Here is a 115343-nt window from a genome sequence, read left to right as displayed (position 1 = left end):
ATAAGATATAAAAACGGCCAATCAAAGATTGGCCGTTTTTATTGATAAAGCTTGCGGGTTAATGCAACAGGCTTATTGAGGTTGCATTTGCGCTTTCGCTGCTTCCACTTTAGAGAAGTCTAAACCGAGTTCCAAAACAGCTTCTTTAATCAACCCAGGGTTTTGCATAACCATTGCCATTAGCTGTTGTAGCTTTTCCGCTGGAATACCTAATTGACCAATAATGCTCATAGCCATCATTGGGTTTTGAGTTAATGCTTGGAACACTTCACTGATTTTTTCATCACTGACGCTATGTTCTTTTAATAGGGCAATAATTGGATTCATTGCAAGACCTTGTGTTAATGGATACGAATTATCTTACTATTTTACCATTGATATCGTTATTTTGCAGAGTGGAAAACTTGCTAAATGATTTCATTAACTTATGAATGAATATCCCCCCATTATGGCTACAGGTGTAGAACGTAGTAGTAAAAAGCCAGCATCAATTGCGCTGGCTTTTTGTTGACCAAGTTGGGATCAGCCTTAATATTGCATTATTTATAAATGTAATCGGTTGCGATCTCACCATTTGGAGTATGGGCATCTCCCATATAAAGAATGTCAGGGCGCGACTTTTCTCGGTCAGTCAGTGCAAGTCCATCTTGAATGATATTTGCGTCGCAATAATCGACGCCATAAAAGCCTTCAAAAGCTGACTGATCGCCAATTTCAGTTGCTGATAGCTGAGAGAGCGCTAGGATCGGTGCTGCTGGAAAGGTTAAATACCAACGTGATCCCGAAACATTACGCTCAATATCAGCACGAGAAATCTCGGTGGTGCTTTTACCTGTCTGCTGGGCTAAATATTCACGGTTTGATTCACTTAAAAAGTATGTCGCAACATTACCAACTTCAGCCACAGGCTCATCATAGATGGTTTGACGTAAAATAATGTCACCACTGACTGTTAAGTTGTTGATTCGGCCACGTGTTAAGTCACGACAACTACTTTTACAGGCAAATGAGCCTTTGCCGACAAGTAATGCTGAACCACTGTCGATAGCTTCGATGTTCTCTACACTAATGTCTTTCATTATCTTACTGTGTGGCTTTAACCACACTCCGGTAAACCCGTTAGTGACTTTAATATTTGAAATTTTGATTTTATTGGCTGAACTAAAGTAAGGGCCTGAGCGGTTAAAGTTGTCTTTGTTAGTGCCATTACCTGCCTCAACTCGAACACCAATACCATTAAAGGCTTCAATATTATCAATTTCAATCCAGTCTCCACCGTAAACTTGCACCACACCGTATCCTGTATGTGCATTAATTGACTTAATGTTTTTAATTGAGCCTTTAATAGGGGTGCGAGCGTAGGTCGGGTTACGTTGAATGGCAAACATGTCAGGTACGATATTGCCGCTATCATCGATGAAATTGCCATTCTCATCGGTTGGGATGGGAATATTAATAGGGTTCATTGGTCTATTTAAGTTAGGTGAACCTTCAGGATTTTTTACATAGCGATTTTGAAGATAAAGTGGCGCTGAGCCAAATCGATACGTGAATGAGCCATCTTTGTAGTCGGCATCGGCAAACATTTGCACAGATACTGATTCAGTATGATTATCTTCAATGGTGACATTCGACACTGAAAAGTTTTCGACATAAAATAATCCAAATGGAATAGCACGAGTTAAGTTGACTAGCCCACCTCCATTTCCGCCCTGCATTTCGCCATAGTTAAATGGCATATTGGTTTTAGCATCGACAGTAAAGTTTCGAGTCGGATCCGTTGATGTGACTTGAACGTTCACCGTGCGCTCAGCTGATAACTTACTTGGACCAATACTGCGACCAAATGAGAATAAAAATTGGCGATTTGGTCGGTTATTTGGGTTACCAGTAGGGTAGGTATCTTCTTTAATGCCACGCATTTCAAGTATGACTTCAGGCTCGACTTCAATACGGACATTCGATGGTACGACGATGTGCGCCAAGCTGTAGCGGTTATTCGTCCCTTTTTGAGACGCCCGTAGAATAACAACACCGCCATCGTCTTCTTTAGCCGCAAACCTAAGGGCTTTTTTTAGTCTACTGGTGTCATTGACTGTGTCATCAAAACTGTCTGATGCATAGAGGACTTCGGGTTCATCATCAAAGACTTTATTTTCGAAGAAGCCAATATCTTCTCCCGTATACCCCGTTAAGTCAGTATCTGTTGGAAGGTCGGCTTCAGCAACCTCAGGTATACCTTGGCAAAAGGCACGTTCGTATTTGCAATGTCGGTGACCATTATGTTCTTGGTGTTTATGGCCATGTGACTTATCTTTTCGCCATTTATGGGCGTACCGTTCACTGTGGTGCCCAGTTCGCTGAGGGCGATGTCGCTCTGCGTAATTTGCGCTATTTTGCGTAAGTTTTGATGATGATTTCATCTCTGAATGGTTGTGCTCAGTGCCAGCAAAAGCCCCCAATGGCATGAGTGCGAGTAAACTTATTATGGTGAGCTTTTTATAGGTCTCGTTGACACTATTTTGGTTATTTTTCATTTTCATATCCCTATTATTTCGAATATATCAGCGGAGCTTCTCCCCATCATTCCGCTTGAAGGCACCTAATGTGCGTTAAAAAGTGTATATAAAAACAACAATAAATCAACAAACATAGTATGAATATATTTTTAATATGTTCAAGTGGAGGTGAAAAAAACCGGCAATGGGTTATGAATGCCGGCTTTTTAAGTTTCTAATAGATTGAAAAAAATGATTATTATTGATTAAAGAATCGTTGGGTTAATTTGTACTAGATGAGTCATCGCGTCTAGAAGCCACTTGGATTAAGAGGAAGATAAGCCCCATAGACACATGTGCGCCCCAGAATATGGCATCATTTAATTCGAGCTTAATGTACTCAGAGTGTTCTGCATTGGCTTCAGCCCATGTACTACTGAGACCACCAATAACCAAAACCAACACCAATAAGCTTAAAATGTTGCTGTGAGATCCCCAAAGCCACCATGAAACAAGTTCTAGCAATATGACTAGCGCGGTAGCGATTAAGGTAAATGGCTTTTTTTGTAAATATCTTTCTGGTAAAAACACGTTCGAAAATAATAAAAATAGCACCATGAATACGGCATATTTTATAAAATCTATTATGATTTCAGTGCTTAGTGATTGTAAGAAGTAACAGAGAAAAGCGCCTGAACCTAATAAAATGAGATTAAAACCTGTAAAAATGTAAATAGGTTGCCCTTTATCTAGCATGAGTACGCCACATATACTGGATACAAAAAAAAGGCCCAATATCGGCCAAAATCCAAGGGTGTCTATCCATAGCGAAGGGATATAACTGATTGCCATATATTGGGTTAATCCACCCCAAAATATCAGTAAACAGATAATTATATTGAATTGTAATTTGCTAATTTCAGGATCGAAGAGTAAGAAGCTTTTAACTGGACCAAATTTTTGCATGTTGCACCATTGTTATTTTTATTCTTAATTATCAATAATTAACTAAATTATGGTAGCTGTTTTTATTGATGGATATCAATGAAAGTAGGTTGAAAAGTCAGCGGTTAATGACGGTCGAGACGTTTTATTTTTATCTTCCTCAGGTTTAAGCTTTATTTAATTGTTAACCATGACAATGGATTTATGTTGATGTAACAAGGGTGATGGTTGTCCCGTTCTCTCGGTGTTAATTCGATTAACATTCATCGCTAGCTTTACTTACTGCCGCAATTTACTAATGATGGCAGCGGAAGAAAATAACAATAACTAGATCAAGGAGACCTCTCGTGAAGAAAGTCGGGATAGTGCTTATGTGCTTGTTGATGCCAGCAGCGTCAATAGCTGCAGAGCAAGTCAAATCAACACAATCAATTCAAACTGCAGCACAAGACACGACATTATCAGTGGATGTGTTGTGGAAGTTAAGCCGAATAGGCAATCCAATTATTTCACCAAACGGTGAGTTCATAATTGCACCTGTGACCAAGTACAATGTGCCTGAAGATAAAGGTGCCACTCAGCTATGGTTATTCGATAAAGATGGGAAAGGGCAACGCGCGCTGACTGCTGAAGGGCAACGTGCAAGTGAGGCGACGTTTTCTCCTGACGGTAAAACACTCGCGTTTATCAGTAAGCGTAATAAAGATGATGCTGGCCAAGTGTATTTACTCCCATTGGACAAAGCGGGCGAAGCACAGCGCTTAACCAATGTGCCAGATGGCGTTAAAGGCCTTAAATGGGTTGGCGAAAATGTTTACTTCATTAGTCGTATCTTCCCAGGTAAAAATTGGGATGAAATGGCAACTCAGTTAAAAGCGAATAAAGACAATAAAGTTTCTGCGCATCAGTGGAATGCATTACCTTTTTCAAGCTTTGATCACTGGATTGAAGAAGACAGACAAGCGCATGTATTTCGTATTCCGGCAAAGGGTGGCGAAGTAGAAGCGATCACTCAACCATTGAATAAGCAACTGCCACGTTCATCACAAAGCAGTGGCAACTACGATATTTCGCCTGACGAACAGTTCATTGCGTTTAACAGTAATGGTTGGGACAATCAGGTTGATCCAAAAGTTGATATTTTCATGGCGAAAATTGGCAGCGGTAAAGTGGTTAACTTAACGCCTAAGAACGAAGCGCCAGATTCAAACCCTACCTTTAGTCCAGATGGTAAAACGTTAGCGTTTACCCGCCAGCTTATCCATGGTTTTTACGCTGATACAGCAAACCTTGTGTTATTGGATGTGAAAAAGCGTACTGAACGTGTGATCACAACTGACTGGGATCGCTCTGTTGCCCGCTTTAGCTGGACGGCTGATAACAAAGGTTTTTATGCTGCTATTGATGATGCTGCCACTCGCCGCATTTTCCACATCAATGCCAGTAATGGCAAGGTAAAACCGATTACCAAGCAAACCAACTTCGGTGCACCTGCTATTGCGAATGACGGCACGATAGTGGCTGCAAATGACAGCTTTTTGTACCCAGCTCGCTTAGTTAAAATTAATCCAAGCAATGGCAAAACCACGCGTTTAGATAGTTTTAATGATGACATTCTAGCGAATGTAGATATGGGTACATATGAGTCAGTGACCTATAAAGGCTATAACGACGAAGATGTGCAAATGTGGGTACATTACCCGCCAGGGTTTGATAAAAGTAAAAAATACCCACTAATGATGTTGATTCATGGTGGTCCTCACAGCGCGATTTCTGATGGTTTTCATTATCGCTGGAATGCACAAACATTTGCCTCTTGGGGCTATGTCACAGCATGGCCTAACTTCCATGGCTCAAATAGTTTTGGCCAAGACTACACTGATAGCATTAACCCAGACTGGAAAAACAAGTCGTTGGAAGATGTATTTAAAGCAACGGATTGGTTTAAAGCAAAAGATTGGATTGATAACGAACGTTTAGTTGCTGGTGGCGCAAGCTACGGTGGCTACTTATCATCGATTATTTTAGGTCAAAAAGATCAGCCATTTAATGCATTATTTATTCATGCTGCGGTTTACAATATGTACTCGCAAATGGCAGCCGATTTCTCGGTGCATAGCACACGTTTTGGTGACTACTGGGATAACCCTGAGATTTATAAATCAATCTCTCCGCATTACGGCGCTGAAAACTTTAATACTCCAACCTTAGTGGTTCATGGTCAATTAGATTACCGCGTACCAGTAGGCCAAGGGTTTGAGTTATTCCGTACTCTTCAAACCAAAGGTATTGAGTCGCGAATGATTTATTTCCCAGATGAAAACCACTGGATCATGAAGCCAAATAACTCAATTTACTGGTACAACGAAGTTGAAAAGTGGATGAACCAGCACGCAGAGCCAGGTGCTAAGTAATGCTTAATTTATCGAATTCATTCACTATTCAATAGTGTGGTGAGTGATATCTCAGTCAATCAAAAATGCCGCAATCAATAGATTGCGGCATTTTTATAACTTGGAAATAGAATAACGACAACGCCTTATTTAAGGCGATAAAAGTGTCAGCAAAGATTATGCTCCGTCGAGATACTTATCGACAGTAAGCTGCACAGTATTAGGAAGAATAGGTTTAGTGAGGTATTCGTCTGCGCCAATTTTAAGCGCTAACTTTTGATCTGATTCTTCAGTAAGTGAGCTGATAACCACGACAGGGACATGCTGCGTCAGTTCATGCTCTTTCATGTATTTAATCACTTGATAGCCATTCACATCAGGCATGGTGATATCCACAAACACAAGATCTGGTTTCATTGAAGAGAGTACTTCAATCGCACCATCACCAGAGTTGGCAGTTAATACCAGATAATCATCACCAAGAAGCGCCAGTATCATACTGGTACAGATTGGATCGTCGTCTATCACAAGTATTTTCGCTTTATCCATTGGTGCCTCTTTCTAGTGTTGTGATATCGCTGTCGATATATTCATCATTGTATGTAAAACAATATTAATTGCTAGGGCTAATTAAGCATAGAACATAAGCTAACTTGATGAAAGCGCTACTATTCAGGCTGTTTATATTGACGATATTTTTCAATGACGCCATTTCTATCTAGACCACGTTTTACATTTTTACACAGTTTAGCAAAGCGACTAATATCGCCAAGCTGTGGTGTGTTGCCATGTTCAATTGCCGCTTCCCAATAGCTGATTTCGCTATCAACCAATTCGAGTAACTTTTTCGGACAACCTTGGCAATTCCCTTCAGGGCCACATACAAAGGTGTCGGGCTCAGTTAATGGAAACGTGGCTTTCACCTGAGTCATTATTTGTTGCATTGCAGTGATGCGATCAGGTTTCTTGTTCATTAGCCTTAATACTCAGTAGGAATAAAGCCTTACATGTCATGCTTAATACTATTATTAGTCCAATGGGAGCAGGATTTAGTTCAATTAAATCTATGCTGAATAAGGCGAATATAAGTGATACTCTTTGGCGATATCAGCGCGTTGCAATATTCAGTATAACAATCATAATCTTTCTGGAAGCCAGTCTACTATGCCTCAATTTACAATAGTCTCAGCCATTTTAATCATCGTTTTATTGTGGCTGAGTCCCTCGCAATCATTTGCTGCTGACCGCTTTTACGCGAATCAAGCATTACAGCAACAAGCGCCGCAAGCTTTTGCACTTCAGCCTCAAAGTGATGCCTTCCTTGCGCCAGCTTATGCGTTAACAATATCCCATGCGGATCGCTTAGTTGGGTTAATTAACCAAGATAAAAATGTGACAGAAGCAATAGCAAATTGGTCTGATTTAACCATAGATGAGCAAATACCTTGGCTTAAAAAGGTATTTGCTTTAGCGGTGCAAAGCTTTGGCACCCAAACTCCGCTATTAATTATTGATAACCATAGCTATCCGAACAAAATGGTGTATTTTGATTTCGATGTGGAAAAAGGCGGTAGTGGCATTGTTTACCTCAACCCTGAGAAACTTGCAGAGGAAGACCCTTATGCCTCACTGGCATTTTTAGTTCATGAAACTCGTCATTCATATCAATTTCAGCAAGCTTTATCCGGTAATAACGATCCCATTTCTCAGGGGTATCTAGCGGCATTCAACGCTCAAAAGCAATTAAAGGGCTTTGGGTTTAGTGATTTTTTAACCCTACTGAACGAATATGAAGCCTTTCAATTTGGTAATTATGTGATTGGTCAATTAACAGATTGGCAAGTTGATATGTTGAATATGGGGACATTTGCGAGTCAGTTTAATCGCCAAGGCCAGCTAAAAATTGATTTACAAGCATTGTCACTCAATACGAGTGAGCAAACCTTGTTGGAGCAATATAACGAGTTGGCACAAAAGCAATTTAACCTGCGTCAACAGCAATAAAGCAAGCTTCTTTATAACCTGACGATATGCGGCTGAACTATGAATCTTAAACAGCTTGAAATCTTTTGTGCAATCGCCGACACCGGTTCTGTTACTGCGGCGGCAAAACAGCTAAACAGTAATCGTACTCAGCTGAGTATGGCGATGAAGGCATTAGAAACGAGCCTTTCAGCTAAGTTATTTGTGCGTTCTGGTAACAGTTTAGTCTTGTCTGAGGTGGGCAAGTCAATTTACAAAGACTGCGAAAGTGTCGTCGCAACATGTGAGCGTATTCAGCAAACTTGCGAGCAAACGATCGATAAGTTTCGTTCGGAAATTTGGCTAGCAAGGGATGATTCTTTTCCTGATGAAGTATGGCAAACCTTTATTATAGAACTGAATAACCACTTCACAGCAACCACAGTGAATACTGTATTAGCATCAAGTGGTGATTTAGCTAACCTCGTCAATACTGGGCAAGTGGACTTTGCCTTTGGTGTTGATTTTGAACGAGTGGATGATGCCAATACTGACTATCTGCCCTTGGGGCGAATTCGAATGATGTCAGTGTGCGAGCATACACATCCACTTGCGAGCCTTAAGCGGGTGTCGGATAGCCAATTACGTGAATCACTGCAAGCAGTAATGGTTTACTTAAATGACAAAGATAACCCTGAATTACAGCCTTTTTCATTGCGACATATTGGTTTTTCAAGTTTCGAATATATGTTGAATACAATTATGTCCGAAAAAGCATGGGGCGTGTTACCTGAGCCATTGATTAGACCTCATTTGAGAAATCAAAAACTGGCGGTGATAAAACATACCTATGGGTTAACCCACGAAGATTACTGCATGTTTTCAATGCCAGGCAGCGCACAACCTGAAAGTGTCGCTTGGCTGTGCGATCAGATCAGCGATTATCTGTTTAAGTTTTAATGCCTTTCAGCCTTCGAATGTATCACTAACTCACTGAGCGTCATGTTTTTTGACGCTTAATGTGCGCATTAACTTTATGATTTATATCAATTTATATACTTAGTCCTATCTTGGGGTTGTTATTACCAAGAATCACTGTTGAGAAAATAGTCACCAATGACAATAATTACCACAGGTTTTAATTGGTGATAATTCATGTGTGTAAGAGATAAAAATAAAGATAAACAATTACTTAAGTTTTCAGCTGTAGCAGCGTTAGCGTTTGCTGTGTTAGGTGTTGTAGTGGGTGGGTTAAGCGGCTCAATTGTCATTTTATTTGACGGTGCTTATTCGCTGATGAGTTTATTTCTTACCATGCTTTCATTAGCCGCCTCGAGTTACATGCGTGCTCCCTCAAGATCTCAATTTGCGTTTGGCAAAGCGATCATCGAACCCCTCGTGGTGGCAATTAAAGGTACGGTGATTTTAATGTTGCTGTGCTTTAGCTTATCGTCAGCGATGACAACAATACTAAGTGGTGGTAAAGCCATTGATATGTCTATTGCGGCTGTATTTGGTTTCATTGGTTTATTAGGGTGTGCTGGTGTTTGGTGGTTTTTAGCTCGCCAAAACGGGCCGCAGCGCTCGGGCTTATTTGCTGCTGAAATAAAACAGTGGAAGATGGATACCATTATCAGTGCAGCAGTTTGTGCAGGCTTTATTATTGCTGTGTTAATGGCATATACACCTTGGCATGCATATGCCGTCTACGCAGACTCTGTCATGATGCTGCTTATCGGTAGTTACTTTATATCGGTGCCATTAACCATGCTCACTGGTGCGTTAAGAGAGCTACTGATGATGAAGCCGAGCCAAGAGATTTGCTCTCTAGTGCATGAAAGTGTCTCAGAGGCCAACGGTTCTAGCCTACAAGAGCTTGAGATTACAGGTATTGCTAAAGTAGGTCCCGAGTTGATGGTGAACATTAATGTAAACCCGAAGAAGTCGAATCAACTATTACCTGACTTGCAAAAGATCCGTGCATTGATGGATAAAAAATTAGCGACGTTATCATTAGATATTAAGCTCAACTTAGATATTGTGACAGAAGCGAAGTAGCGCGCCGCCATAGTGTTGGTGCGACTAACCAATACCCAATTTACTGCAACATCGATTACTCATTTAACACATCTCTTCGAATAAACCACTTGGTTAGCCTATGACTTGATTCACAGGCAATGTAAACTGAAACGCTAATTAAGTGGTCGCTTATATTGTTAGTTTGATAAGAATCAATTACTAATGAGTGAGTTAAGTGAACAAAAGCCGAGTTTGGCGCTACTTTTGTCATCTTCAGAACGCTATTTTTTCCAAGTAAGGCTAAAATCAGCTTAACAATGTTCCACAATTGTTTTAGTTTAAGATGTTGATAAAATTAATTTTGATGGCACTTTTTTAAAGTGTGTACGTTTTGGGGGATAATTATTTGCATAAAATGTACTACTTATTCTTGCTGAGTGCAGTTTTGCTGTTTCATGCAAAACTGCATGCCACCACTCTTAAATATAATGTCAATGGCTCAAGTAGTTGGGTGCCCTATTATATTACCGAAGACGCGAATAACTCAGGTATATTAGGTGAGTTAGTTCCGCAAATCCTTGCAACGGCTTCAATCGACATCGAGCGCCATGATTTTCCTCCCCAACGTACAAATCAAGCACTTGAAAAAGGGTTATTAGATTTTGATTTTGTGAGTCCAAGTTGGTTTGCTGAAGGAGATATGGGAGCGCAATTTGTTCAGTCAGAGCCAGTGCTTCATATTCAAGAAAACATCATAACGCTTAAAGAGAATCAGGAGGCTTGGTCTAACATTGCTAAGATCAAAGGGCAGCCAATAGGCACTGTATTTGGTTATTTGTACCACGATGATGATATTTTTACTCGAGTGGACTTCAGTTCTGAAAAACAATTAATAAAAGCTCTGCATAAAAACAGAGTTAATGCTGCCATTTCGGGAGATTTACCTGCTTTGTATTGGGCGAAAAAGCTCAACCTCCCAATCGCATTAGCTGCTATTCATTCAAAAGGGGTGTTAGTCATGCGCTTAAGGAAAGAGCATCAAGCGTTAATGCCACAAATTAATGCCGCCATTTTAGAGTTAAAAAATGACGGCACCATTCAAGACTTAATTGACAAGTACACCAAAACAGAACTCTATTTGTAGCAGGTACTAATTTGCCAGTTTTACCTGTGAAAACTGCTTTTTCTTTCGCTCAAAATAATGATGTGTCTCAGTCATAATGACATGTCTTAAGCCAATAATTGCAATTAAATTTGGTATGGCCATTAAGCCGTTAACAGTATCGGCAAGCATCCAAATTAAATCTAATTGAATAAATGCACCGACAGCAATCAAGCCTAAGAAGGTTAATTGATACACCTTAATCCCTTGGTCTCCAAGACGTTTGTGGGTTAGGTAGTACCAACAACGTTCACCGTAGTAATGCCAGCCAAGAATTGTCGTGAAGGCAAAGCACACTAGCGCTATTGTCACAATATATTGACCGACAATGGCTGAGCCTCCCGTTGAAAATGCGGCACTGGTCATTGCAGCACCCGCAGTATCACCATTCCAAACACCCGTAATAATCAGGACTAAACCTGTCATGGTACAAATCAAAATTGTATCAAAAAAGGTCCCCGTCATACTGACAAGACCTTGCTCTACAGGTTCTTTAGTTTTGGCAGCAGCAGCGGCAATTGGGGCACTACCTAAGCCAGATTCATTTGAAAAAACACCTCGGGCAATACCAATTTGAATCGCTTGGGCAACAGTCGCACCTAAAAATCCACCTGCAGCTGAAATGGGGGTAAAGGCTGAGTGAACTACTAATTCGAGCGCCGGTACGATTTGCTCTGAAAAGCTAAACAGAATCCAAATACACGCTAAGATATAGCCCAGCGCCATTGTAGGTACCAGCTTTTGGGCAACGTTAGCAATACGTTTGACGCCGCCCAATGTGACTGCTGCCACCATTGTTGTCAGTACAATTGCTGTCACCCATGTAGGAACATTGAACGCAATCGTCATGGCATCGCTAATGGCATTCACTTGGGCAAAAGTACCAATGCCAAAAAACGCCACACCAACACCAAATACCGCAAAGATTTTGGCTAGCCATTTTAGGCCAAGCCCTTGTTCAATGTAATACATAGGGCCGCCAGCAATATTACCTTTGGCATCCGTGGTGCGATACTTAACCGCTAGCATACATTCGGCGTACTTGGTTGCCATGCCAAAAAAGGCGGCTAACCACATCCAAAATAATGCACCTGGGCCACCAATTTTTATCGCAGTAGCCACCCCGACGATATTACCTGTACCTATGGTCGCCGATAGGGCAGTACACAAGGCTGCAAATGATGATAAGTCACCTTTGCCTGTTGCAGGTTTGAATAACAAACTTAAGGCAAAAGGGAGCTGAAATATTTGTAATAGTTTAAGCCGAATAGTGAGATAAAGACCGGTACCAACCAGTAAGCATAGGGTGATTGGGCCCCAAACAATGGCATTGATATCAGTTAATAACGCGTGAAAGTTCATGGTGTTCCTCGAATATTAAACAACAAAATTAATATGGAGGAGGAAAAGATATGGCTGTTATGTGGTACTGAAGAGGGCAACTGACAGAGCATCCACCCACATAGGTAGATTTTAGGCAGCAACAAACGACAGTGACCATAAATGAATACAGTCATCCTCTCCTCTGTCCTTTTGCCTGAGCGTTTCGCGTGACTGATAAGTCAGCCTCACTTTCGCCTTCGGCGCTGTAATGACAATCGCTGACAAACAGCGTTTGTTTACAGTCTCTCCAGAGGCTCGTCCAGTAACAGTCCTCACCACAATGTGGCACCTGAAAGAGTGCTTTACTAGCGGATAATCCACTAACTAAAGTTGCCTCGTCGGTGTGGGGTTAGTCCCCACTCTCCTGCTACCTTCATCCGAACGGATCTTTTTGAAAATGCGTGTTAAATAACAAGCCATTAATCAAAAAGGGCATTAGCATGCGGGATATAAATCAGAGGCTCAAGAGGTGTAGATCACAGTTTGAAATCGATGTGGTTTGCCTGCGGTAAATTTGAACAAACAGTAATATTAAAGGGCAGTACAGCGCTGGTTAGCACTATACTGCCCTTTGTTGGCTATTACTGAGCCCTTATTTAATTCCAAGGCTAGATTTCGACTTCGTTACCCTTAGGGTTAGGGCCAAAGCGGTTAGTTTCAGATTGACTGTCAGACACAAAAAAGTACAACAATACAAAAGCACCGATGAATGGAATAAGTGCGATAAGGAGCCACCATCCTGATCTATCCGTGTCATGAAGACGACGCACAGATACGCCAAGGGCAGGTAGGAATACCGCTAAAGAATAAATACCACTTAGTAATCCATAGCCAGTTTCAGGGTTTAAGGTGCCGGTGATGTTATCAAGGATACCTAGTAGGATCCCTGCGATGACATTGAAAAGTACAAAGAACCAATACTCCTTACGACGCGCTCGGTCTTTAAAGTTAATGTAATTCTTCAATACCTTGATATACCAATCCATGATGATTCCTTGTCAGTATGCTTGCTTTTTAATCATATAGTTATAACAGCAAAGAAAGTGGAAAGGCAATGAAGGACAACATTCTTTAACTGGCGTTATGACCTCTTAAATGTCATTGGTACTTAGTAGAAGTGGCTTGCTGGTTGCTTTTTGAACTAGATGTGAATTGTTGACGTATAACATGGTTACTAAGTGAACCAAACTCAATTGAGGATACGTCATGGATAATGTGAACCAATCAGGCAATATCGCGACAATCATTGGTATAGCTGATGCAACCCACTATTTAGTGGGGCTGACCGATGCTGGTAATAATTTTGTAGGCTTAAATGGCGCCGGTTCAGGCGAGTGCGTGAACTCGATTGTAGAAGCTAAAGCCCTACTAAAAAGCCATGACTATTCGGTTGCCAACCTTGAATATCAAACCGCCTATGATGAAATGTGTGGGCTAGACAATGCGGGCAATTATCAACAAGTAATAAATTTATAAACTGCCTAATGGTGCGAGCCATGTAATGATGTTCTGCTCGCACACTTCCCTCTCTAGCAGCAAGCATTAATCCGATTGCGGCCCTCAGCTTTAGCACGATATAGCGCGGTGTCAGCAGCGCACAATAATGCATTTGCAGTTCTGAATTGGCCGTTAATTTCACTAGCATGGCCTTGGCTTACACTGACTGTAACTGATATATCCAAACCGATATCCATATAGGTCAAAGCATTAATGTTTTGCTGTATTAACTGTGCAGTTTGCTGCACTTCTTCGGTATTGCAGTTAGGCATCACTAAAGCAAATTCTTCACCACCATAGCGCGCTGCAGTGCAATCTTCATTAGGTAAGGCGCTTTTAATTGCGTTGGCTATCTTTTGTAAACAACGATCGCCCATGACATGGCCATAGTTATCATTAAATGATTTAAAGTGGTCAATATCGATGATTAATACACTGATCGGATCGCCTTGTTCAAGGCAGTTTTTCCAATGATGTTTTAAGTCTGCATCAAATACTCTTCGGTTCGCTAATTCAGTTAAACAGTCAGTCGATGCCCATTTATAAAGCTGTTGATATTCAGCGCGATACTTACTTAAATCTCTGATGATGATGCCAAATAAAGGCTCAGACATAGGAAAATGAGTGATAGACATTTCCACATCAATGGTTTGGCCATTTGACATGTTAAGTGTCGTTTCATTAGGTAAGTGATTTAGCGGTCTTGGCTCTAATCTAGATTCAAGGATCATTTGTTGATAGTGCGACTTTTGCGGCTCACACAAATAAGACTGCCAGCGCTGACCAATTAACGAGTTTGCTGAGCTTTTATCGCAATCAAGCAATAAAGATACTGCATGTCGATTTGCCATTTGAATATTACCAAACTCATCGACAACAATCATCGCTTCCATCATGTGTTCAACTAAAGTTGATAATGAGCTGAGGGCGTTACCACCGAGTTTAGTTTCTATAGCGTTAATATCTGTATTGACTTGATTGCTATCAGCCTTATTCGCACCAGTATTAGCACTGGTACTAGCATTAGTATGGGCGCCAGTGTGATTACTAATAGTCTGGTTGCTAATCGTGCGATTACTAATAGTGTGATTACTAATAGTGTGATTACTAATAGTGTGATTACTAATAGTGTGATTGGCTAAATTGTTTGATAAAAACTGTGGTTCAAGTTTTAAAGGGTTAGTACTCGGTGGACGTTCATTGACGCCAAATTGACAATTGATATTGCCCGTCTTGGTGTCGCCAATAAACATGTCCATATTCACTTGAGAAATTTGGGTTAATTGATTCTCAGCAGTGGAAGTGAGTTCTAACATAACGAGTATCCTTACTAGAAAGTTAATATCGCCGCAGTGATTGCGTTTTCTAGTGATTACTCTATCGAACTCTGTTAACTACAACCTTTCGCTAACCTTCCGAGTTAATCCTTTGTATTAATTAAACTTTTATATTTATCGCCTGAGGGTCAGGGCTCACTAATAACAGATCACTGTCATCACTACTAAAAATAAACTGGAATTTACCGATGCCTAGATTTTCAATATTGTTATTTAAATAGATGGCTTGGCCATCATCGCTGACAGTTACTTGTTCAATATGTGCATCGAAAGGGTTAGTAAAACCAGCGCCTTCAAAGCGCAACCCCTCTGGAGTGCGTTTGCGGTGAACTAGGCTATAAGTGATAGTGGTATTTTCAGTTAACTCGACATTACCATCGCAAACAACGCTAGACTGTTGGTACTTAAACTGAGCTTCTTTGGCTTTATTCAAAGTCACACGCAGTTTAATCGGTTTTGCAGCATCACATAATGGTAAGACAGCATTTTCAAGTAATAACTCATCTGTTTCTGTATAACTTAGCGCATCAGGGTACTGGCCAATGGTGGTTTGTAAGCCAAATAGTGACAGAATTTGATACACCTCTGTCGCAGTCAAATTTGTTTGTAGCGCCGAATTATCAAAAGTTATGCCTGAATTGCCATTTGAACCAAATTGAATGCTGTCGATAAAAGCCGGTAAGTCGCTACCCAAAACATCGAGCGCGGAAGGCGCATTTAAAATGACTTGTAAGTCGGCGGTTGATTTTAAAGGCGCAAATGCGGCATCAATTTCTAGTTGCGTGGCAGCTTGCGCATAAGAAGTCGAAGCTAATAGTAAGCTTGTGATGAGCGCTTTTTTCGATGTTGCAAGGGGTGCATTTAATAACCTTTTAGTTTAGAAAGTGGTTTTCCATAAAGCTCTGTTTTACATTGTAATTCCTTTTAGGTGAGTATAAAAAATAGTCAGCCATAACCTAAAGTTAGTTACTAAGGACTCTCAATTATCATTAAGGATGTAATTGTGGGGTGAGGAATTGAAAAAGGACTCAAATTGAGTCCTTTGCAGTTAGCTATTTTTACTTAATATCGTTAGTTATAACGATATTAAGTATTAAAGAACAAAAGATTAATTTAATCGTCAATTTGATAAAAATTGAAGCTTAAGTACTTCATATTGAATTTGAAAATATAAACTAGTTTTCTTCTCTATTAATCACTTGTGGATCTTTAGATATTAACATTAATGAGTTTTGCGCATTACTTAGTACAAATTGGAAGTTAGTTTTACCCGTTATTTGGTCTAAATCTAATAGATGAATAAGCTGACCATCATTACTGACTGTTACAGCATCAATAATTCCATCAAAAGGTGTATCAAATGTAGCTCCTATGAATTTTAAGCCTTTTTCTGTTTCATCTGATAGCTCATAGGTAATAACACTTTTTTTGGTTATTATAATTGGTTCGTCATTATTACTGTATGAAAATATTGGAATATTATTCTTACCTAAAGTAACTGTTAATGTGATGAATATTGCGTGGCCAGTAGTATTTTCCATAGTAGCTCCATTGTTTTTAGTTAATTAAATTGATATTGATGCCGGCTTCATTCATGTTACGAATAATCGTTGAATCACTGGGGATACTAAAACCTAAGCATTGCATAGACTTTAAATATGGTATCGTTATTTGGGGGTTAAAGTTTTTCGTAACAATAAGTGCGAGTCGAGTTTTTGACTGTTCACAAGGTCGAGTGTCAAACGGAGGCTGCTTTATTTTTCTTAGGGCTTGATATGCAAGGAGTTGACTTGAAGAAAGCAAGGCTTTGTATTTGACTTCTTGATTGAAATTAGCTGAAATCTCAGTAAATTGCTCGGTTGCAATATTAGCTAGATCATTACTTTTTTTGAATTGTTTTAATTGATAAAAGTATCTTGCTGAGGATAGGTTGTATCTTGCATTAACATACATACTTTTAGGTGAATTATTTAAACGTTTGTTTGATTGCAGCATTTTACTAACAATGTCCACATTATATTTAATACTTTCTGAATTAGTGGGGTCTACAAGCTCTAGTAAGCGAAATAATGAATAAAATTGATTAATTTGCCACTGTTCGTTATCGGGATCTTGAGTAAGCGCCTTGTTTATAGTCATTAACCCTTTTTGTGCCACGTAAAAAGCTTCTTCTTTTTTATTTTGAAAACGTAGCAAGCTTGATAGGAATTGATAGCTTGAAAATAGTCGATCTAATGCATAAGGAGTTAGTTCGGCTGAGGAACTTAATAGCTCCAACTGCAGTTTTTCGTGTAATTTAATAGCTTTATTTACGTCTCCTTGCGCTATTACGGCATTTGCTAACCAAGAACGGGTATCAGCAATATCAGCAATTAGCTGGCTACTTTTTGGTTCTCTAATTAACGCATTTTCTTTTAATGCTAAAGATTGTTGAAAGTAATCCACTGCAATATCAAAATTTTGTTGGTTTATCGAGATAGAACCCAATGAATTATTTGCATAGGAAAGCTCCATAATTGCATCATTATCATCAGGTGCTAAGTCATACATGGTTTGGCTGTAAGCTAAGTATTGTTCAAACCATGTTTTAGCTGCTTGCCAATCACTTTGGTCGTAGTCCAGTTGCCCTAACCAGAACGCATTAGCCCCTAAGGTTTTTAGTAGTTCGAAATGTTCAGGTTGCTCAATTAATAATGCGGTGAGCTTTTCTCTAGAAGCTAACAAGGCTTCTTTGGCTTCGATAGTTTTACCCCGTGAGTAGGCGACTTCACCCATGGCCTCTAAGGTTTGACCGTGTTGAAAGCGGGCCTCAAAACTTAAGTTGGTATCGTTTGGGTTCGAAGCGTCACTGAAATATTCCAGTGCTTTTTTGTTGATACCATCCAGTAAATCCATACGCCCAATACCGCGCATTTTATCGGCGAAATCACCCACCATAAAGCCGAGAAGGTCTTCTGCTGCTTGCCTTTTCTGTTGGGCCATTCTTTCTGCTTCGAAGCTTTTAACGCTGGCCAAAATCGAGGTGATCGTGAGTAAAAAGAGTAGCGAGATGGTGAAGGTTTTTTGCCAACGTTTGATTTTTTCGTGCTTACTCGATGCAGTAATTAATTCAATTTCTTCAGGCTCAAGCTCGAACAAGGGATTATTTTTGAGTGACTTGGCTTCTCTGAGTGGTTTACCGTCAGCCAGCAGGTAGGCATGGTTTTTGTTTTCTTGTAACCATCGGGTGGATAAATGATGGAGTCTGCTTTTAATTCGCAAACTTTGGTTATGCTCAGCTATCCATGAGGTTGCCCTTGGCCAGCGGCGCAGTAGCGCTTCGTGGGCGATGCTGAAGCAGGGTTCGCCATTTTGCAAATTGGACACGAACAAACGACTGTTAATCATTGCCTGAGTCAGGGTGCGTTCTTCTTTGGTGTGCAGCTGTGCCCAGCGCGCGGTGCGACTAGTGATCGATGACTCGTCTTCCCTTAGCGTCACTAACAGTGAAAATACATGGGGCAAGCTGGCTTTTTGCTGGGGGGTGAGCTCTGCTATAGCATCTTCGGCATTTTTGCCTATTGCCCCTTCAATGCCGCCTAACTCTTGATACACGCTAAACAGCAATTGGTTGTCTTTACTGCGCTTTAAGTAAAGTGCTTGCAGCATGTATTGCAGCATCGGCAGTGCGTCGGGGTTACTGGCAGCTTCTGCGCAGAGGATTTCATCTAAAGGTGTTGCAGTATCAGGGTCGCTGGTCCAAGTTAAATTAGCCGCAATAGCGGGCAAACGGATCATTTGCAGCAATTCGCTACGAGTCGGTGGCGATAAATCAAAATGCGCCCCACGGCCCTTTCCTGTCATTAAACTAGGGTAGCCAACCAGTAATGGGTAAAACTCATTTCGACAAGCACTTAATACAATAATGCAGCCAGAGTTGGCGAGTTGTTCGAGTATGCCAACAAAAGCAGAACGCTGCTCATGGGTGAAAAGCGGTGAAGACAATAACACTTCTAGACGATCGATAAACAAAGCAAAATGAGTGTGAAGTTGACGGTTAGCTTTAATGGCTTGTTTGCATTGATTAACAATCGCCTGTGGTTCTGTAATGAGTCGGTGGGAAAGCGAATCCGCACTGTCGCCGTCAAACACAGGTTGGTCGTTAACTTCCCAATCAAGCATCGCTCCTGCAAGTTCGATAAAGAGTTGTGATTTAGCGACATCGGCAAAGTCAAGGCTGCTGTATGCGACTACATGCACCCCGTTATACCCTGATCCTACGGTAAGATTAGGAATAATGCCTGCATTGATTAACGATGATTTACCACTGCCGCTTGGGCCGAGTAATAAACAAAAACCGCGACCGAATTTAACTTGCTGGCTAATACGCTCAAGTAGCACGCTAATTTGTTTACTGCGGCCAAAAAAGACTTCATAGAACTCTTCTGAGTAGGCCTGAAGACCAGGGAAAGGTGAACCAGCACTCCACTGCTGATGGTTAGCAACTGTTTCATGACCTATGGGAAAATTAACATCGGCGAGGGTGCGGTAGCCTCGTTTACGAATGGTTTCAATATAACGTGGTGTTGTTGCTTTATCTTCTAGTGCTCGGCGTAATTGATTGATAATTTTGTGCAGTGGATTATCGCCAATATCGGTATTAGGCCAACAGTGATTGACGATATCATCGCTACTGAGTACTTCACCGCTGCGTTGGCATAATAAAACCAATACGTCCATAGCTTTGGGTTCAAGCTGTTTTGTTTTTTTACCAAGGTTTACGCTATTGCTATTGGGATCAACCTGCCATTCACCAAAGAAAAAAATCTCGTTTTTCATTATCACATTCCATTGAAAACCCAGTGTTATGCTTCATGCATTCGGTAACAGCTTATCGCGATTGCGTTTCATTAGTATTTACTTATACCAACTTATGGTTAGATTGTAACCACTTAAAGTGTAAAAGGGAGTAAAAAACAAACTAATTAAGGAATTAGAAAAGAGAGCGAGGGTGACCTTTAACTGGAGGCTTGTTGTCAGCGATATAGTTGCTAAAGCAAAGAGTATTCCCTTGCTGTTGCAGAAATACTTAAGCGTATCTTTTTATTATTTTCTTACAGCCACTGTTATCACTTAAGCCGAGCCAGTGCCTTAGCGGTTAACGCTTCGGTGTATGGGTTAATCTTAAAGTGGTTGGGGCTCCAGCCTTTTACAAACCGCTGAAAGTCGGCCCAAGCGATTGAATATAATGGCCGCCATGTTTGCTCTAATTTATCTGTACAAATGTGGGGTTGGTGATGCTTGGTGCTAATGACTAACTCGCTAAAGTAATAATTAAGCCATTGTGTAATTTGCGATTCATCTTCTGAAAAAGTCATCACGCTGCTCAGCAATAATGCCACATCTTTCATACCGCAGCCTTGGCCAACATATTGAAAATCTACCGCAGCTGCTTGTTGGTGGTTTTCGGTAAAGCAAAAGTTAGCTAGCTTGGCATCACCATGGACTAAAGTTTGAAATGGAGTATTGCTGAGCGCTGTATCTATTTGTTGTGCAGCGGATTTTAGGCTTGAATCTTTGAGAGCTGCTAGTTCGTCTGGGCGGGTATCAAGGTGCCAATAAGTACCTTGTTGCCAAAGTTTTGCGTGTAATTGCTTACTTACTTTATCTGTGAGCACTTTATCTGTGACTAATTTGTGTTTGTTGTCTGAGTAGTGCGGTGATTCGCTCGTATCACGGTTTTGGTATAAGAATTGGCCATGAAACTGTCCTAGCCATTTAAGGCAAGCTTTAATAGCAATATCATCAGCACGGGTGAGCACTTTACCAAAACCAACAGTGGCTAAGTCCTCAAGTATCAATAAGCAGTCATCACCATCTTGTTCTAGATATAAACATTTAGGCACCCGATTATCTTGGCTACATTGATTGGCGTAATCTTGATACCAATTAAACTCTACTTGATATGATTTTATTTTGCGCTGATGAGAAAGGGCTGTATTCCAACCTTTCGGGTGCGACTGTGCTGCGGTGCTATCTTGTGGGTCCATCAAAGGTAGCTTGATGTGTTTAACAATGACGCTGTCATAGGTTGAACCTGATAAGTGAGCTCTGAATAATTCTCCGTAACCACTCCAAAGTGATTGGATTAGTTCTACTTGAGTAATGTCAGTGGCACGAGTTTGCCGTTTAATTTGATCAAGCAGTTGTGGATTAACTTCAAAGGCATCAGTATTCATTGGTATCAGTTATCTCAATTTCATTTTTTAACATGTCGATAAGGTGCAGCACTGGGCAAATTGTATGGCCAACTCACTAATAAGTGAAATAGTTCTCAAGTCTGATGGAAAAGCCATTGAGTTTTAAATCAATTAGCGTAATTTGAAAACATTGAACCCTGTTGGAGCTCAGAATGAAACCAGGAAAAAATGATACAAAGTTGCTAAAACTTGCCATGGAAATTGGTGAAGGATATGCCAAAAAAAGAGGTTTTAAAGATTTTGGAGTGGGGATTTCACCAAAGGATAAAGTGGAGTGCATCTATCGCTTATTGGTGCAAGATGGCCTGATACAAGCGTTAGCTGAAGATAAGGATGATGGGCCAAACAGAAAACACAAACTGGTGTTATGGATAAGTAAGCAACTACCGCCAGAGCACCCGTTACTGAATTAATATTGAGGCGACACTGCATTGCATCAATATTTGAAAAAATCAAAAAGCCAAGCGACTGCTTGGCTTTTGTGGTTTAGCAAGGCCGTAACATTAAGATTTAGCTTCGATTTCGTTTTCTACTTCTAATTCTTCTGGAGATTTGAGCACATCTTTTGGTTTTGTCACACTGCCAATAGGGGGATATGCCACACTGTCTTTAAATTTATCACGGGTGTCTTCGCTGTAATTAGGGAATGGTAGTGCTTCTTCATCAATAAGTTGGCGAATCGTTTGTTCTGCCCGTTGCTGCACTTCTAAATCAGCAGGTACGGCATTATTTAACACCACGTTTTGACCTATTGGCGCAATGTGAATATCGAGCTCTTTCATAATATTCAGCAAATGAAAATTTAAGTCTTCGGCAATACCAAAGTATTCATTGATATCCCCAGTATCAATGTAGGCATTGACATTCACGACAAAGGCATCACGTTCGATAGCAAGAAAGCGTGCTCGCTGGGCAACCTCTAACACTCTTGGATGTGATAACAGTAGTTTACGTAGCTCCATCAATAGCATTTGCAGCTGTTCTTTAGTGGTATCAAGGCTAATACGTAAATCATGCTTATAGCGGCGGCGATCGATTACCGAGAAGTTCTCTAATTCTTGAGAAGAAAAAACCGAGTTAGGAATATGCACTACGGTGCGATCGAGCTTTCGAATTCGAGTCGAACGCAAACCAATCTCTTCAACCACTCCTAAGGTCGCACCAAAGCGACAAAAGTCCCCAGGTTTAATTGGTCTTGCAGCGTATAACGTCAGCGCGCCAAACACATTTTCTAATGGTTTTTGCGCGGCTAAGGCGATGGCTAAACTACCGACACCTAAACCTGTCAAAATCGTCGCCATGTTGTAGCCTGAACTTTCAAACCACATTAATGCGATAACGACCACAATGACGATTTTTAAAATGGCTACCATAGGGCGGAGTAGGGCTACACTGTAGCTTTTATCTTGGTCATGTAGTTGTTTTGATTTATAGGCAGAGTAAAGCTCAACCAAGCCAAGAATTAATATGGTGTTGGCCAGATACAGCAAGGTACTGTTATCAAACCATACTCTTGCTCTGACGGATAATCCGAGTGCGAGCGCGGCATATTGCAATAAAGATAAATACAGGAACCAACGCAAACTACGCCCACAAAAGCGGCTTAATCCTGCGATTTTAGGTTCAAAGTGCTTTGCGATACTGATAGCCGCAAGACTGATTAACCCCGTACCAATCCAACCAAAAAGAATGCTTAAACTGAGAATAAGTAATTGCCAGTTTTCCATATGAAAAGCAGAGAATTCAGGTAGGAAGTTAGCAAGTGCTTCTATTTGGGGGCTATATCCGTATTCATCCCATAGTTCAGGTATTTTGGCGACAGTAGCATTAGATATTTTCCAAATCTTACCGCCTTTACCGTCGGGCACATGCTGCATATAAACGGGAACGGGGCCGGTATTCGTTTCTAATACGCCAAGCAAATCTCGGTAACTTGGGAGTTTGTCATTTAAGTGGCCAGTTGGTTGGTCGCTAATTTGTGACAAGTCGATGATGTTTTGTTTGTTCCATAAAATGACCAGTTTACGGAGTAATTCGGGGCCATCTTCTGGGTTAATACCTTTTGGCAAGTATCGTAAATCAACAAACTCGGCAGCGGCTTGCCAGTCATTTTCTTCTATGGCTTGACCTATGGCGATTAAGGCGGTCAATGGTGTTTCGCCATCTCGAGCCATGATTAAGCCACCTTGGGCTTCGGTGATGGCTTCGCTGCGTTTTTCAGCTTCAGCGACTTTTTTTAGGTTGATATCATCTGCAGCAGTAACAGAAAAGACACTACATTGAATACTGAGCACAAATAAGATTGAGAAAATTTTACGCCAATGGTGTCGTCCCATGAATATGTCCCTAAAAGCCCAGTTACTGTATCAAATATATGCGTTTTAGCGGCAGACTGCTAGGGTGATTTATCATAAGTTTCACAAAGTTAGTTTAAATGGTTTACATTTGCGGTGATAATTTTGTCTGTTACTAAAATTGTTTCGACTTTTTACGTGACGTGAGGCAAAAACCGTATGTTTCTTGGTGAGTTTGTTTGGTTTATAGCAAGGTTTAATTGCTTATTTTTGAAGTATATTAAGATGACATTGATTATAAATCATTAATATGGCTGGTTAAGTTTGATGAGTGTCCTACACTGTTTTTAGTGAAAAATTTAATAAAGATGTGTTCGGCTTATTAAAAGCTTACTTATGTGGCTCGATGACACCTATGGCTCAACAAGGAGGTTGTATGATTAAACAGGGAAGAGATTGCTTAAAGCATGCTAAATCAGCTTATAGGCGTGTAGTAGGGGGAGGGATAATCATTGCCTCGCTTGTTATGCCTAATCTTGTTATAGCAAAAGGTGAAACGGGCCAGTGGAACAATAGTATTGAGCTGTATGGAATGGCGTTGAATATCCGCGGCGATACGACTCTTCTTGATCAAAACCTAGAGGTAAATGTCGACCCTAAGTTTATATTGGATACCTTGGAAATGACCGCCATGGTTCGCTTTGAGAGTATCTATGATAACCAATGGGGATATTACATTGATTATAGTTTCATGAAGCTCAATGGCGAAACGAATAACGTCTTGGATAATACTAATAACTTGGTATTAAAGGGGGATATTGATATTCGCCAAGGGGTACTAGAGGCTAAAGGGTTTAAGCGTTATGACTATGGTGATAGCACGTTAGATTATATGGTTGGCTTACGCTGGTGGGATAACGACATCGATATGCAACTGTATCGTAAAGACAATAATACCATATTCAGTGACATTAACTTTGAAGATGATTGGATTGACTTTGTGGTTGGTGTGCGCTGGATAAAACCGATAAATCAAGATTGGTTATTTTACATCAGTGCTGATGCAGGGATGGGCAGTGATACTGATTTTACTACCGCTATTCAATCTGGCGCACGGTATCAAATTAACTCATGGTCTGATTTGAATTTGGCTTATAAATCCACTTGGGTTGATTACGATAATGAAGATAACTTTGCTTATGATACGGCATCGCAAGGCTTTCTAATCGGTTGGGCAGCTTACTTTTAGCCTTAGCTGACGATTAAGAGTTGAATGTATAAAGGGCGCCCTAATAGAAGTCGTTGGCGCCTTTTTTGTGCCTTCATCCCATTAATTTGCTGGTAGTGGATTACCTTTTAACGAGATTGCGTATCTCAGTAAAGTAAAGCCTTCTTCTTCATATTGTCTGATAAACGTCATACCTAACTTTTTAATGATGTTGACTGACCCAAGATTCACATCCACCACTTCGCCGTAGACGATATCTAAATCCATGTGCTGCTTTGCAAACTCAATACAGGCTTGATTTGCCTCAGTGGCATAGCCCTTTCCCCAAAAATCTTGATGTAAACGGTAGCCGATATCGATAGCATTTATTCGCGAGTCATTTTTAAAACCACAAAAACCAATGACTTGATTTGTGGCTTTATGGACTACAGCCCAACGGGCAAAGCCGAACTTTTTATATTCCGCTAACCATATCTCTTGGATAATATTTTCAGCATCTTTTAGCGTGTTACATAAGCCTGCATCGCCAGTGTAGCGGGTGACTTCTTCTGAATTAAACTCAAGCACAGCCTTTGCATCGCCAAGATTAAATTCACGAATGATTAGGCGGTCTGTTTCAGTAATTATTGTCATTATGATCCTTATAAATTTTGCTATGCCATTTAATTACAGAATTGACGTTCACATGGCACACCGTCAAAGTCACCATCCATTTGAGTATCAGGACAATGATTAATATAGAAAATCGCTTCTTCACATGATCGCATGTGGCTGCAGTGAGTTTTACCCGCCTCGCAGCTAAACTGCGGTGAAGATTTTGTCGATTGAGTCGGACTGTGATCTATCGTGACAGGCTGAACTAGACTCGATTGACCGGGAGCATTCGTTACATCGTAGTAGGCTTGAATAGCAAATCTGCCAATGGCGATGACAATTAAGATAATGACAATGCGACTCATCGTACCCGAAGCCGTGGTGGCTTTTTTCATTTTTATTGGTGGACGCTGCTTTGCTTGATGATTTTTGCCAGAGTTATGGCGAGATTTATGAGTAGGATTGATAGCCACACCTACGATGAGTGCTTTGCCTGCTTTAACTTTTCCGTCAGCTTGCTGCTCTACAACATATTCAATCTGATCGCCAACTATGGGCTTTCTAGCCATATGTTTAAGGGTTGAGATATGGATAAACACGTCTTTGCCACCCTTATCAGGCTCGATAAACCCGAAGCCTTTACTGCCATTCCAGCGAACTAATCGACCTGTTTCCATCATCACTCGTATTATTTCCCTTTGAAAGGTTTATTGTTTTATACACATTATAAAATTCATTAAGCCTATGCTAGGTTATTAACAGAGCATAATAAATTGTTTTTATCTGCGGCTTAGACATCTAGCTGTTCACAAGGAAGATAACATGAAATTACCAGCACGCTTTGCTGCTATACCCGTATCATTGTCAGTCACACTGGCTTTAGCCACAGCATTAAGCAGCACCTCACTTTATGCTGAAAACTTTGATGCTTCAGTGATGAAGTCTATGCCCAAACTTGAAGCGCTCTATACACTTTTGCATCAATTTCCAGAGTTGTCTTATCAAGAAAAAAACACCAGTGCCAGAATGGCTAAAGAGCTATCAGAACTTGGTTTTGACGTGACTGATAACTTTGGTGGCTACGGTGTGGTAGGCATTTATAAAAATGGTTCGGGGCCAACGGTTATGATCCGTGCAGATATTGATGGGCTACCAATTGTTGAGCAAACAGGTAAATCTTATGCTTCAAAAGTCACTACGGTTGATGAACATAATAATACCGTTGGGATCATGCATGGTTGCGGTCATGACATCCATATGACCAGCTTTATTGGTGCAGCAGAACAACTGATGAAACATAAATCAGAATGGAAAGGCACGTTAATGATGGTAGCTCAGCCCGCAGAAGAAGTCGGTGGTGGAGCCAAAGCTATGCTAAAACAAGGCCTGTTTAGCAAATTTCCCACTCCAGATAGTGTGATTGGTTTACATGTGAGTGCAGGCATTCCCGCAGGTAAAGTAGGCGTAGTAAGCGGTTATGCGCTTGCCAATGTTGATTCTGTGGATATTACTATTAAAGGTAAAGGCGGCCATGGGGCGTATCCTCATCTTACGATCGATCCCGTGGTGATCGCAGCAAGAACAGTATTAGCACTGCAAACTATCCCAAGTCGTGAAGTATCCCCCCTTGAGCCCAATGTGGTTACTGTTGGCTCAATTCATGGTGGTTCTAAGCACAATATTATCTCTAATGAAGTTAAACTGCAGTTAACACTGCGCTCGTACAATCCTGAAGTAAGGGAGCAGCAAATAGCGGCAATTAAACGCATTACCAAAGGGATTGCGTTAAGTGCAGGCTTACCTGAAGAGCTGGCGCCTGAAGTGTATGTGCATGACGATGAAACGATTCCATCAACCTATAATGAGCCGCAATTAGCTGCAAAAGTACAAGCCAGTATTGAAACTGAAATTGGTAAGGACAATGTGGTTATCGCCCCGCCAGTCATGGCTGGCGAAGATTTTGGGTTGTACGGCCGCACTGAGCAAAATGTGCCGATTACCCTATTTTGGTTGGGGGGTGTAGAGCCCCAAAAGTATCAGGCCAGTCTAGATTCTGGTGAGCCATTACCTTCATTGCATTCGAGCCAATTTGCGCCAGATTATCCACTTACGATTAAAACTGGCGTGCGAGCGATGACCCGCACCGCAATGGATTTATTCAATGGTAAATAGCATTTAAAACAGCGAGTAGATAACTCACGCTGATGATGTCACGCTATAATAGCCGTTATCATAGGGGTGACGTCATCCCTTATTTAACTTAGGTATGAGCAATAATGATTACGTTTACGACTAACTTGGGTGATATTTGCATTGAGCTTGATATGGAAAAAGCGCCAGTCAGTTCAAAGAACTTCTTACAGTATTGTAAAGATGGCTTTTATGAGCACACGATTTTTCATCGCGTGATTAAAGGCTTTATGATCCAAGGTGGCGGATTTACTGCCAAAATGAAAGAAAAACCGACTCGCGATCCGATTGTAAACGAAGCTAATCGTGGTTTAAGCAATGTATTAGGCACCATTGCAATGGCGAGAACCGATGCGCCGCATTCAGCTACTGGGCAGTTTTTTATTAATGTTGCTGACAATACCTTTTTAGATCATACCGCTACGACCAATAATGGTTGGGGTTATGCAGTGTTTGGCAAAGTGATTGCTGGTATTGAAGTGGTAAAAGAAATTGAAAAGGCTAAGACAGCCACTATTGCAGGGCACGATGATGTTCCTAAAACGCCTATTATCATTGAAAAAGTCACGATTGAAGAGTAAGGCTTGTTTGACTGAGTGAGCATTGCCTTAGCTTTTCTGAAAGCATGTATCGAAAGCATACGCCTTCGATACATTTTTTATTTCAATGTCATTGTGCTAGCGCCGAACGAACAAATATAAAAGGAAGCTCATTTGAGCCTTACACCACAAGATAAGCTGCAGCTTGCTCAAGCAAAACAGTTACTCGATAACCCGGGACTTGCGGCTAAGATGACCGATTTTATTGGCACGCCAATCGAGAAAGGTTTTGCTATGCTGCCGAAAACCGTGAGTGAAGGGATTGGCAAGGTGACGCAAGCGGCGTTGATGAAAGCATCAAGTGCAGCGTTATTTACCATGAAAGATGTACCGGGCGAGCAATCATCTGATCGCTGGCACAAATTAGGTGTGGCAGTGAGTGGCGGTGTTGGCGGCTTTTTTGGCTTATCAGCATTGGCACTGGAGTTGCCTATTTCAACGACTATTATGCTGCGATCCATTGCGGATGTTGCTCGCAGTGAAGGCGAACAGCTCACCGATGTGCAAACTCAATTAGCTTGTCTTGAGGTTTTTGCACTGGGTGGTGAGTCTAACGACGATGATCAAGCTGAAAAAGGCTACTTTGCGGTGCGAACCGTTATTGCAAATTCACTGGCTGAAGCTGCTGAGTACGTTGCCACAAAAGGAATTAGTAAAGAGGCTGGCCCTGCCATGGTGAAATTAGTGGCAGTGATTGCAGAACGATTTGGGGTACAAGTCACTCAAAAAATGGCAGCGCAGGCAGTACCTGCAATTGGCGCAGCTGGTGGAGCAATCATTAATACTTTGTTTATTGATCATTTCCAAGACATGGCAAGAGGCCATTTTATTGTGCGCCGCCTTGAGCGATCGTATGGTGAGGAGCAAGTGAAATTAGCTTATGACAGTTTACTGATCGAAGATTAAAACACGTTAAATAGCACTTCAGCATTAACTTCTGTAATGACCAACAGCTTGGAACTCACTCCTTTCTTAAGTCCATAATTAATCGTAACAATTAATCTGTGTGAACTTTCATCAAGACTCGTTATCTTAATAACATAAGCAATCATTAATGTTGACGTTATTACAAAATCAAAGGATACGATTTCAGGATGAATTTATTTAATCGAACCAGTTTGAATACGCTACTGGTAAGTTGCACAGGTCTATTGTTAGCTGCTCACTGTCAATCTATCGCTGCTGAAACCTCGTTTACTCCTCAATTTACCGCTCATCATATTGATGCTGATTTTGAGCTAACTCAAGGCATAGTGAGTGCCAACATTCTTGAGCATCAAGGCAATGAATTAATTGCTGTAGGCGTTGATGATAATCACGAACGCTGGTTAGCTATTTATGGTTTTGAGAATGAGGCATTAGTGCAGCTTGATAAATTAAAGCTCTCAAAAGATATATATAGCTTTGATATTAATGAGCTAGAACCAGCTAAAGTCTCAGGTTCTAATCAAGCTGAAGTACTTACTCAACAGCTCTTTTTCGTTACCGATAATGCCTTACTGCAATATTCACCAGCGCAAAACACGTTGTTAGTATCAACGACTGAACCTAATGAGTCATTAGACTCCGTTGATGCTATGCCCACCCAAGGTTCGCTTAAAAAAGTGGCAGATATTCAGTCTATTTCTGTGACGACGCAAGCTGATTATATTTCTCGCGGCAATTTCGTGATTGATATTAACAATGATGATATTGCCGATATTCTTATCAGTGACTTTAGAGAAACGGCTGTGCTATTAGGCCAAGCTGACGGTGGATTTATCCAACAATCTTTACCCCTTCTTCCTGTGGTTGAGCTTAAAAATAATGGGGCAGAATATAGTCATGCCAAGCTGTATCACAGTGATATGAACTTTGATCAGCGCGATGACATCATTAAAGTTGGTGAAGGCTCACTTGAAGTCTATTACCAACAAGAAGATGGGCAGTTTTCTGAAATCGCAGAGTTTATCTCAGTCAGCCAGCCGATCAGTGGTGTTGATTGGTGGAATAAACGTGATGCCTATGGTGAGAATTTAGATCAAAGTGATTTGCTCTACCGCAAAGTTGAGCGCATCGGTGATGTGAATGGCGATGGCATCAGCGATCTGGTGGTGAGATACACTAAAAGCTCAGGCGTACTCGATAGAGTTAATGATTATGAAATTTACTTAGGCATTAACAATAATGGCAAGTTAACCTTCCCTCGAGAAGCAAACACCACCATTAAAGCGGATGGTACGCTAACAGGCTTACGTTTTGAAGATCTTGATAATGATGAAGTCGATGAAGTGATTGTCGCAGGTTTTGATATTGGTTTGTCGCAGATTGTCAGTGCGTTATTGTCTGGCAGTATCGATCAAGATGTACACGTTTTTAAAATGAATGATGCCAGTATGTTTGCAGACAAAGCCAATGTCAGTAAAGAAGTTGAGCTGAGTTTTAGTTTAACCTCGGGCCAAAGTGGTGAGCCAGTGGTTGCTTTAGCGGATATTAATGGTGACGGTTTTAAAGAATTATTATTGTCAGATGATAATGAAGAACTCGATATTTACTATGGTCAAGCGGGTAGAGAGCCTTTTAAAAAGCGCGCCGAAGAATGGTCTGTAACGATCCCTGTTGAAGGGGCCATGTTATCAGCGGTAGATATTAATGCAGACGGTAAAGATGATTTATTGCTTAAATTTGGCAGACAAGATCCTGAAAACCTACAGCGCCGCTTTAGTGTGTTAATTGCCAATTAATGCCGATTTTTCATTCTAGTTTATAAACTAAATAGCCAGCACTACTGCTGGCTATTTTTATTGGTCGTTGTTCAAATATTTATCGATTTAGTGGTGCCTGTTTAAGCTAATGATAAGCCTACTCTTTGCCTGAAGCTGGCGTTATATTAGGTTTTGCTGAAAGTGATCAACCTCAAATAAACAGATAAAGATCGTAAAAATCGGTTTTGCTTTTCGATGATGAGCGTAAACTAATCTTAAACATGTAAATTAAATGCATGATTAGGTAATCATCAGGAGAAAGGCAATGTTCTGTATTCAATGTGAGCAAACAGTGAGAACCCCAGCAGGGAATGGTTGTAGTTATTCGCAAGGCATGTGCGGCAAGCTAGCATCGACGTCAGATCTACAAGATCTGCTTATCTATATGTTGCAGGGCGTATCGGCATATGCTGTAAAAGCGCGTGAATTTAATATTATCAATACTGAAATTGATACCTTTGTACCTAAAGCATTCTTTGCCACGTTAACTAACGTGAACTTTGATGATGAACGTTTAATGGATTACGCCTATCAGGCGCAAGATTACCGTAACGAATTAAAATCAGCTTACGAGCAAGCGTGCGCCGACAAAGGCGTAGAGCCTGAAGCTGTTATTGCACAAGGTTCACTAAACCTTGCTGCTTCAAAACCTGAAATGTTAGATCAAGCGCCATTAGCACTGCCAAACCGTGGTGACGTCCACGAAGATATTCTTGGCCTTCGCTTATTGTGTTTATACGGCCTTAAAGGCGCAGCTGCTTATATGGAGCATGCGCGCGTATTAGAACAAACAGATGCTGATGTTGCTGGTGAGTTCCATCAAATCATGTCTTTCCTTGGTGAGGATTCTGTTGATGGCGACAAATTATTTGGCACAGCAATGCAAATTGGCCAACTAAACTACCGCGTGATGGCGATGCTTGATACAGGTGAAACCAGTGCATTTGGTCACCCTGAGCCGACTGAAGTGAATACCAAGTCAGTTAAAGGTAAAGCGATTTTAGTGTCTGGTCATGACATGAAAGATCTTGAGCTTATCTTGCAACAAACTGAAGGCAAGGGCATTAACGTGTTTACTCACGGCGAAATGCTACCGGCTTTAGCTTATCCAGAATTTAAAAAGTATCCGCACCTTGTAGGCAACTACGGTAGTGCATGGCAAAACCAGCAACGTGAATTCGGCACTTTCCCTGGCGCTGTTGTGATGACATCTAACTGTATTATCGACCCGAACGTGGGTGAGTATTCAGATCGTATTTTCACTCGTAGTATCGTTGGTTGGCCTGGTGTGACTCACGTTGAAGGTGAAGATTTTAGCGAAGTGATTGATAAAGCATTAGAGCTTGAAGGATTCACTTATGATGAAATCCCTCACAAGATCACCATTGGTTTTGCTCGTAATGCCCTAATGGAAGCTGCACCTACAGTGGTTGAGAATGTGAAAAACGGCTCAATTAAGCATTTCTTCTTAATCGGTGGTTGTGACGGTGATAAATCTGAACGTAGCTACTTTACTGACTTAGCTAAATCAGTGCCTGACGACACCATTATCCTGACACTTGGTTGCGGTAAGTACAAATTCAATAAACTTGAGTTTGGCGACATTAATGGGATTCCTCGCTTATTAGATGTGGGTCAGTGTAACGATGCTTACTCTGCTATTCAGTTAGCATTAGCGCTTAAAGATATCTTTGAATGTGACATCAACGAGCTACCATTAAGCCTTGTTCTATCTTGGTTTGAGCAAAAAGCGATTGTGGTGTTATTAACCCTATTATCGCTTGGTGTTAAAAACATCCGTACCGGTCCGACGCCGCCAGCTTTCTTAACTGAAAACTTAGCTAAAGTGTTAGAAGATCAGTTTGGTTTACGTAATACCACTGATGTTGAATCAGATCTTAAAGCAATGATTAAGGCCGCTTAATCAGCTGTATACGGTGATATAGGCTATCAGCTTGTATCACCGATTTACATCTCTAGTTATTTATCATTGACCTAGTGAAAGGTGCCCTATGAGCTCATCAGGATTTTCATTTTCTGCAGCACTATCTGCGGTGCAATCAACAAAAGACGAGATCAAAGACTCAGCTGAAAAAACCAAAACGGTATCGGGTTTTTCAATGTCGAATGCACTAGCAAGCACTGCTAATAAATCGGCTGCATCGCTTAATTCTGATGCTGAATTTTTAGCTGCAGATAATTGGCAACGTGGCGATATAAAGCTTCGCTGTGTAGAAAAGTGGAATGAAACTCATGATGTCGTTAGTTTTCGCTTTCAAGGCTTAACGCCGGTTAAATTTAATTACAAACCGGGTCAATTTATTACCTTAAAACTCGAAATTGATGGCGAGATGGTTTATCGCAGTTACACCATGTCATCGTCACCTTCACGTCCCTATTCTATAGTGGTCACCATTAAGCGTATTCCAGATGGCAAAGTATCAAACTTTGCCGCTGATAATATTAATGAAGGTGATGTTATCTCTGCATTGGGGCCTGATGGAGTCTTTAACCTTGTCGATGTGAAGGCAGATAAATATCTATTTTTAAGTGCTGGCAGCGGCATAACACCTATGTACTCAATGTCTCGTTGGTTACTCGATACCAAAGTCGGTAGTGATATTGGCTTTGTGCATAGTGCAAGAAGCGAACAAGACATTATTTTCGCTGATACGTTAAATACGATGGCGCATAGAAGCTCGAAGTTTAATCTGAATTACCTTTTAGAGTCGGCACCTGAGCTTGTGGATGGGGTTAATCACACTGCTAATGACTGCAGAATGTCAGGCCGCTTCGATATGGCAAAGCTTGCTCAGCTGGTACCAGACTTTATGGAGCGGACTATTTTTGTCTGTGGGCCTGAGCCTTATATGGTGGCGGTAAAGTCACTGGTTGAAGCCAGCGGCTTTAATATGCTCAACTTTCATCAAGAAAGTTTCGGTGGTCCAGCAAAACCTGCAGTTAAGGTAAGTCATGCCAATAGTGACAGTGGGTTTATGTTGAGCATTGCTGATAAATCGATTTCCTTATCGGCTGATGACACCTTACTTGATGGTATTGAATCTGAAGGGTTACCGATTATTGCAGCGTGCAGAAGTGGTGTTTGCGGGGCATGTAAATGCCAAGTGACCTCGGGAACAACCGAATCAACTAGCACTGCCACCTTAAGCGAGGAAGAAATCGCAGCAGGTTATGTGTTAGCTTGCTCAACTAAAATTACTTCAGATGTGACATTAAAAATGTAGCTAATGATTCACTCGCAATTAAAACAAAAAAGTCAGCAAATGCTGACTTTTTATTTTTTGAGAGTGAGTTTAAATGTTTAAGTTGCCATTTAATAAGGCATAGATTAAAAATCCCACCCAGCTCGCTGCCAGTAATATCCAAGGGAACTTAGGCGATGAGGTCGGTGCTTCAGCGATAAACTCAATTTCACTCGTTTCTTGGCGTGACTTGGCTTTTAAGTCTTGCTTACGTTGTTTATCTCGGCCGCGGGCTTTTGCCTTTTGCTGCTTTTTATATTCCGCAATGCCTTTTTCGATACCTTGAGCAATTAACTTAGTTTGCTCTTTGGTTTGCGATGGTTTTTGCGTGGCTTTGGCCACTTTCATTGCTTCGTTTTGGGTTTCTTGAGAAATCTGCTTCGCCATGATGCCTACAAATACAGTGTTGAATTCTTAAAGACACTATACCGAATCTTGAGTGGGAACTTAAATTGTAGATTAATTATTGTTAAACCATGAGCTATCGCACGAGTGGGCACGCCGCTTTATCGTAAAATGAATTTTTCAATATAAGGAATCGTTAAATGTCTGACTCTATTCACGGTCGTAATGTTATTAAGTTGATGAAGGCACAGAATACGCCACAACCACATCAGCAATGGCTTGCTCTTATGGCGCAGGAGTTTGGCGAGAATGCAGAGTTTCATACCTGTAGAGCCAGTGATATGAATGCGGCTCAATTAGTTGATTTGTTTATCAGCAATGGGCGTTTAACCGAAACAGATGCTGGTTTTGAAATTAATCAATGTGGACATTGTGCAGGTAAAGAGCACGCTGAAGAAGGCCATTCTCACGATTAATTGATGACTGATTAGGCAATGGTGAGTAATTTAGCTTGATGTTTTAGCTTATTCCCTTGACAAATTTACCATAAAAAAACGCCACTATTGAGTGGCGTTTTTTACAGGTGAAGGCTTAGCCAATCACGCTTAGATAGCCTTGCAAAATAATCGCATTAACAATATCTATAAAGAACGCGCCTACAATTGGCACGACCATAAAGGCTTGTGGTGAAGGGCCTGTTCTTGATACTAATGCACCCATATTCATAACCGCAGTTGGGGTTGCGCCCATACCAAAGCCGCAGTGACCGCCAGCCATAACAGCTGCATCGTAATTACTGCCCATTAATCTAAAGGTGACGAAGTAGGCAAATAAAGCCAGGATTATGCCTTGGGTCAGCAAGATAATTAACAGTGGAATCGCTAAATCAAAAATCTCCCATAGCTTTAAATTCATTAATGCCATTGATAAAAATAGCGCTAATGACACGGTGCCGAGGATATCAACACACTCACTGTTTATTTTAAACCCACGGGTTAACTCAGTGGCATTGGTGATAACAACACCGAAGAATAGTGCATAAACAAATTCAGGCATTTTCAGCCAAGTAATGTCGTATGCAGTAACAAATTTACCGAACCATTTCGCCCCGGCAACACATAACAGCAGGACAAATAAAACTTCTAAAATCCGTTTAGCGGTCACCCTGTCTTCTTCAAGCTGGTCGTAGGTCACTAAATCTGGGTGATCTTCATGATGATTACCTCCTACACCGTAGGATGAAACCAGCTTGTTTTTATTAATCAATCGCTGGGCGACAGGGCCGCCGATAATACCGCCCATTACCAAGCCAAACGTCGCTGCAGCCATGGCAAACTCAAGGGTGTTCATCCCGTAGTTCTCTTGGAAGGTTTGTGCCCAAGCAGCACCAGTACCATGACCTCCTGAGAGGGTGATAGAGCCAGCAATTAAGCCCATTATAGGTTCCAAACCTAATGCTGTAGCCATGGTTACGCCAACACCATTTTGGATAATGATATATAAAGAGGCGATGCCTAAAAACAAAAAGACTTTACTACCGCCCTTCATAAGCAATTTGTAACTTGCCGCTAAACCAACGGTGCTGAAAAACATTAGCATCAAGGTGTTTTGCATCGATAGCGTAAATTGAAGACTGATGTTATTGAAGTGCAGCAAAGTAATAAAGCTGGCAACGATCAATCCGCCCACGATGGGTTCTGGGATATTATATTTTCTAAAAGCGGGTAAATGACGGTTGACCGAATGGCCAATGAATAGGACTAAAATCGCTACAAGAAACGATTCAAGCTCTCCAATAGAATAGACTGTATTCATGAAACTCCTTTGGATAGCAATGAAAAAAGTAACACACTGCTTTAACGCATCACCACATGGTATGCCTTTATATATGACTTAAATTAATTAGTTATGCTGATTATAGATTATGACGGAGCTAAAGATAATGCTATCAAGCTAAATTGATGGGTTATTACGCTAAAACAGACACAAATTAACATGTAATTAATCTCACGAATGCAGTTGTTAAGTTCAAAGATACAGATGTAGGTGACTTGCTTGCCACTTGTTAACTTTTAAGGACTGGATTTTGCGTTAATTTAAACCCTTGTCATTGATAAAAGGTGATTTGATGAGAGTGACTATTGAGTTTGCTGATGAGCATTAATCTGAGCTGCGGTAACTATCATTGATTTTATTTTGGTGTCAAAGGAGGGGATTAGGATGAAATTCAATGCTAAAAAAATGGAGTAATGACTTTCATCATTACTCCATTTTTATCACTATTATAATGCTTTAGAACGCAATTAAAGCAGCACTCCAAAAATTAAAATAGAAAATTAATCTACTGCAACCATAACATTGCTAGCTTTGATAATGGCATAAGCATTGCCACCAACCACTAAACCTAGTTGCTCACAAGATTTTTTAGTGACAACAGAAGTGATTTCAACACCTGCAGCTAATTCGATAACGATTTCGTTATTAACTGAACCTTCTTCAATAGAAAGAATTTTTCCAACAAGTGAATTACGTGCGCTGATTTTCATATTTTTGAAATCTCTATGTAGTAAGTGAATATATATCAATGATATATATGATTAATTTATCTTATAAAAAATTGTTTGCAATAAGATAATGCGGCTAATGTTATAAGTTTAGTTAGTATTTTGTGGTTTTGGGGGCTATATCGCAGTTTAGTTTATGAAATTGCACTTTATCTTGCTTATTGTATGTCATTCATTAGTTGTAATTTTCAATGTTTGTTATGCCATTATCTTGTGAGCCTATATAACATTCATTAATTATCAGTGAGTTATAATAATGTAAATAGTCAATAATTTGACTTGTTAACTGCTTGGTGCTGGTGTTAAAATTCGCATGTTTTTTTTAAACTGTAGATACTCTAATGGCAAACTCGTTGCAAAATGAGGACGCAAAGTGACAGCACAGGCGGGTCTGTGGGCTGCATTACTGAGTGTTAAAAGATGACAGATAATTTTGTGCAACTTATAACACTAGGATTTTAAATGAAATTGACAACTAAATTAGGGATGCTGTTAGCACTGTCTTGTTCAACGGCTTCTGTAGCTCAAGCTGATGAACTTGAACTGGTATCAGGACAATACTTCTACGGCTATGAAGAGCAGTTTAATCATGGTTCTTGGGGGATCATTGATGATTTAGATTTTTCTGAGTTACAAGAGGAAAACCCTAATTCGTTAAAGAGAGAACTGAAGGCATTGTACTCTGAAGATGAGAAAATGTACTTTGATGTTCAATGGACCCGTAAAACGTTAAAGAAAATGTTCCCTGAGCAATGGGCACAAGTTAAAAACCTAGAAGGTGATGAGCGCCGCGACGCCATTAAGAATATACGTAACCAAGCATGCGATGCCAAAATGGAAGTGGGTTATGCCACAACATATGGTATTGACGGTGAAGGTTATGCTGCTGAATTAGATACGCATGCCTGTGGCGGTGAAACTCAACTTGGAACCGTTAGAATGCGCACTTATGTGCCAACAGTTCCAGGTGCAAAGTATGCCATTTCTGTTAAATATCAAAAGCGTGACTATGATTATGAAGCTCATGGCGCACGAAATGAAGCAAATGCATATCGTGATTTAATTGTACGAGTAGGCTCGGAAAAACATAACTTATCACTTGACGCTGTCGAAGGTGAGTCACTGGATCAAGGCTTTAAAAAAGCATGGATAACGTTTACTGCTGATCGTTTTTATACGCCTGTGATTTTACGTGACAGTGGTTTTCCAGATAGTTACGGTGTCTTGATCCGTGGTGTGCAAGCATTTAAGACTGAAGACAATGATCGTGAATTAGAATGTGCGGCTTATTATCCTGAATTTAGCCGTGATCTAAAGCGTTGTTTAGTGGGAGACGTTGATCCTAATTTAATGGGCTGTGACTTAACACAAGCAACACTAAATTGGACGAAAGGCGATAAGCTTATTGATGACGAAAGTCGTTCTATTGAAGAAAATATCTTTAGTACTGCTAAAAATACCTTCTTATCTTTGGGTCAAGCAGGAAAGCTTAACCTGATTTTAAAAGAAAATGGTATTAATGCTAGCTGCCCTATTTCAGGTAAAACCTTACACCTTAACGAGTACACAGGTAATAATGGTACTTATGAAGAGTATGCTGAAAAAGGAGTGATTGCGGTTAAATTATTAGGTTGTATGGACGATAGTTTAAACGGTGTGTCTTTATTGGCAAATCAACATTTCTCTGCTGATCCAGAGAAGCCTTTTGAATTACAAACTAACGATAAATTCGAATATAACTTCGCTCCAGAGGTTTATGCTGAATGTCGATTATCAAGAATTACCATTAAAGATAAAACGCATAAAATCCCAGAAACACAACAGGGATATGTAGAGAATAGTGATGGCATCGATTTAAATAAGATGACGCTTTCTAACGAAGATTAATTCGCACGTTGCTTCATTTAATGAACTAAAAGGCTGCCAATTGGCAGCCTTTTTATTAGTTAATTTTTCCCATAAGACTCTATTTTAAAGAAGGATTTTTGTTTGTTTGAAATTATTTTTCATCACTTACTATTGGAGGTGTGTATAAAAAGTGTGCTAGGTTAGAATTTGTAAGCATGAGCTTGATGTCAATATCAATGGCTCATTACGCTTATGAAGCAGTGAATACTGCAGAATGAATAATATTAAGGATGATAAGAGGTGTTTATGCTCAGGATGTTGCGATTAACGATAAATGGAACCGCAGTTGAACCGTTTCGCAAAAATATAGTTGGTTACTTAACGCCATTGTTCTTTGGCGGCATGTTATCTTTTTTATTAGCAGGTTGTAGCACCACCTCGCACTCTTCAGCCAAGTTAAATGTAATGCCTCTTCCTGAAAATGGCGCTTATTTTGTTAACGCAATAGATTTGGATATAGCAAAAAATAACTTAGTTCCATCGGTAGAGAGTTTGTCAGCATTACTACCAGATCAAGTCGAAGAGCTTGAAGCCTTTATTGCAAGACCTGAGATTGCTGAGCTTTCGAAGCGATATCAAGTGGTTCGTTTTATTAACAATAAAATGGTTAATTTTAATTACGAAGGCTTAAATTATAATACGGCTCAAGCTTGGCAAAATAAGTCTGGTAATTGCATGGCTTTAGCTATGCTTACTTATGGTGTGGCAAAGCATTTAAACGTGAGAGCTGTTTTTCAAGTGGTCCACTCGGCGCCTTTATTAACACATATTTCAAATGACTTAGTCGTGACCTCAGATCATGTCCGTACCTTTTTATATGAAACGGATGCTGGCGGTGTATATATTAATGGTAGTGAATTCACCGTCATAGATTATTTCCCTGATAGAAACGATCGCACGGGAGCGGTGGTCAGTGAAGATGAGTTTCTTGCTATGTTTTATCGTAACCTCGCTGCAGATGCCCTTCTCGCCAATGACTTAACCTTGACCTACTCTCTATTAGAAAAAGGCTTACAACTTGCCCCTAAGTATATTCCATTGATTAATATGATGGCTGTGGTGCATCGACGAGTGGGAGATTATCAAGTTGCTGATGCTTACTATCAATATGGCCTACAGTTTGAATCTAACTCACTGACATTATTAAGTAACTATAACTATTCATTATATTCACAAGGTAAAGTACTAGAAGCTGATGCCATTTATCAGCAACTCATTCAGCTAGAGAATGAGACACCTTACGGTTGGTACTCAATGGCGCAAGAAGCGACGAGACAGCAAGACTATTTTGCTGCAGAAGCATTCTTAAAAAAGTTTATCAATAACAGCCCTTATTATCATCAAGCCTATTATGAACTCGCCAAAGTACAGAATGCACAAGGCAAAGTGTTAAGTGCGAAAAAAACGCTCGAAAAAGCATTGGAGTTAACATCTATGGGTAAGAGTCAGCAAAAGTACTTAGCAAAATTATCTTGGCTTAAGCAAAGTAACAGCCCTAGTCACCGGTAGTAGAACAGCTAATCAGTAATAATAAAGCCGCATATTGCGGCTTTTTAATTTATGAGTTTAAGCGAGGCTGCTGCGTTCTAATCAATACTCAGTTCTTAGCTTTGGATGCGCTTTGGTATTAGTCAATGCTTAGCGCGACCATTTTCAACGGATGATTGCCATCAAATGAAGGGAAGTCTTCATGGCAGTGGATCCATTGTTGATGAGTCACACGCCGACCTTGTTTTTCAACACAGCGAATTAAGCTCTTCAGCCAAGTATCACGCTCAACTTTAGCGACATTATTACAACACACAATCGTGCCGCCAGATTTTGTAGCTAACATGGCAGGTTTAAATAAGCCTTGGTAATCATTGATTAAATCGACAGTACCAAATGGACTTTTAGCAAAGCGAGGGGGATCGAGAAAGACTAAATCAAATTGTGTTGCTGGCAGCTTTGGGTATTTAGGTAATTTTTGCCCACGGCGTCCGCCGACCTTAAGGCCTGCAAGCTGACGTAAAGCTGGAAAAGCATCACTTTGTATAAACTCACACACTTCTGTCACGCCATTAAGTTCGGCATTTTTCTTTCCCGCCGCTAATGCAAAAGAAGAAAAGTCTACGTTCGTGACCTTAGTTGCCCCGCCCATTGCTGCCGCAGTGCCGATGCCACAGGTGTATGAAAATAAATTCAGCACCGTTTTATGTTCACTATGCTCTCTAACAAATTCACGGCCAACTCTCATGTCTAAAAACAGCAGAGGGTCTTGTCCTTCATGGCGTAATTTAGACGTAAATTGAATGCCATTCTCTTTAATAACTTGTTCAGAGCAAGCAAATTCGTGATGGTCACTTTGTAGTGCATTTTCGACACGGGAATTGCGTTTTGAGCGATCATTATAAATGACAGGTAATGCCGTTAATTCTGTGAGGACTTGAGTCAATTCTTCCAGCTGCGTTTCAGTTAAGGTCTGGTGAAATGTTTGAATTAACCATGCATTGCCATAGCGATCAATATTCAGTCCATTTTCACCTTCAACAGTGCCATGGTAAATACGAAAGCAATCTGTTTGACTGGCTTCTGCTTGAGCGAGAAATGTTGCTCTACGATCGATGGCATGGGTTAATGATGTTTGCAAAGACATAAATAAGTGCTCAGTGGCGAATAGAGATATAAACGGTGATTATATCAAGCTTTACTAGATTAAGGGGAAATCCCTAGCCTGAAAGGCTGGTAATTATGGCAATAGCGCCTAGGCTAAAAGAAGATTATCCATAAATTTAGTGATGGAGGCTCAGTTTTCAGATGTTAATAGTATTTCAGCTATTGAATAGGGCATATATTACTGAGCCCGTAGGTTGATTGGTTAGGATTTAGAGGTTTATTTGAAGCAGCTATTTTGTATTTCCGCTAAAAAAATGTTGTTTTGTATCCTGGGCCTATGTGGTTTTAGTTTGACTTTATCTGCCAATGAACTGGTTTTTGACCCTTTGCTCACGATTAATGATAGTCAGCAAGGGCGACAGTTGGTTGAGCTTTATTTTCAAGCAGAAAATTCACCAGATAACACATTTAATACCATAACAAGCATGAACACTTCAGGCGTGTTTGATAATAATGTGTTTTACACCGCTGTTTATTATCGCATTCTCCATAATATTGCTGTTGCAAAATCGGATCTCGATGCTGCGTCCCAGTCCGCTGAGAAATTATTTGAGTATGGTCAATCGCAACAGCTGGATTGGATCCTTGCAGAAGGCTTGACCTTAAAAGGGATCCTCGCTGCCCGCCAAGGTGAAAGCAAACAGGCTTTTGACTATATTGAGCAAGCGATTGTAATCTGTGAATCAATTCATTATGAGCGACTATTAGCAAGAGCACTCAATACTCGAGGTATATTACACTCACGCAATTTAGACTACGAAGCATCTTTAAGTGATTATCAAAAAGCCATTTCATTGTTAGATGAGAGTAACCAACATCATTTTTTAGGGCGAATATATTCAAATATTTCAGTAGTTTATTCGAGATTGAAAGATTGGCAAAATGCCATTGAATACAATCAGAAAGCCGCCGAATTGTTGTTGAAGGACGACAATATCAGTTATGAACTACTGGTTGTTTTATATAGTAATGCCAGTAATTTGATGTTGCAGGTTAACGATATCGCCGCCGCGACAGATTTTAGCCATAAGAGTACAGTTGCAGCACGTCAGTCAGACAATGTGCAGTTAATTGTAAATGCATTATGGACTGAAGCAGAATTATTGTTGCAGCAACAACAAATGAGCCAAGCAGAGCCGATTATATTGGAATGTCTATCCCTTGCTCACGAAGCCTTAGATCCCCTAGCATCAAAGCAATGTTTATATGGTTTAAGTGAGGTAAGATTTAGTCAAAAAAACTATGAGCAAGCAACAGAGTATGCAAACCAATTATTGCTAGATTTTGAAGATATTAATAATCAAGATTGGCTCTTAAAAACACATCAATTACTTGCCCAAATTTACCAAGAAACGGCTCAATACCCAGAAGCTCTCGCACATTTGACCACTTATTATGAAGGCACTCAACGGCAACTGTTCGATAAACGTGAAAAACAAATCTATGAGTTACAAGTGAAATTCGATGCGCAATTACAAGATGAAAAAATTGCGTTATTGACTGCGGAGAATAACTTAAAAGCTGCCACGTTAGAGAAAAAAGAGCTCCAAGAAAAGTTGTGGGTTTTAGTGTTTAGTGGATTAACTATCGGAATCGCGCTTCTCATTCATCGCTATACGTCTAATAAAAAACGTATCTCAACATTACGTTCAACTAACAAAAATCTCTATATACAATCGAATAAAGACCCACTGACGGGTTTATACAATCGCCGGTTTGTAAATAACTTTGTTGAGCATAACATCACTAAAACAGGCGTAGAGTATTACAGTGTGCTCATTTTGGATTGTGATTTGTTCAAGAAAATCAATGATACCCATGGTCATGACGCTGGCGATGAAGTGTTAATGGCATGTGCTACTCGTTTGCAAAACAGAATCAGAGCAAACGATGTGCTAGCTCGCTGGGGCGGTGAAGAGTTCCTGATATTATTAGCGCTTGAGTCTGATGAATTGCAACAGCATATCTTGGAACGATTTAATCAGGTGATAGCAGATACCCCGGTAGAATATTCTGGACATTCACTCAAGGTGACGATTTCTATTGGGGCAACTAAGCCTATTTTATCGTCTGAACTTGTGCAACATTGGCAGCATTATCTCACTTTAGCCGATAGTGCGTTGTATCAGGCAAAATCACATGGACGAAACTGTGCTTTTATCGATGGGGCAATTATTGAAGCTTCATAGTTTACAAAGCTCGTACATTGCCAAGGTTTGCTTAGGAATTTGAAGGTACAGAATGAACCTTAAAGGTTTTATCGGCAATCAGTTTACCATTGAGTTCTAGTGTCATGCGCCAGTTTCCCACTTTGTTACTCACAGGTGCCCAAATACAATCGCCTAAATAAAACTTCCAATCATTTTCTTTTATATACACTTCGCCATCGTAAGGCGCTTCAATATTACCTTCTGCATCAGGGATATTTGGATGATAGATACAATATTTAAGCACTTGGTTTTTCGCTTTTTTAATGCGAGTGACAAAGCCGAACTCCATGTCTATTACGGCTGGCACATGGACTGTCGCTTCTAAAAAGCGGGGGAGCTCATCACTTTCAGAGTCCCACTTACTGAAGATGCCTGATTGGATAACCTTGATATCTGCTTTTAATTTACTCATAAACGTCTAAATTTAATTGACTTGGGTAGCGATTATTTCGCCTTAATGTGCTTAATCGCTGCTTGCATTGCAAACTCATAACCCTGAATGCCTAACCCGCAAATAACCCCTTGTGCTTTATCTGAAAAATAAGAATGACTTCTAAAGGGCTCTCTGGCGTGCACATTTGAAATGTGAACCTCAATAAAGGGAATGTTAACGCCTAAGATCGCATCTCTTAGTGCAACACTTGTATGAGTGAACGCTGCAGGGTTAATAATAATGAATTGAGCGTCAGTTGCATGAATCGCATCGATAAGCTGATACTCGGCATTAGATTGAATATGATCAAACCCTAAGCCAGACTGCTGAGCTAATTGGCGAGCATTTTCAACCACGGTGTCTAAGTTATCACTACCGTATAATCCAGGCTCTCGGCGGCCCAATAAGTTAAGGTTCGGGCCGTTAACCAATAAAACTTTTGCTTGCGTTGGCATGTTCATTCCTTGCTAAAAGTGTTGCAGCTCGCTGCGTTAAGTCAATTGCGATGTTACTGCTCAAATGATTGGACTTAAGTGAGTGTAATTTATCATGATAATGATAGCCAAATCGGGAATTATTTTCATGATAACCCGCGGTAATGGCTAATAATCAGATTTGCTTCTTCGTAGCGCTTTAGTCGCTCCGCGCTGTTTTTTTGCGTCAACACGGCGACGCTGACTAGCCTTAGTTGCTTTAGTAGCAATTCGGGCTTTTTGAACAATCCCGACGCTTTTCACTAATTCAATAAACTGCTCTAGTGCCAGTTGTCGATTAAAATCTTGGCTACGACTTTGCTGACACTTAATAATAATTTTGCCACTTTTAGTAATGCGGTGATCGGCTTTGGCTAGTAACTTTTGCTGATAAAACTCAGGGAGTGAAGACTGCCTAATATCAAAAATGATCTGCGCCGCAGTTGACACTTTATTGATATGCTGGCCACCTGCACCACTTGAACGGATAAATTGCCATTCAATTTCATTATCTTCAATGCTGACACGGTTGGTAATATTGATCATTGTGCTAAAACGCTTCACTTTTTTAAATCATAACTGTGGTTAGCTTAACAAACTTTTGTTTAGTACAGCGGATAAGATTTGCTACTATCAACAATAATATAGGCTGAAACAGATGTTGATACATCGTTATGCAGCCGCATAGACAGTTTGGAGTTGCGTTATGTTGTGCCAAATCCCTGATATTTCCCCAGGTGTCATTAGCTTGTTTGTTAGTGGACGTTTATCGACCCATGATTACCAAACGCACTTGCAACCATTGATTACTCAGTATCGTGACAATAGTGGCCAAGTAAAATTATACATCGAAGCTGATGTGTTGCTAGAAGGGTGGGATGTCAGCTCATTAATGGGCGGAGATAAAGTTCAATTACCGCCATTTGATGCTTTGGTGTTTGTAGGAGGCCCTGACTGGGTAGGTAACTCGGTTAATTTACTTGCGCCATTCATGCAAGGTGAAGTAGCGTGGTTTCCGTTAGAGCAAAAACAACAAGCCATAGCATGGCTTAAGCAGTGATGTCAGTGTCGTGTTGCGCCATAAAACCAGTTTAGATATATTTTTGTTATAAATTCAAGGAAGTAAAATTAAATGTTCAATAATAAAACCAACCGTTTAGCGGCTAAATTAACGATTATTTTTGCTGCAGCAGCATTGGTCCTAGGGTTGAGTGCTTGCTCGCCTGAAGTAGGAAGTGAAGCTTGGTGTAAACAAATGAAAGATAAGCCTAGTGGTGATTGGACTGCTAATGAAGCGGCAGATTATGCCAAGCATTGTGTATTCTAAATGATCATAAACCGTGATCGCGTTATTTTTTATGACATTCAAGGCTAGCGGGTTTAGCACTTTTAGGTAAACTCATTGTCTTATGACTAGCCGGTACTTTCATTAAGCTATTTAACTTGCTTGTTAAGTGCTTGGCTAGGAGTTATTTATCAGAGGTCATTTGTGTCATTGTCAGCCATTAAAACATGTGCAAAATTAATGGTCGCCGTTATGTTGCTGCAATTTATCAGCACTAACTTAGGCGAGCATCAGTTGCACCTTGGTGATGGCGAAAACGAACAAGTGAACCATTCCCACATCGTATTTTCAGCACCAGCTGATGTTTGCGATAAAGCTGATGATTTTACTCACTTATTTAATGCAACCTCGACAGCATCTGAAATCCATAACCATACGTTAATGGCTGACAACCAAGATTATGAACTGTGTTTAGATTGTCAGTGTCACGGTGGTCATAGCGCAACAATTGATTTTGTCGCTCAGCTTATGCCTGTGGCAATAATTTCTGAAGCGCCAAAAACTGTTATTCAAACTTACATCCCCCCAGAAGCACGCTTAAGTTACCGCCCTCCTATTTTATTAATCAGTTAATGACTTAACTGATTAATCTTGCACAGTTATCGTTTTAACCGACTGGTTCTGTCTAATCCTATTGGGTTTGAGGCAGCCTGTATTGAGGCTTGTTATAAGTCGCCAAAAGGTTAACTCGCTTAGAATTTAACTATTTTTACATCCAGATAATTTCAGGGTGATAACGGCTTTGCACGATTAATCATCAATTAATTTTAGATTTTGACTTAGGTCGAAACGAGAATAAATGATGAATAAATCTATTATTTCTTCAGCGCTTATTGTGCATTTAAGCATGATGGGGGCGAGTATTGCGTCTATACAAACTGCGCATGCCGAAGGGGTGTTAGCGAGCGCCTTTAATCGGCCAATACATAACACTGCTCACTCAGCACTTGAGCGCACTAATGTTACTACAAGTACTCAATCGTGGTTTGACACCTTGATGCTCAGCTTTGAACAGTTGCCACAAATACAGGCCCAAATGTCGTTAAAACGCCAAGCTTTATTGAAGTTATCAGCCGCAGATAATGCGATTTATAACCCAGAGCTTGGTGTGGATTATCAACATGCACCGGAGGACGACATCTTCACTATCGCCTTAAGTCAAACCATTGATTGGAGTGATAAGCGCGGCGCAGCAATTCGGCTAGCGCAATTGGAGTCAGAAATCACCTTGTCGGAAGTGGCAGTTGAGCGCAGTCAGATACTGTCAAAACAATTGCTGGCAATAGTGGCGCTGCAACAAAATCAAACCTTGTTCGCTTTTAATCAACAGCAGTTTGATTTAGCAAGGGCGCAATTTGCATTGGCTGAGCAGCGTGTCGAAGTAGGCGATATTGCTATGGTTGAACTGCAACTCATGCGTCTTGATGTCGCCAACAATGCAGCAGCTTTGGCTTTAGCAGAGCAAGCATTACTTGTTGCAGAAACAGAAGTTTACACCTTATTAGGCCATGAGAGTGTACCTAATATAACGCTAAACAGTTTAATAGAGCTGACATTAAGCCAACGAGTCACTCCAGAGTTACCCGCATTAAAAACGGCCTATCAACAAGTCATGCTAGCCAAATTGCAGGTGAATCAGTTGAAGGCTGACTTATCTGCAGATCCCAGTATTAGCCTCAGCGCAGAGCGTGAAGGTAGTGATAATAAATGGGGGCTAGGTGTGTCGATTCCATTAACCGTCCGAAACAACTACCACGACTCCTTTGCTGCAGCGAACGAAAGCATTGCCATTGCTGAACAATCTTATCTAGCGACAGAAAAGGCACTGCATCAACAGTGGCAGCTATTTACTCGTGCAATCCCAAGATTATTAACACGCTATCAAGACTGGCAGCAATTAGTTGAGCAATCAGGTCAAGAGGCGACAGCTTTGATTTCAGGCCAATGGCAAACAGGTGATATTAGCACCAGTGATTATCTGCAAAGTCAGCGGCAAATGAGCACTAGCTTTGTTGCTGGCGTCAACTTAGAGGCCAATTTGTATCAACACTGGCTAACGTGGATGGGTGACAGCGGGCAGCTTGAACAAGTGCTACAGCAGCATTTTATGACCAATAAGTCAGCAACTACCGACGCTTTAGCTGATTAACTAACAACAATATTGAGTGGTTATTTGTTGAGTTTATAAAGCGAATAACGGCTTAAAAGGAACATTATGAATATTCAATATCTTGATAAAAAACTGAGCCAACGCTCGCTAACTGTTATCGCGATACTGGTGTCAATTTGCTATATCCCCCAAGTATTAGCGGGGCCTGGGCATAACAATGCCGAGAAACCACAACAAAACGATCGCATTACTCTGCAGAATGAAATCACTGATGAGCATAGCAATGCGTTAGTGCTTACTGACCGTCAGCAGCAAATGGCTGGTATCAAAGTGATGAGCTTATCAAGTAGCACATTTAACTTAGATGATGTGGCTACAGCAACCCTCATTGTCGATCGAGATCATACCGTCACCCTAGCGCCACAGTTGGATGTCAGAGTGCTAAAACGTCATGTGGTGCCAGGCCAGTTAGTCAATAAAAATCAAGTTTTACTGACCTTGGGCGGCGCAGCAGTGGCTCAAGCGCAAGCGGATTATATTACCGCAGCAGCTGAGTGGAATAGAGTGAAACAGATGAGTAAAAACACCGTCAGTGAAAGTCGACGATTAGTGGCAAAAGTACAAGCTGAGCTGACTCGTGCCAACCTCGAAGCGCTCAGTATGACGGCATTGCAAATCAATCAATTGATTACCAAGCCTGAGTCCATTGGTCGTTATCAATTATTGGCACCGATCAATGGCCGGGTGCAGCAAGATGTGGCCTTGATAGGTCAGGTTTCTGCTGGTGGAAGCCCGTTAATGCAGTTAACGGACGAGTCACACTTATGGGTCGAAGCTCAGCTTTCTGCTCATCAGGCTGCGGGGATAAATAATGGCGATAAAGCATTAGTCAGAGTCAATGAGATATCCATTGAGGGGACGATTATTGGCCGTTCCCATGAATTGGACTTGGTGACGCGCACAGAGCAAGTATTAGTGAGCATCGATAATAGTGAATACGGTTTACATGCTGGACAATTTGCGGAGTTGTATCTACCAAATAGTCTCGATGGGGGTGTCGTGTTGCCTGATTCAGCGTTAACCCGCAGTAGCGATGGTCATTGGCAAGTGTTTATTCAAGAAGATGATGGGTTTGAAGCTGTTGAAGTTGAAGTGATTGAAAGTCAGCGTGGAATGAATATGGTCAAGGGTATTGAGCCTCGCGTTCATGTGGTGATCAGTGGTGCGTTTTTGTTGGCGTCTGAACTTGCAAAAGCAGGTTTTGATATTCACAACCACTAGGAGCTGAGCATGTTATATAAATTAATCGAAACAGCGGTTAAACACCGATTTGTAGTGGGTTTGGCGTTGCTCGCTATTGTTATTACTAGTGTATTCATGTTGCCAAAGCTGAATTTAGATGCTTTTCCTGACGTGACGAATGTGCAAGTTACTGTGAATACTGAGGCGGAAGGCTTAGCAGCAGAAGAGGTAGAAAAGCTCATTAGTTACCCTGTTGAATCTGCCATGTATGCTTTGCCTGACGTCACAGAAGTTCGCTCGTTGTCACGTACTGGCTTGTCGATTGTGACAGTGGTTTTTGCTGAAGGTACAGATATTTACTTTGCTCGCCAGCAAGTGTTTGAGCAGCTGCAAGCCGCTAAAGAGATGATCCCAGATGGTGTCGGTGTGCCTGAGATTGGGCCGAATACCTCAGGGCTAGGGCAGATTTATCAATATATCTTGCGGGCAACACCTGAATCAGGCGTTGATGCCGCAGAGCTTCGTAGCTTCAATGATTACTTAGTGAAGTTGATTTTAATGCCTGTTGGCGGCGTTACCGAGGTGTTGTCATTTGGCGGTGATGTACGTCAATACCAAGTGAACATCGACCCTAACAAGCTACTCAGTTACCGCCTAACAATGGCACAAGTGACAGAGGCTCTGGAGAGTAATAATCGTAATGCTGGTGGCTGGTTTATGCCCCAAGGACAGGAGCAGCTTGTTGTTCGTGGTTATGGGTTACTGCCTTCAGGTGATGCGGGATTAAGGGCAATAGCACAAATTCCATTAACAGAGGTAGCAGGCACCCCAGTTAGAGTTGCTGATATTGCGCAAGTTGAATATGGCCGTGAAATTCGTGTGGGCGCAGTAACCTTTACCCGTAAAGAGCTAAACCCTGTGAATGGCAAAACAGAAGTTAATGCCATGGGCGAAGTGGTTGCAGGGGTCATTTTAAAACGAATGGGAGCAAATACTAAGGCCACGATTGATGACATTAACGAGCGGGTGAGTTTGATTGAACAGTCACTGCCCACAGGCGTCTCATTTGAGGTGTTTTACGATCAATCAGACTTGGTTAAGCAAGCTGTCACAACGGTTGTCGATGCCTTACTAATGGCATTCGTGTTCATCGTCATTATTCTCGTTTTATTCTTGGTGAATTTGCGGGCGACATTACTGGTGTTGTTATCAATCCCTATTTCAATTGGGTTGGCATTGATGGTGATGTCCTATTACGGTATGTCAGCAAACCTAATGTCACTGGGAGGCTTGGCGGTGGCTATAGGGATGTTAGTTGATGGCTCAGTGGTGATGGTTGAAAACATTTTCAAGCGTTTAACTGAGCATTTTCCTAATAAGCAGACTCAAGATCAACACGCAAAGCATCATGAAAATGGAAACCAAGCTGTTGTTACCCAACAAACAGCGCTGACGGTTACCCAAGTCATTATCGCGGCTAAAGAAGTATGTAGCCCCATCTTCTTTGCGACCGCAATCATCATTGTGGTATTTGCGCCTTTATTTGCTTTAGAAGGCGTTGAGGGAAAAATGTTTCAGCCGATGGCGGTGAGTATTATTCTGGCGATGATGTCAGCTTTATTCGTCGCGCTGATTGCTGTGCCTGCTATGGCTGTGTTTTTATTTAATCGAGGCGTTAGCCTCAAGCACAGCCCAATACTTGCGCTTATTGAGCGGGTCTATCGTCAGCTGCTTGCAAGCACCATAAAGCAACCCGCAATCGTGATGGTGAGTGCTGTGACGTTATTCATAGTCAGTATGATGCTAGTGCCCAAGCTAGGCACAGAGTTTGTGCCAGAACTTGAAGAAGGCACGATTAACTTACGAGTGACTTTAGCGCCAACCGCAAGCTTACAAACCTCATTAGATATCGCCCCAAAAATCGAAGCAATACTGATGGATTTTCCAGAGGTGGAATATGCATTAAGCCGCATTGGCGCACCAGAACTTGGTGGCGATCCTGAGCCTGTGAGTAACATTGAAATCTACATTGGTTTAAAACCAGTTGATGAATGGCAAAGCGCTGATAATCGGTATGAATTACAACATTTAATGGAAGATGAGTTGAACATACTTCCTGGCTTGTTATTCACTTTTTCACAGCCTATCGCCACCCGTGTAGATGAATTGCTTTCAGGGGTTAAAGCACAATTAGCCATTAAAATCTTTGGCCCAGACTTAGCGGTATTATCTGAAAAAGGTCAGCGATTAACGGAGTTGGTTAGCGAGGTTGAAGGCGCTGTTGATGTGTCGCTTGAACAAGTCAGCGGCGAAGCACAATTGGTTATCAGGCCGCTACGTGACCAACTGGCTCGATATGGCTTGAGTGTCGATCAAGTGATGAGCTTGGTAAGCAAAGGTATTGGCGGTGTCAGTGCAGGGCAAGTGATTGATGGTAATGCCCGCTACGATATTAACGTGCGATTAGCTGAGCAGTTCCGCAGTTCGCCAGATGTGCTGCGAGATTTGATTTTGCGCGGCGCTAATGGTGCTCAAGTTCGTTTAGGTGATGTGGCCAAAGTCGGTATAGAAATGGCGCCGCCGAATATTCGTCGCGATGATGTGCAGCGCCGCGTTGTGGTGCAAGCTAATGTATCTGGCCGTGATATGGGCTCGGTTGTAAATGATATTTATGCCATTGTGCCAAAGGCGCAGCTGCCAGCAGGCTATACCGTGGTTGTGGGAGGGCAATATGAAAACCAGCAACGAGCGCAGCACAAGCTGATGCTAGTGGTGCCGGTTTCAATTGGATTAATCGCCTTGTTATTGTTTTTCTCATTCGGCTCACTTAAACAAGTGGGACTTATTATGGCGAATGTGCCGTTAGCGTTAATCGGCGGAGTAGTCGCGCTTTACGTTACTGGGACATACTTGTCAGTGCCAAGCGCTATTGGCTTTATCACCTTATTTGGCGTGGCGGTGCTTAACGGTGTGGTGCTGGTGGATGCCATTAATCAGCGGCGAGAAGAACACAATCAATCTGAATCACTGCAAACCAGCGTGTTTGAAGGCACTATTGGCCGATTGCGCCCTGTGTTGATGACGGCATTAACTTCAGCATTAGGAGTTATCCCAATACTACTGTCATCGGGTGTCGGCAGTGAAATCCAGCAACCATTAGCGATAGTGATTATTGGCGGTTTATTTAGCTCGACAGCATTAACGCTGTTGGTATTGCCGACTATGTATTTGTGGTTGTATCGAGAAAAATAATTTAATGAGATAAAACCCAATAAAATTAGGTTTTATCTCAGTTTAATTAAACCATTTAATAAATATGGGTACTAAAAAAACTAAAACATTTAATTTACATTTGTATTTTTTTGTGTATTTTATATAAAAAATTTTACATGGATGTGTTTAAATAATATGCAACTACGATGGATCGTTGGGTTTTTCCTATTCTTTATTTCTAGTTTTTCATTCGCAAACTCTAATTCAGACTATCAAGGCTTTGAAGTCTATAATGATAGTGATGGAAATATCATTCTTAGAGTCCCTTCTAAATTTGTTTTGATTGCATCTGAAATAAATATTCCTTTAAATATTACACCAAAGAACGGTGTATTTAAGCTAGTTCAGTCTGGTAATAATTGGGTATTAGAACCAATTACTCAACAACAGTTTCAAGTATTAACATTAACGGATGCCTCTCATTTAAATATTGAATATCATGATATCGATGGTGATGGGGTTAACGATCTGATCATAAGAGATGTTAGTGGTAATCGTGATAGTTTTATTGTTTCAAACTTAACTGGTACTGCTAATGTAGATGCATATAGCTTGAGTCGAAATAAAATTGACTTATCTCAAGGGGAACCCTTAACTTTTACAGATATCAATAACGATGGTATTAAAGATATCGTTTTAGATTACAATTCAGCGAGTCAAGTTACTTATTTAGGTTCTAGGTCTGGGAAGCTCGTTAATACCTCTGGCAGCGAATCATTTACCAACCCTGGAAATGTTATTGGGCTCAGTGCAGGTCAGTTTAAAGTGACTGAATCTGGCGCTGCGACTTACAATATTCCTTTATCCTTACCTTCAGCTACGGCAGGTGTCGTACCTCAAGTCGCTTTATCATATAGCAGTCAAGGTGGTGAGGGTATATTGGGAATGGGCTGGAATATTTCTGGGCTATCAGCAATATCACGTTGTCCTAAGAATATTGCCATTGATACAAAAATTGACGGTTTAAAATATAATTCAAGTGATGCACTTTGTTTTAATGGGCAGCGATTAATATTAAATAATAATAGCTCTGATGAATATCATACAGAGATCGATAATTTCTCTGTTATTAAGGCGTTCAGCAATAGCAAAGGGCCACAATATTTTACCGTCACAACAAAAGCGAATGAAATACATTACTACGGTAAAGCACCGCTAATAACGTCTTCTACCGATGCTTATGTAGAAAGAGGCGGTTTTGCTGCTAACTCTGAAGCAAAGTTATGGGCACTTAAAGCTATAGTTGATAATAAAGGTAATTACATACGCTATGACTATGAAAAAGATATCAATAAAGGCAGTCATTTATTAAAAAATATTGCTTATGGTGGCAATGTTACCTTAGGAAAATCGAACTATAACAAAGTTGAATTTATATACACAGATGTAGCGCGTTCAGTAGAAGGGTATGCAAATGGTGGCATACTGACTAATAATAAAAGACTAACTCAAATCAAAGTGAAACAAGATTCAGACATTTTTCGATCTTATGATTTTACTTGGTTATTAACTGATATCCCAGAAGAACGCAATTATGTTACTGGAATTCAAGAGTGTTTCGACGAGTCAAATACCGATTGTTTGCCAGCAACTAAATTTGAGTACGAGCAACCTACAAGAAAAAATTCGGCGCCATCCTATGCACTTTGTGAAAGTGAGCTAGGGGACACAGTTTGCCGAACTGTTTCTTATTGTGATTCTACGGATAATCAGTATCAAACTTGGTGTAAAATCACCAATAACACGGCTAATTTTACTCCTTTTGAAAGCGTTACACATAATGCCGCTGTGACCAATGGCGACAGATTCTATGCTCAAGTTTTAGATTTCAACGGTGACGGCTATGCCGATATGTTGTTTCAAAAAGACAGTAGATGGCATTTTTATACTACAGATTGGAAAGTCACGCCCACTGAATCAACTGCTTCAATTCCGACAAAATATCGTAATAACTATCTAAGTGACGAGAACATTGCACGAACGATTAAAACCAGTGCTATTACCAATAGAACACAAAAGATATCCAATGCCAGTATAGGCGAAAAAGGTTATGCAAAAGTTATTGATTATAATGGCGATGGTAAACAAGACTTACTCATTCCGCACAAATCTGGCAATTGGCACGTCATTAGTTCTGAGCCTAGTACAGAGGAGGAAGAACATTGTGAACCAGAGCCTAATAACAGACTGTTATGTGAAACATTTAACGTAAGCTACGATTTCACCTATAAATCTTTAGGTCGATCTTCTACTGAATATGAAAATACTGTCGTTGCTGACGTAGATGGCGATGGTCTACAAGATATTGTATTTAAAGTAAATGGTGCCCTGAAGTATTACCATAACCAAGGTGGCTCATTCTCTGCTGCGAAAAATATTACGCTAGTGTTACCTTCAAGCTTTAGTGGTGCGACTGCATCGCAAACTTACGGTCATAACATAGTGTCTACTTCCGCCAATCTCAAAAACTCAGCCATGATCGATATTAATGGTGATGGATTGACTGATATTGTGATGCGTGTGCTTAAAGTTACGGAGCCTGAATTTGATCCTGGTTGTGGGATGAACCCGCTATCAATAGCTTCAAGTTCACAACCAAGTGCTGAGACTCAAGCTATAGATTGTGACAGAACAGTTACAAGAACCTATAGAACATATGCATTTATAGCGTCAGTTGATAATGGTCAAGTTAAATATAATGCGACCAATAGCCCTGTTCTAGGTAGTACATTAAAAGCATTAAGGGCTGCAGATTTTAATGGTGATGGCTTAACTGATATTGCGTATATCAGCAGCGATACTTGGCATTATAGATTATCTAAAGGTAACGGTACCTTCACGTCCGCCAAAGTACTGACAGGGATAGAAGCTAAAACAGAAAGTGTCTACAACCGTCATCAGTTTGCTGATATTGATGCCGATGGCCGTACCGACATTCTCGCTGCCACCAAAACAAAGTCATATAGCATCTTTTTATCTGCGCCAAGTGCAACCTCTGAAAGCGCCAACTTTATTTGGCGTGGTGCTATCAATGTGGGCACCAGTAATACACCAACCAATACTGCCATACGCCTTGCTGATGTTGATGGTGATGCAAAAATGGATTTATTGACCTCGTCATCTAGTTCGGGATATTGGAAAGTTCAAAAAGCGTTCCGCCCTTATATTAAAGAACATGTATTAAAGAAAATTACTAATGGATTTGGCGTTGAAACTAATATTGCTTATGCGCCATTAAACAGCGGTATACCGTTAATTAATATTAACTCATCTCAAAACACTAATGCCCAAGATTATATAACGCCAGTAGCAGGCATGTATGTGGTAACAGAAGCGGCAACTCAGTCAACCAATACTGATTCTGTATTAGTGCAGTATGCCTATGGTGGACCGTTAGCCCATAAAAAAGGTCGTGGCTTTTTAGGGTTTGAAACAGTGCAAACAACAGATCCTCAATCAGGTGTTATCACTACGACTCAGTTCCATCAGAAGTTCCCATTAACGGGAATGCCAATATCAACCACTCGTAAATATAAAGATAATCTGTTAAGCACTGCTGAAAACACATACACACAGGCGACGAGTAGTAATGGTGGTATACAGGTCTACCTTAAAACGTCAAAAGAAGAAAGCTATAGTCTAGATTTATCTACAGACGGTAAAACAGTAAGAAATCCCAAAAAGGTCAGTGAAACGTTAACGACCAATACGCATGATTCATGGAATAACTTAACAAAAAGTGTTGTTGACATAAAAACGGCTTCTGGTGCTCTGGTCCATAAAACGACGACAACCAATTCTTACACATCAAGTGCCTATAATCAGATTAGTGCAGCCGCATTAGTATTATCGAGGAGTCATAATCAGAAGGCTGAGCAATCAGGTAGCCAACCAGATGCAAAACGCTTTGGTCGACTGTATACAACAGCGGTGACGAAAACACGTTATCAAAATACTGATGGTGCTAATGGTAAAACGCAAACTCGCAACACTAAGTTTAGCTACTATCCAAACGGTATGTTAAGAGAGTCAAATGTAAATGGGCTTACCACAGCATTTTTCTACGATAAATACGGTAATAAAGTCGCCGAGCAAACCTACGGTAAACATAATGCCACGAGCTACCAAAAACGTGGCCAATACTGGTTTTATGATAGTCGGGGTCAATACCTTGCCAGTCAGATGAACCAAAACGGTCAGTCAGAAACGTACCTATATAATGGCAAGTCAGGCAGTACAGCAACCCTTGGCCGTATTTACAGTAAAACAACCACAGGGCCGAACAAATTAGCCTCGACCAGTTATTTTGACATTCAAGGACAAGTAGCACGACAAGTCTTAGCTGACGGTAACTTTACCGAGAGTCGTCGAAGCTTGTGCTCAAGTTGTGTTAACAACTTCATCACAGAAATCACCAGTGCTAGCAATAAGCCGCAATCAGTTAAGTACTTTGATAAATTTGGTCGCCAGCGTGAACAGCGGGCGATGGGCTTTGATGGTAGCTGGATTGTTACAGCATCAACTTACGATAAATTGGGCAGAGTGACTCATCAAACAGTGCCTAAATATGACAGTGCCTCAAGCGTTAAATCACAGCAGTTTTATGATGCTTTGGGACGAGTATACAAACAAACTAAGTTAACAGAGTCAGGTACTGCGACAGTATCAAATATCATTAATGGCTTAGTCACGACATCTTATGATGAAAACGGTCAGCCATATAAAGAAACACGCAGCGCCGATGGATTATTGATTGAGCGAACTGACCCAAATAACCAAGTCATTTATTACTATTATGATGCTTTTGGTAATACCCGTAAGGTTACGACTAAAGCAAAAGATAAAAATAATGCTTGGAAAACCCAATCAATCACTACTGACTTCGATGCCTATGGTAGAAAAGCGGCAACAATTGATCCCGATAAAGGCAATTGGACATATACCTATAATGCGTTTGGCGAGTTACTAACGCAAACAGATGCAAAGCAACAGGTTACGATCACTGAATACGATGCCATGGGACGCATGTTGTGGCGTAAAGATGATACCAATTTATCCTGTTGGGGTTATGGTAACAGTACAAGCCAACACAATGTGGGTAAGCCTACTTGGGTTAAAACCTGGGCGAATCAAACTAATTGCGCGACTTCTGCTGCGGTTCTCAGTAGTGAACACTATTTTTACGACCACTATGGACGCCCAAATCAAACAGACTTTAATGTTGATGGCAGCAGTTATAGCACTAAGACAGAATATAATGCCAAAGGCCAAGTAAGCCGCCAGCATTATCCTTCAAATAACGGAACCTTTTACGTTAATTTTTATTATAACGCTAACAACTACCTTTATTTACAAAAAGACAGTAGTAATCGAAATTTACGTCGCATTACGGAAATGGATGTATTTGGCAATATCACCAAACAAACATTTGCAAACGGAACATCTGAAGAAAAAGGCTTTAATAGTCGCACTGGCCGCATCAGTCATATTGATGTAGCCAAAGGCACTCGCGATATCCACACCTTAAGTTATGGTGAGTTTGACGCAAAAGGTAATGTTGAGTTTAGAGCTCATAGCTATTTTAATAGTACGGGTGGGCAAACATTATCTTTTAATGAAACCTTTACCTACGACAAACTAAATCGTATTGAAACCCGCGACTTAAGTGTTGGAGGTGGTAGCCTAACCGGTTATAGCTATGATGAGCAGTATGCTTATGACGGCTTTGGTAATATTAAAAGTCGTAAAGGTTATTCTGGTGGCAGTTATTCTAAAAACTTAGCCAGTTACGATTATTTACAATCAGTAAGCGTAAATAGATTAAATAGCGCGACTGTTGATGGTAAAACCTACAGTAAATTTGTATATGATGATAACGGCAATATCACCTCAGATGGCCGCCGTAACTTTACTTACAATGCTTTCGATAAAGCCAGCCGTATAAAATCGGGTAGCCAATATACGGATTATCAATATAACCATAATCGCGCAGTATTAAGTAGAACGGATTACCGTCAAGAAGGCAGTGATTGGAAAACGTTCCATACTGATTACGTGGGTTCCATTTACCAACAGGAAAAACGTTATAAGGGTAGCCAACTAGAAAACACCCGTCATAAATATTTAATCGGCAATATTATGGTGGTAAGAAATCACAATACCACCTTAGGCAAGAGTGAAGAGGTGCAGTATCAGCATACTGACCATCAAGGCTCTATTCTTTCAATAACCAATCAGTCAGGCGCTGTACTGGAACAGTATTTTTATACTGCTTTTGGTAAGCCGATGAAGCTCGCAGGCTCGAGCCTTATTCAAGCGATTACCCCAATGGCGCGGGGTTATACTGGCCATGAAATGCTGCCGAATATGGATATTATTCAAATGGGAGGGCGTATTTACGACCCAACCTTAGCGCGCTTCATGCAAGCCGACCCTTTTATACAAGCGCCGACTAACCTGCAAAACTATAACCGCTACAGTTATGTGCTTAATAACCCGCTGACTTATACCGATCCAAGTGGCTACTTCTTTAAAAAATTATTAAAAGGGATAATGAAAATAACCGGAGTATGGTATATCCATCAAGCGATTAACAGTATTCCAATTTTAAATAGTATTATAAGTGCAGCATTAAACTTTATACCCGGCTGCCAAGTTTGGTGTTCTGCTTTGTATAACGGCATGTCCACCTTCGTCTCTACAGGCAGCTTAACAGCTGGTTTGAAGTCTGGAGTGATAAGCGCTGCTTCTGGCTATGCTTTGCAAGGTATAGGCGGGGATGCATTTTGGGGAGAAGCTGGCTCTGTTCAAAATATCGTAGCTAACGGCATGGTTGGTGGTATTAGCGCAGAGCTACAAGGCGGTAATTTTGGTAATGGATTTATTGCCGCTGGTGTAACATCGGCATTTAAGCCATTGGTGAATAAAATTGGTAATGGTGAAGTTAATTACCGTGCAGCTCGAGTCGCTACCGCAGCTATCATCGGTGGCACAGCTTCTAAAATCAGTGGTGGTAAATTTGCAAATGGAGCAATTACTGGTGCTTTTGTCCAGATGTTTAATGGTGAGCACAGATTATCAAAGGACAAGAGAATGGAAAAGTTGACAAATAAATTCAGGTCAGAAGGAATTAGAGACACTGATATTTTAGAGGCGAATGACATACTACGTGGAATGGACGTGGCTGATTTTAAAAAACTATTCCCTGAGTATGGTAATGAACATCGAGCCTATTCAGTGGGTAGGCTCACTTCGCTTCAAGATAGTTTTTTAAATGATAAAGCTTTGCAAAGTGCTCTATCTATTGGTAAAGGATATGGTGAAGCGACGGTGAAAATAGGACTTTCCAGTGCTTTAGGTGCTAGCTCAATTGTTAGGGACGCATTTACTGAGTATTTACAGTTTGGATTGTCAAATTTGCCAACAAATATAAAAAGTGAATATATTATAAGGCAATATGGTGAGGCTTATTATGGTTTTTAAAAAAATCCTGCTTTTAATGTTATTAATCCCTCCTGTTTATGCAGGTAATACAATTTTTATTTTTAATAAGTCATTACCATTATATGACGGGGTTGAAATAAGGCCAATTTTAGACAGTGAAGGAATTTCAAGTGTAAGAGGTTATGTCGGAAATTCAAGCGCAGAGTTTAATGTGACGAATGATCACGATGGTTGTGATGATAGTATAAATCCCGTTTATACTAAAAATCATATTTTAGATGATGATTATGTTATTTTTGAAAAAAAAATAACAATAAAAATAAATGAAGAGTTAGTGGTTGATAACTTTATACTAACTGACTGTAAAGTTAGTGTTCAATTTTTTGATAACGACACTATGTTGCAGAGGTGGTTGGGAGTTTTGAAAAGAAAATAAGGAATAAGTGGGGTCAGAGTAAGCTTAACAATAAGTGAGGTCACAATAAGTGGGGTCAGAGTACACTTAATGTTAGTGCCTCTCTCCACTTGCAGCTTTAATAAAAAGTGAGTTTATCGCTTTGTAATAAATATGGAGTAAGCCTAAGTAATCGTTTGGGCTGTGGAATCCATACAATCTCTTTCAAGGAATGAACTGTTAATAATGAACAAGATAATACTGATGTTTTCGATATTTTTTCACCATTAATTATGGCGAATGGTCATGTGGATAAATCGACTGTTGAATATGTTCGTGTGGATGTTTCTGGCAAAGGGATTGTTAAGTTCACTAAAAAGTTAACCAACTCCCCTGCAGGGTGTGGTAATGGCCATCCGCAGCACTTGTCGTTTAATACGAATACTGCTGCAGGTAGAGCAATAATGAGTATAGCGTTAACAGCACATGCATCGGGGAAAACTATTTCAGCAAGGGGAACTGGCGGTTGTGGTCATTATGGAACCGTCGAAACTTGGAGTTGGGGTTTAGTGAATAAATAAATTGACCAATTTACCATTGTTGAATGTTAGTTATCGCGATTAAACACAATAATAAAATGGATTTTTACATGTATAAAATAATGAGTGTATGCGTATTGCTTGCAAGTTTTTTGGCAAGTGATGCATATGCAATACGCTATGATATAACCGCAGATATTGGCCAAATTAGATATCATGATGTTGATAATACGATGGCAAGTAGTTGGCGTGGTGATATGTGGTTTTCGTTATCAAACCCCAATCAGCAACCAAATTGTAAAAAGTATTCGGGTAAGTACGCGATTTCTGTGTCAAAAGGTAATGAAACTGCTATTTCAATGATATTGGCTGCCAAAATGTCAAGTAGCAAAGTGATAGTTACAATTGATGATGAAGTAAAACGCGCAGGATCAGTATATTGCCAGTTGCAATATATTACGATTAAGTAAGTTTGATTAAGTCAGTGGCTCCTTTTTTATAAAACATGGATGTATTTAAAAATATGTTACGTATAACGATAACTATCATTTTCTTGCTCTGCTTTTTATCCGTTTCGGCTGAGGCAAATACCACAGCAAAAATCACTAAAATTCTGATGTACGAACAAGGTGACATTATTTATGTATACCCTGAAGGTGGGGTGCAGAATCCACCTAGTTGCCATGGCTCAAATGGTGATTATCTCAGTTATAAAATGAGTAGGCCTATGGCGAAAGAGTACTTCAGCATGTTGATGCTTGCCTTTGCAGCCCAAAAAACGGTTGCATTTAGAACAGAAGGGCAATGTTTAGATCAGTCGGTGTCAGAAACAATTCGTTATTTTACTGTTTATAGATAATTGAGCTATTAAATACGCCTCCAAGGATGATTGACATGCGTTTAAAACAGCTAGCCGTAATGGTCGCTCTAGTTGTAATTTCTTTTACTGCCAATGCAACTAAATACACTTGCTCAGGTTTAGTGAAAGGCTTATCTGTGTCACCGCAAAATGGTTTGGTGCTCGCAGAGAGAATAGGGGAGCTACAATGGCCACGATTATGTTCTATTTCAGAAGATGTGGCTGGTATACCTGCCGATAATTGTAAATTGATTTATTCCACATTACTTGCCGCGCAATTATCTAATAAAACAGTGACCATTTGGTTTAACGACAGTAAAGACTGCAGCGCAACCAGTCATCCTGCTTGGGAAGAATTAACTGGCTGGTATTTTGGCCCGCGGGTTAATGATTAGTTTTTAATAAAAATAATAAAGGAATAGCTATGAAACCATGGATGATGAAGTTAATTTTTTTTGTTTTTGTCGGTTTGCCATTTTCAACCTCTGCAGCATTTAATTGCTCGGTCGATGTATCACGTGTACTTATTTACGGAAACGGCTCAGTTAATATACTCCATACAGGTAGAGGTGATTATACCAACATTTGTAATTTAAATAATGATTGGAAAGGTGTGAATGTAACCACGTGTGCGATGTGGACTGGCATGCTGCAAAGTATCAAGCAAAATAATGGTAAAGCAATATTTTATTATGGCGGTGAAGGCAGCTGTTCTACTTTACCTACCTATGGTGTCGCTCCTGCACCAGTTTATATTGGCCAAATCTGATAAGGAACTATTAGTCAATATAAAAAGTTCAAATCCTATATTTTTATAAGGTTACTACTAATGAAAATACTTGTTAATTTTTCACTAACGATATTGTTTTTTTTAGCTTTTGAAGCGCAAGCAAGAGTTGATTGTCCTATTGCAAAAGTTATCAATATTCAAATAGAGGGCTCAAAAATAATGTACCTTCAAGAAGGCGCAAGTTGGAGGACGCTTGGGTATATTACAGAAGCGGGCACTAATGAACGTTATTCAGCTTTACTAGCAGCACAAATGGCGAGCAAAAGAGTCATTGTTGGTTATAAAGATAATAATTATGACTGCTCCAAAACTAATTATGGGACATCAGCTTATATTATTAGAACTTATAATGATTAGTTATATGAAGAAGATTATGAGTATGTGGAACACTATATGAAAATGGTAATTGCTTTTATTATTTCGGCTTGTTTTTTATATGCAGGTTGCTGTCAGTCTAAAGGGTGGAGTAAAACAGAGAAAATTGAAAAAGTAGCTTTTCAAACAGGTGGTTTTTTCTTGTATGCAGATGACTGGGAAAATCCGAATCAATGCTCTAAAGATAATGCCGTTGTGTTACTTGATACTGATAGAAATTATGATAAAGCATACAGTTTATTATTAACGGCTTATGCATCAGGCAAAAAAGTAACGGGGTATTCGGATGGTTGTGTCAACTTTGATGGTCAAACATATAATACGATAAGAGGTTTTAAATACTTGATTGTTGAATAATCCAGTATTAAATAAATGATGAAGATACTTATTACGATTTTTATTATCTTGCTATGTTTTTTTCATTCAAATGTTTCATTTGCCATCAGTGATGCCGTAGATGCAAAGGTTGTGTCTGTGCGTGTTGATCGAGATGGAAAAGGAATAGTGATTTTCGATAGGGATTTAAAAGGCACACGTCCTAATTGTGTTTCAGGTGGATATTCGAGGCACTTATCCTTTAATTCTTCCCAGGATGGTGGTAAGTCAATAATGAGCTTAGCGCTAACCGCACAAGTTTCAGGGAAAAAGATTAGGGCAAGAGGGACGGGGAGTTGTCATGATTATGGCTCAGTTGAATCTTGGTTATGGGGTTGGACAGTTAATTAGTACTTTAACTATATTTATTTAGGATTACACCGTGAAATATTTGCTTTTGTTTTTAATTATTTTTACGCCTTTAGTTCAAGCTAATTGTGTGCCGCATGGTTGCTTTGGGGTTGAAGTTGAAAAATTATATATCAAAGCATCGGGGATGGTGTATATAGCAACTTCGGGTGATGAAACGCTAATGGATTGTTCCGCAGTATCTGGTGTATACAGCACTTTAAGTCCAACAGACCCAGGTATTAATCGGATCTATTCTACTTTATTAGCAGCTCAGATGGCTGGCAAAAAAGTTTCAGTGAGAACTGTAAATAGCTCTAATGTATGCCAAATATCTTATGTGACAATTGACAAACAATAACAATGCTCTTTCAGCTAAAAACAAGGAACGTTAATGCGATATATAATTCTTTTGTGTCTCACCCTTTTGGTGTTACCTAATGCGGCAATATCAAAAAGATATTGGCCTAGCACTACATTAACGGATTGGTCTTTAAGTTTAAATAATGGTGTTGCCTATATCTCATCTCCTCAATTCCCTGAACATTGCAGTTATAGCCGCGGGCAAATCAATATGAGTGGCACTGAATTTGATCGTGCGCAATATGCTTATGCGCTTGCCGCAAAAGCTAAAGGTAAGAGTTTGAGATATGTTATTGATGATACTCATTCTACTTGCGTTATTTCAGGTTTATCCGAAGTAAATTAGTCATGGACGATTGTAGATTTGAAAAAGTTATTTTTTATTGGGTTAATGTTGATGAGTTCAAACGGTTTTGCTGCATCAGGATGGTCAGGTGCAGCAACGATTGAATCGATGTATTTAGTTAATGAAGACCAGATTGTCATTAAGCTATCAAGTTTTAATAATGTTACTGGTTGTTCTTTTAGCCCTGATGGACAAGTTATGGTTAGGCCATCTAGTCAAAAAGTTTCCTATTCTATGATTTTATCGGCGTTTATGGCTGGCAAGAAAGTTAATTTTTATTTGTTCGGTGAATGCCAGACAACTCATTGGGCTGATGTCAGTTTTGCCTCTTTTGGACATTTAAAAGTGGTCCATTAAATCAAACGGAAATTGTATGTGGAAAAGAAATGTTGTTATCACGTTTAGTTTGTTTATTTTATTTTGTTCAAACTCTTTTGCCGAATCTTTTTCGGGGAAGGTTACAAGAATTAATTTGTACGGCGGTGATTGGGGAAATAGTTGGAAAGGGGGCATGCTATATAAATTAGATAAAATGCCTGCAGGAGTAACCTACTTTACTGTCAGACAATCTGATGTGGCATTTGATAATTTTTACTCTGCATTACTCGCTGCTCAACACGCTAAAAGTAAAATTGTTATTACCTATGATCCCAAAGCGATTGATGCCTATGGTTATGTTACTACTCTATCCATTACTAGTATTTCCGATTGATTTACTTATCAGGCCGTTACGTATTTGGTAAACAAATACAGAGCTTATCAAATATTAAATTCACACATAATACAGCGTGGTTTTATTCAATGTTAAAATTTTCAACTTTTATGATTTTATTGAGCTCTATTAATCTTGCTTATGCTGGTGGTTGGGCTACTCCCGCTGTGCCTACTCATATTGAAATCGAAAGGGGAGGTGGCTTCTTCGTTTTAGGTGCTTTTGGTAATGCTGGGAATTGCACTAAATCGAATAGTTTTTATGTGAAGGTCGATCACCCACAGTATGACAAAATATATTCAACTGTATTAGCCGCTTATATGGCAGGTAAAAAAGTGAAGCCTTATATTCATAGTTGTCTACCTGTTACTTGGCATTCAGTCTCTAGTGTTACTTATAACACTATGACAAAGTCAGGTGCTTTATATATTCACGATTAACACTTAATAATTTGTGTACCAATTTATTATTACGTTACGAGTAGGGAAGCATGACATCTATTGCGTTTAGAGCTTTATTTTTCACCATTTTATTAACTGTATGCAAATTTGCGACTGCAGGAAGTACTTGGGCATCAGGAAAAATCACTTCATTACTTGCATCTGGTGCGGAACCAGCAATTAGATTAGCGGGTAATATATCACCCGAAGATTGTAGTGGAGGCAAGTATGGCTGGCTATATTTTGAAGGCTCAGCAGAGGAAAAGAATAGGGTTTATGCCACAGCGTTAGCTATGTCACTGTCGAATAAGACTGTTACTGTTTATACCAATGGAGGCGGTCAAAGGTGCAGAATTAGTAATATTCAAATTACTTCAGGGCTAGGATGATGAAATACTTACTTTTTGCATTGGCTTTATTTCTCCCATATTGGACCGTTAATGCTGCTGATATTGCATTCGGTAAAGTGATAGGTGTTAAGCATTATGATTTTAATAACGTTAAAGTTATTAAAGTCTATTTTTCTAAAGAGTCTACTCATCAAACGACTGAAATGTGCAATGGTGTTGGTACCATAACTCAAACAAAACATTCAGAGCAGGTTGTCAGCCAAATGCAGAGTATTGCTATGGCGGGGTACCTTTCTGGGTCAAAAGTTAGAGCATACTCTGAAAGTAATGATAGTTGCGAAATCGATCTAATTAGTCTACAAGAACGCTACTTTTAGCCATTAATGGATAAGTATTCGCGCGGTAAGAAGCAAAGGAATGTCAAATGAGAAAATTTTTATTATTAATAGCATTAATGCTACTGAGTCATCATGTTCTAGCAAAAAGTCCCAGTTGTTATAGTAGCCATAATGGTTATTGCCAGTATGAGGGGCAAGTACGAACTATTTATGTAAATTCTAGTGGGTTAATTTTATTGTATTTTGATGTAGCAATAGACCCCAGCGATGCAAGTGTTGCCAATGTCTCTATTTCCCATGGAAATGCTGGTGCGATTCGCATAAGTGATAACCCAGACTTTGCTAACTTTTTTTATTCAACAGCGTTAGCTGCTCAAGCGAGTAAGCGTCCTGTGACTTTGCAAATGCGAGGCTCGATTAGTGGTTATTTAAAAATGGACAGAATTTGGCTGAAGGAGTAGTAAAGTGCTAAATTTTTCAAAATATCTGGGTGTAATAATTATTCTTGTATTTGGTGTTTTTTATCAAGGTCAGGGAGTTGCTGGATACAACGATAATATGAATGGGATAGTTTCAGAAATCTTGACTTACCCTTCTGGTCGAATTCTTTTTAAGTTACATAATCAGCCTAGTTCTCATCCTAGCTGTAAATCAGGTTTTTTTGCCATTGCTACCGATGTATCAGATAAAGGTCGAGAGATAATGTATTCGAGATTATTAATCGCTTACACAACTAAACAACCTGTAAATATCGGTTTTGATAATTTAGGGGATTGTGGGAGCGGCTACATACGAGTACATCGTGTAGGTTGATGTAGCAAGTTGTTGTAGTAAAAGGATTTATTCTCGTTTTGTATCAGAGGTTATGTTGAAAGTTTTTACTGTAATTATTCTATTGCTAGCCAGCTCTTCTAGTCATGCCATATGGTTAAATACAACTGGTAAAGTTGCCAGTATTGTTACATATGCGGGTAGGGATACTGTACTTGTCAATTTAGATAATCATGGAACTGCAGTCGCAGAGTGTGCTAATAACTCTACTTTTGCTATAAGTCTTCACAACTCTATAGAGCAAAGGGCTAGAATGTTTGCAATTTTATTAGCTGCAAAAGCATCAGATAAAAGTGTGATTATTTCTTATAGCGATACTGGTGGTTGTGAGGCTTGGGATAGCAACCCAAGTGCATATAGAAAAATAACGAGGTTATATGCAATTGATTAAGGGGATGATATGAAGAAATTTATTGCGCCATTCATAATTGTTTTTACTCAGTTGTGTTTGGGGTGTTCCTCAACAAACAACCAATCTGCAGCCTCATTAGTGTTCAGCTTTTCAGATCCTAATAGAATCCAATTTCAAGGTAAAGGTGCAGGTGCTGGAATCGCTTTAATGTCTGCAATGGGCCCAATGGGTATTGCTGTCGGCGTTGCGATTGATGAAGGCATTGCAAAGGATATTCGAGCAGCCACTTCTGAACAGGGATTTGATATGCGTAACTTACTTTCGCATACAGCGAAAAACGTTACAGTAAATCAGTTTACGATTCGTTTCGAAGAGGCGAGTCTAAGTGGAATAAGTTCCTCAGATAATGATTATATGATTAATGTTGAAAAATATGGTTATAAAATTGTCGATGGTAATAACGATCTCACTGCTGCTGTGTTAGTTATTTCTTGGACTGATAAGAAAGGGGTTGCCCAAAAAATTCGCTATCCTCAAGAGTTTGAAAATGTCCCCGCATTTCCACTAGAGGAGGTAAGAGACAAAGGTGTTAAAGCTAACTCATTATTAGCGGATGCTGTTGAAGCCGTTTTAAAAAAATATTGGATATTACAACAAATATAATTCAAGGATTGAAAATGATAAAAGTAGTGATGAAGATAAGTTTTGTTCTGATTATTTTAGGTTTCTCGCTAAGTGCGAAAGCGAGTTTTTGGTCTGAAAATACAAAAATCCTTCACTTATATCCATCAGCAAGTGGAATGGTATTTATGACTGATTATCGTAATAGTGATGTCAGTACATGCGATAACGGTGGGCGATATTTAATCCCTCTTTCTCATGTTAATTATGATGTTCTCGTCAGTACTCTATTAGCTTCATATTTTTCTGGAATAAAAATTAGAATGAATGTAGATAGCGTGACACCCGCATGCAGCCCAACAATAAACCGTTTTATTGTAATAGGTTGATGTATTTAACTATTATGTTCATTTTTTTATGAGTATTATTTCTATCTAAATGTATTCAGTTCAAATCAGACTTGCTCAATAGGTGATAGGTTTAAACTTGTTATTTTTTGAGCTGGTATTCTATTCATATCTTCTAGTGCCGTCACACTCTGATTTCTACGATCTTCCGATACCTTGACATTATCTACCCCTTTAGAGACTATCGAGTCGAAAAAAATGTATAAATATTTAAAGGCTTTGTTAAGTAAAGTCTAATAAAATTAATAAAAATGAAGGAGAAGGCTATGTTTTATCGTGCGTTGATACTGTCTTTGTTACTAGTATTGCCAACTGCGGTTAAAGCCGAGAACTATTCAATTGGTACTGGTGGTCAAAGCGGTATTTATTATCCATTTGGCGGTGCGTTAGCCAAAGTGTGGTCAGATGAAGTCCCACAAGTAAACGTTAAGGCTGAAGTGACAGCTGCATCAGTTGAGAACACAATTAAAGTGGTACGTGGCGATATGATTGCCGGTATCGCGATGGGCAATGTTGTCCTTGATGCTTATAAAGGCGAAGGTAAGTTCAGAACTGCAATGCCAGTGAATACACTGTTTGCCTTATATCCAAACCTTGTGCATGCCATTAGTCTTGAAAAGTCAGGCATCACTTCGCTTGCCGATCTTAAAGGAAAACGTATTTCATTAGGCGCTCCTGCCAGTGGCACAGCGGTAACGTCTGCTGCATTACTTGAGTCTATTGGTATTGATGTGAAAAAAGACATAACTGCTGTGTACCTAAATTATTCAGAAACAACCAATGCATTAGCTAATGGTCAAATTGATGCTGGCTTTATTGTGGGTGGTCAAGGTGTTGGTGCGGTGACTCAAGTGGCATTAACCCATAAGGTTAATATTATTCCTGTTTCTGCTGAAGAAAGTGCAGCGTTTATTAAGCAAAACAATGCTTATAGCAATTACACCATTCCTGCCGATGTATACAACAATGTGGGCGCTGTGCCGACATTAAGTGTATGGAATGTGATTGTGGTTAGCGCCAAAATGAGTGATGAGATGGCGTTTAACTTAACTAAAGCTGCTTTTGAGAATATGTCAGAAGTGCAAAAGGTCGTGAAGGTTGCTGAAGCCACAACACCTGAAAATGCTGACCGCCTGCAAGGTGTGCCATTGCACCCTGGTGCGCAAAAGTATTTAGATAGTATTAAGTAGAACGCTGGATTTTCTACACGATAAAACACCTGTAGGTGAATGCAAGAACACAAAGGCAACGTAAGGTTGCCTTTGTATATTTAGGTCACTGATTGTGCTTAGGTGCAATCTTTGGCATAGAGGAAAAAATATGACCCAAGAACAAGGCAAAAAAGCCGAGCAATATGTGAGTGGGGATAATGCGCATCAAACAGGCCATAACCCTGATGTTGCCAACACACTTCCTTATGAAAAAACCATTAAAGTTATAGGCTACACAACACTTATTGTCGCAGTGTTATTGTCTTCATTTCAAATTTGGCAAGGTATTACCTCCACCATATCGGCCACTTATTTTCGACCAGTGCATTTGTGCTGGGTATTAATTCTGATTTTTTTACATTATCCGCTGATTAAAAATCGCCGCAAAAAAGGCTATTTAGCGGGGCGTGTGTTCGATCTTGCATTGTGTGGTATCACCCTCTTTGCTGGCTATAGAATGTCCATTTTTGACTACAATGATATCGACCATATGCTTTATGGTTTAGGTACTGTGGATTTAGTGGCGGGCAGTGCATTGCTGGTTTTATTGTTGGAAGGCTGTCGGCGTACCGTGGGGTGGGTGATGGTGCTGATTGCAGGAATGTTTTTAGCCTATAGCGCATTTGGCGACCTACTCCCAGGTGCAATGGCCACCAAAGCTTATTCACTGCAAGAGTTGATTCAGTTCCAAATATATTCAGCCAATGGTGTATTTGGCTCTGCCTTGGGTATTGCGGCCACAACAGTGTTTATTTTTGTATTGTTTGGTGCTTTTTTAGAAGTCACTGGCGCAGGTAAATTCTTTATCGACTTAGCCTTTTCAATTGCGGGTAAGTATCGTGGCGGCCCAGCCAAAGCTGCAGTATTGGCATCTGCTGGGCTTGGCTCTATTTCAGGATCGGCAATTGCAAACACAGTAACCACTGGTGCTGTGACGATTCCGATGATGAAAAAACTGGGCTATACCCCTGAGCAATCTGCGGGGATTGAAGCATCGGCTTCAACGGGTGGGCAAATTATGCCACCGATTATGGGCGCAGGTGCCTTTGTCATGGCGCAGTTTACGGGGGTGCCTTATAGCGACATCATGTTGGCCTCTATTGCGCCTGCAATTTTGTACTTCTTTTGCACCTTACTTTATGTGCACTTAATGGCATGTAAGTTAAACCTTCAAGCGGCGAGTCGTACAGAAGCGGTGATTGAAGTGATGAAACATGGTGCTCATCATCTTATTCCATTGGTGATTATCACCGTGTTATTGATGATGGCCTACTCACCATTACTGGTTGGCGTAGCGGGTTGTGCGGCGATTTTAGTGACTGCTGCACTGCGAAAACATAGCCGTATTGGGATTAAGAAGTTTATCGAAGGCATGAAAAACGGTGCGCTATTAGCGTTACCTATTTCTGTTGCTTGTGGCGCTGCAGGCATCATTGTTGGTGTGGTAGGGCAGACGGGGATTGGCTTGCAGTTTACCCAATTTGTGATGGATTTCTCTGGCGGTTATATGTTGGTCGCGCTGGGACTTATCAGTATTGTGGCACTGGTTTTAGGGATGGGCTTACCGGTTACCGCAGCTTATATTGTCCTCGCTGTCATGGCTGTGCCTATGTTAGGTGATTTTGGCTTACCACTGTTAACGGCTCACTTAATCGTGTTCTGGTTATCGCAAACCTCCAATGTGACTCCGCCGATTGCGCTGGCTGCATTTGCAGGCGCTGGGGTTGCCAATGCTAATCCGATGAAGTCATCCGTTGAGGCATTTAAGTTGGCAGGCGGTTTGTTCATTATCCCAATTATGATGGCCTATACCGATTTACTGAATCCTGATGCGGGCTTGATGGCATTCACTTTTGCGATCATTCAAACTGCCAGCATTATTGTCGCGATTGCGATATCAATTGAAGGTTACCTTTTACGTCCGCTTTCAACGGTTGAGCGCTTGGTTGCAATCACCACTGTCCCTTGGGTATTGTTTAATCCATTTGGCACAGGCGTTATTGGAGTGGCGGTTGTACTGGGGTTATTGGCTGTGCAGTGGAAAACGCAAGATAAAGCTACGGTTTAATAGGGTGAGTTAACAAAAAATAGGTTTAGCTTGAACGGCTAAACCTATTTTTTATATCTAATAAGCACATTGATGGTTAACAGCCAGTGATATCGACCGTTAATGTGTAGGTCGTTGCTGAGCCACCAGTGCCAGTCGGTTCAATATAACGTACATGGCAGTTAATTGTCTCATCATCTAAATCATAGCCGTAGCGCACATTTGATGAGCCTACTTCTACGTTTGGTGTACAACTTCCACTACCAAAACAAAAGTCTATCTCAGAGCCGATTTCTAGCATTTGCGGTAACCCGCCGCCATCATTTTCACCAAAGGCTTCTGGGTAGCCCAGTTTCATCTCTATTACTTCGCCGTTGTAATCAATCAAACTGCGATCATCTTTTTCGACGCCATCAATAGCTGCGCGTGAATAGGCTAAATCAAGTGAAGACTGAATCGCGGCTTTTACCCCTTGTACGGTCGCGATTTTTGCATCACTTTGAAGGTTAATAAATTTAGGTGCAGCAATAACAGCGAGGATCCCTAAAATAATGATAACAATCACTAATTCAATTAACGTAAAGCCTTTAGTGCTTGTGAGTTTAATTGAGCCTGAGGTTGAGTTAATCGCCATCTTTTGTCCTTTAAAGTGAATTAACAGCTTGTTTATTAGGGTTTACTTATGTCTTGTATGGTAAAACACATTGACTAAGATGCATAAGAAAAACTTAAATTAACCTATTTAGGATAGTAAATCCTCCCCTATTTTGATTGCTAATCTGTGACTTTTTATTGTCATATTGCTTCAATATTTCGTGTAAATAGAGTTAAAAAAGCGTGCTGTTTTTTGGTTTTTTGGTCCAATTATAGTTTGCTCACCCCCTCCTAAATAATTACTTTTGGCGACCTTGGTGAAATATTTGTTAAATATGTGACTAATTAATATCAAATGTTTATCTGTGTAAGCTATTGTTTTTTAATAATTTTAATATTCCCTTCATTATTCTGAAATCTTGTTGTCACTTAGGCGAAGTCTTTTTGTCATTTTTGCAGGTTAATTTGTCGACCAGCCAAATTACTTAACACGCTTAATTCCGTCCTCGGAGATGACAATGGAACTGAAAAACATTTTTAAACTTAACGCTGTATCTGCTGCACTTTCTGCAACCTTATTACTTGCAGGTTGTGGTGGTGATATCAATATCGATACAGGTTCAGACACTGAAACGCCAACAACTCCAGATACGCCAACGACTCCTGACGTATCAGATCAAGAAGCGGCTTACGGTGGATTTGCTGAGAAGAGTGCAACAATTGCTGCAATCGACGGTAAAGAAGTTTGGGTATTATCTGGCACACTTGCTCCTTCAACAGGGGCGTCAACGGTTAACGTTGGTGGGCAAGACGGTGACAAGATTATCCTAGGCAATGATGTTGTTTGGATGCTTGATGGCGCAGTTATCGCTGGTGGTGATAAAGCAGATTCAGTTGAGCTATCTGTCATGGCGGGCACTAAAATTGTAGGTGGAAGCGAGTCTTACCTAGTGATTAGCCGTGACTCTAAAATTATGGCAGAAGGTACTGCTGAAGCGCCTATCGTGTTTACATCATTGGAATCTGCACTGGGTCAAGAAGGCCAAGCGGGTCAGTGGGGCGGTTTAGTATTACTTGGTAACGCACCGGTGAACTCTTGTCCTGATTTAACAAGTTGTGATGCCGCTTTTGAAGTTGGCAGCCACAGTTACGGTGGCGATGACACTGAAGATAACTCGGGTGTTATCCAGTATGTTCGTGTTGAGTTTGGTGGCTTTAAAATCAACGACACACAAGAAATGAATGGTATCAGTTTTGCTGCAGTTGGTGCGAGCACCACAGTTGACCATATTCAAATTCATAAAAATAACGATGATGGTGTTGAATTTTGGGGCGGTAACGTTTCGCTTTCACACGTAGTGTTAACTGAAAACTTTGATGATTCGTTAGATTGGACTAACGGTTGGCAAGGTAGTGCACAACACGTTTATATTCGCCAAGAAGATAATGGCTCTAACCGTGGTATTGAAGCTGACAGTAACAGCAGTGCAGAAGCTGAACCACAATCTCGTCCTGCGTTAGCTAACTTTACTATTCAAGTGGCTAACGGTACTAACAGTGGCGGTGACGATGCTGAAGGTATTTTATTCCGTAAAGGTACAGCAGTAGATGCTTACAACATGCTTGTAAAAGGCGATGTTGATTCTGGTGAATGTTTAGAAGTTAACGATGACAACACTGTAACCACAGCTGAAGCCGGTAACTTAAACATGCAACACAGCTTAATTGATTGTGTTGAGCCGTTTAAAGATGCCAAACCTGATGCGGATGAAGGTCGTGAGTTAGCACTTGATGTTGAGCAATGGTTCCTAGAGCAAGATGGTAACTTAGCTGGTGCATCTGATTTATCAGGTTATATGCCTAATTCATCATCAGTCGCACTGACTGGTGGCGCTGCAGATTTAGCTAATATGGATGACCGTTTAGTTGATGCGCAGTACATTGGTGCTTTCGATGGCACAACTGACTGGACTACAGGTTGGACGACAGCAATTCACGAAGATGCTGCGCCTGCACCGACTGAACTGCCAGTATTAACATCTTGTCCTGTTGGCACAACGTCAGAAGAAGTGGTAGCTGGGCTTTATAAAGATGCTAGCGTCACTTTAGTGTGTTCAATTCAAGGCAATATCACTTCAAATACCACGCTACTTGCTGGTCAAAACGTGATGTACAAAGTGGATGGTGGCGCGGTCGTTGTAGGTGGTGATAACACTGATTCTGCAACGTTAGCCATTCAAGCTGGTACGCAAATTTTTGCTACAGATAACAGCTACATTGCGATTAGCCGTGGCTCAAAAATCATGGCGCAAGGCAGTGCAGAACACCCAATCGTGATGACTTCACAGCAAGATGTAATTGCAGGTGCAGAAGGTGAGCGTGGTCAATGGGGTGGTTTAGTGTTACTGGGTAACGGCGAAACCAATACTTGTCCTGATAAAAATGCATGTGACGCTTCATTCGAAGTTGGCGATTTCCCATACGGCGGTAACGACAACACAGATAACAGTGGTCAAATTAGCTATGTGGTTGTTAAGTATGCTGGCTTTAAAGTAAATGATACCCAAGAAATGAACGGCATCTCGTTCGCAGCAGTGGGCAGTGGCACGCAAGTAGACCACATTCAAGTTCATGCGAATGGCGATGATGGTGTCGAGTTCTGGGGTGGTGCGGTCAATCTTAAATATGTTTACCTAACCGACAACTTCGATGACAGCTTAGATTGGACTAATGGCTGGCAGGGTAAAGCACAATATGTGTATATCACTCATGAAGATGGTCAAGCTAACCGTGGCTTTGAAGGCGATAGCCACAAAGGCGCTGACGATACGCCGGTTTCAAATCCTACTATTTCTAACGTGACGATTCTGCCTGGTACCGATATTGAAAATGCCAGTGGCGACAAAGGTGAAGGCATTATCCTTCGTGTTGCAACGGCAGCTTCAATTCACAACTTATTGATTCAAGGTCGTAAAGGGTCAACCTCTGATACTGAGTCGGGAGAGTGTCTAGAGCTAGATGGGACTTATGCAGGTCTTGTGGACAATGTTAACGATGGGTCATTAATGATTTCTCACTCAGTTATCGATTGTAACGAGCCATTCAAGTACAGCTCTGATAATGCAGCCACAACGGATGCTGTTGATACAGAAGCATGGTTCCTTGCTCAAACGGGTAACTCAGCACAAGCAGTAACATTAACAGATGGCATGCCAGCAGGTACTGACACAGTATTGCTAGGTACAGGTCTGGATATGAGTACTGAAGACAGCTTCTTCGAATCAACTGACTACATCGGTGCATTCGACGGTCAAACTGACTGGCGTGAAGGTTGGGCATTTATCAAGTAACTAAAGAGGTTACTTGCTAAGCCCTAAACATCAGGGAGCGCCTCCCTGATGTTGCATAAGCGCTCAGTAAGACTCAATTACTGAGCGCTTTTTAAAGTTTGACCAATGAATTAATAAGTTTCTTATCTGCCATTGATATCGTAGATATCGTAGACATAAGAGTCAAAGCGATATCGAGATGGCGCTACCTGAACTGTGGACAGGATTGAAAAACGCTATGAAAACCAAGCCGAGTTTTATCGCTAACAAGCTAAGCCTAGCTGTTGTAACTGCTATTTCAGCAGCTTCACTTTTTACAACATTGCCTGCTTACTCGGAAGAAACACCTGAAGTTGATGCAGGTGAAGATTTCCCAATTGAAGTTATTGCTGTTACTGGTCGTTTACGTACCTCTGCGTCAGCTGCTGTTGAAGAACGCCGTGAACAGCCAACGGTTGTGGACATCATGGGATCTGAACAAATTTCCCGAACTGGTGACAGTGACGCCGCAGCGGCGCTTCGTCGTGTAACAGGATTAACCCTAAAAGATGGCAAGTTTATTTATGTACGTGGTTTAGGTGAACGCTATTCAAGTACTTCTTTAAATGGTGCGGTTGTACCATCACCAGACCCTACTCGTAACGTGGTTCCGCTGGATATGTTTCCAGCGTCGATTATTGAATCACTGTCGGTTCAAAAAGCGAGTACCGCAAGTACGCCAGCTGCTTTTGGTGGTGGACATGTTGATATTCGAACTAAATCTATTCCAGCTGATTTTTTCTTCAAAGCATCAATCGGTGGTCGTTACAACACTAATGATTCTGATGACACATATACCTATAACGGTGGCGGCGATGATTGGTTGGGTCAAGACGACGGCACACGCGCCATGCCAAGTAGCATTAATGATGTCACTAATATGTATGGCGGCATTAGCCCAATTGATATCGTGACCGGCTCAAATGGCACCGTTACCTTTCCTGAAGCGCAAGCGATTAACCGTGGTTTAGCCAGTGATATGTACCGTGATATGACGGTATACACCGAAGGCACAGATCCTGGGTTACGCGGAAACATCGCCATTGGTGATCGCTGGGATATCACTGACGATATTATTTTTGGTGCCATGACAGCTGTGTCTTATAAAGAACAAGCAGAAAATTACACCAAAACCGAAGTTGAACTAGCGGGTGATGCTGATAACGTTCAAATCGAAAACGCTAAAGATGTGATGGGAACTGACTCAATTGTGCAGATGTCAGGCATGTTGAATTTAGGTTTAGAAATTGGCTACGACCATAAAATTGAAACCTTCTCAACTTACTTACGTGATACCTCAGATGACGTGTCTGTGGCCATCGAAGAAACCATCGATACCATTTCAGAGCCTAACGCACTGCAGGTTTATGATGTGTCTTATGAAGAGCGTAACCTTATCAGTAATCAAATTAAAGGGACGCACTTCTTTGAGTACCTGTGGGATTTAGAAGCCAATTGGATGTATTCCAATGCCAGCTCAAAGCGTTATGCACCTAACGAGCTGTCTTACACTTACAACGTTGTTTTTGACGATGCTAACAACATGACAAGTCGTAACTTGAATACACAAGATGCGCCAAAGTATGTCTATAGTCGTCTTGATGATAATACTGAAAATTACAAAATCGACTTAGCATTGCCGATTGAATTTGGTGATGCAAATATCCTTAAAATTAGCGGTGGTTACGAATACTTTGAACGTACTCGTGAAAGCTATGCGACCCGTTTAGGTTTCGATGTGGGCTTAAGCCCAACAGATCCTAATGGCGACATTTTATCGAGTGATTTTGACAAGATTTTCTCAGATGAAAACATCGCTAACGATGCATTAGATTTAGAATTAAAAGACGCATCGACCGATACCGAAGACTACGTAGCAGCAGAAATGATTGATGCTGGTTTCGTTAACTTTGATTTTGATTTTGATGATGTATGGCGCTTTGTTGCGGGTGTGCGTTATGAAGACTTCCGTCGTGTCACTCTACCATTAACTCCAGATGGCGAAATCTCTGATGAAAGCGGTCGTTATGACATTGAAGATTATGCGATAGCAGAAGATGGATGGTTCCCGTCGATGTCGTTAACGTGGAAGTCATCAGATCAAAGCCAGTGGCGTCTCGGGGCGAGTAAAACATTAGTTCGTCCTGATTTACGTGAAGTGGCGCCAGTTCGATTCCAAGATCCAGTGACTGGATTCGATTTCTTTGGTAACCCAGAGCTAGAAAGTTCAGATATCTACAACTTAGATTTACGTTGGGAATACTACTCAGATGACGGTGCTAACTTAAGTGTTGGTGGTTTCTATAAAGACGTTGATGCGCCGATTGAAGCGATTCAACGCATTTCAGAAGCGGGTCGTCAGCTTAAGTTTTATAACGCAGAATCGGGTGTCATATACGGTATTGAAACAGAGTTCTTACATGACCTTGGCTTTATTGGTCGTGAAGGTGGATTCTGGGAAGACTTCTTTGTGGCTGGTAACGTGACCTTAAGTGATTCAGAAATTGAAATTCTAGGTAATGGTGAAATTGACCCAACCAACAATAAGCGCCGTATGACAGGCCATTCAGAGTGGGTTGCTAACATGCAATTAAGCTTTGATTCTCCTGATGAATCTCACAGTGCCACACTGGTTTATAACGTATTTGGAGAGCGTATTGCCTACGGTGGTCGTGGTGGATTAGATGATGTCTACGAGCAACCTTTCCACAGCTTAGATTTTACTTACAGCTTCTTACCTACAGAAAGTTTTGGAGTGAAATTTAAAGTGAAGAATATCCTTGGTGAAACAACAGAGTACGACCAGCAAGATGTGGTGGTATATGCAAAAGAGCCAGGAACAGAATTTACCTTACAGTTTAATTACGAGTATTAATGGGTAATTAGCAAGGTAAACCAAGTACGGGCTATTGGCATTTTTACTCATCCTTTAAATGCCAATAGCTGTGTACATAGTGTGAGGTGCAATATGACTTCTGGAACAAGTTAAATTGGTTATGCCGAACACGTTTATTTAAGACAAATGTAAGACCAGTGCAATTGTTAACGGTATTACTTCATCCTTTTACTTTTATCAATGCGCGAGGCCACTTTCTTCTGGAACAAGAAAGTGGCCATTTTTATTGTTAGCTTTGGTAAATTAACTGCGCTTTAGCAGCAGTTAAGCTTGGTTGCTGTCAATAAAGTTACTGATAGCCTTTGATATTAAATCTTTTTTCATTTGAGTTTTTGCCACAGGTTGATCAAACCAAAAACTCATTGGCTGATCAAAACCAATACCATGCATGTAGTTGTAAATAGCCTTTCGTAAGCCTTCACCTAGCATTTCATGATCGGTATTGGTTGGGTCTGTAAACTCGACATCATTTTCGGCAAACAAAATTTCAGGCCGTTCGGCCAATGTAATTCCAAATTGGTCTGGGTTCATACCTATAGGGCTGTGGACTGTTGCGACAAAACGATGCCAGTACGCCGATTGAAAACAACCTTGAGCCATCATTTGACGAACCATTTCGAGCGAATCAACGGTTTCTTGTTCGGTTTGTGTAGGAAAGCCATACATGAGATAGGCGTGCACCATAATGCCTGCATCGCTAAATGCTTTCGTGACTTGTGCAACTCGTTCAACACTGACACCTTTCTTCATGAGTTTTAGTAGTCTGTCTGATGCTACCTCTAAGCCGCCGCTCACAGCAATACAACCAGAGTCGGCAAGTAATTGGCAGCGAGCTTGGCTAAAGGTTCTTTCAAAACGAATATTACCCCACCAACTGATCACTACATTTCGCTCAATAAGGCGTTTGGCAAATGCAAATAAGGTTTTTGGTGGCAGGGCTTCATCAACAAAGTGAAATCCTGTTTGGCCTGTTTCTTCAATTAACTGTTCGATGCGATCCACTAAAATATCAGCGCCTGCAGTATCGTAGCGATCGATGTAGTCGAGACTAACATCGCAAAAACTACATTTACGCCAGTAGCAACCGTGGGCAATGGTTAACTTGTTCCAACGTCCATCACTCCAAATTCGGTGCATCGGATTAAGCATTTCGCACAATGACAAGTATTCATCTAAGGGGAGGCCATCATAAATTGGCGCGCCCACATCGACTTGTGGAATATCGTGCAAGGCAGTATTTTCGTTAAAATGCACATACGGATGACCATGCTCATCTTCTGCGAGAAAATACGTTCGGACTAAATCGTCGACTTCTCGCTGACCTTGAAAATATTCAAGTAAGGTCAGAAAAGGGCGCTCGCCATCATCAAGACAAATAAAATCTACAAATTCAAATACACGAGGATCTTTCAGAGCACGTAGCTCTGTATTAATAAAGCCGCCACCAAGTACGACTGGTAACTCAGGGTTAATGGCTTTACAGGTTTGCGCAATACGCAGTGCGCCAAGCATATTGCCTGGAAAAGGCACCGTTAATGCAACCACACTTGGCTGAGTATCTTCAAGATAATGCTCAACCAGTTGTTCTAGAATCTCTGAGCTGAAAGTGGGCTCATCCATTAAGGTGTCGTAGAGGTTATCAAAGCTTGGATTCGCTGCAGCAAGTTGCTCGCCATAGCGGCTGACTTCAAAGTAAGGATCAACCCCTTGAGTAATGACATTGGAAAGATCATTTATAAATAACGTGGCTAAATACTTGGCTTTATCTTGTACGCCTAAGTTACCGAAGGCTGCTTGGAGAACATCGCCAGAAACGGCTTCCATCTGCGCAATGGCATCAAAAGCTGGGCCTTCAGGTAAAAATCGTCGTGAGTTGATCCGTAGCGCTAAACTAGGATCTTTGCCTTGTAAAAAACGGATCGCAGCTTCAACACACTGATGATAACGTTCAAATTCTGCTAAAAATGCATGTACTGCAGGTGGGAGTTCATCGTCTTCAAAATGCTCGAAATTTGCTTCTACATGTTGACGAATAATTTCCAGCGCAGGGGCGGTCATCATTTCTAAAAACAGCTCAATGGCAGGATCTCGTTGCACCGCTTCATAGCCCTGAGAGCGAAGGAACCCGGTTAAATAGGCCGTCGCTGGATAAGGCGTATTTAGCTGAGTCATGGGTGGGGTCATTAGAAGTACGGTCATAGCCTGCCTTTGAATAATAAAACTTTGCTGCTTTTCTAGCATAGTCATAACACTAGCCCTTAGTAAGCTTTTGAGTTATACATAGCCGCAAAGTCAGGCAGCCGATACAGTTGCCATCAATAATCGAGGGATTCTAGCAAATGCGCTAAAGGGGTTCTACTTCAAGATGAAAGTGGTGGCGAGTCAATGGGAGTTTACTGATTAAAAAAATGGATTAGCTGATATAACCAATTGCTAGTGAGTATATTATTAATAGTGATTACAGCGACTTGAATTTTAGAGCTGAATGCTTTTATTTAATAACAAGGGGTAAAGTTAATCCTTGTTGAATTTATATTTAAGGCGCTTGGTTTTAAGACTGTGAGATATTATTTTGGGGACAAGTTGTTGAACGAGTTTTATATAAGAGAATGTAACGGCCAAATATAAATAATAGACCAACTTAGGATATATAAGCTGGCCTATTTTATATTGACGATTTAATTATTTTTTAAAGAATGCTTCGTTAGTGCCATATGGGCCTAAGTTAAGATCGCGCTTACGAATTTCATCAACACGATCAAATGCTTCCTCTGCAGCGTGAAGGTTTTTCACATCACGACGCCAGTAATATTTGAAACCATTAAAGTTAGCATTGTTTGGGTACCAGTAGAATACACCAAGCCCTTCATCATCAAGGATTGGAGTGTTATGGATGGCATTATCCGGAATATAAAAGTACTGTCCTTTCTTTAATGGTTGGAACGTATTTTGAGCTAATGTTTTACTGCCGCCGTTGACCACGTAGTAACATTCAGGTTGTCCGTGGAAGTGAGGCTCATGATCAGATTTACCACCATTAGTAATACCAATAACCATTGGCGAGTCTGCTAGATCTTTCCAGATGTAACCCACTGGAGAGTTCGCTACGTCGCAGTTTTTTGCTTCAAGTACGTTACCTTCATCATCCAATGTTTTACAAAAACGTTGATCTTTAGCGATGCTGTCATTTGCTTGAATAGTATTAAAGTCAATTTTACCCGCTTCCCAATCGGCAATGTATGCTTCAATTTCTGGGTTACTACATTGCACTGGCATCGTGTCTTGTGGTGCATGCACACTGCTGTCAAATGGGACTGGTGTCATTTGTTGGTAAGGGAGCTGTGCATGGTTACATTGAGGACCTTGTGCAACAGCAGCTGTTGATGCTAGCGCAGCAATACCAAAAATCATCTTTAATTTCATTGTTAATCCTATTTAGAACTGTGATATTTGAATGTTAAATTCGTTTTTTATTAATATGTTTTTACTATAAATACAAAAAGGTAAATTAAAGGTGAAATAGATCACGTACCTTTTTCAGTGACAATTTTATTCGTGACAGCTATCGCGATTTTTTATTAATTGAGAATATCTTCAAATAATCTATTTAATTGGGTTTTATGTTTACAAATAATAAAAACACACGTTAATGCTTTTATTATTTTGTTAATTGCAGCAAGACTTAATCATTATTGAAAAGAAAATTGCATACTGAGCTGCAAGTATTGCGATTGACCGTTTTCAACAAGCTCAGTGCTTTCTAACCTAGCTTTGTCATTGATGGCATATTGGCCCACCTCGACACCGACACTGAGTTCGGGTGTTAGGTTAGTGAATAAATTCACGCCCACATGGGTCCGTCTGCTGCGTTGTACTTCGGTAGCGGTATGACCAATAAACAGGCTAGTGCGCCAGTTGTGATCCCAAAAGTGACGATAAGCTGCCATGGCTGACAAGGTGGTTTCTAATTCGCCTTCGATTATGTCTTTTGCAGCATCGGTACCCACATAGCGGCCTAAGTTGCCATAGTGCAATTGAATACGTAAATCGTCTTTGCCGAATGTACGCAGTTTGCCTGCAACTGACATTCCAGTGCTGACTTGCTGGGTCTGATCTGGGTCTAAGTAGCGAATAACACCAGAGGCTGAAACATTACCCCAATCGCCTTTCGTGTTATAACGCACAATAAAATCAGGTACATAATCATTGCGAGTGTCAATCCAGTCTGGCTCATCATTAAGCGATGAACCTGGATTAGTGCCATAGGTATAAGGGTTTTCAAGTGCAAACTGCCAATTATTAAAGGTATAACGTACTAAAGCCTGGCGCACCATGGCTTGACCAACGAGTGGGCCACCAAGATCTGCGGTTTCTGCAAAAGCTGACGTATTGACTAATGTCGACCAAGTTTGTCCTGCAACGACATCTTGGTATTCAATAAAAGCATGCCTTAATCTCGGGCTGTATGAGTTAGAGATAATGGCATTACCTTGAGATGAGCCTACAAAGTCAATCTCAATAAAGCCACGAACATCATTAGACGACACGCCAAGGTTTAAGCGACTTTCTTGGGCGCTAAATTGTGTGCGTTGAGTTGGTTCAGATACCGAGCCGCCTCCGGTCCAGCTGTCTTGGAACGCAATATCACCGTTAACATGGCGTGCATTCATTTTAAGAAAACCACCCAGTTCAACTTCTATTGCCTCTGAAAATGGTGCGCAAAAAGCTAAACAGGCACACAAAGGTGTGACAATAATCCGTTTATTCATAGTTAGCGTGTTGGAACGAAATGAGCCCAGTAAAAAGTGATGACAACAAGTGGTCACTTAAAACGGTTGGTTAATAGAAAGAGCACCAGCAAAACGTGGGAGTATGAAAGTGTTTTGCTGATACTCAGTATATTGTCGTTACACTGGCGTTAATGGCCAGAAGTCATGACTTAGAAGTAATAACCAAAGTTAATGTTGATACGTTTGTCCCAGTCATCTCCGATTTCTGGTAAACCAACATGGTCATTATTTGCCGTTGAGAAGGTCATGTTTTTACCTAAGATGAAGTCAACCATAGTGTAGGTGGCTCCAGCTGCGATAGCACAACCTGTCACGTTTTGCATGCTGTTGTCATAGCTGTCGTCAGCAACGTCAGGGGTCATTAAACCGAAGTCGTTGTAACACTTCACGCTACCAAAGTCAGTGGCGAAAGTTTTAGCTATGTTAGCGCTGTATGCTTGGCCTTTTGAGGCAATTTCGTATTGCCAGCTAACCACTGCGATACCGATTTTATTGTCATCAGCCGAATCGGCAGCATCATACTCGTATTGCATGGCTTGTAACTGTAGGTTCCATCCTTTATAGGTGCTGTCTAAATGCAGTGCTACAGCATAACGGTCGCCCATGTTGCCTGTTTCACTGTTATAGATCTGACCATATTGAGCTGAACCGCCAAATGTTGTCGAACCACCTTCGTACTCCGCGGTATAGGTTTGTCTGAAGTTAAAGCCGTTAGTTTCTTCGTTATGGTATTCAGTGCCATTAATTTCGCCACTGAATAACGAAGCTGAATAACGTTTGTTTTCAGTTGCGCTATAAACCGGGTTTTTGTAGAACGCGATATCAGTATTCCAGCCATTATTGTCGTAAGACGCTTTAATACCCACATCATGGTTGTCTTCAAAACCTAGGTAGTATGGTAGGCCAAACCACCAGCTGTTAGAGATAAACTCTGGGTTACCAAAAGGCACTTTGTTGATACCAAATTGCAGTTGCCAATTTGGGTCAATATCATAAAAGCCGTAACCGTATTTGATGTAGTTGCTACCTGATGTAAAACGGTATTCAGCGGCTAAGCCCCAATCCCCTTTTTTACCATCAAACTTAATTGCAGCCATATCAAAATCAAGTTCACCTAACTTGTCTTTATTTGATTCATCGTAGTCTCTGTAAGCGTAATTAACGCGCACAGCACCTCCGATGTTAATACCGTCTTCTTGCTCTTCAGCCATGACATTTACAGAAGACATTGCTACTGCTGTGGCCACCATCGACAACATAAACTTGGCGGTTTTTTTCATTCTCATTTCCCTTTATATACGTAAATTTTTATATTTTTTATTTACATTTCTTCAAACCAAGTGCGATGACAATCAGCACAAATCGGTGCTTTTTTAGTGTGCTCGCTATGGCAGGCTAAACAGCTTGCCCCTTCGTTGTAATGTAAAGATTTATGCGGATGCGCTTCAGGTACTGCCAAAATTGACTCATCAATTTCAATTGTTTCAACAGTGCCGTGGCAATCCACACAGGCCGCATCTGTGGTATTCGCTTTTGGTGAACCTTGATGACAGGTATTACAGCCATCTTGGTACAACATTTCATGGTTCACTCTGCCTTGAGTTTTCCCTTTGACGGTATAAAGCTCTCCCGCGTGGGCGGTGGCTAAAAACGCTGACGATACAAAAGCGAGTAATAATAATTTTTTCATGGTGATTCAGCCTACAGATCAGATTTAATGGTTTCAGAAACGATGATGCCCATCGCTAAGCACTCAAGACATGACGTTGAGCTCAAGCGGGCTTCACCATGAATACCGCCAGTGGCTTCACCGATGGCATACATTTTTCTGATAGGTTCCATAGTGCGGCCATCTATCACGCGGCCACCTAAATCTGTTTTTAATCCGCCCATGCAGTAATGCACTTTTGGCCAAATTCGTGAGACAACAAATGGACCTGTCAGTACTTCAGCGGTATCCATTTTGCGGTTAAACAAAGGATCTTTTCTGTCAGTAACATGCTGGTTGTATTCTTTTATTGTCTTTTTCAATTCCGCTGCAGGAATATTAAATTGCTTAGCAACGTCATCAAGTGTGTCGAGTTTCCATGCCATTTTGTCGCGTAGTGAACGCACTACACGGTCATCTTCGGCGTAGTTTTCGTAGTTAAACAATACAATCGGGTAGGCTGGACTGTTGTCTGCATAACGATTTTTCATAATGGCTTCTGAACACGTTTTACGGTCAGCACGCTCGTCCATAAAGCGTTTACCATTTAGCACACTGATTGCTGCGCCTTGATGCCAACCAATCGACAACAGGGCATTTGACCAGCCGAAACCACCCTCATCAGGAGAACCCCAATGACCTGTTTGAATAAGATTCATATGCACGGGTAGCGCACCATTGGCCATAGCGGTTAACGTGACTTCGCCTGTCGCGCCATGGGCATTAGTACAATCGAGTGTTGGATCAAGTGAAGGATCGACTGCTTCACGCAGTTTCATGTTTTGGGCAAATCCACCGTGCGCGAGAATAACGGCTTTGTTGGCTTTGATATAGATTGTTGTTCCAGTATTGAGATCTGGGAAGCGATAATTTTTTCTTACCTTAACGCCTACAATTTCTTGACCGTCCATAATGAAATCTTCGATGTAGTGTTGTAAGCGGTATTCAACGCCTTCTTTTTTACCTGCCTCAAACAACTTAGTGGTGATATCACCGCCTGTACCATGCTGGGTTCTAATCGCACGGGCTTTGTTATGTCCGCCCACTTGGATATTAAATCCTTCACGGAATTTAACGCCCGTTTCGATACATAAATCGTAAGAATCAAGAGCACGATCGGCGATCACTTTTAGCATTTCAACGTTTTGCATGCCGCGACCTGAGATGATTTGGTCGTTGACTAACTCTTCTGGTGAGTCATCGTTAATGCCTTGTGCTAATTGGATTGGGTTTTTAGGAATTGCTAACCAGCCACCATTAATGGCTGAGTTACCACCAATAACTTGCATTTTTTCGAGTACAAGTACGCTGCCGACTTGTTGTCTTTTTGCATTAATCGCTGCTGATAGACCAGCAAAACCAGAGCCGACGACGAGTACATCTACTGACTCATCCCAGTTAATTTCATTGCATTGGCGTTGCTGTGCACTTGCTGGCATCGCTGCTGTCAGGCCGCCGATTGCTGCGCCTGCACTTAATTTCAAAAAGTTACGTCTGTTGTGCATTTATCTTTCCTCGCATTTAGATGCGATTAAGATAAACAAATTGAACTAGGCCAAATTTGAATGGCATCACGCTTTTTTTGGGGGGGCAATATTATTCGTGAACTGGTTCAAGAACATTGTTCATGAGCTGCTGGCTTATCAGCCCTATTTAGCGGGCGAACTTTAGAGGGAGATATCAAAAGTCAGTTAAGTTATGAACTGAATCACAAAGCCTAATAAAACCGGCCCATCAGCGTGAAGTGAATCCCGATTATCTACTGAGTTTATACCTATAAAGTGTAGTAAAGATGATAATTGCGATATTCAAATATTAGGTATTTATTATGAAATGTCCTTCAGAAACCTTGACTCAATTACGATGTGATCAAATTTTAGATGTCGCAGAATTATTGATCGAATCTCAAGGTATAGTGTCATTTAAGTTTTCACAAATTGCTAAGGACGTGGGCTGCTCAACAGGGACACTGTATAAGTTATTTGAGCGCAAAGAAGATGTATTGGTGTGCTTGTTTTTACGCAGTGCAACATCCAATTATATGCCATTATTTGTACAGAAGAACCCAGAACTGACGGCGCAAGAAAGATTGCTCATGCCGATATTATTTACCTTCGAGACCATTAAAAGAAGCCGCAGCTTTTTTACCTTACGCTCTGTGTCGGTCAATGCGATGATTTGGAAGCTGGCCAGTGATGAAAAGGTTAAATTGTTTAAACAACGGATTAATTCATTTTGGCAGTGGATGGCTGATGCGGTTCAACTGGCGATTGATAATGGCGAGTTAGTTGCTACTCCTTTGCAAGCCAAAGAGTTGGTTCAAGGCATTGCATTTTATTTGACGGGGTCATTGACACAATTTGAAAGTAAACTGATTTCACCTGAGTTTCTGTCCGATCAATCCACAACCTGTTATCGGCATTTATCGAGATTAATGGCGCAATATCAATGGAAAACGCCACTGAATCATGAGCTATTTACTTGTCTTGAAACTCGCACTGCAGATTTTTTTGAAGCAAATTTTAAAAAGCATCTTAGTTGCAGTTCATGTAAAGCATTATCGATGTCATTGAATGCAAAACAAAGTGGCTGTAACGGCTGTTAATACAACACCTAGCCACTTTGTATTCGAGTACGGGTTATTGTGGGCTGTACTTGTGTTTTACATCTTCAATAAGTTGTTGCCACTGAGGGTATTTGACAAAGCTTTGTTGTAAGTCTCCCCATGGAGACAGGGTGTCGTCTAACATTTGCCCTGATACATCGATACCTTGTGTGGCAAGATACAAGTAATAGAATGCTGATGCGCGGTAATTTGCCGCACAGTGCACTAAAATAGATTTATCGTTATGGCTGTCCATCACCATAAAGAATTGCTCAACATCCTCGATGGTGGGCTGTTGCCAGTCTACTTCAATATTTTCGTACTTCATTCCTAGATCTGTGACCAATTGAGATTCTTGCGCTAAATAATTGGGATTATTCTTAGGGATTAAATTGATGACAACTTCCACTCCCGCTTGTTGCAAGGTTTTAAATTCCTCAGCCTTAGGTAATCCGGCAGTGATAACTTGCGTATTATTAATTTTAATCGCTTTAATATCATCTAGCTGGCTTGGATCTATCTCAGCCGCAACGGGGTTAATTAATGCCAGCGAAACCGTAGCTATTAGCGTTGTCATTTTTAAGGCATTAACTCCAAATTTGCTGAGTGTCGCTTGCGATATAAACTGATACATAGTGATTCCTATTCCTTTAGGATGTGGTTGATGGTGGTGATTTCTTGTGGGGTAAAATGGAGGTTGTTGAGTGCATTTACCGAGTCAACAATTTGCGCTGAACGACTCGCGCCAATAAGACAGCTTGTTACCGCATCATTATGTAAGGTCCAAGCTATGGCCATTTGTGCTAACGATTGCTGACGATTTTCTGCCAATGTATTTAATGCCGATACTTTGGATAATTTAGCCGGTGTAAGGTCTTTATCTGCTAAGTAAACTTGATGCTCAAGTGCTGCTCTTGAGTTCTTAGGGATTCCATTTAAATACTTATTGGTTAATACGCCCTGAGCTAATGGTGAGAATACGATTGAACCGACACCTTCATTTTTAAGTACGTCAGTCAGACCATTTTCAATCCAACGATCAAACAGGTTATATCGAGGCTGGTGGATTAATAATGGCGTGCCAAGTTGCCTTAATATCTCAATTGCTTGTTGAGTTTGTTGGGGTTGGTAGTTAGATATTCCCACATACAAAGCACGCCCTGAACGGACGATATAGTCAAGCGCTTGCATGGTTTCTTCTAAGGGGGTGTCAGGATCCATACAGTGGTGATAAAAAATGTCAAAGTAATCTAACCCTGTGCGTTTAAGGCTTTGATCACAGCTGGAAATTAAATACTTACGAGATCCTCCTACACCATATGGCCCTGGCCACATGTCATATCCTGCTTTACTCGATATTAATAATTCATCACGATAATGCTTAAAATCTTGTTGGTAAACGCTGCCAAAACATGACTCGGCAGCACCATAATGAGGGCCATAGTTATTGGCAAGATCAAAGTGAGTTATACCATGATCAAATGCAGTATTAAGCATATGACGGGCGTTACTTTGTGAGTCATTAGCGCCGAAGTTTTGCCATAACCCTAACGACAATTGTGGCAAGCGGATACCGCTACGACCACAAGCTGAGTATGTCATCTTGCTATAGCGCTCTGGTGCAGCAACGTAGAGTGGGTTAGGTTCGTGAGTAATCATTTCTCTTCCTACAAATGAAATGGAGCAGCAGTATTATTTTTAAGCTAATACATTATTACAGTTAGTCTAAAACGTCACCTTAAACAAAAATGTTTATATTGATAAAAACTAATATTGTCATATTTCATTGATTTTATGGTCACACTTCGTCTTTAGCTTAAGCGATTGTTGATTCAGTCATCGACTGAGTTTTTCATTCATATCGATATTAAGTTGTCAGAAGATGGAGCTAAAAATGATTAAGGAAGGGATGCACTTGCATGTGCTAACAAGTTTGTTGATAAGCCTGCTACTTATAACAGGTTGTAATGATGATAATGATACGAATACGTCTGCTACAGACGAACAGCAAGTCATAGCGGAACCTATTGTCGTCAGCGTTGGCCCTAGGCCGTCATATCTAGTCGGACAAATGCAAGACAGCGATTTAAAAACACAGCTTGCTCAATGCACGAATAAAACCATGTATCGTCATGATTTTTCTATCGGTCATCGCGGCGCTGCGATGCAATTTCCTGAACATACTAAAGAGTCATATCAAGCGGCAATTGATTCTGGCGCTGGTATCGTAGAATGCGATGTCACTTTTACCCAAGATAAAGAGTTAGTCTGTCGTCATTCGCAATGTGATTTAGCCACTACAACTAATATCTTAGCGATTCCAGAACTGGCCGCAAAATGCTCCGTTCCTTTCAGTCCTGCCGATCTGGTAAATGGTGTGATGGCAACTGCTCAATGTTGTACCAGTGACATTACCTTGGCGGAGTTTAAAACCTTAAAAGGGAAAATGGATGGTGCCAATCCAGCAGCAACAACAGTGGAAGCGTTTATGGATGGCACTGCGAATTGGCGAACAGACTTATACTCGTACCATGGCACATTAATGACTCATGCAGAAAGCATTGAGCTATTTAAAACAGCAGGCGTGCAGATGACGCCTGAACTTAAATCTGCAAGTGTAACCATGCCGTTTGATGGTTTTAGTCAGCAAGATTATGCTCAAAAAATGCTCGATGAGTACGTTGCCGCTGGAGTTAGCCCTGCATTAGTGTATCCGCAATCATTTAACCTTGAAGATGTGAAATATTGGATTGCGAATACGCCAGATTTTGCCGATCAAGCAGTATATCTTGATGATCGCTATGACCTTGCAGATTTTGATCCTCAAAACAGCATGACTTGGTCACCAACAATGGACGAGCTTGCTAATGATGGAGTGAAAATCATTGCGCCGCCATTATGGGTACTCGTCACTGTCGATGTGGACAATCAAATTGTGCCATCTGCCTATGCATTAGCCGCTAAAGCTGCTGGATTAGATATCATCACTTGGACACTTGAGCGTTCAGGCGTGTTATCGGACGGTGCTGGTGGTTGGTATTATCAGTCAATCACGGATGCGATTGATAATGAAGGCGATGCATTTGAGCTGCTGGACGTGTTAGCCAAAGACGTTGGTGTGATTGGTGTGTTCTCTGATTGGCCTGCGACAGTGACTTACTATGCTAACTGCATGGCGCTGTAAATATGACGCTTAACCATAGCGGCTAAATTAGGGCTTAGTAAGGTCTGTATTTGTTAACGAAAACTAATTAGGACAGTCATAAGCATTTGCTACAAAAGTCACTGATGTGGCAAATGCTTTTGGCTTATATAGATAAACAGTATTCGCACCGATTGTGATGGCTTCATTTCGTAACTGATTAAGCGCACCTTGGGTGAGATCTTTATTTGAAATAAATAAGTAATCATACCAATGGCCTTGGGATCCCACTAAGGTTCCTTTTAATTCGCAAACGTCCATATCCCCTTGTTCAGACCATAAAATCGCAATAGCTTCAGTTTGAGGGGTTGGGGTCGTTATACAGCCTGTTAGTCCGATAATCATTACCAGTAATAGCGATTTTGTATAGCTAAACGACGGGATATATTTCATTATTTTCTCATTCAATGGCTGTTCAGCTGGAGGAAGCTATACTTATAACGTTAACGCACTGATTAAATTATTCAAGTTGGTTTAGTGGTGATAATAGCTAAATAATATGGAGTGGCAAATGAGCGCGATAGATTTTGGTCATGAAACAATTATCAAATCCACATTTGCGACAGTGCAAAGTGGTGCTTTTAGCGGTGATGGCCAGCTATCACTGACTGCAACACGTTTGTGTTTCGAAGCGTCGAATAAGATTTTTGAAATGGGCCCTTACGAAATCGACTTAGCCGACATTCATAAAGTTGAAAAGTGCTGGGGCACTGGTGGCGGTGTATTACCCGTGACTGCTGATGCCATTAAAATAGAGCTTAACAATGATAAACATTACAAATTCATGGTGGCAGACTCAGAAGCCTGGATAAACTTGTTATTGCCTAAGTAGAAAAGTGGACTGTATTGTTTGCGATTGAATTCATTGCGAAATAGGCAATAAAAAAGCTGAATCTAGGATTCAGCTTTTTTGTTTTACCTGCTTAAGGCATCATATCAATTAAGCAAATGCATCTTGTAACGGCGGTACAACTTGCTTTTTACGGCTTAGTACGCCATCTAACCAAACTTTGTTGTCTGCTAAAGTTTTACCGTAAGCTTTTTCAACAATGCTAGTGTCATCTGACACGACTAACATTTCAGAGCCTTCTTTCATGATATCGGTTAGCAGTAGTAATACGCTATGACGGTTGCCTTCAGCTTTAAGTGCAGCAATATCGGCTTCTAACTCGGCTTTGATATCATCAAATACTGATAAATCGATGACTTCTAATTGGCCAATACCAACAAGATTACCGTTCATGTTGAAGTCTTTAAAGTCACGCATAACAAGGTCGCGCGCTGGAGTACCATCGACTGCTGATTTCACTTTGAACATTTCCATGCCCACAGCTTTGTAATCTTCAATACCCGCGATTTCCGCTAATGCTTCAACACAGCGGATGTCTGCCGTGGTGCAAGTTGGTGATTTAAAGATAACAGTGTCGCTTAAAATTGCGCACATCATGATGCCAGCGATATTGGCTGGAATCTCAACTTGATAGAAGTCATACATCATCTTGATGACCGTGTTTGAACAGCCCACTGGGCGGATCCAACATTCAAGCGGTGTTGATGTGGTTAAGTCACCTAATTTGTGATGATCAACAATACCGACAATGGTCGCTTCGGCGATATCATCTGGTGCTTGGGTAAGCTCAGAGTGATCAACGATGTAAACTTCTTCACCTGCATAGCTTTCTTTGAACTCTGGCGCTTCAAAGCCAAATCTATCAAGGATGTAAGCCGTTTCAGGTGAAAGCTCACCAAGACGGGCTGCAATTGCAGGCTCATCGATTTGATTTTTTAAGTAAGCTAGTGCGATTGCACCGCAGATTGAATCTGAATCTGGGATCTTGTGACCCACTACATACATTGCCATTTGAAACGCTCCTATAAATTTGCAGCGATTTTAACAAGAAATAACCAAGTGACCAATAACTAAAAAGCTGGAAGTATACACCTTGGGAGATATTTGAAGGTGAACACGGTATTTGGGCTGATATTAAACGGAATTCGATTGAGTGATGAATCAGTAATTAGGCCCTTGAGATTGGCCAACATTGAACATCTTGAGACCGTAGATAAGAGTTGTGCATGATATATAGAAGGTTTAGGTGTCGCTGGCGAATAAACACCAGCTATATCTCAATGATGAGCGCCCTAGAGTCAGTGTTAATTTGGCAAATTAAGCATCGACAAATATAACTTCGCCTGTAATAAATCCATCAACTGAGCGCTCAAATGCCTTGCCGACTAACTTACTTGGTACAGGCTCAAAACCTGGCATCATTTCGCCGTAAACATCCCATGCTTCTTTAAGTACAGTAGGGTTGACCACGTTAATGCGCGTGTTTCTTGGCATCTCAAATGCAACACATTTTACGAAGGTGTCGATAGCGCCGCTAGTTGTTGCATCTGCAATCGCATATGGGATAGGTTTTACATTTAAAATCCCACTAATTAGGGTAAATGAACCACCATCAGCAATGTATTTTTGTCCAATGCGAACAAGGTTAATTTGTCCCATCATTTTGCTCATAACAGTAGTCATCCATTGGGCTTCTGTCATATCAGTAAAGCTTGCATATTCACATAAACCTACCGTATTCACGACAGCATCAAAGTGGCCGACTGCTTCATATAAACTCTTGATTGATTGTTCATCAGTGATATCAACAATATGGTCAACATTGCCAGAACGGCCTGCTGTAATCACTTTATGATTTCCCAAGCCTGTTAAAGCTGCTTGTCCCATTTTGCCTAGCGCACCAATTAATATAACTGTTTTCATTTTACTTACCATTGATTGAGTTAATTTGTTGGAAGTACTTTAGTTGATTAATAAAACAAACAGAAACAATCATTATTTGTAAGTGATACAAGAAAAATTGGTCGATATAATTTATGCTTGATACACGCAATTTACGACAAAGAATGAAAACGAAGAGTAACTAGGTGTGAGTAAATTAGATCGATTAGACATAAAGCAGTTACGGGTTTTTCAGGCATTGATTCGAGAGGAGAATGCATCAAAGGCGGCACATCAACTTGGCTTAACTCAACAGGCTGTAAGTGAGCACTTAAAAAAGCTTAGAGATGTATTCGATGATAGGTTGTTTGTGCGTAAAACGAATGGCTTTGTCCCCACGCCTTTTGCACAAACCTTGTCAGTTGGCGTGGATAAACTTCTTGTTGATTTTAATTCATTAATTGCAACTACCAGTTTTGAGCCAAGCACTGTGAAAGGCACGTTTGTTATCGCTGCAACGGATTATGCTCAACAAGTTGTGCTACCAAAACTCATTGCGAAGTTAAGGCGAGAATCACCTTATCTTAAAGTGATTGTGCGTGATTTTGAGATTGATAAACTGCATGATTGGATGGAGAGCGGTAAAGTGAATTTAGCCATTGCTTTTCCAGATTATATTCCTGATAGCTACCCAGTGGTGAGATTATTTAAAGAGTCTCATGTTTGCGTTGCTTCGTCGCATGCTGCTATCACTCAATCTCAGCCTACTTTGGCAGAGGTTGCGAGCTATCCAACCATTATTGCTTCACCTTCTCGCCCTAACTTCAAAGGTTCAATTGATACTTGGTTTGCGCAGTTTGGTTTAAAACGCAATGTGGTCATTTCAGCGCCGTGTTTTTCGATTGTACCAATGTACTTAAACACAACTGACTCCATCGCTTTTTTGCCTTCTAGAGCCATTAACAGCTTAGATTTAGTTGAAATTCCGTTAACAGAGACACCTGAGAGTTTTGATGTTATCGCAGCTTGGCACCCAAGGTACAACGAAGACCCTTTGCAAAAGTGGGTGGTATCACTGCTTGATGTTGAGTGATATTGAACATGACGTTAATAGGTGTTCAAGCTTGAAAAGGGTTAAACGGTAACTACGCTGAGTGAATATACATTAAGGGAAAGCAGGTTTCCCTTAATATCTAGGTTTTAAACTAAAGCTATCAACTGCTTAATGCATAACCCCCTTTTAAATGAGCGACATTATCAAATCCTAAGCGTTTCATTGCCTGTGCCGCGATAAATGAGCGGCTGCCACTGCGGCATACCAATACCCATTTATGTTGTTTTTGATCTTGCTGCTGTTGAATAAATTGCACTAAGCGAGTGAGCGGGACGTTTTCGTTAGAGTCGTCGGTATGTTGCAGAGCATATTCATGGGGTTCACGAATATCGATTAAAGTGACATTTTCTTGCTGTAATGCAGCGTTCAAACTCTGATGGTTGTATTCAATAATTGATTGCCCATTTAATTGATCGTCAGTTAGTGCTCCGCACATGATTTCGCTGCCGTTTTGATCGCATAAGTTGCTATCTAATTCGGCTTTAAGGCGCTCAAACTCGGTGACATGTAACTGGCCATTTAAAGTGTTTCTTAATAGTGGGTTACGCCCACATTCTGCAGATAGGTGAGTGGTGAATTCATTGTTGTAGTCATGACTTGCGCAAATTAAGTTATTACTGCCAATCAAGCTGTGTAGTCGTTTTAAGCTTGAAAACATGTCGCTTGCACTGCTCGAGGCAAAGTTAGTTCGCCCTAAACTGCCCATTAAAATCGTGTCGCCGCAAAATGCGAACTGGCATTGGTGCTTTATTTGATTAATGTTGGTAAATGGCTGACACAGTAGTAATGACATACTGTCAGCGGTATGGCCTGGCGTTGGCACATTTACCAGCCATTGCTGACCAATTTTTATGTATTGTAATTGGACATCATCAACTGAATTCGTGTCTTTTGGGCTATGTTTTGGGCTATGTTTGGGGCTATGTTTTGGACTATTTGGGGAGCTATGTGTCTGGCAATCTTGCGGCCAGCCTAGCAGGTTTGTTTGCTGAGTGGGTAAGTGTTTGTCAGCAAGAAAAGTACGCCCTGATTGGTGGTCTGCATGACCGTGGGTGTCGATGATGGCGACCAATTCTAACTGTTGGCATTGTAATAGGGTATCTAAACGATCGTTAAGCTCTGGCAGAGGATCGATGATAAAGGCTTGTTTACTCTGCTGATCGGCATAAACCCAAGTGCAATTTGAGCCTGAACGAAGCTGAACTAAGCCGTTAACTGGCTGCTTTTCATCAATCTCACCAGTGTCTAATATCATGCAGCTGTGGGTAAGTGCTTTTGCTGCTGATTGGATACGTGAGCAAGCTGCATTCACTTGTTCTTGTGTCATTGCAGGGCCAAATGACATTCGAATAGCCGACTCACTTTGCCAAGCTGGTAACCCCATCGCATCAAGAACAAAGCTGCGAGTGACTTTAGATGAGCAAGCTGAGCCAGAGCTTACGCGGATATTGGCGGCGTCAAATAAGTCCATGATCTCTTTGCTGCTAAATCCAGCAATAGCAAAATTAATTGTGGTTGGGACACTGTTTTCAATACTGTGATTAAACACAACCTCAGGGAAGGCGCTTTTAAGCGTATCTATTAATTGTGTTTGGTACCCTCTTAATGTATTGATATCGGCAAATTCACTGTGCTGCTGATTCAATAGCATCTCAAAGATGACATTAATAGCAGCCATGCCTGGTAGGTTCTCGGTGCCTGAACGAAGGCCGCTTTCTTGGCCACCTCCGGCAATAATCGATGTAAAGGGCGCCGATTGACGAATATAAACAAAACCAATGCCTTTAGGTGCATAGAGTTTATGCCCACTAAATGGGGCGTAATCGATTGTCGTTTGGGCAAGCTTTAATGGGGTCTTACCTAAGGCTTGTACGCAATCCACCATCCAGAAAATATCGTTATTTGCAGTGCGTATGATCTGCTCAAGTTTGCCTAAGTCCTGATAGACTCCGGTTTCATTATTGACTGCCATCGTGCATATCATGAGTGCATTGGGCGCTTCAGCTGCAATAAATTGGCAGTCCAAATGACCTAAACGATCAACTGGAATGGCTTTTAATTCTGCATTAATACCTAATATTTCATTCCAGTGTTTTAAGGATTCTGGCACGGCTTTATGCTCGGTTGCGCCATACAATAAACTGTACTTTTTGCTTGGCTCATCCTGCTTATCAATATTGAGTCGTTTTTTGGCTTCCACTAACGCTGAAATAATTGCTGTTTGAATCCCTTCTGTTGCACCACTAGTAAAGATGACTTTGCCGTCGTCTGCACCGATAACTTTTTTAGCGTTGTTGCGCGTTGTTTCCATGACATCTTTGGCTTTTAAGCCAGTGATATGGCTACTGCTTGGATTACCAAATAACACTCTCATGCTATTTAAAGCGGCTTCAGCAGCTTGGGGTAATACAGGGGTAGTTGCATTGGCATCAAGGTAGATCTGGCTTAGCGGCGAATGATTTTTCATGGGTAGCGGCTCATCTGTTGATTAGTTGTTATATAGCTTTTGGTTATAACTAATTTCATGAGGTTATATTAGCAGTTTGTGATTATTGATCAAGATCACATTTTTATTTGCTGAAAAATCCACGCTGATATTGTCTGCTGGTACAAAAAGACATTCTTATTTCTAAATGTTACCGATAACAGTATTTTCTAGTAAGGTGATAAAAATCAGAAAGACATGGCGTTATGCGAGAGGGAGAAAGTCATTGAAAACAGCAGAACAACAAGAAGAAAATACCCTGTTTGTGATTCTAGTCAGTTGTGTGGCTACCATAGGTGGTTTCCTGTTTGGATTTGATAGTGGCGTGATTAATGGCACTGTTGATGGGTTAAGGTCGGCGTTTGACTCAGACAGTATGGGAACAGGCTTTAATGTGGCGTCAATGCTATTGGGCTGTGCGGTAGGGGCATTTTTTGCCGCGCGTTTAGCGGATAAATATGGACGACGAGCCACACTGGTTACAGCAGCAATCTTATTTATTGTGAGCGCTTGGGGATCAGGTATTGCTGACAGCTCAATGGCATTTATTGTCTACCGTATCTTGGGTGGTTTAGCTGTTGGCGCAGCCTCGGTTATGACACCTGCATATATTGCTGAAGTTGCCCCTGCACGTTATCGTGGGGCACTGGCGACTGTGCAACAAATTGCAATCATCACAGGGTTATTTGCTGCGTTTGTTAGTAATTACTTTTTAGCACAAACCGCTGGTTCGTCGACGGACAGTTTTTGGCTGGGATATGATGCGTGGCGATGGATGTTTTGGATAGAGTTGGTGCCAGCAGGTGTGTTTTTTGTGGCATTATTTTTTATTCCTGAAAGCCCACGTTTTTTAGTGACAGTTGGACGTAAAGAGCAAGCGATGACGGTCTTAACTAAGCTATACGGTAGCACTGTCGCTAAAACCAAATTCATGGAGATTCAACAGTCTTTAGACTCTGATCATCAACCTAAACTGGCAGACCTTATTGATAAGCATTCTGGCAAAGTGCGAAGTATTGTTTGGGTAGGGATTGGATTAGCCACTTTTCAACAGTTAGTGGGCATTAATGTGGTGTTTTATTATGGCGCTGTGTTGTGGCAAGCGGTTGGTTTTTCGGAATCTGATGCGTTGTTGATTAATATTATTAGCGGTGCGGTCAGTATTGCAGCCTGCGTGATAACGATAAGTTTGATCGATAAAGTGGGTCGTAAACCATTTTTAATGACTGGTTCTATTGGAATGGCTGTGACTTTAGCCTTGATGGTCTTTGCTTTCGCATCGGCACAGGTCGATATCAATGGCGATTTGGACCTCGGTGAATTAGGCACATTGGCGTTAATTGCCGCAAATGGTTACGTGTTCTTTTTCAACTTGTCTTGGGGCCCTGTAATGTGGGTGATGTTAGGGGAAATGTTCCCAAATCAAATTCGAGGCTCGGGTCTTGCGGTTGCTGGGCTTGCGCAGTGGGGCACTAACTTTGCTATTACGATGACCTTCCCGATTATGCTGGCATCAGTGGGCTTAGTGGGCGCTTATGGTTTCTACTGTATTTGTGCTGTGCTATCGATTGTGTTTGTTGCGAAGTATGTATACGAAACAAAAGGTCGAGAATTAGAGCAAATGCAGGGATAAAAGGTAAGCACGCATAGTGAAGGGCGTGAGTGTCGTAATCAGAATGATTTACCCTTAAACATATAAGGCCACGATGATGTGGCCTTTTTGTTTGAGAAAGTCCGTTTATATTTTAACTTTAATGACGACTTTTCTTACTGGTACTTCTGTGTCCAGAGTGCCTGGCATATGAATATCACCAGGAAAGAATAAGGCAAACATGCCAGCTTTTAAGGGAATGAAAGCGGCATCTTCTTTATTTGATTCATAATCAAATTCAGTAAAGTCATGCTCTTGATGGTAAGGCGCCAACGGTGTTTGATTGGCAAGGGGCAAATAGCCAAACTCTTCTTCACCACTCACAACAAACTGCACATCAATATATTGTTGATGAACTTCAAAAGGTTCTGTTTCTTTCGGTTGAGTATGGTAGTCGTTAACAATCACAAAAATATCTTTTCCATCAAGCGGGTATGTGCCGACTTCAACTTGAGTAAAGTCTGTTTCTGCTAAATGGGTTAAGGCTTTTGCTAATCTTGGACTTAAGCCGTGATATAGCGAGTGATGAGCAAGGCTGTCGACAACCATAGTGAACTCTCTGAAAATGAATGAGTCATGATTATCGCTCATTCATTTTGTCGGCGCTATGATTTATCTACAACCAGTAGGGTTACGGAAATAAATTCAACCATGAGGTGGTTTAACCTGCTGACAAACTTAGTTAAGATGCAATGGAGCGTGAAACTCTGCATGGGTTTCATCCTTAAAAACCGATGGAAAATGGATTGATTCATAGGACGCTACGTGACTGCATTACGATTACTCGCCGGTAAAACAGCTTACCAACAAATTGAACAAAATGGTTTGTCTGCATCTATGTTTAGCCAGCTATTTGCTGCATCAGGTGGCCCCAAATGGATTGGGGTTGCTGGGCTTGATAAATATTTATTCGGTGAGTTTTTTGCTAATAGACAAGCGCCACTTTATACCATGGGAGCTTCCTCTGGGGCTTGGCGGCTGGCTTGTTTAGCACAGCAAGATCCATTAGCAGCCTATGCACGCCTCGAAGATCATTACATTGGTCAGCGATATGATCATGTTCCTAGCCGACAAGAAGTGACCGAGCAAGTTGAACGTATTATTGGTGGTATTTTGGGGGAACATGGTGCCCTTGATATTGTTAATAATAGAATGATTCAAAGTCACTTTGTGGTGTGTAAAGCCAAGCACTTAAATGCCAGTCGTTCAAAGGGGAAGTTAGCATTAGGTTTGGCGGCGACAGCGCTAAGTAATACAGTGAGCCGTCGCAGTTTAGGTTGGCATTTTGAACGGGTGGTTTTCAGCCATCAGCAGGTAAAATCGCCTTTTTCTCAGTTGTCAGATCTCCCTACCGAGCATGCGCAGCTGACACGCAATAATATTAATCAAGTACTGTTAGCAACAGGCTCTATACCTATGCTATTAGCACCAGTGAATAAAATTAATGGTGTGTCAGATGGAGCATATTATGATGGTGGCATTACCGACTATCATTTTGATATGCCAACCAATGAGCCGGAAGGATTAAGTTTATACCCACATTTTTATCCTCATATGAGTCCTGGGTGGTTCGATAAATCCCTTAAATGGCGAAGAGCACGTCAGCATTATCACAATGCGTTGGTATTAACGCCTTCTCAGGAGTTTATCTCGTCGCTACCTTATTCAAAGATCCCAGACCGTGAAGATTTTAAGCAGCTAAGCAGTGATAGGCGAATTGCCTATTGGCGTGAAGCATTGAAACGCAGTGAGCAGCTGGGAGAGATCTTTGCCTCAATTGTAGATAAGCAATCAATAATGGATGTGATTGAGCCGCTTTAGTGCGTGTTAACTTGTTAAACTGTCCATTACGATCCCGATCATTAAATTGTGATCATCTAATGAAACTATTTCGTAAAATCTCCTGTCTAATTATTAACCAAGTTGTGAGTCTTGTGATGAGTTTTGCGATTGCCTTGATGGTAGTATTTAAACAGTAACCTCAAGCAATACAAGGCGGTATTACAACTAATCATAAAGTGTGATAACCACTTAGCTGGCTGGAAAACTCCATTTTGCCTGCTACACTTTATTATCACGATATGAATGACAACTTGTTGATTTTTATTGGTCCTTGATAGCAGAAAGCTATCGAATCTGCAGCATTCTGTGGCTTAAATAGCCTTATAGGGAATTGGTGAAACGCTGTAGTTTGGAGGTTGCAATGCAAACGATAGAAATGGCGTTACTCATCCAAGATACTGTGCTTCTGCCTGGTGGTCGTCAAGAGCTACGGATGGTCACACCTAATCAATTATTGATGGTGGCCAATGTGCTCAAAGGCCATTATCGATTAGCGCTAGCTGCGTCAAAGAGCAACAGTTTTCCTCCATGCTACGAAACTGCAACCGAATGTGAAATCATCGATTTTCATCAACTTGAAGACAATTCTCTCAGTATTGTTGTCGAGGGACGTCAACGAGTAAAAGTGCTTTCTGGCGCGCAATTACGCGATCAAAGTTGGATAGCTAGAACCTTACCTTGTCAAAATTGGCAGCATGAACCCATTGCTGAAGAGTTCGAAATCATCAGTGCTGCACTTGAGCAATTTTATGAAGTGAATCCAGATTTACTGGAGTTATACAGTCAAACTCATCTTGAAGATGCTGCATGGGTCAGTCAGCGTTGGTTAGAAGTCTTACCTATGTACAATAAAGATAAGCTGCTGTTAGTTGAGCAGCCAGATTGTCATAAGACCATGGATTTTGTACTGCAATTATTAAAATCTCATGTGGATGTGTAATGCGGATAAGCTAAAACATGTTTTTTCTTTAGCTGATAAGGCTTTGTTGGGTATACTGTATCAAAATGTAGCTATATAGTATTTTACATGTCTGCTGAACATGCTGCCAAAGCCGCACAACCTTCATATATTGTTTTACCGCAATCTCAAACAACGCCGGAAACTGTGCTGGCTTTTTTAGTTTCTCATTTTAAGCAAATTCCAGAATCAGTGTGGATAAAACGTGTTGTTGAAGGAAAGGTTCACTGGGCAGATGGCGAACCTGTAACGCAAACAACAAAGTACCGCCCAGCGACTCGAGTGTATTACTACCGCGAGGTTGAGAGCGAAACAAAAATACCGTTTCAGCAGCAGATATTGCATCAAGATGAGCACTGTATTTTAGTCTTTAAGCCTCATTTTTTGCCTGTCACGCCCAGCGGTAATTTTGTCAATGAGTGTCTAATCCATCGCTTAAGAATTGCAACGGGTATTGATACGATTTCTCCTGCTCATCGGCTTGATAGGCCAACAGCTGGGGTAATATTAATGACTGTCAATCCAGAATCTCGACATGCTTACCATGCTCTGTTTACTGATGGAAAAATTAATAAACAGTACCAAGCAATTGCAAAACTCACCCCCGAGCTTTTAACGCGACATGAGCAAGGGAAGTTAAGTTTACCCCTTAAATGGACTGTGAAAAATCGTATGGTGCGTTCAACACCGAGCTTTTTGATGAAAATCACCGAAGGGGAAGCTAATACGCATTCTGAAATCAGATTAATCGCTGTTAATGGTTCAAGAGGCTTGTTTGAGCTGAGTCCTATAACGGGAAAAATGCATCAACTTAGAGTGCACATGATGTCATTGGGTATGCCATTAGAAAACGATACCAATTACCCAAGGCTACAACCCAAATCTGCTGACGATTTTACTAAGCCGCTGCGCTTAATCGCCAAGTCACTGACATTTGAAGATCCATTCAGTCAACAAATGATGTCTGTCAATTGTGAAGGCTATGATGCTGAATTCGGCTTAGGTAAAAATTGATAAATGGTTTGTTGATGAATTGACAAGCGTGGCTCGTTTACAAAGGACTAATTGCACATGGAAAGAGTGAAATGTTGCGCAATATTTATAGTGAGTTTTTTCGTTTTAATTTTTGGTTTTAAAGCGTTAGATGAGCTAGTTGCTGAAATGCTTATTAAGCGTGACGCTCAAATACTGTCTGAAAAATTGACCATGTATATTGAAGATACTGCAATAGAACTCAAAAGTTTACCGGCAATTAATGATACCTATGTTTGTGACAGCCAAAATGAAGACTTGCTGACTAAGTCGGTATTTAACTCCACATTTATTCGTTGGCTAGCTGTGATGGATCAATTAAAAGTGATTTGTCGTTCGCAGATTATTCCCCGCCACGTAGAGAAGTTAGTCAGACACCGAATTGGCCCAGATGTAAAATTGGCTGTACTGAATCAGCCAGACTCAGATGTGCACGAGTTATTCCTATCATACGAATCAGGTAAAAAGCAGTATGTGGCGAGCATTGTGCCAATGAATCCTCGTTATTTTATCCCTGTAAATTGTGAAGATTGCCTAGAGTACACCATCACTATTGATGGCATTTATGACTCGTTAGCAGCAGTGCCTGTAATGGAGTTTGGCTTTGAACAGTTTGAAGGTGACCATGTCATTTTAGAAGAAGTGGTTCATAAAAATGAATATTACATTGCCAAGTTTAGCCTGTCTGGCAATGACGACTTTTTTGCTCAGTATAAATCGTTAAATTGGCTGTATAGTGCGTTAGTTAGTTTTGTGGTGGCGTTGGCGTTATCAATTGGCTATTGGTCTTGGAAACAGTCTTATGGTTCAACTCGAGCTCACATAAAAAGTGCTATCAAACATAAAGAGTTTATCCCTTTTTATCAGCCTGTTATTGATACGCAAACAAATGAAATCGTTGGTGTTGAAGTATTAATGCGCTGGCGTCAATCAAGTGGAGAGTTGATCCCACCAAACCAATTTATTCCCTTTGCAGAATCTGATGGGTTAATTGTAGATATGACCTATTCGATGCTTGATGTTATGGCTGACGATATTGAACAAGCTGGTGAACAAGTTAAGCCGTTATTTATCAGTATTAATATTGTTCCTGAGCATTTAGAAAGCGATCAACTTTACTTGTATATTAAGGCGCTTAAAGAGTCTGGTAAGCTAGGTAAACATCGGATTTCGCTAGAAATCACTGAGCGGCAACCCATTACAGACTTAGCTAAAGCCCGCGCTATGCTAGATAAATTTTATGCTATTGACGTTGATTTAAAGCTTGATGATGCCGGAATGGGATATGGCGGTTTTAGTTATGTGCAAAACCTAGGTATCAGTACCCTTAAAATAGATAAAGCTTTTATCGATACCATTGGTGTAAAAGATAACTTTAATGAAAAAACCTTAGATGCAATTATTTCTTTTGCCAAAAAGTCGGGCTTGAGCGTCATTGCTGAAGGGGTGGAAACTGAGTCTCAAATTAGCTATTTGAAAGTGCAGGGCGTGGATTTAGTTCAAGGTTATTTTTTCTCTAAACCACTAGAAGCAAAAGATTTTTTTAATGCCTATCAGAATGTCTGATGATTGGGTTTTATTTTAGCTAGATGGTTTTTGATAAAAACGATAACTGATGTTTTCCAGCGTTAGTGATTAATGTTGGGATACACTTTAAGAGGTTTGCTAGTGTTCAGTTACTGGTGTCGAATGAGATAATTAAAAGTGCCTAATTGTAATTTGCTGGTAGCGAGTAAGTAATGACTATTATTTGAATTAAGTCTTTATTTCAAAGGACGTTGTGTGATGCTGATGTTCGGTTAAACTGAATTATCTGGTGCTTTTCACATACTGAACTGAAAGAGGTTAATTTGAGTCAACATCACTTAAAGGGATTACCTGTTCCACTATCAGTATTGGCTGTCATGTCATTAATCTGTGTAGTCTCGCAAGCCTCAGCTGAGCAGATTTATTTTAGTTTTGATAATGATGTGATTATTGGCTCAGATGGTGATTACTCTAGTGGTATTTTACTGGGGTGGCATGCAACACCTGAGCAAGATTTCTCCTCTGCTTCTACAGCTTTTCAATGGCAATCAGCTTTATTATTTCCGCAACAAAGCCAGCAAGTTCACCGTGGGGCAAAGCTTTATAGCCGTATGTGGACGCCTACTGAAATCGCTTATGACTTTCCTCAACCTGAAGAAAGGCCTTATGCTGGCTTTTTAGAATTAGAAAGTTATACCGGTGTGTTTAGTTCAAGCCTTGCACAAAAAAACTGGCTGAGTTTGGGCGTTGTTGGCCCTGCATCTGGCGCAGAGTACATGCAATCTTTTGTACATAAAATTACCTCATCGACGACGCCTGAAGGCTGGGATTACCAGATTGAAAATCAGTTGACGTTGCAAGTCGCTTACGAGGTGGAGGCATTGTTGTTTCGTCAGCAAGCATTCGAAAATAGCCAATGGGATGTGAGTGTATTTAACCATACCATGGCAGGTAACTTTCGTTCTCAATCTAGCCTTGGGTTAACTGTCCGTTGGGGCGATGAGCTAAGCCAAACATTTGGTCAGTTATCTAGCCAAGCAGGACACTTTGGCGATTTTACTTCTTCAGCTAATCAATATGGAAGCTGGATGGCCTATGCCAGAATGCAGGCTGGATACCGCTTTAATGACTTAACGATTGAAGGTGATCTTCCCTATGAATCGCCGCTTGAAATTAACAACCAGCAAGCTCAAGCAAGCCTAGGTGTCATTTGGGCTTTTCCCACTTGGTCAGTGCGCTGGAGCTTTGACTTTTACAGCAAAGAGTACAAATCTGATGTGGACGACTGGCACGGCTATGGCGTGATTAGTTATAGCAAGGTGTTGTAAAGAAAATACAATTATAAATGCCCTTAACACAATGGACAGGAATACAAGGTGTTAAAGGCTTTTATACATTAAAGTCACGTCCATGTTTACCGTATTAGATGTTTTACCACACCTAAAACTGATTATGCATATCGTTTAACGCTTGGTGTAGCATGTCATCATCGTTATCTTGATTAATGTCACTTTGCTCTGTTGGCGCATCAATGACGCTGGCAGCATCATGATCTGCATGTTGCGGGTGTTCTTTATGCTCGTCATCTAATGGGTTTTCAAATGCATCGACTTCAACAGTATCAAGCATGTCTGCTTGTGGATCAGCAGTGTTAAGCTCATGCATTGTTGGCAACCCCGCTAGGTCTGGAATGCCTATATCGGGTTTAATCTCATCATGGCTTAATCCAACCATCTGTAAGTAATGATCTATGGGGGCACTTGCTGTTGCACTCATTGTCGTTGTAGCAGGTGGTTGTGATGTAAGTACTGGCTCAGGTTCAGCGTGAGCAGAGACATCATTTGAGGGCTGCTCAGTATTTTCTTGTTTAGTATCAAACTGTTCAGCGCTATCCTGATTAAAAGCATCTGGCTCAGTATTATTATCTGTTCCATCAATAACAACAGCGTTTAAGTCTATGCTGACCTCTGCAATGGCATCACTTTGGGGAATATCATGAGCATCGGCGGCAAGGGGAGGCGGAGGCGGTGCGGGGTGACTAAAGGTTGGGGTCACCGTCATATCGAGCACTTCAGAACCTAATGTCAGCTTACCACTATGGCCTGGTCCACGGCTTAATATGCTCACTTGAACATGCATGATGACATCATCATGATGTGATCCCTGCAGCGCAACCTCAAACTTATCCTCGTGTACGCCAACATTGGTGGCTGAGCCATGAGGACCTGTATGAGTATTAGCATGTTCTTGATAGTTCAATTGTCCCGTTTTGGGATTAATGGTCAGTGTTCCCCATTGGCTGGTATAGCTAGTTTGATAGTGACCATTAACCAGTATTTTCCAGCCTTGCTGAGCCGTAGGGACAGGAGTTTGTGTCGGTATTAAGGTCGGGACTCCTAAGGAGGCACCAATTTGATGGCTGCCTGGCGGGGCTGTTACGACGATAGGTTCAGGCTTAGCGCTTGCAGCAATATTGAGAGCAGAGTTAACGTTGCCATGCTCATCGGTCATAATCGCTCTGACAATACTACTGGGTGCAACTTCAAGGTCGATACCATGAGCTAAACTATTGGCATCGAGTACATGGTCAACGCCATTAATACTCAGGTGTTCGCCGACTTGGGCATCAGCTGCAGCGTGCACTGTTGCGGTCACTGTTCCTGCGTGACCTTGAGCTATTTCGGCTTTACTGTATGCGTTGTCACTGCCTGGGTTTTCAAAGGTAATGGTTGGCATACCGACTTGTGTGTCGCTGCTATAGTGCATCACTTGTGAAGAACTAGCCGAGTTACCTGCGCTGTCAGTGGTTATAACACTCGCTGTTATCGATGAACTCGATGCTAGTTCAGTGCCTGCGATGTTGACGTTAAAGTGGCCACTGGCATCAACGGTTGCACTATAGCTATGTTGCCCGACGATTAGACTGACACTATCACCTTGATGCACATCACCACTGACTTGACCTGTCACGCTGATATCCGCGCCACTCTCTTGTGCGTTAATCACATTATCGCTAGTGATAGGATCAAGTTGAATAGTTGCGCTGGCTTGAGTATCAATTTCAATATCGAGTACTGATGATACCGCAGGTAATATTGATGATGGTGCTAGGGCTTTAGCTGAGAGGTTGTGAAGCCCTTCAGCTAAGCTCGATAAGGTTGCGTTGAAGTCGCCGCTAGCATTAGAGAGCGCATGGCCAACTGGGGTATTTCCGTCGTAAATAGTGACCTTTGAGAACGGAATATCAGTATGACCAGTGATGGTTGGTGTGGTGTCATTGGTTAAGTCATCATGATTGCTACTACCAGAGTCGCTAGTGGAGCTGAGATCGATACTAACGTGATTTGCTGGTGGTGTAACCACAATATTCCCTGCTGGTATTGTGTTACTGACTAAAGGCTGATTAGGAACACTACTACTGATGATAAGGGTACCAGCTGTAGTACTACTTACAGTGGCCTCGGCACTAAAGCTGATAAATTTGCTCGCAACGCCACCATGGTGATCACTCACTTGAACTTCAAAAACATCAACACCGCTATAGGTTGAAGTCGCAGGGTTGTAGTTCATCTGTGCGACAGAGTTGTTTTGGGTATAGATGTATGCGCCGCTGTCGGGGTCAATAGACAGGCTACCGAACTGTCCGGTTACCAGCGGCGCTGAGAAGCTAAGCACATCACCTTTGTCGACGTCGGTCGCCACTAAATTCCCTTGAGTGTGGCTGGTTTGATTAATGGTGAGCACTGGTAAATCGTTAACGGCAGTTACGGTTAGCACCGCAGTATGGGCTGCGGAGTCTTGATGGCCGTCGCTGGCAACGTAGCTAAAATGCGCATCGCCATTGAAGTTTGCCGCTGGCTTGAAAATTAGCGTATCAATATCATTAGCGCTAATGGCTTGCCCTTGTGTTACAGCATGACCATTTAACCATAATGAGCCAGTAGCCGGATCGGGGAGCTGATTAATGCTTAAATGATCAAATGCATCACTATCGCTATCTTGATAGCCAAAACTTGCCGCAGTAAATTGAAAGTCAGTATCTTCTGCTGTGCTGGCTGTGAATGTTTGCACCCTTGGCTGGTGGTTGGCATTGATATGGATATCTAGCATATTTTGACTATTGTCTTGATAGTCGCCATGGGTATCAACAACACGATAGATAAACCCCGGCGCGTCGCCACTGAAGTTTGGATCGGGTGTAAAGGTATAGTCACCATTACTGGCTATAGAAATATGACCAACACCTTTGATATCTTCCCCTTTTCCTACATGAACGGTCACATATTGATGGGTCGTTGGATCTTTAAACTGCAGATCTTGTAATACTAACTGCGCACCGTCATCCACGTCGGTAGCACCTTGCAGTAAGTTACCCGTTACGGGTCCACTAAACTGCGCTGAATTGGCATTAAAGCCATGAATTATGGGTTTATCGCTGGTTCCGACTATAACTACTTCAGCTTGCTGGCTTGACTGGTGAGCAGAACTACCAGCACCTTCTTGCAGTTGATAGTTGACCCAAATCTTGTGTTGAGCACCATTGGCGAGGTGATCATATGCTGCATTAGCAGGATCAACCTCCAGAGTATGCCCATCTGCGGCAAGGCTAAATCCAGCAGGAACTTGGCTGCTAAAAGTGACGCCATCGGTAGAATATTGCAGCTGAATAATGCCGTTACCTTGAATACCAGCGAAGAGATCTAGGCCTTGTGTCGCTCCTGCTTCTTGCAGTTGCAAACTAGGGGTATCGCTGTGCCCATGTATGGTAATTGCTATGGTTTGGCTAGCAGTGCCATCGGGTGAAGTCACCGTTATAGTGTCTGTTAATTGCTGCCCAGCGTTCAACATATTAACCAGGGGCGAGGCGTTATTAAGCGCATAATGCCAACTGCCATCTTGATCGACTGTGAGCTGACCATATTGACCGGATATTTGAGTATTACTGGCAAATTTATCTTCGCCTGCATCGGGATCAACCAAGGTCAACTGACCTGATATCACGCTGGTAGCCGAATCTTCAGTAATTGAAGCGCTAGTGCTTGATTGTGTCTGTCCATCAATAGTGGCTGCATCATTGACAGGGCTAATATGCAAAGTGTTTGTTGCTTTGGTTGAATCTGCATGGCCGTCGTTAACGGTGTAAGAGAAATTCACATCACCATTAAAGTTATGTGTTGGCACAAACTGTAGTTTGCTTATATCGCCTGCCGCAATCACCTGATTGGCGCTAATCGCTTGGCCATCCAGCATAAATTTACCCTGCAACGGGTCGGGTAAGTCCGTTATGGAAACTGAATGTAGCGCATCTTTGTTATCTACATCAGTGAAACCAAACTGGCTAGCTTGCATTTGATAGCTGATATCTTCACTGCCGTGAACAAGTGTGTGAACATTTATGGAGGGAGCATCGTTAGTGCCGACCACATCAACGGTAATATTATGGGTATCGCCACCTCTTGAGTGCACTTGGTAAGTGACTTGCACTGTTTCACCTTCAGCAAGATGATTTAAGTTGGCATTAGGCACCGAGTAGGTCCAATCGCCCGCGCGGCCGATACTTAAATGGCCATGCAAAGGATCGCTGACTGCATGTACATTTCTGCTTGCAACAAACTCGCTCTCATTAGCATCAGGGTCTTTGACATTGAGTACTCCAGACACAGCCACACTCTGGTCTGCATCTCCTTGCACATGTCGATCTTCTTTAATCGCGCCGCTGTCAGTGCCGCTGAATGTGGCGGCATCGCCGACTGCTGCGAGGGTTGTTGTAGCACCTGTATGAGTGATGCCGCCGTGACCATCTTTAACGTCATAAGTAAACTGCACTTGGCCGTTGTAATCTTGCTCTGGTGTAAATACAAAATCGCCATCGGCATTGATTGCTATAACCCCATGATCAGCCTGCAGGTTTTCAATGCTAAGTTTGCCTGCATCATTGGTATCGACATCAATAGTGTTAGCCAGTAAATCTGTAGCGGTTAGAGTGATTTTGTTATCTTCTGTCCATGAGTGAAGTGTTACCGCAGAGGAGCAGTAAGGACGGTCATTATCGCCATGAATAGTTACTACAATGTCATGAGTTGTGCCGTCTGCTGACTTTATTGTGACAGTATCGGTTAAGCTTTGCCCTTGACCGAGTTTATCAATTGTTCTGCCCGTTGAATCTTGCCCTATTGATGCGTAATAGCTCCAATCGCCATTGGTTTGTAATATTATCTGGCCATAATTACCATGGTAAATGCCAGTTTGAGCGTGGGCTTCGCCGCTATCTGCATCGTTGATATTTAGGTGACCGTCGGTATGGATCTGATCATTCCAAAGCTTACCAATATTGCCATGTTGATGATCGGGCGAGCGATCCCCCACTGAACCATTAGTGACTGTTCCATCGGCAGCAGTAAAACTATGCCCTTCATGCACATCGCCAGTGCTATCACCGCTAAATGTTGCGGCATCTTGTGAGGCTGTTAAGGTCAGCCCAGCCTGAGTATGGGTGACACCACCATGGGCATCTTTGATGTCATAGTTAAATTGCACGGCACCGTTATAGTCTTTTTCCGGCACGAAGCTGAATGTTCCATCTTTATTATCGATAACCGTTCCATGATCAGCCACTAAATTGGCAACATCCAATTGACCGATATCGTTATGATCAACATCTGTCGTATTAGCCAGTAGTTCAGACTTATTTAATTGAATATCTGTATCTTCAATGCCGGGGGCAAGTTTAACGGCAGCAGAAACCACTGGTGCATCGTTGGTACCGTGAACTGTGACGGTAAGTAATTGACTGGCGGTGCCATCGAGAGAATGGACTGTGTGGGTCTCTGTGAACGATTCCCCTGCGCCTAGCTTTTGTACTTCATCGATGGAATTATCAATGGTGTAGTTCCAGCCTCCATCAGCACTGATTTTGAACTGGCCGTTGTGTGCAGTATTGATAGTTTCAGCTTGCAGATAAGATTGGTCGTGGTCTGGGTCTACAACTTGCAAACGCCCGCCAGCATAGAGATTGGTCACACTAGCAGGTACAAAATTTTCTTCCGTTATATGTTGCGAGGCAGGTAACATATTCGGCATCGACACATGGATTTGCGCATTATTATCTTCACCGGTCACTTTGACCATAATGGTCAGTGTTTGACCGTCACTGGTTTTTATCTCATAAGGAAATTGTTTCGACTCACCAGCATGTAAACTCGCAACAAGGTCATCAGCGTGACGATTTAATGCGCCTTCTAATCTAAATTGGTATGAACCATCAGGCCAAACAGTTAGATTACCTGGGGCATACCCTTGTCCTATATATTGCCCACTAAATGCAAACTGGGTGTTGTCACCAGTATCTGGGTCCACTAACTGTAACTTGCCACCATAGCCGTGTTGCGCGCTATCAAGCGCTTGTGTTTCAGTCATTTGAATAACGTTAGCTGCAAGCGTGGCTTTATCATCTGCGCCGACCATAGTGATGGTTGCGACAGCGGGCGTTTGTCCACCATGATTATCGTCAATCATGTAATGCACCACGATATCGGCCTTCTCACCAACGCCGAGGTGCTGAAATACTTGGGCATGACTATCAATGATAAGCGAATGGCCATCGTTGGCTACAGTTACACCTTGCGGTAGTGCTCCGCTACTGCCTTCAAATGAAGCCAGTATCTGGCTAATCGATAACGCATCGCCATCAACATCGGTGGCACTGCCGAGTAGATTAACTTGGTACTGCTTATCCGTGTCTTCAGTGAGGGTATCTGTAATGGGTGTTACGTCTGGATTATCATTAACCGCAGAAAGCGTGGTCGATGCGCTTGTATGCGTAACGCCGCCATGTCCATCTTTTACGTCATAGGTGAAATGAACTTGGCCGTTATAGTCTTTTTCTGGTGTGAATGAAAAGCTACCGTCTTTATTGTGTTTAATTGAGCCATGATCTGCATGCAGATTCTCAATGGTCAGTAGTCCTGCGTCATTATTATCGACATCGATTGTATTGGACAGGAGTTGCGCTGCAGTGATGGTTTGGCGAGTGTCTTCAGTGCCAGCATTGAGAGTCACCTCTGATGAACAGTAAGGACGATCATTACTGCCATGAATGGTGATCACTATGTCGTGAGCTGTACCATCTTTTGAATAGATGGTTACAGTGTCGGTGAGTGCTTCTCCTTTACCAAGTTGATCAATTGCTGTGCCTCTATTAGTCGTATGTCCACCTTTAATTCGGATGTTGCCAGCATCTGCATAATATGACCATGTTCCATCTTCTCGCAGCATTAAGTCACCGTATTTACCGGTATAATTAAATCCTAGGCCGCGAGAGTCAAAGGTTGCTTCACCTGCATCAAGATCGGTAATGGTCAGTGCACCACTGACATAAAGCGGACTGCGTCCGAGAAGGCTCATGCCTGGCTGAGCATAGTCTGGCGACATATCTTGTCCAGCAGTTCCCTCGGTGACATCGCCAGTATCAACGCCACCAATAATGGCTTTATCATCACTGCCATTAATAGTAACTGTTATGGATTTTTCTGTGCCATCTACAGTTCGGACGATGATGGTATCTTTGAGCGTATCTTTGCTGGTGAGCGCCTGAATATTAGGGCTATTATTATCAACAACGTATTGCCAATGTCCGTTATTATTTATTGAAAATTGACCGTAAGCTGCGTGATTAACATCCACAATAAATTGGGATTCACCGTGATCGATATCAGTGGCGACGAGCTGGCCTTGTGCGACTAGATTTCCTTGGTGGTTATGAGTGTCTTCTTGAAGCACTGCAGAGGTATCGCCGGTGATCTTAGCGATGTCATTGCTGCCATGTATATTGACTTCAATTTTGTGGCCGGTGCCATCAATTGAGTGGACTACAAATACTTCTTTAAGCGCTTCAGTTTGAGATAGTTGCTGTATCTGAGGTTGATTGTTGTTAGCAATGTACTGCCATTGGCCATTATTACTGATAACAAGTTGACCGTACTGCCCTTGTTGTAGTCCTGAAGGGAATAAATCTTGGCCGCTATCTATATCGGTAATGGTCAATTGACCTTTGGTTATCAGTAGGCCTGAACTCAGTGTGTCCTCAACGACAACACCCGCATCTACCCCATTTATATTGGCTAAGTCATTGGTCCCAAGTATTTGTATTTGAATACCATGTGGAGTGCCATCGTGACCTTTAATAAAGAACAAGTCATCAACGGTTTCGCCACTTTTAAGACTTTGAACTGCTACACCTTGATTATTGAGTGCATAATGCCATAGCCCTTTGTCGTCGATGTGTAATTCGCCATATTTGCCTTGTAGCGTTTCAGGCTTGAAATGCTCATCGCCAGTATTAGGGTCGAGAATGTTCAATTGTCCTGTCGCTGTTTGTTTAGTGCCGTCTTCTTTAAATAGCGCGACATCAGTACCTGTGATGATCGCAGGCGTGTTATCACCGACAATGGTGGTTGAGATAGTATGCTCGGTACCGTCAATGGATTTTACGGTAAAGCTTTCGGTTAGCTGCTGCCCATGGGGTAACTTGATCACATTAGCATTGTAATGATCGACTGCATATTGCCATTCACCATTTGGCTTAATCGTTAAAAAGCTCCCATAAGCACCTGCTATTACTTGTGATTGAAAATGCGCTTCTCCTGTATCAACATCAGTGATGTGAAGTTGACCATTAGCGTACAAAATATTTGGAGCGCCATAAGTATTTGAAATAACTCCATTATTTGTACCTGAAATAACAGCGTTATCATTGGTGCCATGAATATGAACACAAAGAGTTTGTTCAGTGCCATCAGCAGTTTTGATTATCACCGTATCGGTAATTTCATGCCCTGCATTAAGAGATTGTATTGCAGTTTGTTTGTTGTCTGAGGTGTATGTCCAAGCGCCAGAAGGGTCGATAGTAAAATGGCCATACTGGCCAGTGAGAGTTCCAGCGATAAATTGGGCTTCACCTAAGTCGGGATCTGAAACATTGAGCTGACCATCTGCTCTCAACTGTCCTTGGAAAAGGTTTTTATCTTCAGTGACATCTAATGTGGAAGAACCTGAGATAACTGCTTTATCATCTTGGCCATTGATGATGATTTTTATTTGATGTTCGCTGCCATCGATAGATTTAACAACTATCGTATCAATTAACGACTCACCTGTTTTGAGTTGATTAATTGCAGGTTGATTATTATCAGCGGTATAAGTCCAGTGACCATTATTATTGATGGTTAATTCGCCAAATAAACCTTGTGAAGCATTGGCCTGAAACTGATTATCTCCAATATCAGCATCTTTTACTGCCAACATACCGTCTGCATGTAAAAAGCCAGCGTGTAGGTTTTTATCTTCAACTAGCGAAACGATTGATATACCGCTGATGATGGCTTTATCTTCGGTTCCATTAATATTTATCTTGAGAACTTTCTCTGTGCCATCAATCGCATGCACATATAGTGTTTCAGTTAGCGTGGCTCCAGCTTTTAAGCCTTGAATGGCGGCGCTGTTATTATTAGCAGTGTAGACCCAATGGCCAAGCTGATTAATCGATAAGTAGCCGTAATTACCTTGATAGCTATCGGCAACAAATTGGTTTTGGCCGTTATCGATATCAGTAATGGTTAACGCACCATCGACCCTTAATAAACCTGAGTGAACGTCTTTATCTTCAGTGAGTGTTGCAGTTGAAGTGCCTGCAATCACCGCTTTATCGTCAGTACCGTTAATGGTGACGGTGACTTGTTGTTCAGTGCCATCGACGGAATGCACCAGCAATGTGTCAGTTAATGATTCACCCGTTTT

The 115343-nt window shown here is 41.1% G+C and carries 97 protein-coding genes and 2 riboswitches; of the genes, 60 read left to right on the top strand and 37 right to left on the bottom strand.

Features of this window, described 5'->3' with window-relative positions; translation table 11 throughout:
- Nucleotides 1-72 precede the first annotated feature (72 nt).
- The 3 genes from AN944_RS01645 to AN944_RS01635 all read right to left on the bottom strand — a co-directional run bounded on the left by AN944_RS01645 (nucleotide 73) and on the right by AN944_RS01635 (nucleotide 3464).
- A complete protein-coding gene (locus AN944_RS01645) occupies nucleotides 73-327 on the bottom strand; it encodes a DUF2999 family protein (protein WP_055022838.1) in 255 nt (84 codons plus the stop codon).
- 212 nt (nucleotides 328-539) lie between these two features.
- Nucleotides 540-2537: a hypothetical protein gene (locus tag AN944_RS01640; RefSeq protein WP_055022837.1), complete on the bottom strand. Its 1998-nt coding sequence runs from the start codon at nucleotides 2535-2537 to the stop codon at nucleotides 540-542.
- A 243-nt stretch (nucleotides 2538-2780) separates the two neighbouring features.
- On the bottom strand, nucleotides 2781-3464 hold the full coding sequence (locus AN944_RS01635; protein WP_055022836.1) for a hypothetical protein: 684 nt from the start codon (nucleotides 3462-3464) through the stop codon (nucleotides 2781-2783).
- Between the two features lie 326 nt (nucleotides 3465-3790).
- Between AN944_RS01635 and AN944_RS01630 the strand changes: the two genes are divergently transcribed.
- Complete coding sequence (locus AN944_RS01630) at nucleotides 3791-5857, top strand: S9 family peptidase (protein WP_055022835.1); 2067 nt, start codon at nucleotides 3791-3793, stop codon at nucleotides 5855-5857.
- A 156-nt stretch (nucleotides 5858-6013) separates the two neighbouring features.
- Here the strand turns inward: AN944_RS01630 and AN944_RS01625 are convergent, their stop codons facing one another.
- Entirely contained in the window at nucleotides 6014-6385 is a 372-nt protein-coding gene (locus tag AN944_RS01625) for a PleD family two-component system response regulator (protein ID WP_055022834.1), read from the bottom strand.
- A gap of 119 nt (nucleotides 6386-6504) precedes the next feature.
- Nucleotides 6505-6810, bottom strand: a complete 306-nt coding sequence (locus AN944_RS01620) for a hypothetical protein (protein ID WP_055022833.1) — start codon at nucleotides 6808-6810, stop codon at nucleotides 6505-6507.
- 190 nt (nucleotides 6811-7000) lie between these two features.
- On the opposite strand from AN944_RS01620, the gene AN944_RS01615 reads away from it, so the two are divergent.
- From AN944_RS01615 to AN944_RS01600, 4 genes are all read left to right on the top strand, one after another.
- Complete coding sequence (locus AN944_RS01615; RefSeq protein ID WP_055022832.1) at nucleotides 7001-7840, top strand: hypothetical protein; 840 nt, start codon at nucleotides 7001-7003, stop codon at nucleotides 7838-7840.
- 39 nt (nucleotides 7841-7879) lie between these two features.
- Nucleotides 7880-8758 (top strand): LysR family transcriptional regulator, encoded by an 879-nt coding sequence (locus AN944_RS01610; RefSeq protein ID WP_055022831.1) that lies wholly within the window; start codon nucleotides 7880-7882, stop codon nucleotides 8756-8758.
- Between the two features lie 195 nt (nucleotides 8759-8953).
- Entirely contained in the window at nucleotides 8954-9856 is a 903-nt protein-coding gene (locus AN944_RS01605) for a cation transporter (RefSeq protein ID WP_055022830.1), read from the top strand.
- 376 nt (nucleotides 9857-10232) lie between these two features.
- A complete protein-coding gene (locus AN944_RS01600; protein WP_055022829.1) occupies nucleotides 10233-10961 on the top strand; it encodes an ABC transporter substrate-binding protein in 729 nt (242 codons plus the stop codon).
- Nucleotides 10962-10967: 6 nt separating this feature from the next.
- Here the strand turns inward: AN944_RS01600 and AN944_RS01595 are convergent, their stop codons facing one another.
- On the bottom strand, nucleotides 10968-12341 hold the full coding sequence (locus AN944_RS01595; RefSeq protein ID WP_055022828.1) for a sodium:alanine symporter family protein: 1374 nt from the start codon (nucleotides 12339-12341) through the stop codon (nucleotides 10968-10970).
- A gap of 153 nt (nucleotides 12342-12494) precedes the next feature.
- Nucleotides 12495-12623: riboswitch (glycine riboswitch) on the bottom strand.
- A gap of 347 nt (nucleotides 12624-12970) precedes the next feature.
- Nucleotides 12971-13348: a DUF805 domain-containing protein gene (locus tag AN944_RS01590; protein WP_055022827.1), complete on the bottom strand. Its 378-nt coding sequence runs from the start codon at nucleotides 13346-13348 to the stop codon at nucleotides 12971-12973.
- A 220-nt stretch (nucleotides 13349-13568) separates the two neighbouring features.
- Here AN944_RS01590 and AN944_RS01585 point away from each other — a divergent pair, with 220 nt between their 5' ends.
- Nucleotides 13569-13838, top strand: coding sequence for a DUF6482 family protein (locus tag AN944_RS01585; RefSeq protein ID WP_055022826.1), 270 nt, complete (start codon nucleotides 13569-13571; stop codon nucleotides 13836-13838).
- A 53-nt stretch (nucleotides 13839-13891) separates the two neighbouring features.
- On the opposite strand, the gene AN944_RS01580 is transcribed toward AN944_RS01585, so the two are convergent.
- The 5 genes from AN944_RS01580 to AN944_RS01560 all read right to left on the bottom strand — a co-directional run bounded on the left by AN944_RS01580 (nucleotide 13892) and on the right by AN944_RS01560 (nucleotide 21414).
- Nucleotides 13892-15175, bottom strand: coding sequence for a sensor domain-containing diguanylate cyclase (locus AN944_RS01580; RefSeq protein ID WP_055022825.1), 1284 nt, complete (start codon nucleotides 15173-15175; stop codon nucleotides 13892-13894).
- A gap of 121 nt (nucleotides 15176-15296) precedes the next feature.
- The gene (locus AN944_RS01575; protein WP_055022824.1) at nucleotides 15297-15890 is read right to left on the bottom strand and encodes a DP-EP family protein; all 594 of its coding nucleotides are present in this window, start codon (nucleotides 15888-15890) and stop codon (nucleotides 15297-15299) included.
- 481 nt (nucleotides 15891-16371) lie between these two features.
- Nucleotides 16372-16737: a DP-EP family protein gene (locus AN944_RS01570; protein WP_055022823.1), complete on the bottom strand. Its 366-nt coding sequence runs from the start codon at nucleotides 16735-16737 to the stop codon at nucleotides 16372-16374.
- Nucleotides 16738-16753: 16 nt separating this feature from the next.
- Nucleotides 16754-20014 carry a winged helix-turn-helix domain-containing protein gene (locus AN944_RS01565; RefSeq protein WP_055022822.1) on the bottom strand — a complete coding sequence of 1087 codons (3261 nt, stop codon included), beginning with the start codon at nucleotides 20012-20014 and terminating at the stop codon, nucleotides 16754-16756.
- A gap of 290 nt (nucleotides 20015-20304) precedes the next feature.
- Nucleotides 20305-21414: a phosphotransferase gene (locus AN944_RS01560; protein ID WP_055022821.1), complete on the bottom strand. Its 1110-nt coding sequence runs from the start codon at nucleotides 21412-21414 to the stop codon at nucleotides 20305-20307.
- Nucleotides 21415-21587: 173 nt separating this feature from the next.
- Here AN944_RS01560 and AN944_RS01555 point away from each other — a divergent pair, with 173 nt between their 5' ends.
- Nucleotides 21588-21848: a DUF5062 family protein gene (locus AN944_RS01555; RefSeq protein WP_055022820.1), complete on the top strand. Its 261-nt coding sequence runs from the start codon at nucleotides 21588-21590 to the stop codon at nucleotides 21846-21848.
- Nucleotides 21849-21938: 90 nt separating this feature from the next.
- Here AN944_RS01555 and AN944_RS01550 read toward each other — a convergent pair whose 3' ends face one another.
- Entirely contained in the window at nucleotides 21939-23771 is a 1833-nt protein-coding gene (locus AN944_RS01550; RefSeq protein ID WP_055022819.1) for a mechanosensitive ion channel family protein, read from the bottom strand.
- A gap of 394 nt (nucleotides 23772-24165) precedes the next feature.
- On the opposite strand from AN944_RS01550, the gene AN944_RS01545 reads away from it, so the two are divergent.
- Nucleotides 24166-24978 carry a hypothetical protein gene (locus AN944_RS01545; protein ID WP_144430113.1) on the top strand — a complete coding sequence of 271 codons (813 nt, stop codon included), beginning with the start codon at nucleotides 24166-24168 and terminating at the stop codon, nucleotides 24976-24978.
- Between the two features lie 81 nt (nucleotides 24979-25059).
- Here AN944_RS01545 and AN944_RS01540 read toward each other — a convergent pair whose 3' ends face one another.
- Nucleotides 25060-25590: a GNAT family N-acetyltransferase gene (locus AN944_RS01540; RefSeq protein ID WP_055022818.1), complete on the bottom strand. Its 531-nt coding sequence runs from the start codon at nucleotides 25588-25590 to the stop codon at nucleotides 25060-25062.
- Between the two features lie 29 nt (nucleotides 25591-25619).
- Nucleotides 25620-26228: a cold shock domain-containing protein gene (locus AN944_RS01535; protein ID WP_055022817.1), complete on the bottom strand. Its 609-nt coding sequence runs from the start codon at nucleotides 26226-26228 to the stop codon at nucleotides 25620-25622.
- 145 nt (nucleotides 26229-26373) lie between these two features.
- Between AN944_RS01535 and AN944_RS01530 the strand changes: the two genes are divergently transcribed.
- The 6 genes from AN944_RS01530 (at nucleotide 26374) to AN944_RS01505 (ending at nucleotide 34329) form a co-directional block, all read left to right on the top strand.
- Nucleotides 26374-27723, top strand: a complete 1350-nt coding sequence (locus AN944_RS01530; protein ID WP_055022816.1) for a M20 family metallopeptidase — start codon at nucleotides 26374-26376, stop codon at nucleotides 27721-27723.
- Nucleotides 27724-27827: 104 nt separating this feature from the next.
- Nucleotides 27828-28322 (top strand): peptidylprolyl isomerase, encoded by a 495-nt coding sequence (locus AN944_RS01525; RefSeq protein ID WP_055022815.1) that lies wholly within the window; start codon nucleotides 27828-27830, stop codon nucleotides 28320-28322.
- A gap of 132 nt (nucleotides 28323-28454) precedes the next feature.
- Nucleotides 28455-29246 (top strand): EcsC family protein, encoded by a 792-nt coding sequence (locus AN944_RS01520; protein ID WP_055022814.1) that lies wholly within the window; start codon nucleotides 28455-28457, stop codon nucleotides 29244-29246.
- Between the two features lie 188 nt (nucleotides 29247-29434).
- Complete coding sequence (locus AN944_RS01515; protein WP_082419844.1) at nucleotides 29435-31063, top strand: VCBS repeat-containing protein; 1629 nt, start codon at nucleotides 29435-29437, stop codon at nucleotides 31061-31063.
- Nucleotides 31064-31349: 286 nt separating this feature from the next.
- Nucleotides 31350-33008, top strand: coding sequence for a hydroxylamine reductase (gene hcp, locus AN944_RS01510; RefSeq protein WP_055022813.1), 1659 nt, complete (start codon nucleotides 31350-31352; stop codon nucleotides 33006-33008).
- A gap of 88 nt (nucleotides 33009-33096) precedes the next feature.
- Complete coding sequence (locus AN944_RS01505; protein WP_082419842.1) at nucleotides 33097-34329, top strand: hybrid-cluster NAD(P)-dependent oxidoreductase; 1233 nt, start codon at nucleotides 33097-33099, stop codon at nucleotides 34327-34329.
- A gap of 69 nt (nucleotides 34330-34398) precedes the next feature.
- On the opposite strand, the gene AN944_RS01500 is transcribed toward AN944_RS01505, so the two are convergent.
- Nucleotides 34399-34734 (bottom strand): DUF2956 domain-containing protein, encoded by a 336-nt coding sequence (locus AN944_RS01500; protein WP_055022812.1) that lies wholly within the window; start codon nucleotides 34732-34734, stop codon nucleotides 34399-34401.
- Nucleotides 34735-34892: 158 nt separating this feature from the next.
- Between AN944_RS01500 and AN944_RS01495 the strand changes: the two genes are divergently transcribed.
- Nucleotides 34893-35168, top strand: coding sequence for a YecH family metal-binding protein (locus tag AN944_RS01495; RefSeq protein WP_055022811.1), 276 nt, complete (start codon nucleotides 34893-34895; stop codon nucleotides 35166-35168).
- A 115-nt stretch (nucleotides 35169-35283) separates the two neighbouring features.
- On the opposite strand, the gene gltS is transcribed toward AN944_RS01495, so the two are convergent.
- Together gltS and AN944_RS01485 are read right to left on the bottom strand one after the other, a co-directional pair.
- Nucleotides 35284-36507: a sodium/glutamate symporter gene (gltS, locus tag AN944_RS01490; RefSeq protein ID WP_055022810.1), complete on the bottom strand. Its 1224-nt coding sequence runs from the start codon at nucleotides 36505-36507 to the stop codon at nucleotides 35284-35286.
- Nucleotides 36508-37028: 521 nt separating this feature from the next.
- The gene (locus AN944_RS01485) at nucleotides 37029-37238 is read right to left on the bottom strand and encodes a molybdopterin-binding protein (RefSeq protein WP_055022809.1); all 210 of its coding nucleotides are present in this window, start codon (nucleotides 37236-37238) and stop codon (nucleotides 37029-37031) included.
- A gap of 351 nt (nucleotides 37239-37589) precedes the next feature.
- Nucleotides 37590-37667: riboswitch (cyclic di-GMP riboswitch) on the top strand.
- Between the two features lie 51 nt (nucleotides 37668-37718).
- Here AN944_RS01485 and AN944_RS01480 point away from each other — a divergent pair.
- Complete coding sequence (locus AN944_RS01480; RefSeq protein ID WP_055022808.1) at nucleotides 37719-39143, top strand: hypothetical protein; 1425 nt, start codon at nucleotides 37719-37721, stop codon at nucleotides 39141-39143.
- Between the two features lie 267 nt (nucleotides 39144-39410).
- On the top strand, nucleotides 39411-40673 hold the full coding sequence (locus AN944_RS01475) for a tetratricopeptide repeat protein (protein WP_082419840.1): 1263 nt from the start codon (nucleotides 39411-39413) through the stop codon (nucleotides 40671-40673).
- Nucleotides 40674-40791: 118 nt separating this feature from the next.
- Here AN944_RS01475 and AN944_RS01470 read toward each other — a convergent pair whose 3' ends face one another.
- A complete protein-coding gene (locus AN944_RS01470; RefSeq protein WP_055022806.1) occupies nucleotides 40792-41799 on the bottom strand; it encodes a class I SAM-dependent rRNA methyltransferase in 1008 nt (335 codons plus the stop codon).
- 310 nt (nucleotides 41800-42109) lie between these two features.
- On the opposite strand from AN944_RS01470, the gene AN944_RS01465 reads away from it, so the two are divergent.
- A complete protein-coding gene (locus AN944_RS01465) occupies nucleotides 42110-44008 on the top strand; it encodes a tetratricopeptide repeat-containing diguanylate cyclase (protein ID WP_160319067.1) in 1899 nt (632 codons plus the stop codon).
- 31 nt (nucleotides 44009-44039) lie between these two features.
- On the opposite strand, the gene AN944_RS01460 is transcribed toward AN944_RS01465, so the two are convergent.
- The 3 genes from AN944_RS01460 to arfB form a co-directional block, all read right to left on the bottom strand.
- Nucleotides 44040-44441: a DUF3859 domain-containing protein gene (locus AN944_RS01460; protein ID WP_055022804.1), complete on the bottom strand. Its 402-nt coding sequence runs from the start codon at nucleotides 44439-44441 to the stop codon at nucleotides 44040-44042.
- Between the two features lie 32 nt (nucleotides 44442-44473).
- Nucleotides 44474-44917 (bottom strand): type II 3-dehydroquinate dehydratase, encoded by a 444-nt coding sequence (gene aroQ / locus AN944_RS01455; RefSeq protein ID WP_055022803.1) that lies wholly within the window; start codon nucleotides 44915-44917, stop codon nucleotides 44474-44476.
- A 147-nt stretch (nucleotides 44918-45064) separates the two neighbouring features.
- Nucleotides 45065-45481, bottom strand: coding sequence for an alternative ribosome rescue aminoacyl-tRNA hydrolase ArfB (arfB, locus tag AN944_RS01450; protein ID WP_055022802.1), 417 nt, complete (start codon nucleotides 45479-45481; stop codon nucleotides 45065-45067).
- 160 nt (nucleotides 45482-45641) lie between these two features.
- Between arfB and AN944_RS01445 the strand changes: the two genes are divergently transcribed.
- The 30 genes from AN944_RS01445 to AN944_RS01300 all read left to right on the top strand — a co-directional run bounded on the left by AN944_RS01445 (nucleotide 45642) and on the right by AN944_RS01300 (nucleotide 72067).
- Nucleotides 45642-45995: an STAS/SEC14 domain-containing protein gene (locus AN944_RS01445; protein WP_055022801.1), complete on the top strand. Its 354-nt coding sequence runs from the start codon at nucleotides 45642-45644 to the stop codon at nucleotides 45993-45995.
- 72 nt (nucleotides 45996-46067) lie between these two features.
- A complete protein-coding gene (locus AN944_RS01440; RefSeq protein ID WP_055022800.1) occupies nucleotides 46068-46262 on the top strand; it encodes a DUF3012 domain-containing protein in 195 nt (64 codons plus the stop codon).
- 162 nt (nucleotides 46263-46424) lie between these two features.
- Nucleotides 46425-46853 carry a hypothetical protein gene (locus AN944_RS01435; protein WP_055022799.1) on the top strand — a complete coding sequence of 143 codons (429 nt, stop codon included), beginning with the start codon at nucleotides 46425-46427 and terminating at the stop codon, nucleotides 46851-46853.
- Nucleotides 46854-47079: 226 nt separating this feature from the next.
- Nucleotides 47080-48429 (top strand): TolC family protein, encoded by a 1350-nt coding sequence (locus AN944_RS01430; RefSeq protein WP_235530827.1) that lies wholly within the window; start codon nucleotides 47080-47082, stop codon nucleotides 48427-48429.
- Between the two features lie 66 nt (nucleotides 48430-48495).
- Complete coding sequence (locus AN944_RS01425; RefSeq protein ID WP_055022798.1) at nucleotides 48496-49671, top strand: efflux RND transporter periplasmic adaptor subunit; 1176 nt, start codon at nucleotides 48496-48498, stop codon at nucleotides 49669-49671.
- 9 nt (nucleotides 49672-49680) lie between these two features.
- Nucleotides 49681-52884, top strand: coding sequence for an efflux RND transporter permease subunit (locus tag AN944_RS01420; RefSeq protein WP_055022797.1), 3204 nt, complete (start codon nucleotides 49681-49683; stop codon nucleotides 52882-52884).
- Nucleotides 52885-53040: 156 nt separating this feature from the next.
- Nucleotides 53041-60387, top strand: a complete 7347-nt coding sequence (locus tag AN944_RS01415; protein WP_055022796.1) for a toxin TcdB middle/N-terminal domain-containing protein — start codon at nucleotides 53041-53043, stop codon at nucleotides 60385-60387.
- A complete protein-coding gene (locus AN944_RS01410; protein ID WP_055022795.1) occupies nucleotides 60377-60784 on the top strand; it encodes a hypothetical protein in 408 nt (135 codons plus the stop codon). The genes AN944_RS01415 and AN944_RS01410 overlap by 11 nt, the downstream gene beginning before the upstream one ends.
- Before the next feature lie 266 nt (nucleotides 60785-61050).
- Nucleotides 61051-61323, top strand: a complete 273-nt coding sequence (locus AN944_RS01405) for a hypothetical protein (protein WP_055022794.1) — start codon at nucleotides 61051-61053, stop codon at nucleotides 61321-61323.
- 68 nt (nucleotides 61324-61391) lie between these two features.
- Nucleotides 61392-61751, top strand: a complete 360-nt coding sequence (locus tag AN944_RS01400) for a hypothetical protein (RefSeq protein ID WP_055022793.1) — start codon at nucleotides 61392-61394, stop codon at nucleotides 61749-61751.
- Between the two features lie 53 nt (nucleotides 61752-61804).
- Nucleotides 61805-62140, top strand: coding sequence for a hypothetical protein (locus AN944_RS01395; RefSeq protein ID WP_055022792.1), 336 nt, complete (start codon nucleotides 61805-61807; stop codon nucleotides 62138-62140).
- Between the two features lie 35 nt (nucleotides 62141-62175).
- Nucleotides 62176-62535, top strand: coding sequence for a hypothetical protein (locus AN944_RS01390; RefSeq protein ID WP_055022791.1), 360 nt, complete (start codon nucleotides 62176-62178; stop codon nucleotides 62533-62535).
- A gap of 29 nt (nucleotides 62536-62564) precedes the next feature.
- Nucleotides 62565-62909, top strand: coding sequence for a hypothetical protein (locus tag AN944_RS01385; protein WP_235530826.1), 345 nt, complete (start codon nucleotides 62565-62567; stop codon nucleotides 62907-62909).
- A gap of 60 nt (nucleotides 62910-62969) precedes the next feature.
- Nucleotides 62970-63287, top strand: coding sequence for a hypothetical protein (locus AN944_RS01380; RefSeq protein WP_055022790.1), 318 nt, complete (start codon nucleotides 62970-62972; stop codon nucleotides 63285-63287).
- A 36-nt stretch (nucleotides 63288-63323) separates the two neighbouring features.
- On the top strand, nucleotides 63324-63662 hold the full coding sequence (locus AN944_RS01375) for a hypothetical protein (RefSeq protein ID WP_055022789.1): 339 nt from the start codon (nucleotides 63324-63326) through the stop codon (nucleotides 63660-63662).
- A gap of 117 nt (nucleotides 63663-63779) precedes the next feature.
- Nucleotides 63780-64031 carry a hypothetical protein gene (locus AN944_RS01370; RefSeq protein WP_160319066.1) on the top strand — a complete coding sequence of 84 codons (252 nt, stop codon included), beginning with the start codon at nucleotides 63780-63782 and terminating at the stop codon, nucleotides 64029-64031.
- 31 nt (nucleotides 64032-64062) lie between these two features.
- Entirely contained in the window at nucleotides 64063-64389 is a 327-nt protein-coding gene (locus AN944_RS01365; RefSeq protein WP_055022787.1) for a hypothetical protein, read from the top strand.
- Between the two features lie 33 nt (nucleotides 64390-64422).
- Nucleotides 64423-64737, top strand: coding sequence for a hypothetical protein (locus tag AN944_RS01360; RefSeq protein WP_055022786.1), 315 nt, complete (start codon nucleotides 64423-64425; stop codon nucleotides 64735-64737).
- A gap of 18 nt (nucleotides 64738-64755) precedes the next feature.
- On the top strand, nucleotides 64756-65094 hold the full coding sequence (locus AN944_RS01355) for a hypothetical protein (protein WP_055022785.1): 339 nt from the start codon (nucleotides 64756-64758) through the stop codon (nucleotides 65092-65094).
- 16 nt (nucleotides 65095-65110) lie between these two features.
- Nucleotides 65111-65449 carry a hypothetical protein gene (locus AN944_RS01350; RefSeq protein ID WP_055022784.1) on the top strand — a complete coding sequence of 113 codons (339 nt, stop codon included), beginning with the start codon at nucleotides 65111-65113 and terminating at the stop codon, nucleotides 65447-65449.
- Nucleotides 65450-65538: 89 nt separating this feature from the next.
- Nucleotides 65539-65889: a hypothetical protein gene (locus AN944_RS01345; protein WP_055022963.1), complete on the top strand. Its 351-nt coding sequence runs from the start codon at nucleotides 65539-65541 to the stop codon at nucleotides 65887-65889.
- A 50-nt stretch (nucleotides 65890-65939) separates the two neighbouring features.
- Nucleotides 65940-66278, top strand: a complete 339-nt coding sequence (locus AN944_RS01340; protein WP_055022783.1) for a hypothetical protein — start codon at nucleotides 65940-65942, stop codon at nucleotides 66276-66278.
- A complete protein-coding gene (locus AN944_RS01335) occupies nucleotides 66278-66616 on the top strand; it encodes a hypothetical protein (RefSeq protein ID WP_055022782.1) in 339 nt (112 codons plus the stop codon). Before AN944_RS01340 ends, AN944_RS01335 begins: the two co-directional genes overlap by 1 nt.
- A 47-nt stretch (nucleotides 66617-66663) precedes the next feature.
- Nucleotides 66664-67038 (top strand): hypothetical protein, encoded by a 375-nt coding sequence (locus AN944_RS01330; RefSeq protein ID WP_055022781.1) that lies wholly within the window; start codon nucleotides 66664-66666, stop codon nucleotides 67036-67038.
- A gap of 4 nt (nucleotides 67039-67042) precedes the next feature.
- Nucleotides 67043-67390, top strand: a complete 348-nt coding sequence (locus AN944_RS01325; RefSeq protein WP_200913355.1) for a hypothetical protein — start codon at nucleotides 67043-67045, stop codon at nucleotides 67388-67390.
- A gap of 52 nt (nucleotides 67391-67442) precedes the next feature.
- Nucleotides 67443-67799, top strand: coding sequence for a hypothetical protein (locus AN944_RS01320; RefSeq protein WP_235530825.1), 357 nt, complete (start codon nucleotides 67443-67445; stop codon nucleotides 67797-67799).
- A gap of 9 nt (nucleotides 67800-67808) precedes the next feature.
- Entirely contained in the window at nucleotides 67809-68423 is a 615-nt protein-coding gene (locus tag AN944_RS01315; RefSeq protein ID WP_055022780.1) for a hypothetical protein, read from the top strand.
- A 14-nt stretch (nucleotides 68424-68437) separates the two neighbouring features.
- Nucleotides 68438-68770, top strand: a complete 333-nt coding sequence (locus AN944_RS01310) for a hypothetical protein (RefSeq protein ID WP_055022779.1) — start codon at nucleotides 68438-68440, stop codon at nucleotides 68768-68770.
- 269 nt (nucleotides 68771-69039) lie between these two features.
- Complete coding sequence (locus AN944_RS01305; RefSeq protein WP_268788255.1) at nucleotides 69040-69978, top strand: TAXI family TRAP transporter solute-binding subunit; 939 nt, start codon at nucleotides 69040-69042, stop codon at nucleotides 69976-69978.
- Between the two features lie 130 nt (nucleotides 69979-70108).
- The gene (locus AN944_RS01300) at nucleotides 70109-72067 is read left to right on the top strand and encodes a TRAP transporter fused permease subunit (RefSeq protein ID WP_082419838.1); all 1959 of its coding nucleotides are present in this window, start codon (nucleotides 70109-70111) and stop codon (nucleotides 72065-72067) included.
- A gap of 76 nt (nucleotides 72068-72143) precedes the next feature.
- Here AN944_RS01300 and AN944_RS21995 read toward each other — a convergent pair whose 3' ends face one another.
- A complete protein-coding gene (locus AN944_RS21995) occupies nucleotides 72144-72680 on the bottom strand; it encodes a prepilin-type N-terminal cleavage/methylation domain-containing protein (protein ID WP_055022777.1) in 537 nt (178 codons plus the stop codon).
- A 478-nt stretch (nucleotides 72681-73158) separates the two neighbouring features.
- Here AN944_RS21995 and AN944_RS01290 point away from each other — a divergent pair, with 478 nt between their 5' ends.
- A complete protein-coding gene (locus AN944_RS01290) occupies nucleotides 73159-75990 on the top strand; it encodes a hypothetical protein (RefSeq protein WP_055022776.1) in 2832 nt (943 codons plus the stop codon).
- Nucleotides 75991-76207: 217 nt separating this feature from the next.
- A complete protein-coding gene (locus AN944_RS01285) occupies nucleotides 76208-78883 on the top strand; it encodes a TonB-dependent receptor domain-containing protein (RefSeq protein WP_055022959.1) in 2676 nt (891 codons plus the stop codon).
- Nucleotides 78884-79168: 285 nt separating this feature from the next.
- Here the strand turns inward: AN944_RS01285 and AN944_RS01280 are convergent, their stop codons facing one another.
- The 6 genes from AN944_RS01280 to AN944_RS01255 all read right to left on the bottom strand — a co-directional run bounded on the left by AN944_RS01280 (nucleotide 79169) and on the right by AN944_RS01255 (nucleotide 86907).
- Nucleotides 79169-81103 (bottom strand): radical SAM protein, encoded by a 1935-nt coding sequence (locus tag AN944_RS01280; protein ID WP_055022958.1) that lies wholly within the window; start codon nucleotides 81101-81103, stop codon nucleotides 79169-79171.
- Between the two features lie 483 nt (nucleotides 81104-81586).
- Nucleotides 81587-82327, bottom strand: a complete 741-nt coding sequence (locus AN944_RS01275; RefSeq protein ID WP_055022775.1) for a cupin domain-containing protein — start codon at nucleotides 82325-82327, stop codon at nucleotides 81587-81589.
- A 266-nt stretch (nucleotides 82328-82593) separates the two neighbouring features.
- The gene (locus AN944_RS01270; protein ID WP_144430111.1) at nucleotides 82594-83673 is read right to left on the bottom strand and encodes a hypothetical protein; all 1080 of its coding nucleotides are present in this window, start codon (nucleotides 83671-83673) and stop codon (nucleotides 82594-82596) included.
- Between the two features lie 170 nt (nucleotides 83674-83843).
- Nucleotides 83844-84974 (bottom strand): hypothetical protein, encoded by a 1131-nt coding sequence (locus AN944_RS01265; protein WP_119967721.1) that lies wholly within the window; start codon nucleotides 84972-84974, stop codon nucleotides 83844-83846.
- 41 nt (nucleotides 84975-85015) lie between these two features.
- Nucleotides 85016-85384: a cytochrome c3 family protein gene (locus AN944_RS01260; protein WP_055022773.1), complete on the bottom strand. Its 369-nt coding sequence runs from the start codon at nucleotides 85382-85384 to the stop codon at nucleotides 85016-85018.
- An 11-nt stretch (nucleotides 85385-85395) separates the two neighbouring features.
- Nucleotides 85396-86907, bottom strand: coding sequence for a flavocytochrome c (locus tag AN944_RS01255; RefSeq protein ID WP_055022772.1), 1512 nt, complete (start codon nucleotides 86905-86907; stop codon nucleotides 85396-85398).
- A gap of 323 nt (nucleotides 86908-87230) precedes the next feature.
- Between AN944_RS01255 and AN944_RS01250 the strand changes: the two genes are divergently transcribed.
- Nucleotides 87231-88007 carry a TetR/AcrR family transcriptional regulator gene (locus AN944_RS01250; protein WP_055022771.1) on the top strand — a complete coding sequence of 259 codons (777 nt, stop codon included), beginning with the start codon at nucleotides 87231-87233 and terminating at the stop codon, nucleotides 88005-88007.
- A 34-nt stretch (nucleotides 88008-88041) separates the two neighbouring features.
- Here the strand turns inward: AN944_RS01250 and AN944_RS01245 are convergent, their stop codons facing one another.
- Together AN944_RS01245 and AN944_RS01240 are read right to left on the bottom strand one after the other, a co-directional pair.
- Complete coding sequence (locus AN944_RS01245) at nucleotides 88042-88641, bottom strand: protein tyrosine phosphatase family protein (protein ID WP_235530824.1); 600 nt, start codon at nucleotides 88639-88641, stop codon at nucleotides 88042-88044.
- 8 nt (nucleotides 88642-88649) lie between these two features.
- The gene (locus tag AN944_RS01240) at nucleotides 88650-89666 is read right to left on the bottom strand and encodes an aldo/keto reductase (RefSeq protein WP_055022770.1); all 1017 of its coding nucleotides are present in this window, start codon (nucleotides 89664-89666) and stop codon (nucleotides 88650-88652) included.
- A gap of 250 nt (nucleotides 89667-89916) precedes the next feature.
- Here AN944_RS01240 and AN944_RS01235 point away from each other — a divergent pair, with 250 nt between their 5' ends.
- Nucleotides 89917-91191, top strand: a complete 1275-nt coding sequence (locus AN944_RS01235; protein WP_055022955.1) for a glycerophosphodiester phosphodiesterase family protein — start codon at nucleotides 89917-89919, stop codon at nucleotides 91189-91191.
- A gap of 63 nt (nucleotides 91192-91254) precedes the next feature.
- Here AN944_RS01235 and AN944_RS01230 read toward each other — a convergent pair whose 3' ends face one another.
- Nucleotides 91255-91602: a DUF4156 domain-containing protein gene (locus AN944_RS01230; protein WP_055022769.1), complete on the bottom strand. Its 348-nt coding sequence runs from the start codon at nucleotides 91600-91602 to the stop codon at nucleotides 91255-91257.
- 118 nt (nucleotides 91603-91720) lie between these two features.
- Between AN944_RS01230 and AN944_RS01225 the strand changes: the two genes are divergently transcribed.
- Nucleotides 91721-92041, top strand: coding sequence for a hypothetical protein (locus AN944_RS01225; protein ID WP_055022768.1), 321 nt, complete (start codon nucleotides 91721-91723; stop codon nucleotides 92039-92041).
- Between the two features lie 108 nt (nucleotides 92042-92149).
- Here AN944_RS01225 and AN944_RS01220 read toward each other — a convergent pair whose 3' ends face one another.
- Both AN944_RS01220 and AN944_RS01215 read right to left on the bottom strand, forming a co-directional pair.
- A complete protein-coding gene (locus AN944_RS01220; protein WP_055022767.1) occupies nucleotides 92150-93070 on the bottom strand; it encodes a manganese-dependent inorganic pyrophosphatase in 921 nt (306 codons plus the stop codon).
- A 306-nt stretch (nucleotides 93071-93376) separates the two neighbouring features.
- Nucleotides 93377-93982, bottom strand: coding sequence for a short chain dehydrogenase (locus tag AN944_RS01215; protein ID WP_055022766.1), 606 nt, complete (start codon nucleotides 93980-93982; stop codon nucleotides 93377-93379).
- A gap of 166 nt (nucleotides 93983-94148) precedes the next feature.
- Here AN944_RS01215 and AN944_RS01210 point away from each other — a divergent pair, with 166 nt between their 5' ends.
- On the top strand, nucleotides 94149-95033 hold the full coding sequence (locus tag AN944_RS01210) for a LysR family transcriptional regulator (RefSeq protein WP_055022765.1): 885 nt from the start codon (nucleotides 94149-94151) through the stop codon (nucleotides 95031-95033).
- A gap of 121 nt (nucleotides 95034-95154) precedes the next feature.
- On the opposite strand, the gene AN944_RS01205 is transcribed toward AN944_RS01210, so the two are convergent.
- Complete coding sequence (locus AN944_RS01205; protein ID WP_055022764.1) at nucleotides 95155-97521, bottom strand: aminotransferase class V-fold PLP-dependent enzyme; 2367 nt, start codon at nucleotides 97519-97521, stop codon at nucleotides 95155-95157.
- 244 nt (nucleotides 97522-97765) lie between these two features.
- Between AN944_RS01205 and AN944_RS01200 the strand changes: the two genes are divergently transcribed.
- Nucleotides 97766-99172 carry a sugar porter family MFS transporter gene (locus tag AN944_RS01200; protein WP_055022763.1) on the top strand — a complete coding sequence of 469 codons (1407 nt, stop codon included), beginning with the start codon at nucleotides 97766-97768 and terminating at the stop codon, nucleotides 99170-99172.
- 105 nt (nucleotides 99173-99277) lie between these two features.
- Here the strand turns inward: AN944_RS01200 and AN944_RS01195 are convergent, their stop codons facing one another.
- Entirely contained in the window at nucleotides 99278-99739 is a 462-nt protein-coding gene (locus AN944_RS01195) for a YhcH/YjgK/YiaL family protein (protein ID WP_055022762.1), read from the bottom strand.
- A gap of 216 nt (nucleotides 99740-99955) precedes the next feature.
- Here AN944_RS01195 and AN944_RS01190 point away from each other — a divergent pair, with 216 nt between their 5' ends.
- From AN944_RS01190 to AN944_RS01170, 5 genes are all read left to right on the top strand, one after another.
- Nucleotides 99956-101011 (top strand): hypothetical protein, encoded by a 1056-nt coding sequence (locus AN944_RS01190; RefSeq protein ID WP_055022761.1) that lies wholly within the window; start codon nucleotides 99956-99958, stop codon nucleotides 101009-101011.
- A 382-nt stretch (nucleotides 101012-101393) separates the two neighbouring features.
- A complete protein-coding gene (locus tag AN944_RS01185; protein WP_055022760.1) occupies nucleotides 101394-101972 on the top strand; it encodes an LON peptidase substrate-binding domain-containing protein in 579 nt (192 codons plus the stop codon).
- 87 nt (nucleotides 101973-102059) lie between these two features.
- A complete protein-coding gene (locus AN944_RS01180; RefSeq protein WP_055022759.1) occupies nucleotides 102060-103004 on the top strand; it encodes a pseudouridine synthase in 945 nt (314 codons plus the stop codon).
- Nucleotides 103005-103061: 57 nt separating this feature from the next.
- Nucleotides 103062-104588: an EAL domain-containing protein gene (locus tag AN944_RS01175; RefSeq protein ID WP_055022758.1), complete on the top strand. Its 1527-nt coding sequence runs from the start codon at nucleotides 103062-103064 to the stop codon at nucleotides 104586-104588.
- Between the two features lie 284 nt (nucleotides 104589-104872).
- Nucleotides 104873-105877: a lipid A deacylase LpxR family protein gene (locus tag AN944_RS01170; protein ID WP_235530823.1), complete on the top strand. Its 1005-nt coding sequence runs from the start codon at nucleotides 104873-104875 to the stop codon at nucleotides 105875-105877.
- A gap of 112 nt (nucleotides 105878-105989) precedes the next feature.
- Here the strand turns inward: AN944_RS01170 and AN944_RS01165 are convergent.
- The coding region (locus tag AN944_RS01165; protein ID WP_055022757.1) for a VCBS domain-containing protein at nucleotides 105990-115343 on the bottom strand (9354 nt) is incomplete at its 5' end.

Source organism: Shewanella sp. P1-14-1 (genome assembly GCF_001401775.1).
In the GTDB taxonomy this organism is placed as follows: Bacteria; Pseudomonadota; Gammaproteobacteria; order Enterobacterales; family Shewanellaceae; genus Shewanella; species Shewanella japonica.
The sequence above is the reverse complement of the archived record's forward strand: the minus strand, read 5'-3'. Positions and strand labels throughout refer to the sequence as shown.

Coding starts and splice junctions, on each gene's coding strand:
- AN944_RS01415 (WP_055022796.1), top strand. CDS start 53,041: ATGCAACTACGATGGATCGTTGGGTTTTTCCTATTCTTTATTTCTAGT.
- AN944_RS01360 (WP_055022786.1), top strand. CDS start 64,423: ATGCGATATATAATTCTTTTGTGTCTCACCCTTTTGGTGTTACCTAAT.
- AN944_RS01535 (WP_055022817.1), bottom strand. CDS start 26,228: ATGGAAACAGGTCGATTAGTTCGCTGGAATGGCAGTAAAGGCTTCGGG.
- AN944_RS01205 (WP_055022764.1), bottom strand. CDS start 97,521: ATGAAAAATCATTCGCCGCTAAGCCAGATCTACCTTGATGCCAATGCA.
- AN944_RS01580 (WP_055022825.1), bottom strand. CDS start 15,175: ATGTTAGAACTCACTTCCACTGCTGAGAATCAATTAACCCAAATTTCT.
- AN944_RS01285 (WP_055022959.1), top strand. CDS start 76,208: ATGAAAACCAAGCCGAGTTTTATCGCTAACAAGCTAAGCCTAGCTGTT.
- AN944_RS01445 (WP_055022801.1), top strand. CDS start 45,642: ATGTTGTGCCAAATCCCTGATATTTCCCCAGGTGTCATTAGCTTGTTT.
- AN944_RS01180 (WP_055022759.1), top strand. CDS start 102,060: ATGTCTGCTGAACATGCTGCCAAAGCCGCACAACCTTCATATATTGTT.
- AN944_RS01215 (WP_055022766.1), bottom strand. CDS start 93,982: ATGAAAACAGTTATATTAATTGGTGCGCTAGGCAAAATGGGACAAGCA.
- AN944_RS01290 (WP_055022776.1), top strand. CDS start 73,159: ATGGAACTGAAAAACATTTTTAAACTTAACGCTGTATCTGCTGCACTT.
- AN944_RS01460 (WP_055022804.1), bottom strand. CDS start 44,441: ATGAGTAAATTAAAAGCAGATATCAAGGTTATCCAATCAGGCATCTTC.
- AN944_RS01585 (WP_055022826.1), top strand. CDS start 13,569: ATGGATAATGTGAACCAATCAGGCAATATCGCGACAATCATTGGTATA.
- AN944_RS01555 (WP_055022820.1), top strand. CDS start 21,588: ATGAAACCAGGAAAAAATGATACAAAGTTGCTAAAACTTGCCATGGAA.
- AN944_RS01270 (WP_144430111.1), bottom strand. CDS start 83,673: ATGAATAAACGGATTATTGTCACACCTTTGTGTGCCTGTTTAGCTTTT.
- AN944_RS01525 (WP_055022815.1), top strand. CDS start 27,828: ATGATTACGTTTACGACTAACTTGGGTGATATTTGCATTGAGCTTGAT.
- AN944_RS01635 (WP_055022836.1), bottom strand. CDS start 3,464: ATGCAAAAATTTGGTCCAGTTAAAAGCTTCTTACTCTTCGATCCTGAA.
- AN944_RS01340 (WP_055022783.1), top strand. CDS start 65,940: ATGACATCTATTGCGTTTAGAGCTTTATTTTTCACCATTTTATTAACT.
- AN944_RS01640 (WP_055022837.1), bottom strand. CDS start 2,537: ATGAAAAATAACCAAAATAGTGTCAACGAGACCTATAAAAAGCTCACC.
- AN944_RS01225 (WP_055022768.1), top strand. CDS start 91,721: ATGAGCGCGATAGATTTTGGTCATGAAACAATTATCAAATCCACATTT.
- AN944_RS01255 (WP_055022772.1), bottom strand. CDS start 86,907: ATGCACAACAGACGTAACTTTTTGAAATTAAGTGCAGGCGCAGCAATC.
- AN944_RS01600 (WP_055022829.1), top strand. CDS start 10,233: ATGTACTACTTATTCTTGCTGAGTGCAGTTTTGCTGTTTCATGCAAAA.
- AN944_RS01250 (WP_055022771.1), top strand. CDS start 87,231: ATGAAATGTCCTTCAGAAACCTTGACTCAATTACGATGTGATCAAATT.
- AN944_RS01220 (WP_055022767.1), bottom strand. CDS start 93,070: ATGGCAATGTATGTAGTGGGTCACAAGATCCCAGATTCAGATTCAATC.
- AN944_RS01335 (WP_055022782.1), top strand. CDS start 66,278: ATGAAATACTTACTTTTTGCATTGGCTTTATTTCTCCCATATTGGACC.
- AN944_RS01625 (WP_055022834.1), bottom strand. CDS start 6,385: ATGGATAAAGCGAAAATACTTGTGATAGACGACGATCCAATCTGTACC.
- AN944_RS01400 (WP_055022793.1), top strand. CDS start 61,392: ATGTATAAAATAATGAGTGTATGCGTATTGCTTGCAAGTTTTTTGGCA.
- AN944_RS01235 (WP_055022955.1), top strand. CDS start 89,917: ATGCACTTGCATGTGCTAACAAGTTTGTTGATAAGCCTGCTACTTATA.
- AN944_RS01430 (WP_235530827.1), top strand. CDS start 47,080: ATGATGAATAAATCTATTATTTCTTCAGCGCTTATTGTGCATTTAAGC.
- arfB (WP_055022802.1), bottom strand. CDS start 45,481: ATGATCAATATTACCAACCGTGTCAGCATTGAAGATAATGAAATTGAA.
- AN944_RS01440 (WP_055022800.1), top strand. CDS start 46,068: ATGTTCAATAATAAAACCAACCGTTTAGCGGCTAAATTAACGATTATT.
- AN944_RS01315 (WP_055022780.1), top strand. CDS start 67,809: ATGAAGAAATTTATTGCGCCATTCATAATTGTTTTTACTCAGTTGTGT.
- AN944_RS01195 (WP_055022762.1), bottom strand. CDS start 99,739: ATGGTTGTCGACAGCCTTGCTCATCACTCGCTATATCACGGCTTAAGT.
- AN944_RS01485 (WP_055022809.1), bottom strand. CDS start 37,238: ATGAAAATCAGCGCACGTAATTCACTTGTTGGAAAAATTCTTTCTATT.
- AN944_RS21995 (WP_055022777.1), bottom strand. CDS start 72,680: ATGGCGATTAACTCAACCTCAGGCTCAATTAAACTCACAAGCACTAAA.
- AN944_RS01300 (WP_082419838.1), top strand. CDS start 70,109: ATGACCCAAGAACAAGGCAAAAAAGCCGAGCAATATGTGAGTGGGGAT.
- AN944_RS01560 (WP_055022821.1), bottom strand. CDS start 21,414: ATGAATACTGATGCCTTTGAAGTTAATCCACAACTGCTTGATCAAATT.
- AN944_RS01280 (WP_055022958.1), bottom strand. CDS start 81,103: ATGACCGTACTTCTAATGACCCCACCCATGACTCAGCTAAATACGCCT.
- AN944_RS01565 (WP_055022822.1), bottom strand. CDS start 20,014: ATGAAAAACGAGATTTTTTTCTTTGGTGAATGGCAGGTTGATCCCAAT.
- AN944_RS01260 (WP_055022773.1), bottom strand. CDS start 85,384: ATGAAAAAATTATTATTACTCGCTTTTGTATCGTCAGCGTTTTTAGCC.
- AN944_RS01330 (WP_055022781.1), top strand. CDS start 66,664: ATGAGAAAATTTTTATTATTAATAGCATTAATGCTACTGAGTCATCAT.
- AN944_RS01595 (WP_055022828.1), bottom strand. CDS start 12,341: ATGAACTTTCACGCGTTATTAACTGATATCAATGCCATTGTTTGGGGC.
- AN944_RS01425 (WP_055022798.1), top strand. CDS start 48,496: ATGAATATTCAATATCTTGATAAAAAACTGAGCCAACGCTCGCTAACT.
- AN944_RS01500 (WP_055022812.1), bottom strand. CDS start 34,734: ATGGCGAAGCAGATTTCTCAAGAAACCCAAAACGAAGCAATGAAAGTG.
- AN944_RS01420 (WP_055022797.1), top strand. CDS start 49,681: ATGTTATATAAATTAATCGAAACAGCGGTTAAACACCGATTTGTAGTG.
- AN944_RS01345 (WP_055022963.1), top strand. CDS start 65,539: ATGTTAAAATTTTCAACTTTTATGATTTTATTGAGCTCTATTAATCTT.
- AN944_RS01495 (WP_055022811.1), top strand. CDS start 34,893: ATGTCTGACTCTATTCACGGTCGTAATGTTATTAAGTTGATGAAGGCA.
- AN944_RS01375 (WP_055022789.1), top strand. CDS start 63,324: ATGAAAATGGTAATTGCTTTTATTATTTCGGCTTGTTTTTTATATGCA.
- AN944_RS01505 (WP_082419842.1), top strand. CDS start 33,097: ATGAGCTCATCAGGATTTTCATTTTCTGCAGCACTATCTGCGGTGCAA.
- AN944_RS01480 (WP_055022808.1), top strand. CDS start 37,719: ATGAAATTGACAACTAAATTAGGGATGCTGTTAGCACTGTCTTGTTCA.
- AN944_RS01245 (WP_235530824.1), bottom strand. CDS start 88,641: ATGTATCAGTTTATATCGCAAGCGACACTCAGCAAATTTGGAGTTAAT.
- AN944_RS01615 (WP_055022832.1), top strand. CDS start 7,001: ATGCCTCAATTTACAATAGTCTCAGCCATTTTAATCATCGTTTTATTG.
- AN944_RS01530 (WP_055022816.1), top strand. CDS start 26,374: ATGAAATTACCAGCACGCTTTGCTGCTATACCCGTATCATTGTCAGTC.
- AN944_RS01275 (WP_055022775.1), bottom strand. CDS start 82,327: ATGAAATTAAAGATGATTTTTGGTATTGCTGCGCTAGCATCAACAGCT.
- AN944_RS01385 (WP_235530826.1), top strand. CDS start 62,565: ATGAAACCATGGATGATGAAGTTAATTTTTTTTGTTTTTGTCGGTTTG.
- AN944_RS01380 (WP_055022790.1), top strand. CDS start 62,970: ATGAAAATACTTGTTAATTTTTCACTAACGATATTGTTTTTTTTAGCT.
- AN944_RS01540 (WP_055022818.1), bottom strand. CDS start 25,590: ATGACAATAATTACTGAAACAGACCGCCTAATCATTCGTGAATTTAAT.
- AN944_RS01605 (WP_055022830.1), top strand. CDS start 8,954: ATGTGTGTAAGAGATAAAAATAAAGATAAACAATTACTTAAGTTTTCA.
- AN944_RS01230 (WP_055022769.1), bottom strand. CDS start 91,602: ATGAAATATATCCCGTCGTTTAGCTATACAAAATCGCTATTACTGGTA.
- AN944_RS01590 (WP_055022827.1), bottom strand. CDS start 13,348: ATGGATTGGTATATCAAGGTATTGAAGAATTACATTAACTTTAAAGAC.
- AN944_RS01390 (WP_055022791.1), top strand. CDS start 62,176: ATGCGTTTAAAACAGCTAGCCGTAATGGTCGCTCTAGTTGTAATTTCT.
- AN944_RS01305 (WP_268788255.1), top strand. CDS start 69,040: ATGAAGGAGAAGGCTATGTTTTATCGTGCGTTGATACTGTCTTTGTTA.
- aroQ (WP_055022803.1), bottom strand. CDS start 44,917: ATGCCAACGCAAGCAAAAGTTTTATTGGTTAACGGCCCGAACCTTAAC.
- AN944_RS01410 (WP_055022795.1), top strand. CDS start 60,377: ATGGTTTTTAAAAAAATCCTGCTTTTAATGTTATTAATCCCTCCTGTT.
- AN944_RS01185 (WP_055022760.1), top strand. CDS start 101,394: ATGCAAACGATAGAAATGGCGTTACTCATCCAAGATACTGTGCTTCTG.
- gltS (WP_055022810.1), bottom strand. CDS start 36,507: ATGAATACAGTCTATTCTATTGGAGAGCTTGAATCGTTTCTTGTAGCG.
- AN944_RS01240 (WP_055022770.1), bottom strand. CDS start 89,666: ATGATTACTCACGAACCTAACCCACTCTACGTTGCTGCACCAGAGCGC.
- AN944_RS01550 (WP_055022819.1), bottom strand. CDS start 23,771: ATGGGACGACACCATTGGCGTAAAATTTTCTCAATCTTATTTGTGCTC.
- AN944_RS01475 (WP_082419840.1), top strand. CDS start 39,411: ATGCTCAGGATGTTGCGATTAACGATAAATGGAACCGCAGTTGAACCG.
- AN944_RS01570 (WP_055022823.1), bottom strand. CDS start 16,737: ATGGAAAATACTACTGGCCACGCAATATTCATCACATTAACAGTTACT.
- AN944_RS01470 (WP_055022806.1), bottom strand. CDS start 41,799: ATGTCTTTGCAAACATCATTAACCCATGCCATCGATCGTAGAGCAACA.
- AN944_RS01620 (WP_055022833.1), bottom strand. CDS start 6,810: ATGAACAAGAAACCTGATCGCATCACTGCAATGCAACAAATAATGACT.
- AN944_RS01350 (WP_055022784.1), top strand. CDS start 65,111: ATGTGGAAAAGAAATGTTGTTATCACGTTTAGTTTGTTTATTTTATTT.
- AN944_RS01175 (WP_055022758.1), top strand. CDS start 103,062: ATGGAAAGAGTGAAATGTTGCGCAATATTTATAGTGAGTTTTTTCGTT.
- hcp (WP_055022813.1), top strand. CDS start 31,350: ATGTTCTGTATTCAATGTGAGCAAACAGTGAGAACCCCAGCAGGGAAT.
- AN944_RS01395 (WP_055022792.1), top strand. CDS start 61,805: ATGTTACGTATAACGATAACTATCATTTTCTTGCTCTGCTTTTTATCC.
- AN944_RS01310 (WP_055022779.1), top strand. CDS start 68,438: ATGATAAAAGTAGTGATGAAGATAAGTTTTGTTCTGATTATTTTAGGT.
- AN944_RS01265 (WP_119967721.1), bottom strand. CDS start 84,974: ATGAAAAAAACCGCCAAGTTTATGTTGTCGATGGTGGCCACAGCAGTA.
- AN944_RS01320 (WP_235530825.1), top strand. CDS start 67,443: ATGTTGAAAGTTTTTACTGTAATTATTCTATTGCTAGCCAGCTCTTCT.
- AN944_RS01515 (WP_082419844.1), top strand. CDS start 29,435: ATGAATTTATTTAATCGAACCAGTTTGAATACGCTACTGGTAAGTTGC.
- AN944_RS01610 (WP_055022831.1), top strand. CDS start 7,880: ATGAATCTTAAACAGCTTGAAATCTTTTGTGCAATCGCCGACACCGGT.
- AN944_RS01545 (WP_144430113.1), top strand. CDS start 24,166: ATGATTAAACAGGGAAGAGATTGCTTAAAGCATGCTAAATCAGCTTAT.
- AN944_RS01645 (WP_055022838.1), bottom strand. CDS start 327: ATGAATCCAATTATTGCCCTATTAAAAGAACATAGCGTCAGTGATGAA.